The 83,772-nt window shown below is 70.4% G+C and carries 67 protein-coding genes and 2 pseudogenes; 32 read left to right on the plus strand and 37 right to left on the minus strand.

Translation table 11 applies throughout. From position 1 onward, the window contains the following. From ABD932_RS41190 to glgB, 4 genes are all read left to right on the plus strand, one after another. Positions 1-949, plus strand: a 949-nt coding sequence (locus ABD932_RS41190; protein WP_486389375.1) for an alpha-amylase family glycosyl hydrolase, incomplete at its 5' end; no start/stop codon positions are given. Further along, positions 946-2,646, plus strand: coding sequence for a maltose alpha-D-glucosyltransferase (gene treS, locus ABD932_RS41195; protein ID WP_345021297.1), 1,701 nt, complete (start codon positions 946-948; stop codon positions 2,644-2,646). The genes ABD932_RS41190 and treS, both read left to right, overlap by 4 nt. An 84-nt stretch (positions 2,647-2,730) precedes the next feature. After that, positions 2,731-4,176: a maltokinase N-terminal cap-like domain-containing protein gene (locus ABD932_RS41200; RefSeq protein WP_345021299.1), complete on the plus strand. Its 1,446-nt coding sequence runs from the start codon at positions 2,731-2,733 to the stop codon at positions 4,174-4,176. Continuing rightward, positions 4,173-6,827, plus strand: coding sequence for a 1,4-alpha-glucan branching enzyme (glgB, locus tag ABD932_RS41205; RefSeq protein ID WP_345021301.1), 2,655 nt, complete (start codon positions 4,173-4,175; stop codon positions 6,825-6,827). Before ABD932_RS41200 ends, glgB begins: the two co-directional genes overlap by 4 nt. Before the next feature lie 153 nt (positions 6,828-6,980). Here the strand turns inward: glgB and ABD932_RS41210 are convergent, their stop codons facing one another. From ABD932_RS41210 to ABD932_RS41225, 4 genes are all read right to left on the minus strand, one after another. After that, complete coding sequence (locus tag ABD932_RS41210) at positions 6,981-9,197, minus strand: HelD family protein (RefSeq protein WP_345021303.1); 2,217 nt, start codon at positions 9,195-9,197, stop codon at positions 6,981-6,983. Between the two features lie 180 nt (positions 9,198-9,377). Continuing rightward, positions 9,378-9,692, minus strand: a complete 315-nt coding sequence (locus tag ABD932_RS41215; protein ID WP_345021393.1) for a thioredoxin family protein — start codon at positions 9,690-9,692, stop codon at positions 9,378-9,380. A 14-nt stretch (positions 9,693-9,706) separates the two neighbouring features. Next, positions 9,707-10,093 carry a MerR family transcriptional regulator gene (locus ABD932_RS41220; RefSeq protein WP_250092838.1) on the minus strand — a complete coding sequence of 129 codons (387 nt, stop codon included), beginning with the start codon at positions 10,091-10,093 and terminating at the stop codon, positions 9,707-9,709. A gap of 29 nt (positions 10,094-10,122) precedes the next feature. Next, positions 10,123-10,641 (minus strand): Lrp/AsnC family transcriptional regulator, encoded by a 519-nt coding sequence (locus tag ABD932_RS41225; protein ID WP_345021306.1) that lies wholly within the window; start codon positions 10,639-10,641, stop codon positions 10,123-10,125. A gap of 45 nt (positions 10,642-10,686) precedes the next feature. Here ABD932_RS41225 and ABD932_RS41230 point away from each other — a divergent pair, with 45 nt between their 5' ends. Beyond that, on the plus strand, positions 10,687-11,601 hold the full coding sequence (locus tag ABD932_RS41230) for an NAD-dependent epimerase/dehydratase family protein (RefSeq protein WP_345021308.1): 915 nt from the start codon (positions 10,687-10,689) through the stop codon (positions 11,599-11,601). A gap of 1 nt (position 11,602) precedes the next feature. Beyond that, positions 11,603-12,499, plus strand: a complete 897-nt coding sequence (locus tag ABD932_RS41235) for an aldo/keto reductase (protein WP_345021309.1) — start codon at positions 11,603-11,605, stop codon at positions 12,497-12,499. A gap of 10 nt (positions 12,500-12,509) precedes the next feature. On the opposite strand, the gene ABD932_RS41240 is transcribed toward ABD932_RS41235, so the two are convergent. Both ABD932_RS41240 and ABD932_RS41245 read right to left on the minus strand, forming a co-directional pair. Beyond that, the gene (locus ABD932_RS41240; protein ID WP_345021310.1) at positions 12,510-14,069 is read right to left on the minus strand and encodes an AAA family ATPase; all 1,560 of its coding nucleotides are present in this window, start codon (positions 14,067-14,069) and stop codon (positions 12,510-12,512) included. Between the two features lie 260 nt (positions 14,070-14,329). Then, complete coding sequence (locus ABD932_RS41245; protein ID WP_345021395.1) at positions 14,330-15,751, minus strand: cation:dicarboxylate symporter family transporter; 1,422 nt, start codon at positions 15,749-15,751, stop codon at positions 14,330-14,332. 188 nt (positions 15,752-15,939) lie between these two features. Between ABD932_RS41245 and ABD932_RS41250 the strand changes: the two genes are divergently transcribed. Both ABD932_RS41250 and ABD932_RS41255 read left to right on the plus strand, forming a co-directional pair. Continuing rightward, entirely contained in the window at positions 15,940-17,781 is a 1,842-nt protein-coding gene (locus ABD932_RS41250) for a sensor histidine kinase (protein WP_345021311.1), read from the plus strand. Further along, positions 17,778-18,488 carry a response regulator gene (locus tag ABD932_RS41255; RefSeq protein ID WP_345021313.1) on the plus strand — a complete coding sequence of 237 codons (711 nt, stop codon included), beginning with the start codon at positions 17,778-17,780 and terminating at the stop codon, positions 18,486-18,488. Before ABD932_RS41250 ends, ABD932_RS41255 begins: the two co-directional genes overlap by 4 nt. Before the next feature lie 199 nt (positions 18,489-18,687). Here ABD932_RS41255 and ABD932_RS41260 read toward each other — a convergent pair. Together ABD932_RS41260 and ABD932_RS41265 are read right to left on the minus strand one after the other, a co-directional pair. Next, positions 18,688-20,874 (minus strand): annotated as a pseudogene (locus ABD932_RS41260) (tetratricopeptide repeat protein); the annotation flags it as partial. Between the two features lie 65 nt (positions 20,875-20,939). Continuing rightward, on the minus strand, positions 20,940-21,479 hold the full coding sequence (locus tag ABD932_RS41265; RefSeq protein ID WP_345021315.1) for a hypothetical protein: 540 nt from the start codon (positions 21,477-21,479) through the stop codon (positions 20,940-20,942). A gap of 27 nt (positions 21,480-21,506) precedes the next feature. Between ABD932_RS41265 and ABD932_RS41270 the strand changes: the two genes are divergently transcribed. The 6 genes and pseudogenes from ABD932_RS41270 to ABD932_RS41295 all read left to right on the plus strand — a co-directional run bounded on the left by ABD932_RS41270 (position 21,507) and on the right by ABD932_RS41295 (position 28,173). Continuing rightward, positions 21,507-22,370: a 5'-methylthioadenosine/S-adenosylhomocysteine nucleosidase family protein gene (locus tag ABD932_RS41270; RefSeq protein ID WP_345021317.1), complete on the plus strand. Its 864-nt coding sequence runs from the start codon at positions 21,507-21,509 to the stop codon at positions 22,368-22,370. A gap of 100 nt (positions 22,371-22,470) precedes the next feature. Then, positions 22,471-24,456, plus strand: a complete 1,986-nt coding sequence (locus ABD932_RS41275) for a tetratricopeptide repeat protein (protein ID WP_345021397.1) — start codon at positions 22,471-22,473, stop codon at positions 24,454-24,456. 175 nt (positions 24,457-24,631) lie between these two features. After that, positions 24,632-24,811: pseudogene (locus tag ABD932_RS41280) on the plus strand (hypothetical protein); the annotation flags it as partial. A gap of 151 nt (positions 24,812-24,962) precedes the next feature. Continuing rightward, the gene (locus tag ABD932_RS41285) at positions 24,963-26,375 is read left to right on the plus strand and encodes an extracellular solute-binding protein (RefSeq protein WP_345021319.1); all 1,413 of its coding nucleotides are present in this window, start codon (positions 24,963-24,965) and stop codon (positions 26,373-26,375) included. Between the two features lie 10 nt (positions 26,376-26,385). Further along, complete coding sequence (locus ABD932_RS41290; protein WP_345021320.1) at positions 26,386-27,327, plus strand: carbohydrate ABC transporter permease; 942 nt, start codon at positions 26,386-26,388, stop codon at positions 27,325-27,327. A gap of 6 nt (positions 27,328-27,333) precedes the next feature. Next, a complete protein-coding gene (locus ABD932_RS41295) occupies positions 27,334-28,173 on the plus strand; it encodes a carbohydrate ABC transporter permease (protein ID WP_345021322.1) in 840 nt (279 codons plus the stop codon). Here the strand turns inward: ABD932_RS41295 and ABD932_RS41300 are convergent. Continuing rightward, the gene (locus ABD932_RS41300) at positions 28,163-30,352 is read right to left on the minus strand and encodes a tetratricopeptide repeat protein (RefSeq protein ID WP_345021324.1); all 2,190 of its coding nucleotides are present in this window, start codon (positions 30,350-30,352) and stop codon (positions 28,163-28,165) included. The genes ABD932_RS41295 and ABD932_RS41300 overlap by 11 nt on opposite strands. A 486-nt stretch (positions 30,353-30,838) precedes the next feature. Between ABD932_RS41300 and ABD932_RS41305 the strand changes: the two genes are divergently transcribed. Next, positions 30,839-31,591, plus strand: a complete 753-nt coding sequence (locus tag ABD932_RS41305) for a helix-turn-helix domain-containing protein (RefSeq protein WP_425587590.1) — start codon at positions 30,839-30,841, stop codon at positions 31,589-31,591. A gap of 163 nt (positions 31,592-31,754) precedes the next feature. On the opposite strand, the gene ABD932_RS41310 is transcribed toward ABD932_RS41305, so the two are convergent. Then, positions 31,755-32,780, minus strand: coding sequence for an ATP-dependent 6-phosphofructokinase (locus tag ABD932_RS41310; protein WP_345021326.1), 1,026 nt, complete (start codon positions 32,778-32,780; stop codon positions 31,755-31,757). 202 nt (positions 32,781-32,982) lie between these two features. Here ABD932_RS41310 and pta point away from each other — a divergent pair, with 202 nt between their 5' ends. The 3 genes from pta (at position 32,983) to pyk (ending at position 37,839) form a co-directional block, all read left to right on the plus strand. Beyond that, positions 32,983-35,085 carry a phosphate acetyltransferase gene (gene pta / locus ABD932_RS41315; protein WP_345021328.1) on the plus strand — a complete coding sequence of 701 codons (2,103 nt, stop codon included), beginning with the start codon at positions 32,983-32,985 and terminating at the stop codon, positions 35,083-35,085. Next, complete coding sequence (locus ABD932_RS41320) at positions 35,082-36,290, plus strand: acetate kinase (RefSeq protein WP_345021330.1); 1,209 nt, start codon at positions 35,082-35,084, stop codon at positions 36,288-36,290. The genes pta and ABD932_RS41320 overlap by 4 nt, the downstream gene beginning before the upstream one ends. Positions 36,291-36,408: 118 nt before the next feature. Continuing rightward, positions 36,409-37,839 carry a pyruvate kinase gene (pyk, locus tag ABD932_RS41325; RefSeq protein ID WP_345021331.1) on the plus strand — a complete coding sequence of 477 codons (1,431 nt, stop codon included), beginning with the start codon at positions 36,409-36,411 and terminating at the stop codon, positions 37,837-37,839. 102 nt (positions 37,840-37,941) lie between these two features. Here the strand turns inward: pyk and ABD932_RS41330 are convergent, their stop codons facing one another. The 7 genes from ABD932_RS41330 to ABD932_RS41360 form a co-directional block, all read right to left on the minus strand. Next, on the minus strand, positions 37,942-38,331 hold the full coding sequence (locus ABD932_RS41330) for a hypothetical protein (protein WP_345021332.1): 390 nt from the start codon (positions 38,329-38,331) through the stop codon (positions 37,942-37,944). 22 nt (positions 38,332-38,353) lie between these two features. After that, entirely contained in the window at positions 38,354-39,661 is a 1,308-nt protein-coding gene (locus ABD932_RS41335; protein WP_345021334.1) for a hypothetical protein, read from the minus strand. Between the two features lie 75 nt (positions 39,662-39,736). Further along, positions 39,737-44,686 (minus strand): RICIN domain-containing protein, encoded by a 4,950-nt coding sequence (locus ABD932_RS41340; RefSeq protein ID WP_425587591.1) that lies wholly within the window; start codon positions 44,684-44,686, stop codon positions 39,737-39,739. Positions 44,687-45,032: 346 nt separating this feature from the next. Further along, on the minus strand, positions 45,033-46,379 hold the full coding sequence (locus ABD932_RS41345) for a hypothetical protein (RefSeq protein ID WP_345021401.1): 1,347 nt from the start codon (positions 46,377-46,379) through the stop codon (positions 45,033-45,035). Next, positions 46,369-46,965: a DUF6114 domain-containing protein gene (locus ABD932_RS41350; RefSeq protein ID WP_345021336.1), complete on the minus strand. Its 597-nt coding sequence runs from the start codon at positions 46,963-46,965 to the stop codon at positions 46,369-46,371. The genes ABD932_RS41345 and ABD932_RS41350 overlap by 11 nt, the downstream gene beginning before the upstream one ends. Positions 46,966-47,153: 188 nt before the next feature. Continuing rightward, entirely contained in the window at positions 47,154-47,795 is a 642-nt protein-coding gene (locus ABD932_RS41355) for a DUF6230 family protein (protein WP_345021338.1), read from the minus strand. A gap of 658 nt (positions 47,796-48,453) precedes the next feature. Continuing rightward, positions 48,454-49,431, minus strand: coding sequence for a tetratricopeptide repeat protein (locus ABD932_RS41360; protein ID WP_345021340.1), 978 nt, complete (start codon positions 49,429-49,431; stop codon positions 48,454-48,456). A 246-nt stretch (positions 49,432-49,677) separates the two neighbouring features. On the opposite strand from ABD932_RS41360, the gene ABD932_RS41365 reads away from it, so the two are divergent. Then, positions 49,678-50,301: a TetR/AcrR family transcriptional regulator gene (locus ABD932_RS41365; RefSeq protein ID WP_345021342.1), complete on the plus strand. Its 624-nt coding sequence runs from the start codon at positions 49,678-49,680 to the stop codon at positions 50,299-50,301. 77 nt (positions 50,302-50,378) lie between these two features. Here ABD932_RS41365 and ABD932_RS41370 read toward each other — a convergent pair whose 3' ends face one another. From ABD932_RS41370 to ABD932_RS41395, 6 genes are all read right to left on the minus strand, one after another. Further along, the gene (locus ABD932_RS41370) at positions 50,379-51,707 is read right to left on the minus strand and encodes a hypothetical protein (RefSeq protein ID WP_345021344.1); all 1,329 of its coding nucleotides are present in this window, start codon (positions 51,705-51,707) and stop codon (positions 50,379-50,381) included. Positions 51,708-51,776: 69 nt separating this feature from the next. Then, entirely contained in the window at positions 51,777-53,477 is a 1,701-nt protein-coding gene (gene icmA / locus ABD932_RS41375; RefSeq protein ID WP_345021345.1) for a coenzyme B12-dependent isobutyryl-CoA mutase large subunit, read from the minus strand. Positions 53,478-53,551: 74 nt separating this feature from the next. After that, a complete protein-coding gene (locus tag ABD932_RS41380; RefSeq protein ID WP_345021347.1) occupies positions 53,552-53,884 on the minus strand; it encodes a DUF3817 domain-containing protein in 333 nt (110 codons plus the stop codon). 64 nt (positions 53,885-53,948) lie between these two features. Beyond that, on the minus strand, positions 53,949-54,458 hold the full coding sequence (locus tag ABD932_RS41385; protein WP_126395132.1) for a MarR family winged helix-turn-helix transcriptional regulator: 510 nt from the start codon (positions 54,456-54,458) through the stop codon (positions 53,949-53,951). A gap of 95 nt (positions 54,459-54,553) precedes the next feature. Beyond that, positions 54,554-54,859, minus strand: a complete 306-nt coding sequence (locus ABD932_RS41390; protein ID WP_345021350.1) for an antibiotic biosynthesis monooxygenase family protein — start codon at positions 54,857-54,859, stop codon at positions 54,554-54,556. A 23-nt stretch (positions 54,860-54,882) separates the two neighbouring features. Further along, a complete protein-coding gene (locus ABD932_RS41395; protein ID WP_345021352.1) occupies positions 54,883-56,151 on the minus strand; it encodes a cytochrome P450 family protein in 1,269 nt (422 codons plus the stop codon). 115 nt (positions 56,152-56,266) lie between these two features. Between ABD932_RS41395 and ABD932_RS41400 the strand changes: the two genes are divergently transcribed. Next, positions 56,267-57,940: an FAD-dependent oxidoreductase gene (locus tag ABD932_RS41400; RefSeq protein ID WP_345021354.1), complete on the plus strand. Its 1,674-nt coding sequence runs from the start codon at positions 56,267-56,269 to the stop codon at positions 57,938-57,940. Between the two features lie 78 nt (positions 57,941-58,018). Next, on the plus strand, positions 58,019-58,981 hold the full coding sequence (locus tag ABD932_RS41405) for an amidohydrolase family protein (RefSeq protein ID WP_345021356.1): 963 nt from the start codon (positions 58,019-58,021) through the stop codon (positions 58,979-58,981). Positions 58,982-59,069: 88 nt separating this feature from the next. On the opposite strand, the gene ABD932_RS41410 is transcribed toward ABD932_RS41405, so the two are convergent. The 9 genes from ABD932_RS41410 to ABD932_RS41450 all read right to left on the minus strand — a co-directional run bounded on the left by ABD932_RS41410 (position 59,070) and on the right by ABD932_RS41450 (position 65,269). Beyond that, the gene (locus ABD932_RS41410; protein ID WP_126395127.1) at positions 59,070-59,390 is read right to left on the minus strand and encodes a TcmI family type II polyketide cyclase; all 321 of its coding nucleotides are present in this window, start codon (positions 59,388-59,390) and stop codon (positions 59,070-59,072) included. Continuing rightward, on the minus strand, positions 59,375-59,833 hold the full coding sequence (locus ABD932_RS41415) for an SRPBCC family protein (RefSeq protein WP_250092794.1): 459 nt from the start codon (positions 59,831-59,833) through the stop codon (positions 59,375-59,377). Before ABD932_RS41415 ends, ABD932_RS41410 begins: the two co-directional genes overlap by 16 nt. A 1-nt stretch (position 59,834) precedes the next feature. Further along, the gene (locus ABD932_RS41420) at positions 59,835-60,101 is read right to left on the minus strand and encodes an acyl carrier protein (protein ID WP_345021360.1); all 267 of its coding nucleotides are present in this window, start codon (positions 60,099-60,101) and stop codon (positions 59,835-59,837) included. 40 nt (positions 60,102-60,141) lie between these two features. Beyond that, entirely contained in the window at positions 60,142-61,407 is a 1,266-nt protein-coding gene (locus ABD932_RS41425) for a ketosynthase chain-length factor (RefSeq protein WP_345021362.1), read from the minus strand. Further along, entirely contained in the window at positions 61,404-62,672 is a 1,269-nt protein-coding gene (locus tag ABD932_RS41430) for a beta-ketoacyl-[acyl-carrier-protein] synthase family protein (protein ID WP_345021363.1), read from the minus strand. Before ABD932_RS41430 ends, ABD932_RS41425 begins: the two co-directional genes overlap by 4 nt. After that, the gene (locus tag ABD932_RS41435) at positions 62,669-63,133 is read right to left on the minus strand and encodes a cupin domain-containing protein (RefSeq protein WP_345021365.1); all 465 of its coding nucleotides are present in this window, start codon (positions 63,131-63,133) and stop codon (positions 62,669-62,671) included. The genes ABD932_RS41430 and ABD932_RS41435 overlap by 4 nt, the downstream gene beginning before the upstream one ends. Positions 63,134-63,203: 70 nt before the next feature. Next, entirely contained in the window at positions 63,204-64,316 is a 1,113-nt protein-coding gene (locus ABD932_RS41440; RefSeq protein WP_345021367.1) for a SchA/CurD-like domain-containing protein, read from the minus strand. 315 nt (positions 64,317-64,631) lie between these two features. Next, a complete protein-coding gene (locus ABD932_RS41445) occupies positions 64,632-64,928 on the minus strand; it encodes an MTH1187 family thiamine-binding protein (protein ID WP_345021368.1) in 297 nt (98 codons plus the stop codon). Next, a complete protein-coding gene (locus tag ABD932_RS41450) occupies positions 64,925-65,269 on the minus strand; it encodes a DUF3817 domain-containing protein (RefSeq protein ID WP_345021370.1) in 345 nt (114 codons plus the stop codon). Before ABD932_RS41450 ends, ABD932_RS41445 begins: the two co-directional genes overlap by 4 nt. Before the next feature lie 191 nt (positions 65,270-65,460). Here ABD932_RS41450 and ABD932_RS41455 point away from each other — a divergent pair, with 191 nt between their 5' ends. The 4 genes from ABD932_RS41455 (at position 65,461) to ABD932_RS41470 (ending at position 68,129) form a co-directional block, all read left to right on the plus strand. After that, entirely contained in the window at positions 65,461-66,093 is a 633-nt protein-coding gene (locus ABD932_RS41455) for an AIM24 family protein (RefSeq protein ID WP_126400315.1), read from the plus strand. 1 nt (position 66,094) lies between these two features. Beyond that, positions 66,095-66,745 (plus strand): AIM24 family protein, encoded by a 651-nt coding sequence (locus ABD932_RS41460; protein ID WP_345021372.1) that lies wholly within the window; start codon positions 66,095-66,097, stop codon positions 66,743-66,745. Then, positions 66,742-67,539, plus strand: coding sequence for an AIM24 family protein (locus tag ABD932_RS41465; RefSeq protein WP_345021374.1), 798 nt, complete (start codon positions 66,742-66,744; stop codon positions 67,537-67,539). The genes ABD932_RS41460 and ABD932_RS41465 overlap by 4 nt, the downstream gene beginning before the upstream one ends. A 113-nt stretch (positions 67,540-67,652) precedes the next feature. Continuing rightward, positions 67,653-68,129 (plus strand): MarR family winged helix-turn-helix transcriptional regulator, encoded by a 477-nt coding sequence (locus ABD932_RS41470; protein ID WP_345021376.1) that lies wholly within the window; start codon positions 67,653-67,655, stop codon positions 68,127-68,129. 33 nt (positions 68,130-68,162) lie between these two features. Here ABD932_RS41470 and ABD932_RS41475 read toward each other — a convergent pair whose 3' ends face one another. Together ABD932_RS41475 and ABD932_RS41480 are read right to left on the minus strand one after the other, a co-directional pair. After that, positions 68,163-69,593 (minus strand): ATP-binding protein, encoded by a 1,431-nt coding sequence (locus tag ABD932_RS41475; RefSeq protein WP_345021378.1) that lies wholly within the window; start codon positions 69,591-69,593, stop codon positions 68,163-68,165. Then, positions 69,590-70,258 carry a response regulator transcription factor gene (locus ABD932_RS41480; protein WP_345021379.1) on the minus strand — a complete coding sequence of 223 codons (669 nt, stop codon included), beginning with the start codon at positions 70,256-70,258 and terminating at the stop codon, positions 69,590-69,592. Before ABD932_RS41480 ends, ABD932_RS41475 begins: the two co-directional genes overlap by 4 nt. Positions 70,259-70,398: 140 nt before the next feature. Here ABD932_RS41480 and ABD932_RS41485 point away from each other — a divergent pair, with 140 nt between their 5' ends. After that, the gene (locus ABD932_RS41485) at positions 70,399-71,076 is read left to right on the plus strand and encodes a PepSY domain-containing protein (RefSeq protein ID WP_345021381.1); all 678 of its coding nucleotides are present in this window, start codon (positions 70,399-70,401) and stop codon (positions 71,074-71,076) included. A gap of 9 nt (positions 71,077-71,085) precedes the next feature. Here the strand turns inward: ABD932_RS41485 and ABD932_RS41490 are convergent, their stop codons facing one another. From ABD932_RS41490 to ABD932_RS41500, 3 genes are all read right to left on the minus strand, one after another. Next, positions 71,086-72,327: an MFS transporter gene (locus ABD932_RS41490; protein ID WP_345021383.1), complete on the minus strand. Its 1,242-nt coding sequence runs from the start codon at positions 72,325-72,327 to the stop codon at positions 71,086-71,088. Positions 72,328-72,616: 289 nt separating this feature from the next. After that, positions 72,617-73,573, minus strand: coding sequence for a methylmalonyl Co-A mutase-associated GTPase MeaB (gene meaB, locus ABD932_RS41495; RefSeq protein WP_345021384.1), 957 nt, complete (start codon positions 73,571-73,573; stop codon positions 72,617-72,619). Positions 73,574-73,612: 39 nt separating this feature from the next. Beyond that, a complete protein-coding gene (locus tag ABD932_RS41500) occupies positions 73,613-74,815 on the minus strand; it encodes an acetyl-CoA C-acetyltransferase (protein WP_126395111.1) in 1,203 nt (400 codons plus the stop codon). 149 nt (positions 74,816-74,964) lie between these two features. Between ABD932_RS41500 and mce the strand changes: the two genes are divergently transcribed. The 6 genes from mce to ABD932_RS41530 all read left to right on the plus strand — a co-directional run. After that, positions 74,965-75,405 carry a methylmalonyl-CoA epimerase gene (gene mce, locus ABD932_RS41505; protein WP_345021385.1) on the plus strand — a complete coding sequence of 147 codons (441 nt, stop codon included), beginning with the start codon at positions 74,965-74,967 and terminating at the stop codon, positions 75,403-75,405. Between the two features lie 233 nt (positions 75,406-75,638). Then, entirely contained in the window at positions 75,639-79,487 is a 3,849-nt protein-coding gene (scy, locus tag ABD932_RS41510) for a polarized growth protein Scy (RefSeq protein ID WP_345021386.1), read from the plus strand. Between the two features lie 183 nt (positions 79,488-79,670). After that, positions 79,671-80,606: a coiled-coil domain-containing protein gene (locus ABD932_RS41515; RefSeq protein WP_126395108.1), complete on the plus strand. Its 936-nt coding sequence runs from the start codon at positions 79,671-79,673 to the stop codon at positions 80,604-80,606. A gap of 86 nt (positions 80,607-80,692) precedes the next feature. Beyond that, the gene (locus tag ABD932_RS41520; RefSeq protein ID WP_345021388.1) at positions 80,693-81,664 is read left to right on the plus strand and encodes an ATP-binding cassette domain-containing protein; all 972 of its coding nucleotides are present in this window, start codon (positions 80,693-80,695) and stop codon (positions 81,662-81,664) included. Position 81,665: 1 nt separating this feature from the next. Beyond that, positions 81,666-82,436, plus strand: a complete 771-nt coding sequence (locus tag ABD932_RS41525; protein WP_345021390.1) for an ABC transporter permease — start codon at positions 81,666-81,668, stop codon at positions 82,434-82,436. A gap of 132 nt (positions 82,437-82,568) precedes the next feature. Next, positions 82,569-83,772: ABC transporter ATP-binding protein (locus ABD932_RS41530; RefSeq protein ID WP_345021392.1), on the plus strand; the 1,204-nt coding region annotated here is incomplete at its 3' end.

Raw genomic sequence — 83,772 nt, forward strand, 5'->3', positions numbered from 1 at the left:
CTACCCCATCGCCTTCGACGCCGACATGGACGGCCTGACCGCCGAGACCCTGCGCGTCCTACGCCACTGGATGGCCCACGGCGTGCGGATCTTCCGCGTCGACAACCCCCACACCAAACCCGTCGTCTTCTGGCAACGGGTCATCGCCGACATCAACCGCACCGACCCCGACGTCATCTTCCTCGCCGAGGCCTTCACCCGCCCGGCGATGATGCACACACTCGCCCAGACCGGCTTCCAGCAGTCCTACACGTACTTCACCTGGCGCAACACCAAACAGGAACTCACCGAGTACCTCACCGAACTCTCCGGCGAGGCGGCGGCCTACATGCGGCCGAACTTCTTCGCCAACACCCCCGACATCCTGCACGCCTACCTCCAGAACGGCGGCCGCCCCGCCTTCGAGGTCCGCGCCGTCCTGGCCGCCACCCTCTCCCCCACCTGGGGCATCTACAGCGGCTACGAACTGTGCGAGAACACCCCCCTGCGCAACGGCAGCGAGGAATACCTCCACTCGGAGAAGTACCAGCTCCGCCCCCGCGACTGGGAAACCGCCGAACGGGAGGGACGTACGATCACGCCGCTCCTCACCACGCTCAACGCCGTCCGGCGCGCGAACCCTGCCCTACGGCAGCTGCGCGATCTGCACTTCCATCACGTGGACAACGACGCCCTCATCGCCTATTCCAAACGGCAGGGATCGAACACGGTTCTGGTGGTCGCCAACCTCGACCCCCACCACACCCAGGAGGCCACGGTCTCGTTGGACATGCCGCAACTCGGCCTGGACTGGCACGAGTCGGTGCCGGTGCGCGACGAGCTCTCCGGCGAGACCTATCACTGGGGCAGGACCAACTATGTGCGCCTTGAGCCGGGCCGCGAGCCCGCGCACATCTTTCGTGTTCTGCGACCGTCCACCCCGCAGATCGGAGGGTCACCCACAAAATGATCGTCAACGAGCCCGTTCAGGACACCTTCGAGGACACTCCTGCCAAGGATCGTGACCCGGATTGGTTCAAACGCGCCGTCTTCTACGAGGTCCTGGTCCGCTCCTTCCAGGACAGCAACGGCGACGGCGTCGGCGACCTCAAAGGCCTGACGGCCAAACTCGACTACCTGCAATGGCTCGGCGTCGACTGCCTGTGGCTGCCACCTTTCTTCAAGTCACCGCTGAGGGACGGCGGCTACGACGTCTCCGACTACACCTCGGTACTCCCCGAATTCGGCGACCTCGCCGACTTCGTGGAATTCGTGGACTCCGCCCACCAGCGCGGTATGCGGGTCATCATCGACTTCGTCATGAACCACACCAGCGACCAGCACCCGTGGTTCCAGGAATCGAGGAAAGACCCCGACGGCCCCTACGGCGACTACTACGTATGGGCCGACGACGACAAGGCATACGGCGACGCGCGCATCATCTTCGTCGACACCGAGGCCTCCAACTGGACCTTCGACCCGGTCCGCAAGCAGTACTTCTTCCACCGCTTCTTCTCCCACCAGCCGGATCTGAACTACGAGAACCCGAACGTGCAGGAGGAGATCATCTCCGCCTTGCGGTTCTGGCTGGATCTGGGAATCGACGGCTTCCGGCTGGACGCGGTGCCGTATCTGTACGCGGAGGAGGGCACCAACTGCGAGAACCTGCCGGCGACCCATGAGTTCCTCAAGCGGGTCCGGAAGGAGATCGACGCCCACTACCCGGACACGGTGCTGCTGGCCGAGGCCAACCAGTGGCCGGAGGACGTCGTCGACTATTTCGGCGACTTCCGCAGCGGCGGCGACGAGTGCCACATGGCCTTCCACTTCCCGGTGATGCCGCGGATCTTCATGGCCGTTCGGCGGGAATCCCGCTACCCGGTCTCGGAAATCCTCGCCAAGACGCCGGCCATCCCCTCCGGCTGCCAGTGGGGCATCTTCCTGCGCAACCACGACGAGCTGACCCTCGAGATGGTCACCGACGAGGAACGCGACTACATGTACGCGGAGTACGCGAAGGACCCGCGTATGCGCGCCAACATCGGTATCCGCAGGCGCCTCGCCCCGCTCCTCGACAACGACCGCAACCAGATCGAGCTGTTCACCGCCCTGCTGCTGTCGCTCCCCGGCTCGCCGATCCTCTACTACGGCGACGAGATCGGCATGGGCGACAACATCTGGCTCGGCGACCGCGACGCCGTCCGCACGCCCATGCAGTGGACCCCGGACCGCAACGCCGGCTTTTCGTCCAGTGATCCGGGGCGGCTGTTCCTGCCGGCGATCATGGACCCGGTCTACGGCTACCAGGTGACGAACGTCGAGGCGTCGATGGCCTCCCCGTCCTCGCTCCTGCACTGGACGCGCCGGATGATCGAGATCCGCAAGCAGAACCCCGCTTTCGGACTCGGTACCTACACGGAACTCCAGTCGTCGAATCCGGCCGTGATCGCCTTCCTGCGGGAATACGAGGACGATCTCGTCCTGTGCGTGAACAACTTCTCCCGGTTCGCCCAGCCGACGGAGTTGGACCTGCGCAGGTTCAACGGACGGCATCCGGTGGAGCTGTTCGGCGGGGTGCGATTCCCGGCCATCGGTGAGCTGCCGTACTTGCTGACGCTCGGCGGTCACGGCTTCTACTGGTTCCGGCTGCGCAAGGACGCCGCCTGAGAGCCCGGGCGGGGCGGTTTCTCCCGCCCCGCCCGGGGCACGCATGAGTAACACCCCGACCTCCCGGGGAAAGGACGCGACGCCATGTCGGAAGCCGTCACCCGTACCTTTACGACCTCGCCCGGTCTCCTTGCGTCGCTGGATCCACTGTTGCGGGAGTGGCTGCCGCGGCAGCGCTGGTTCGCGGGCAAGGGGCGTCCGGTCACCGGGCTCTCGCTGGTGGCGGCCACCGAGCTGCTGCCGCCCGGCGGCAAACTGGGCCTGTACCACCTGCTGGTGCGCGCTCATCAGCCCCTGGCGCCCGTGCCGGGCTCCCCGGAGCAGCCCGCGGACTGCTATCAGCTCCTCATAGGGGAGCGCGAGGCTCTGCCACCCCGGCTGGCGCCCGCGCTGATCGGGCACGTGGCCGAGGGCCCGCTCGCCGGACGCACGGTGTACGACGCCCTGTACGACACCCGCCCCGCCGAGCTGCTCCTGGAGGCGCTGCGCACCGGGGCCCGGATCGGCGGGCTGCGCTTCGAACGGGACGGGGGCCAGGAGATCCGCTCCGGCCTGGTGCCACGCCTGGTCACCTCCGAGCAGTCGAACTCCTCGGTCGTCTACGGCGATACGTTCATCCTGAAGCTGTTGCGCCGGGTCGTGCCCGGCGTCAATCCCGACCTGGAGCTCCCGCTGGCGCTGGCCCGCGAGAGCTGCGACCGGGTGCCCGCGCCGACGGCGTGGATCCGCGCCGAGCTGGCCGGTGAGTCGTACGTCCTCGGCGTGCTCCAGCCCTTCGTGCAGGGCGCGGCCGACGGCTGGGAGCTGGCGCTGCGCGAGCTGGCCAAGGGCGAGGACTTCGCCGCCGCGGCACGGGCGCTCGGGCGCGCCACCGCCGAGGTGCACACGGCGCTGGCCCGTACGCTGCCGACCGTGACCCTGGGGCATACGCAGGTGCAGCAGCTGGTCGACGGCATGGTCGAGCGGCTGGAGGCGGCCGCGCAGGCGGTGCCCGCGCTCCGGCCGTACGCGCCCGGTCTGCGCTCGGCCTTCGAGGCGCTGGCCGGCCTGGCCGCCGAGGGGTACACCTGGACCGCCCAGCGCATCCACGGCGACCTGCACCTCGGGCAGTGCCTGCGCTCGCCCTCCGGGCAGTGGTGGCTCATCGACTTCGAGGGTGAGCCGTCGAAGTCGCTGGCCGAGCGGCGGATGCCGCAGCCGCCGGTGCGGGACGTGGCGGGGATGCTGCGCTCCTTCGACTACGCGGCCCACTCGGCCGACCCGCCGATACCCGGCTGGGCCGACGCCTGCCGGGCCGCGTACTGCTCCGGGTACGCGCAGGTCAGCGGCGTCGACCCGCGGACCGATCCGGTGTTGATGCGCGCGTACGAGACCGACAAGGCGATCTACGAGGTCGTCTACGAGGCCCGCCACCGCCCCGACTGGCTCCCGGTACCGCTGTCGGCCGTACGCCGCCTCGCCACGGACAGCGGCACCCCGTCCCCCTCGACTCCCCCATCCCCACCTTCGCCCAGGAGGCCCCGCCCGTGACCCCCCGCACCACTCCCTCCAGCGCTTCGGACCCGAAGAAGACGGCCGAGAAGCCGCCCGAGCAGGCGACGCGCGCCGCGAAAACGGCGAAGGCCGTAGAAAAGGCCGCGGAGGCCATGCAGAAGGGGGCGGCGAAAAAGGCGACGAAGAAGGCCGCCGCCAAGAAGACCGCCGCGGAGAAGACTCCGGCAAAGAAGGCCCCGGCCAAGAAAGCCACGGCGAAGAAGGCCGCCGCCGAGAAAGCCGTGGCAAAGAAGGCCGTGGCAAAGAAGGCTGTGGCGAAGAAGGGCACGGCAGCGAAGACGACCGCCGCCAAGTCCACTGCGGCGAAGAGCGCGGCGGCGAAGAGCACCCCCGGCAAGAAGGCCGCCGCCAAGAAGATCCCCGCGCAGAAGGCGGCGCAGAAGAAGATCCCCGCGCAGAAGGCGATCCCGAAGTCGGCCGAGCCCGTGGAGGTCGCCGTCTCCCCCGCTCTCGACGCGGCCGACCGCGACCGTCTCCTCACCGGCACCCACCACGACCCGCACTCCGTCCTCGGCGCACACGCCGTGCCCGGCGGTGTCGCCTTCCGGGCCTTCAAGCCGTACGCCCTGTCGGTGACCGTCGTCGTCGGCACCGTCCGGGCCGAGCTGCACGACGACGGGGAGGGCTTCTTCTCGGGCCTTGTGCCGCTGCGGGACGTGCCGGAGGACTACCGGCTCCTCGTGGCGTACGAGGGGACGGTGCAGGAGACCGAGGACGCGTACCGCTTCCTGCCCGCGCTGGGCGAGCTCGACCTGCATCTGATCGGCGAGGGACGGCACGAGGAGCTGTGGCGGGCGCTCGGTGCCGAGCCGATGACGCACCAGGGTGTGACCGGCACCCGCTTCACGGTGTGGGCGCCGAACGCGCGGGGCATGTCCCTGGCCGGCACCTTCAACTTCTGGGACGGCACCGGCTATCCGATGCGCTCGCTCGGCGGTTCCGGGGTCTGGGAGCTGTTCGTGCCCGGCATCGGCGAGGGTGAACTGTACAAGTTCGAGATCACCCGGCCGGACGGCTCGAAGACGCTGCGCGCCGACCCGCTCGCCCGCCGGACCGAGACCCCGCCCAACACGTCGTCCGTCGTGCACGCCTCGCACCACGAGTGGGGCGACGCGGCGTGGCTGGCGCGGCGCGGGGAGGTCCCCACGCACGAGGCGCCGTTCTCGGTGTACGAGGTGCATCTGGCGTCCTGGCGCCCGGGGCTGACGTACCGTCAACTCGCCGAGCAGCTCCCCGCGTACGTCAAGGACCTGGGCTTCACCCACGTCGAGCTGATGCCGGTCGCCGAGCATCCCTTCGGCGGCTCCTGGGGCTACCAGGTCACCGGCTTCTACGCGCCCACGGCCCGCCTCGGCACCCCCGACGACTTCAAGTACCTGGTCGACGCCCTGCACCAGGCCGGCATCGGCGTCCTGATGGACTGGGTGCCGGCGCACTTCCCGCGCGACGACTGGGCGCTGGCCGAGTTCGACGGCCGTCCGCTGTACGAGCACGAGGATCCGCTCAAGTCCGCGCACCCCGACTGGGGCACGCTGGAGTTCGACTTCGGGCGGCGCGAGGTGCGCAACTTCCTTGTCGCCAACGCCCTTTACTGGTGCGAGGAGTTCCACATCGACGGGTTGAGGGTGGACGCGGTGGCGTCCATGCTCTACCTGGACTACTCGCGTGAGCCGGGCCAGTGGGTGCCGAACGAGCACGGCGGGCGGGAGAACCTGGACGCGGTGGCGTTCCTGCAGGAGATGAACGCGACGGTGTACCGGCGGGTGCCCGGCGTGGTGACGATCGCGGAGGAGTCCACGGCCTGGGACGGCGTGACGCGTCCGACGCATGTGGCGGGGCCGGGCGGCTTCGGGGGCCTCGGCTTCGGGCTGAAGTGGAACATGGGCTGGATGCACGACTCGCTGGAGTACATGGCCAAGGAGCCGGTGCACCGCAAGTACCACCACAACGAGATGACGTTCTCGATGGTGTACGCGTACAGCGAGAACTACGTCCTGCCCATCTCGCACGACGAGGTCGTGCACGGCAAGCGGTCGCTCGTGTCGAAGATGCCGGGCGACTGGTGGCAGCAGCGCGCCAACCACCGCGCGTACCTCGGCTTCATGTGGGCCCACCCCGGCAAGCAACTCCTCTTCATGGGACAGGAGTTCGCGCAGGGCGCCGAGTGGTCCGAGGCGCACGGACCGGACTGGTGGCTGCTGGACCCGGCGTACGGGGCGGAGCCCGACCATCGCGGGGTGCGGGACCTGGTCCGTGACCTCAATACGGTCTACCGGCACACGCCGGCCCTGTGGCAGCGGGACGCCGATCCGTCCGGCTTCCAGTGGGTGGTCGGGGACGCCGCCGACGACAACGTGTTCGCGTTCCTGCGGTTCGATGCCGAGGGCGTTCCGCTGCTGGCGGTGTCGAACATGTCGCCGGTCGTCCGGTACGACTACCGTCTCGGTGTTCCGGACGACGTCCCGGCCTGGCACGAGTCGCTGAACACCGACGCGGCGAGGTACGGCGGCGGCGACGTCACCAATCCCGACCCGCTCAAGCCGGAACCCCAGCCCTGGCACGGGCGCGCGGCCAGCATCCAGCTGACGCTGCCGCCACTGGCGACGGTGTGGCTGCGGCCGGCCTAGTTCCTCGCCCCCGCCGCCTCCTCAAACGCCGGAGGGGCTGATTCAGCCCGTCCGGCGTTTGAGGACGAGGCCCTTTCGGGGCCGAAGCGGGGGTCTGGGGGCCGCAGGCACCCAGGGACGGGAAGGGTAGGGGCGGCGGGGGCGAAATCAGTGTTAGGCGGAGGCCAACGCCTTCGGCAACCGCCCCGTGTGCAGCACCCCCAACCGCTGCGTCGCCCGGGTCAGCGCCACATACAGGTCGCTCGTGCCGTACAACCCCGGCTCCACCACCAACACCGAGTCGAACTCGAGGCCCTTCGACTGTCGGGGGTCGAGAAGGACGACGCTGCGCGTCAGGTCGGGCTCCGAACCCGCCGTCACCCCGTCGAGCCCCGCCGCCAGCTTCCGGTGCAGATGGCGCGGTGCGATGACCGCCAGTCGGCCCTCGGCCGGCGTGAGCTCCTCGACGGCCTTCGCCACCGCGCCGGGCAGGTCGTCGGTGGCGCGTACCCAGGGCCGTACACCGGTCGACCGGACCGAACTCGGCGGCTCGAAGCCGGGGTTCTCGGCGCGTACGACCGCCGCCGCCAGGTCCATGATCTCGGCCGGCGTGCGGTAGTTGACGCCGAGCCGGGTGTGCTCCCAGCGGTCCTCGACGTACGGCTCGAGGATCTTCCCCCACGAGCCGACGCCCGCCGCCTCCGCCGTCTGGGCCGGGTCGCCCACCAGCGTCATCGAGCGGGTCGGGCTGCGCCGCATGAGCAGCCGCCAGGCCATCGGCGACAGCTCCTGCGCCTCGTCGACGATGATGTGCCCGAACGCCCAGGTCCGGTCGGCCGCCGCACGCTCGGCCGCGCTGCGGTGGTCGTCCTCCTCCTGGCGTTCGGCGAAGCGCTCGGCGTCGATGATGTCGTGCGCCGACAACACCTCCGAGTCCTCGTCCTCCTTGTCGTCGAACTCGTACGTCCGCGACGCGTACGACACGTCCAGCACGCCCTGCGCGTACGCGACCTGCGTCTCCCGCTCCCGCTCGGCGAGCGCCCGCGCCACCCGGTCGTCCTCGCCGAGCAGTTCGGCCGCCTCGTCCAGCAGCGGTACGTCCGCCACGGTCCAGGCTCGCGTCACCGGACGGCGGATCGCGGCCGCGTCCTCGTCGGGGAGGTAGCCGACGGGGTCGGCGAGGAAGTCGGCGACCAGGCGCTGCGGGGTCAGGCGCGGCCACAACTGGTCGACGGCCGCCCACACTTCGGGGTTCTCGGCGAGCTCGTCGCGGATCTGGGTGATGTCGGCCGGGTCGAGGAGGCTGCTGCCGTCGTAGGGGTCGGTGCCGACCCGCTCGGCGTACAGCTCGGTGAGCGTGTTGAGGATGTGCCCCTCGAAGTACTCCCGCGCCGCGTTGTGCGGGAGCTTCGCGGCCCGGGTGCGCTCGCGGGCGACCCGCACCAGGTCGTCGTCGAGCATCAGGATCTCGCGGTCGTGCTCGATCGCGATCACCGGGTCAGGCAGCGCCTGCCAGTCGCGTACGACCTCGGCGAGCACGTCCGCCATGTCGGCCCGCCCCTTCACCGCAGCCGCCGCGCGCGTGTCGGTCGCCGTCGCCCGCACGCCGGGGAACAGCTCGCCGACCGTGGCCAGCAGTACGCCGGTCTCGCCGAGCGAGGGCAGGACCTCGCCGATGTAGCCGAGGAAGGCGGGATTGGGGCCGACGATCAGGACCGCGCGTTTGGCGAGCAGTTCACGGTGTTCGTAGAGGAGGTACGCGGCGCGGTGCAGGGCGACGGCCGTCTTGCCGGTGCCGGGTCCGCCTTCCACGACCAGCACCCCGCGGTGCGGCGCCCGGATGATCTCGTCCTGCTCGGCCTGGATGGTCTGCACGATGTCGTTCATCCGGCCGGTGCGCGCGGAGTTCAGCGCTGCGAGCAGCACGGCGTCACCGGTCGGGTCCTCGTGGCCGGTGCGCTCCTGGTCGCCGAGGTCGAGGATCTCGTCGTGCAGGGCGGTGACGGTACGGCCGTCGGTGGTGAGGTGCCGCCTGCGCCTGAGGCCCATCGGGGTGTGGCCGGTGGCCAGGTAGAAGGGGCGGGCGACGTCGGCGCGCCAGTCGATCAGGATCGGCGTGTGGTCGGCGTCGTCCCTGCGCAGGCCGATGCGGCCGATGTGGTGCGTGACGCCGGAGGCGAGGTCGATCCGGCCGAAGCACAGCGAGCCGTCCACGGCGTTCAGCGCGGCGAGCAGCCCCGAGCGCTCGGCGACCAGGATGTCCCGCTCCAGCCGGGCCTGCATGGGCGTGTTGCCCTGGGCGAGCGCGTCCGTGACGGAGACCTCGGTGTCACCGCGCAGCGCGTCCACGCGCGCGTACAGGTCGTCGATGAATTCCTGCTCGCGGCGCATTTCACCGTCTTGAAATTCGGTGTTTGACAATTCTGCCCCCGCCCGGATATACTGTGCTCACTGAACTTCTTCGCGACCAATTCCAACTGAAGTCGCGAACCATTGAATATACGCAAAGAAATCCCCCGAGCGCAATTGCTCGGGGGATTTCTTGTGTTCCGGACAGAGTCCCGGATGGAATCACAGCACCTCGGCCAGCTCCTCCAGCAGCCGCCGCTTGGGCCGCGCCCCCACCATCGACCGCACGGGCTCGCCGCCCCGGAAGACCATGAACGTCGGCATGGAGAGCACCTTGTAGGCGTTCGTGGTCAGCGGGTTGGTGTCCACGTCCAGCTGCACCACCTTCAGCCGCTCCCCCTCCTCCGCCGCGAGCGCGCTGAGCACCGGCCCCATCTGCCGGCACGGCGGGCACCAGTCGGCCGTGAACTCCACCAGCACCGGCAGCTCCGCCCCGATCACCTCCGCCTCGAAGTCCGCGTCCGTCACCTCGGCCACGCCCGCCGCCTTGATCACAGTTCCTGCCCTCCCAGTTCGCACAACGGTGGTTCCCCCTCGGCCATCGCCAGCCGCAGGCCGATCTTGGCCCGCACGGCCCGCAACTCGCCGATCAGCGCGTCGAGCTCGTCCAGCTTGCGCCGGTAGACCGCGAGCGAGGCGGGACACGTGTCGCCCTCCGGGTGCCCGGCCCGCAGGCACTCCACGAACGGCCGGGTCTCCTCCAGGTCGAACCCGAAGTCCTGCAACGTCCTGATCTGCCGCAGCAGCTTCAGGTCGCTCTCGTCGTACGTCCGATACCCGTTGTCGCCGCGCCGCGCGGGCAGCAGCCCCCGCGACTCGTAGTAGCGCAAGGTGCGCGTCGTGGTCCCGGCCCGCGTGGCCAGCTCGCCGATTCGCATGGGTACGAACGTAAGCCTTGACGCCGACGTCAGGGCAAGCGTGGCAGCAGCGGCTTCGTGCGCACCGGGGAGGACAGCACGATGGACGTCGTCGTACGGCCCAGCGCCGAGGTCGCCTCGAGGATCTCCTCCAGATGGATCGTGTCCTCGACGGCGACCTTGAGGATCCAGCAGTCCTCGCCGACGACGTGGTGGACCTCGACGATCTCCGGGCGGTCGATCAGTTCCAGGGTGCGGGGGTGGCGGAGGGTGTAGCCGCCGTGCGGGTTGACCCGGATGAAGGCCTGGATGCCGTAGCCGAGCCGGGCGGGGGCGACCTGGGCGCCGTATCCCGTGATCACGCCCGCCGTCTCCAGCCGCCGTACCCGCTCGGTGACGGCCGCCGGGCTGAGCCGCACGCGGCGGCCGAGCTCGCTCAGCTTGATCCGGCCGTCGGTCTGGAGGAGCTCCAGGATCTGCCGGTCCAGGGCGTCGAAGGCCACCGATGTTTCGTTGGCGGCCGGGCGCAGATGCCGTGGTTCTTTCGGCGCGGTGACCGGATCTCCCATGTCTTCCCCTTCAGAGCGTGGTGCGAGGCCGGGAGAATTATGGTCATGCGAAAGGGACGAGAGGTACTGGTCATCGGCGGGAACCGCTACTTCGGCAAGCGGCTGATCGCGCGGCTGCTGGCCGTGGGGGATCGTGTGACGGTCCTCAATCGGGGCTCGGCCGCGCCTCCGCCGGGCGTCGTTCATCTGGTCGCCGACCGCGGCGACGAGAAGTCCCTGACGGCGGCGCTGGGTTCGCGGACGTTCGACGTCGTGGTCGACCAGGTCTGCTACACGCCTCGGCAGGCGGAGATCGCCCGCCGGGTCTTCACCGGCCGCACCCGCCGTTATGTGCTGACGTCGACGGTGGAGGTGTACGAGTACGAGGACTCGATCGCCCCCGTGCGCGAGCCGGACGTGGATCCGCTGGACGTGCCCGTGGACCTCGAACTCCCCTGGGAGGACCCGGAGTTCGTCGACGCGCACTACGGCGAGGGCAAGCGGCAGGCGGAGGCCGTCCTCGCCGCCGACCCGGCCTTCCCGTACGCGGCGGTCCGCGTCGCCCATGTGCTGGGCGGGGACGACGACTTCACGGGCCGTATGGCCCACTACGCGACCCGCATCCGCTCCGGCGAGCCGATCGCCGTGCCGGTGGTGAACCACCCGGCGACGTACATCCACGTCGAGGAGATCGCCGACTTCCTCCTCTGGGCGGTGGGCGAGGACTTCACCGGCCCGGTCAACGCCGCCTCCCACGGCCTGCTGACCACCGAGGAGCTGTGCGACGCGATCGCCGCGCACCTGCCGGACGGCCGGACCGTCTTCCGGCCGGTCGAGGTCGGCGAGGTCTCCCCGTTCGCCTTCACCCGCGCCTACGGCATGGACAACTCCCGCGCCACACGGCTCGGTTTCCGCTTCACGCGCGCCCGGGAGTGGCTCCCGAAGGCCGTCGCCGAGACCCTCGGAAAGGACGTCGTCTGACATGCGGTACCGCACTCTCGGCCCCCACCGCGTCAGCGCCATCGGCCTCGGCGCGATGCCGCTGTCCCTCGAAGGCCACCCCGACGAGCGGCGCGCCCTGGCCACCGTGCACGCCGCCCTGGACGCGGGGGTGACGCTGCTGGACACGGCCGACTCCTACCATCTGCCGGGCGCCGAGCCTGGTCACAACGAACTCCTCGTCGCCCGCGCGCTGGCCGCGTACGGCGGCGACACCGGCGACGTGCTGGTGGCCACCAAGGGCGGCCGGGGCAGGCCGGCCGACGGCAGCTGGACGGTGAACGGCGACCCCCGCCACCTCAAGGCGGCCGCCGAGGCCTCGCTCCGGCGGCTCGGGGTCGAGGCGATCGGGCTCTACCAGCTGCACAAGCCCGACCCGGCCGTCCCCTTCGAGGAGTCGGTCGGCGCGCTGCGCGAACTCCTCGACGAGGGCAAGATCCGCCTGGCCGGCGTCTCCAACACGGACGCGGACCAGATCCGCACGGCCCACCGGATCCTCGGCGACCGCCTGGTCTCGGTGCAGAACCAGTACTCGCCCGCCGTACGGGACAGCGAGGCCGAGCTGCGGCTGTGCGCGGAGCTGGGACTGGCGTTCCTGCCGTGGAGCCCGCTGGGCGGCATCTCACGCAGCTCGCTGGACGGGCCGTCACGGACGGAGGGCGAGGCGCGCCTCGGCGCCTTCCACGAGGTGGCCGCCGCCCGTGGCGTCAGCCCTCAGCGGGTGTGCCTGGCCTGGCTGCTGGCGCGGTCCCCGGCCGTGATCCCGATTCCGGGGGCGAGCCGTCCGGAGTCGGTACGGGACTCGGCGGGCGCGGCGGACCTGGTGCTCGGCGCGGAGGAACTGGCACGGCTGGACGGCGCGGCCGTGCCGGTCGGCTGACGCGCGCGACTCAGTCGGTCGGGGCCAGGCCCGGACGTGGGCCCCGGGGAAGGGGACCGGGGTAGCCGGGTACGTCCGTCGGAGGCGCCCACTCCCCCTCACCGTCCATGTCCATGTCCTCCACGTCCGCGTCCGTTCCCGCCCCCTGGACTCCGAGGAGGCGGCGGGTGAGGTGGTCCTGGTCGGAGAGGAGTTCGTCGAGAGCGGCACGGACGTCGTCCGGCTCGGTCCGGGCGGACTCGCGCTCGGCCGCGATGAGTACGGAGCGCCGCACCAGCTCCTTGGTGAAGGAGGCCGTCGTGCCCTCCGTGCGGGCCACCACCTCGTCCGCGATGTCCTTGCCGAGGCCCAGTCCGGCGCCGTAGAGGCCGAGGAGGCGGGCGCGGCCCTCGGCGTCCGGCAACGGGATCTCCACGGCGAGGTCGACGCGGCCGGGGCGCTGGACCAGGGCCGGCTCCAGCAGGTCGGCGCGGTTGGTGGTGAGGAGGAAGGCGACGTCGGCATCGTCGCCGAGGCCGTCCATCTCGTTCAGGACCTGGAAGAGCAGGGGCTGGTCGCCACCGCCGTAGTCGCGGGCCTCGGCGATCAGGTCGCAGTCCTCCAGGACGACGAGCGCAGGCTGGAGCATCCGGGCCAGGGCGCAGGCGGGGCCGATGGCCGAGATGCTGGTGCCGGCCAGGACCACCACCGTGAACTGCGGGAGGTGGGAGAGCAGATAGCGGATCGTGTGGGTCTTGCCGGTGCCGGGCGGGCCGTACAGCAGCAGTCCACGGCGCAGGTGCTGGCCCGCCGCGCGCAGCTGTTCGCGGCGCCGGGCGACGCCCACGACCTGGCGTTCCAGGCGTTCGAGGAGGCCGGCGGGCAGCACGATGTCGTCGCGGGTGAGGTCGGGGCGGCGGTGGAAGCGGAAGGGTCCGCGGCCTCGCCGGAACTCCGAGCCCTCGAAGGAGAGGACCTGGCCGCGGAAGACGTTGTGTTCGCGTACGAGGGTGTCGAGCCCGGCGAGCAGGCGGTCCGCGAACTCCTTGTCCCGCGCGAGGACTTCGACCTCGACCTTGTTGCGCCCGTACTCGTCCTGCGGTCCGCGCAGCAGCACCGCGAAGCGTTCGTCGCCGTCCCGGCCGAGGTAGAACCCGCAGGAGACGCAGGCCAGTTCGGTGTCCGGTGCGACCGGGAGGTGGGCGTAGTCGACGGCGCCGATGACGAAGCGGTCGTAGCGGTCGGCCGCGTCGAGGATGTCGCCGAGGGTGAGATCGCCGTGGTGCTGGGCGCCGCGCAGGCCGACCAGTTCGTAGGTGCGGGCGGGGTCGGCGGCGAACCAGCGCTCCAGGGCGAGGTGGACGTTGGGCAGGTCGTACGGCGCGTAGGCCGCCTTCACCACGGGACGGTCGGTGGGCGTGGAGCCGAGGTGGTCCATCAGCCGGGCGCTGAGGTTGCGGCCGTCCTCCTGCTCCTTGCGGGGTGCGCGGGCGACCGCCGTCAGGAACTCGTAGAAGAGATCGCTCACTTGGTCCAGTGAGACGGGTGACGCCTCTTCCGCCATGTCCGCCTCCCGGTGGACTGCCTGCATCAGGGCCAGGGTCTTCCAGGGTGCGGCCCGGCGGGCGGCAGGTCAAAGGATTTCGGCGAGCGGCGGTCATGCGCGCCGCCCCGGCGGAACGCGACTCAGGCGTACGGCAGTTGCCGTACGCCTGAGTCGGGACCAGCGATGCTGACCGGGCGGCTGAGCGACGGGGGAGCTACTCAGCCGCCCGGGGTGTATGGCCGGACGCCCGGCCCCGGTTCAGGCGGGGCCGGACGTCCGGAGCAGGGGCCGGACCGGGCCGGAGGTCAGGTCTTCGCGAGTTCCTTCTCGCCGCCCTGTTCCGGCGCCTCGGCGGCCGGGGCGCCGTGGCCGCCGTCGTCCAGGAGGGTCTTCTCGTCGAACGGGATCTGACCGGCGAGCACCTCGTTGACCCTGCCCTTGTCGATCTCCTTGGTCCAGGTGCCGATCAGGACCGTGGCGACGGCGTTGCCCGCGAAGTTCGTCAGGGCGCGGGCCTCGCTCATGAAGCGGTCGATGCCGACGATGAGGCCGATGCCGTCCACCAGGGCGGGCTTGTGCGACTGCAGACCACCGGCCAGCGTGGCCAGACCCGCACCGGTGACACCGGCCGCGCCCTTGGAGGCGACCAGCAGGAAGAGCAGCAGCGGGATCTGCTCACCGATCGACATCGGCGTACCCATGGCGTCGGCGATGAACAGGGACGCCATGGTCATGTAGATCATGGTGCCGTCGAGGTTGAAGGAGTAGCCGGTCGGGACGGTGATGCCGACCACCGGCTTGCTGACGCCGAGGTGCTCCATCTTCGCGATGAGGCGCGGCAGCGCCGACTCGGAGGAGGAGGTCGACAGGATCAGCAGGAACTCACGGCCCAGGTACTTGAAGAGCGTGAGGATGTTCAGGCCGGCGACGATCCGCAGCAGGGCGCCGAGCACGATGAAGACGAAGAGGAAGCAGGTGACGTAGAAGCCGAGCATCAGGATGGCGAGCTTCTTGAGCGCGTCGACACCGGCGGACCCGGTGACGGCGGCGATGGCACCGAAGGCACCGACCGGGGCGGCCCACATCACCATGGCGAGGATGCGGAAGACGAGCTTCTGGATGTGCTCCACACCGCGCAGGATCGGCTCCCCGGTGGAGCCCATGGCCTGCAGCGCGAAGCCGGTGAGCAGCGCGATGATCAGGGTCTGCAGGACCGTTTCCGAGGTGAAGGCGGAGACCATCGTGGTCGGGATGAGGCCGAGCAGGAACTCGGTGGTGTCCTTGGCCTCCGGGTCGACCTGCTCGTGGCCGGCGTCCTTGATGGCGTCGGTGATCTGCAGGCCCGTGCCGGGCTCCAGGATGTTGCCGACGACGAGACCGATACCGAGCGCGACCAGCGACATCGCCAGGAAGTAGCCCAGCGCGATACCGCCGACCTTGCCGACCTTGGCGGCCTTCCGTACCGAGCCGATGCCCAGCACGATCGTGCAGAAGATGATCGGCGAGATCATCATCTTGATCAGGTTCACGAAGCCCGTTCCGATGGGCTTCAGCTCGACCGCGAAGTCGGGCGCGGCCAGACCCACGGTGATACCGAGGGCAACCGCGATGATCACCGCGATGTAGAGGTAGTGCGTGCGGTCCCGCTTGGCGACGGGTGCGGCAGGTGCCTTGTCGGGGGAACTGGCGGCGGCCACGGCTGCCCTCCTTGACGTCTTCGTCGGCATCACCGGCGTGCGGCTCACGTCCGGGGTGGGGGTTTCGCTGCTCAGGTGCCGCGCCCCGGGGAGGGGTCACGCCGCCCGGGGGACGGGGGTGTCGTATTCAGCGATGCGGTGACTATCTCTTGCCGTGTGAGGGCGGTCACCCTTCCGTTCATTTAGTTCACAATCAGCCAGGGAGGCAGACTGACGACATGCGCATCCCCGTCCCGACACCCCGCAGCCTGGCCGGTCAGCTCTTCGCCATGCAGGCCGTGCTGATAGCGGTGCTCGTCGCCGGGTACGCGATCTTCACCTACGTCAGCGACCGCGGCCAGGCCGAGGACGCGGCGGGCCGGCAGGCCATGGCGGTCGCGCAGTCGATCGCCGACGCCCCGTCCGTACGGGAGGCGATCCGCACCGCCGACCCGACGGCCGAGCTCCAGCCGTACGCGCTCCGTGTCCAGCACGACGCCGAGGTCGACTTCGTCACGATCATGAACCGCAAGGGCATTCGCTGGACGCACCCCGACGAGAAGCAGATCGGCCAGCACTTCCGCGGCCACACGGAGCGCGCCCTGCGCGGGGAGCCGTTCACCGAGACGTACACCGGCACGCTCGGCGCGTCCGTCCGCGCGGTGGTGCCGATCTACGACGGAGGGCGCGCGCCGAAGGACATCGTCGGGATGGTCAGCGCGGGCATCCGGGTCGAGGCGATCAGCAAGCGCGTGCAGGACCAGCTGACGGCCCTGATCGGGGTGGCGGCGGGCGCGCTCGCGCTGGGCGCGATCGGTACGTACGTCATCAATGCCCGGCTGCGCCGCCACACCCACGGCATGAACGCGGCCGAGCTGAGCCGCATGCACGACTATCACCAGGCGGCGTTGCACGCGGTGCGGGAGGGGCTGCTGATGCTGGACGGGCAGTACCGGGTGGCGCTGATCAACGACGGCGGGCGGGAACTGCTCGGGGTGGCCGGCGATGTGGTGGGGCGGTCCGTGGCGGACCTCGGCCTGCCCGCGCCGCTGACCGGGGCCCTGCTGGCGTCCGAGCCCAGGGTCGACGAGGTGCTCCTGACGGAGGAACGCGTGCTGGTGGTGAACACCTCACTGGTGTCGGGCGGCGAGCGGCGCGGCACGGTGGTGACGCTCCGGGACGTCACCGAACTCCAGTCTTTGATGGGCGAGCTGGACTCCGAGCGGGGCTTCACGCAAGCGCTGCGCTCACAGGCACACGAGGCGGCGAACCGCCTGCACACGGTGGTCTCGCTGATCGAACTGGGCCGGGCCGAGGAGGCGGTCGAGTTCGCGACGGCCGAGCTGGAACTGGCCCAGGCCCTGACGGACCAGGTCGTCGCGGCGGTCAGCGAGCCGGTGCTGGCGGCGTTGCTGCTCGGGAAGACTGCGCAGGCGAATGAGCGGGGCGTGGAGCTGGTGGTGTCGGAGGACAGCCGGCTGGACGACCGCCTGCTTCCGCCGTCACTGCCCGCCCGGGACCTGGTGACGATCCTCGGCAACCTGATCGACAACGCGGTGGACGCCGCGCAGGGGAGCGTGCGGGGGCGGGTGACGGTGACGGCGTACACGGAGGCTTCGGAGCTGGTCCTGCGGGTGTCGGACACCGGGGCCGGGGTGGATCCCGCGCACGCGGAGGCGGTGTTCGAGCGCGGCTTCTCGACGAAGCCGGCGGGGCCTGGCGGGCGAGGGCTGGGGCTCGCGCTGGTGCGGCAGGCGGTGCATCGGCATGACGGGGCGTTGGCGGTGGCGGAGGCTGCCGGGGGCGGGGCGGAGTTCGAGGTGCGGTTGCCGTTGGGTGAGGGGGCCGTACGTGAGGGCGCGGGGAGTGAGAGCGCAGGGGGCGAGAGCGCAGGGAGTGACGGGCCGCTGGAAGAGGGTGCCGAGCCCTTGCCGGGTGCCGAGCCCTTGCCGGGTGGCGAGCGTTCGCCGGGTGGCGGGCGTTCGCAGCGGGATCGGCATTCACGGCGGACCGAGCATTCCCGGCAGGGTGAGTCCGCGCAGGGTTCCGAGGGCGCGGCGGTTTCGAGAGGTGACGTATGACGGCGGCGGCCGAGCAGGCGATTCGCGTCCTGGTCGTGGAGGACGACCCGGTGGCGGCGGACGCGCACATGATGTACGTCGGCCGGGTGCCGGGGTTCGTCGCGGTCGGCAAGGCGCACACGGGGGCGGAGGCGCGGCGCGCGCTGGAGCGGACGCCGGTGGATCTGCTGTTGCTGGACCTGCACCTGCCGGATGTGCACGGGCTGCAGCTGGCCCGGTCGTTGCGGGCGGCCGGCCATCACGCGGATGTGATCGCGGTGACGTCGGCGCGGGATCTGGCGGTGGTGCGGGAGGGGGTGTCGCTGGGGGTCGTGCAGTACGTACTGAAGCCTTTTACGTTCGCCACGCTGCGGGATCGGCTGGTGCGGTACGCCGAGTTCCACGCGGCGGTGGGGGAGGCGAGCGGGCAGGACGAGGTGGACCGGGCGTTGGCGGCGTTGCGGGCGCCCTCGCCTGCGGCGCTGCCCAAGGGGTTGAGTGCGCCGACGCTGGAGCGGGTGACCGGGGCTGTGCGGGAGGCCGAGGAGGGGCTTACGGCGGCGGGGGTGGCTGAGGCTGTGGGGATTTCCCGGATTACGGCTCGGCGGTATCTGGAGCATTTGGTGGAGGCGGGGAGGGCTGAGCGGAAGCCGGTTTATGGGCAGGTGGGGAGGCCGGAGTTGGTTTATCGGTGGGTTCGGGGGGTGGGGGTGGAGAAGGGACGTTAGGGGGGCGGAGGTCGAGGGCGGCGGCGCGGGTGCGGGCTTCGGCGGCTTCGGTGGGGGCGTTGGCGCGGGCGTAGGCGTCGGCGGCCTGGTGCCAGGCGGCGCGGGCCTCGGCGGGGCGATGGGCGGCCGCGTGGACGAGGGCCAGGTTGCAGAGGGTCTTCCCCTCGCCGTACCAGTCCTCGAACTCCCGATGGAGATCCAGGGACTTGCCGTACGCCTCCATCGCCTCCTCCTCGCGGCCCACCTCCTGCAGGGCCTCACCGAGGTTGTGCCACGAAATGGCCTCGCGGTGGCGGTCTCCGGCGGCCTGGAACAGGTCGCGGGCGCGGGTGAGAGCGTCGATCGCCTCCCCTACCCGGCCCGCCTCCCGGAGAGCCGTGCCGAGGCTGTCCCACGCAATGGCCTCGCGATGGCGCTCTCCGGCGGCCTGGAACAGGTCGCGGGCGCGGGTGAGAGCGTCGATCGCCTCCCCTGCCCGGCCCGCCTCCCGCAGGGCGTTGCCGAGGTTGTTGCATGCGCAGGCCTCGCCGTCGCGGTCGCCGCTGGCCTGGTGCAGGTCGCGGGCGCGGATGTGGGCGTCGATCGCGTCCTCCGCCCGACTCGTCCCCTGCAGGGCGAGTCCGAAGTGGTCCCACGCGTCGGCCGCGCGCAGCCGGTCCCCGGCAAGGTGGGCGGCCTCCCGCGCCGCCTCCGCAACGGCGATCCCGTCGTCGAAATACCGCCGCCAGTCCAGGTACTCCCCCAGAGACTGGGCCAGCTGCACAGCCCTGGACGCGAAGCGCTCCTCCCGCCCCCACCCCACCGCAGCCACCAGACCCGCCCGCTCCCCATCCAGCCACGAGAGAGCCTGCCCCCGGTCTGCGAACAGTTCCGGCTCCGCTGTGCCCGGCAGCCACCACAACAGGTCGTCGGCCGCATCCGCCCACCGCCAGTAGAAGTCCAGCACCCGCTCCCGCGCCTCCTCCCCCTCCTCCCGCAACCCTGCATCCCCCGCCACCACACCCGCCCCGAACACCCGCACCAGGTCATGCAACCGCCACCACCCGCGCCCACTGCCCCGCTCAACGAGGTGTGCACGGGCCAAGGCCTTCAAGTCCCGTACCGGAGGCGCCTCGACACCGACGAGCGCGGCGACGACCTGTTCGCTCACGTCGGGCCCCGGCGCGAGAGCAAGCAAGCGCAGCAGCCGCGCCCTGTCGGGCAGCAGTCGGCAGTAGGAGAGCTCGAAGGCGACGCGGACACTACGCTCGCCGTCATCGAGGTGGTCGAGGCGGTCGCGCGACTCGGCCAGCTCCGCCACGAGTTCAGCCACCGGCATGTTCGGATCCTCCGCCAGCAGAGCGGCAGCAATCTGCAGGGCCAACGGAAGGTGCCCGCACAGGCCGGCGAGTCGCTCCGCCGTTCCGGGGTCGTCGACGATCCGGCTGTCGCGCGGGGCGGCGATTCGCAGGGCCCGGTCCAGGAGTTTGTACGCCTCCTTCGGGCTGAGCTGGTCCAAGGAAACGAGCCGCGCCCCCAATTGGGGCAGCCGGTCGCGGGACGTGACCAGGACGTGGTGCCGGGCGTCGCCCGGCAGGAGGGGCCGTACCTGGTCGGGCGAGGAGGCGTTGTCCGCCAGGACCAGCACCGCGCCACGCTCCTGGGCCCGGGCGGCCAGCGTGGAGCGGTAGAGCCTCACCCGCTCATCCGTCGTACTCGGAATGTGTTCGGGTCGAGTCCCGAGGGCTCGCAGCAACGCCTGCAGCGCCCGGTCCGCGGTGACAGGCTCCTGGTCGTAGCCATGCAGGTCGATGAAGAGAACCCCGCCGGGAAACTTGCCCTGCTCGCGGGCCAGATGCGCCGTCTCGACGGCGAGTGCGGTCTTGCCGATACCCCCGAGGCCGGACACGGCGGCGACGAGAGTCGCAGCCGACTCGGACGACTGTGCCCCGCCCGGGTCCAGCGCGCGCAGCAGGTCCGCCATCTCGCGCTCCCGCCCGGTGAACCCACCCGGCCTCGGCGGCAGACCGGCCATCGCCTCCGGTACGGCCGCCCCGCCCTGCTGGATCACGACCTGCACGCCCACCACCTCACGCAGGAAGACCCCGCCCCGGAAGTCGGCGTGATCCCCGTCGTACCAGGACGTCCCGCTGCCCGGCGCGTCCCGCTCCATGGCCCGGGCGAGGGTGCGGGCGACGCCCTCAGGGTCCGCTGCGAGGAGACCCGCCAGCTCCTCGCCCCACTTCTGTACGGCCATCCGCCGTGCCGGGTCCCGTGCCGCCTCGGCGAGTTCCGCGACCGACGCCCCCGCGCCGAGCCCCACCGCCCGGGCCAGCGACTCCACCGCCCGGAGTCCGTCGTCCCCGCCCGCGCCCTCGGCCAGGGCAGCCAACAACGCCGCTTTCATGTGCCCGTTCCGTCCCCCGGTGTGCCTCGGTCAGGTGCTTCAACGGTACGGCGCAAGAAGGGAGTTCATGCCCCGTTCGCGTACCACACGACCTGCCAGGCCAACCCGGCCACGGCCAACGCCTCCACCACCGACAGCACGACGAGCAGCGCCCCGGAACCACCGTCCGCCCAGAACAGCACCAGCGCCGCGAGCGGCACGGCGCAGAAGGCCAGCAGATCCACCAGGAGTTGCACCGCCTTACGTGACCGGCGCCGCGCGTCCCCCCGGTGCGCGGTTTCCCAGCCGAACGCCTGGAACCCACCGCCGGGTTCGGCGAGCGCGGCAAGCCGGGGCCCGAGATCCTCCCGTACATACGCGCCGATCGCCGAGATCTTCTCGTCGTTCACGAGGTACGTCCACCCGAGTACGACACACACCGGCGGCAGCGCGAGCAGCATCGACGCCTGCTTGGCCTGGGCCGCGGCGGCGATGACGGCGGCCACGACGGCCAGGGTCACGTACAGCAGGTTGTCCCGAAACCCGATCCGGGCCTTCTGCTCGTCCTTGACGCACTGGTACTCGGCGAGCAGCAACTGCCCGACGGTGACGTCCTGTTCCGGCACTCGATTCCCTTCCCCCGGCTGTACGTTATGAGTGTGCCGGAGACTCAGCCCACCGCTCTCGTCCTGACCGCGCTCCCCCTCGAATACGCCGCCCTGCGCGCGCACGTCGAGAACCGGCGGGAACTCGTGCACCCTGACGGAACCCGAGTCGAGAAGGGCCAACTGCCCGGCACTGCCTGGCATGTTGCCATCGCAGAACTCGGCATGGGCGCCGAACGGGCCGCCGCTCTCACCACCCAGCTCATCAACTGGCTGCGTCCCGAGGCCGTCCTCTTCGTCGGAGTCGCCGGCAGCCTGAAGGACGACGTCGGGATCGGGGACGTCGTCGTGGGCACGCAGGTGTACGAGATCCACGGCGGCAAGCAGACGCCCGAGGGTTTCCTGGTCAGGCCAAAGGCCCTGCCGGGCTCGCACGCGCTCGAACAGGCCGCCCGTTCCGCTGCGCGGGAGATGCCCGAGGTACGGGCGCACTTCATGCCGATCGCCACGGGTGACGTGGTCCTGGCGGACGCCAAGTCCGAGATCGCCCGGTTCATCCGGCGGAGCTACAACGACGCGGGCGCGATCGAGATGGAGGGCTCCGGGGCGCTCCAGGCGGCCCACCTGAACGGCCAGTTGAACGCCCTGGTGATCCGGGGCATCAGCGATCGCGCCGACGCGGGCAAGAGCAGGGCTGACGCGTCGGGTTCACAGGAACTCGCCGCCAAGCAGGCGGCTGCGGTGACGGTGGCCGTGCTGCGTAAGCATCAGCCCCGCAACCATTCCTCCGACTCCGAGGAGGGGCCCCATCGGCGCGGGGAGGGCGGAGCGACGTACGGCGGAGACCACATCGACTTCCGGGGCGGCACCTTCCACGGCCCCGTCACCGGCAAGAGCGACGGGCGACGGTAGGAGCAGCAGGGGGACCACCCACGGCCCTGTCCCGCGAGCGACCGCCACACTCCCGCCCCGCCCCCTGGGGTTCACCGGCCGATCGGCAGAGCTGGACCGCCTGCTCCCGCACCTCTCCCCCGACGAGGACGACACGGCCGCGCTCCCGCTCCTCATCTTCGCGGTCACCGGTATGGGCGGCATCGGGAAGACCGCGCTGGCGGTGGAGGCGGCACACCGGGCCCGTGCGCGGGGCTGGTTCCCGGGCGGGACGCTCTTCGTGGACCTGCGCGGGTACGACGACGACCCGGTTACGGCTGATCAGGCGGTCCTGGCGCTGCTGGACGCGCTCGGCGTGCGGGACCGGGATCTGCCGCCGACGACGGAGCGTCAGTACGACGCGTACCGCGAGCTCCTCTCCGAACGGCGGGACCGGATGCTGCTGATCCTGGACAACGCGTGTGACCCGTCCCAGTACCTGCCGCTCCTGCCCGGCACGGACCACCACCGGGTGCTCATCACTTCTCGGGACCGTCCCGACGCTCTGGCGGTACGCCAGATCGACCTGGAAGCACTCGCCCCGGATGAGTCTGTCGACCTGGTGACGCGCGCCCTGCACGACACCGACGAACGCGACGATCGTCCGGCGCTCGAACGCGACGCACTGCGTGAACTGACGGGTCTTTGCGGTCACTTGCCCCTGGCCCTCCAGATCGCCGCGGGGATGCTGCGTCGGCGACGCCATCGGGGCATCGCATCTCTGGTGGCCGAGATCCGGGATGCTGGGGACCCGACCTCCGTCCTTGACCGCGGTAGCCCGGGAACCGACCTATATGGACGCTCACTTGTTCTGCGTCCTGTGCTGGAGACCTCGTACCGGCGGCTGCCGCCCGACGAGGCCCGGCTTCTGCGGCTGCTCTGTCTTGCTCCGGGTGCGGAGACCGGCACGGAGGCGATCACCGCTCTTGCCGGCCTCGACACGGGGGCTGTGCTGTCCCTGCTGGAGGACCTGGCCGCCAGACATTTCGTCATGCCGGTGCGGGGCAGCAACGTAACGGCTTCCTCTGTGCCGTGGCGGGTGCATGACGTGGTGCGGGTGTTCGCGGTGGGCGTGGTGGCGGGAGATGCGAGGTTGCGGGAGGAGGGGGAGGCCGCGCGGGAGCGGGTGCTGGACTTCTACTACCGGTGGGCGGATGCCGCTGATGACCGGTTGCGGTGGCTGCCGGGGATGCAGGAGCCGAGGCGGTTCGAGGATCGGGGACAGGCGTTGGCTTGGCTGGACGGGGAGCGGGCGGGTCTGGTGGCGGCGGTGGCGTGGGGGCGGGAGGTGCGGTTCGCGGGCACGGCGGTGCGGCTGGCCCAGTGTCTAGGGGAGTACCTGTACTCACGGCGGTATTTCGACGACTGGATCGCGGTCGCGGAGGCCGCGCGGGAGGCCACCCTCCTTGCCGGGGACCGGCTGGGTGAGGCCATCGCGTGGGACCACCTCGGAGTCGCCCTGCGGGAGGCGGGCCGGGCGGAGGAAGCGATCGACGCCCACACCCGAGCCCGCGACCTGTACCAGGCCACCGGAGACCACGAGAGCGAGGCCATGGCCTGGGACAACCTCGGCATCGCTCTGCGGGAGGCGGGCCGCACAGAGGAAGCGATCGACGCGCACACCCGCGCCCGCGACCTGTGCCAGGAGGCAGAAGACCGCCACCACGAGGCCGGAGCATGGCACAACCTCGGCAACGCCCAGCAGGATGCGGGCCGCACAGAGGAAGCGATCGACGCCCACACCCAAGCCCGCGACCTGTTCCAGGCCACCGGAGACCGCCACCGTGAGGCCAAGGCGTGGCACAGCCTCGGCAACGGCCTGCAGGACGCGGGTCGCGCGGAGGAGGCGATTGAGGCGTACGGCGAGTCACTGGAGGCATACCGGGAGTTCGAGGACTGGTACGGCGAGGGCCGGGCCCTCCATGCCCTGGCCCTCGCCTATGAGGCCGCCCACCGCCCCACCGAGGCCCGCGCCGCTCACTTCCAGTCCGCCGACGCCTATACCCGCGCCAACGCACCCACCGAAGCCTCCGAAGCCCGCGCCCGCGCCGCCGAACTACCGGAGTAGCTCCCCCTCACACGACCGCACAACCCACCCGGCACCCGCAACGCAACGCCGCAGCCTCCGCGCATCGCACCCCGCCATCAGCCGAGGATGCTCGTGCCACCGATACCTGTCGTAGAGCACCACCCGCAGTGCCTCCTGCCGATACCGCAGCGACAAATACACCTCGTGTCCCGGCGTGAACCGGCAAGCACAGGCGGCGAGTTCCCCCACCACCTGCACCACCGCCGGCACCGACCCCAACGGCAACGCCCACATAGCCATCACCGGCCAAGAGGACCACTACCTCACCGACACCCGCGAAGCCCTCCGCACCCTCATCCGCGACATCAAGTCCGACAAGGCCGAACACCTCCTGCAGCCGAAGCCGCCAACGCCAACGCCAACGCCAACGCCAACCAACGCCGTCACCCAATCCGCCGCACACACATTGACCTGACTAGACCACTCAACCTACGTTCACCAGGCAGCCATCCCCGCGCCACAACGAAGTGCGCCCGCAGGAGGTCATGCCCGTGCGCCCCACCGCCACCCGCCCCGCCCGCCTCGCTCGCCCCGCCCGCCCGGCCCTCCCCACACTCCTCGCCCTCACCCTCGCCGCCGCCGGCACCCTCACCGCCTGCGGCACCGGCTCCGGCAGCGACCCGGACACCCTCAAGGTCTCCTTCAAACAGTCCACGGACAACTCCATCAAGGTGATGGACACCTACCTCGCGGACATCAAGGAGCAGTTCGAGAAGGCGAACCCCGGCAAGAAGGTCGAGTTCGTTCCGATCAAGGCCCCGGACTCGGAGTACTACACCAAGCTCCAGCAGATGCTCCGCTCCCCCAAGACCGCCCCCGACCTGGTCTACGAGGACACCTTCCTCATCAACTCGGACATCACCAGCGGGTACTTGAAGCCACTCGACCCCTACCTCGCCAAGTGGAAGGACTGGGGACAGTTCATCGACACGGCGAAGGCCGCGGCCAAGGGCGAGGACGGCAAGACGTACGGCGTCCCGGACGGTACCGACACCCGCGGCCTGTGGTTCAGCAAGGACATCTTCAAGAAGGCCGGCCTGCCCGCCGACTGGCAGCCGAAGACCTGGGACGACGTCCTCGACGCCGCCCGCACCATCAAACAGAAGGCCCCCGACGCCATCCCCCTGAACGTCTACACCGGCAAGCCCGTCGGCGAGGCCGCCACCATGCAGACCTTCGAGATGCTGCTCTACGGCACGAACGACGGCACGTCGGACCCCCTGTACGACAAGTCGGCCAAGAAGTGGGTCGCCGGCAGCCAGGGCTTCAAGGATGCCCTCACCTTCGTGGAGACCGTCTACAAGGAGAAACTCGGCCCGGACGTCTCCGACGCCCTCGACCCCAACGTCATGACCCGCGTCCGCGGCGAGTGGCTCCCGCAGGGCAAGCTCGGCATCGCCCTCGACGGCTCCTGGCTCCCGCAGGACTGGCTCCCCGGCAGCGGTCACGAATGGCCCGAGTGGTCCGACGAACTGGGCCTCGCCGCCATGCCCACCCAGAACGGCCAGGCCCCCGGCAAGGTGAGCATGTCCGGCGGCTGGACCTGGTCCATCCCGGCCAAGGCGGGCAACCCCGACCTGGCCTTCGAGTTCATCAAGACGATGCAGACGAAGGCGAACGCCCAGAAGTGGTACGTCGCCAACTCCGGCATCGCGGTCCGGCAGGACGTCGCGGACGACCCCTCCTACATCGACGCCCAACCCGGCATCAAGTTCTTCACGGACCTCGTGGCCAGCACGCACTACCGGCCCGCCTACCCGGCGTATCCGAAGGTCTCCACCGCCGTGCAGGAGGCGATGGAGGGTGTGACGACGGGTGACATGTCGGTGGACGAGGCGGCGAAAGGCTACGACGAGGAGCTGAAGTCGGCGACGGACGACCAGGTGATCGAGAAATGAGCCCCTGCTCATGACGGTCGTCACGAAAAGGCCGACACCGGGCCCGGGACGGGAACCAACCACTCCCCGCCCCGCAGCGCATCGTTCCCAGCCACGCCACCGCTCCCTTACTCGCGCCCTCCCCCTCTCCCCCGCCGTCGTCCTCCTGCTCCTCTTCCTCGCCGGCCCCATCGCCTACTGCGCCTACATCGCCTTCACCGACCTCCAGCTCACCGGCCAGGCCGAGGACTCCTTCGTCGGCTTCGACAACTTCCGTACGGCCTTCGGTGACGAGGCGTTCCTCAACGCGGTCTGGCTCACCCTCGTCTTCACCGTCATCTCGGCCCTGATCGGCCAGAACACCCTGGGCCTGGGCCTGGCCATGCTGATGCAGCGGGCCTCGAAGCCCGTCCGCACCCTCGCCGGCGCCATCGTCATCACGGCGTGGGTGCTGCCGGAGGTCGTCGCCGGGTTTCTTCTGTACGCCTTCTTCCGTCGCGAAGGCACCCTGAACGCCATCCTGGACTGGCTCCAACTCCCGTCCCAGAACTGGCTGTTCACGCTCCCGATCCTCGCCGTGTCGTTCGCGAACGTATGGCGGGGTACGGCCTTCTCGATGCTCGTCTACTCGGCCGCCCTCAACGAGATCCCGAAGGAGATCACCGAGGCGGCCGAGGTCGACGGCGCCGGCGGATGGCGCCGTATGTGGCACATCACGCTCCCGATGATCCGCCGCTCCATCGGCACGAACCTCATGCTCATCACCCTCCAGACCCTGTCCGTCTTCGGGCTGATCTGGGTGATGACGAGGGGTGGGCCGGGCGGCAGGAGCCAGACGCTGCCGCTGTTCATGTACGAGGAGGCGTTCCAGAAGAGCATGATCGGCTACGGCACGGCGGTCGCCCTGCTGCTCCTGGTGGTGGGCTCGCTGTTCTCGGTGGTCTACCTGCGTCTGCTGCGAACGGAGGTCTGACGCCGTATGGCCCGTACGCTCTCGTCTCGACGCACCACCCACCGCCTGGCCGCCGACGCCGGTCTCCTGGTGGTGGCCGCGGCGTTCGTGCTCCCTCTGGCCTGGGTGGTCCTCTCCTCACTGGACACGAACGCGAACCTCCAGGTGAAGCTCCCGGACGGCGTGACCCTGGACAACTTCGACGCCGTGCTGACTCCGGACATCACCTTCACCCCGCTGCTCAACAGCCTGCTCCTGTGCGGCGGAGGGACGGCGCTGACGGTGGCGTGCGCGGCGCTCGCCGCCTACCCGCTGTCCCGGTTCAGGTCGCGCTTCAACCGCCCGTTCCTGCTGACGGTCCTCTTCGCGACGTGCCTGCCCATCACGGCGATCATGGTGCCGGTGTACGCCCTGTTCGTGCGGGTGAACCTGATCGACACCATGCAGGGGACGATCTTCTTCTTCGCCGCGTCCCAACTGCCGTTCGCCATCTGGCTGATGAAGAACTTCATGGACGGGGTGCCCAAGGAGCTGGAGGAGGCGGCCTGGACCGACGGGGCGTCGTCGCTGCAGTCGCTGGTGCGGATCGTGCTGCCCCTCATGGGTCCCGGAGTCGCCGTGGTGACGGTGTTCTCGTTCGTGATGATGTGGGGGAACTTCTTCGTCCCGTTCATGCTCCTGCTCACCCCCGACCAGATGCCGGCCTCCGTGAGCATCAACGAGTTCTTCGGCAACCGCGGGATGGTGGCGTACGGCCAGCTCGCGGCGTTCTCGATCGTGTACTCGACTCCGGTGATCCTGCTGTACGTACTGATCGCCCGGCGGCTGGGCGGCGGTTTCGCGCTGGGTGGGGCGGTCAAGGGGTGATGCGCCTGCCACGCCCCCAGCCGGTCGCCGCCGACGGGGTGCCCATGCCCGGCGGACTCGCCAGTCGCCTTCTGACGGCCTCGGCGTTGTCACGGGCCAGGGCCGCGCGTACGCGGGCGTCGGCGCCGTCGAAGAGACCGGCGGCCCGGAGCCAGTGGTCGCGGGCGCGGTCGAGTGCGCCGGCGGCCTGGTGGGCGCGGGCGAGGTTCTCGTAGGTTCCGGCCGCCCGGTACCAGTCCTCGAACTCCTGGTGGATCGCCACCGCGCTCACATACGAGTCGATCGCCTCCGCCGTCCGGCCGTCCTGGTCCAGCGCGCTGCCGAGGTTGTTGAGCGCGATGGCCTCGCGCTGCCGGTCCCCGACCTCACGGAACAGGTCTCGGCTGCGGGTCTGGGCGTCCACGGCCTGCTGGATGTGGCCGGCCTGGGCCAGCGCCAGGCCGAGCGTGGTCCAGGTGATCGCCTCGCGGTGCCGGTCCCCGGCGGTCCCGTACAGCTCGATGGCGCGGCGCAGGGCGTCGATCGCCTCGTCCACCCGGCCCTCGTCGCGCAGGTGTGCGCCGAGGCTGCTCAGGGCGATCGCCTCACCGTGCTCGTCCCCGACCTCCCGGTAGAGCTCATGGGCGCCCACGAGCACCGTGATCGCGTCCCGCACCTGGTTCACGCTCGCCAGGGCGTTGCCCAGGTTCGTGCAGACGGCGGCCTCGCCGCGCTGGTCGAGGGCACGCCGGGCGGCCTGCTGAGCCGCGCTGCTCACCACGATCAGGTCGTCGAAGTAGCGGCGCCAGTCCAGGTACACGGCCAGCAGTTGGGCCAGCCGTACCCCGGCGGCCGCGTGCGGCTCCTCCTGCGCCCACTGCACGGCCGCCACCAGGCCGGTCCGCTCCGCGTCCAGCCACGCCAGGGCCGCGGCCCGGTCGTCGAACAGTTGCGGCTCGGGCATCCCGGGCAGCCATCGCAGCCGGGCGTCCGCGGCCGCGGCGTGGCGGCAGAAGTACGCGAGCACGCGCGTCCGCGCCGCTTCACCCTCCCTCGCGAGGGCCGCGTCCTCGCGTACGGCGAGCATCCCGAAGTCCCGGACGAGGTCGTGCAGCCGCCACCGGCCACGCGCGGTCCCCGGCTCGATGAGGTGCGCGCGGGACAGGGCGTCGAGGGCCCGGACCGGCGGGGTGTCGGAGCCGGTCAGCGCGGTGATCACCTGGGTGCCGACCTCGGGGCCGGGGGCGAGGGCGAGCAGACCGAGCAGGCGGCGTTGTTCGTCCGGCTGTCTGCGGAAGGACAGGTCGAGGGCGGCGCGGACGCTGCGTTCGCCGTCGTCGAGGTGGACGAGGCGGTCGCGTAACTCGCCGAGTTCGGTGGCGAGTTCCACGACGGGCTTGCCCGGGTCGAGGACGAGGCGGGCGGCCGCGATCTGCAGGGCGAGCGGGAGGTGGCCGCATCGGGCGGCGATGTCCGCGGCCGCCCGGGTCTCGTGGCGGATCCGGTTGTCGTGCGGGTCGGCCAGCCGCAGGGCGCGGTCGAGGAGTTCGTACGACGCGCTCGGGGTGAGCTCGTCCAACCGCAGGAGTCTGGCGGCCAGTTGGGGCAGGCGTTCGCGGGAGGTGACCAGGAGACGGTGGTTGGCGCCGCCGCCGGGCCGCAGGAAGCGCACCTGCTCCGGCAGCGAGGCGTTGTCGGCGAGGATCAGCATCGGCCCTCGCTCCCGCGCCCGCTGGACGAGGGTCGAGCGGTAGAGCGCCGCCCGGTCGTCCGCCTGGGTCGGGATGTGCTGGGAAGCGATGCCCAGGGCTCGCAGCAGGGCCTCCAGCGCCTGGTCGGGGCTGACCGGATCGTCTTCGTATCCGTGCAGGTCGACGAAGAGCACACCGCCGGGGAACCAGCCCCGCGCGCATGCCCTGTGCGCCGCCTCCACCGCGAGCGCGGTCTTGCCGATGCCGCCGAGCCCGGACAGGGCCGTGACGAGCACCGCCTCGGGTCCGCCGGACGCGGTCGGCGCCAGGGCGTCGAGCAGGGTGCGCAGTTCCTCGTCCCGGCCGGTGAACCCGACGGTCGGGGCGGGCAGGGAGTCCAGCGCGGTGGGGGCCGGCCCGTATTCGAGGACCTCGACCTTGGCCGTCACGGGGCCGTGGAACTGGCCCCCTCTGAAGTCGAGATGATCGCCGTACGAGCCCTCAGTCACCGCATCCCCCGAAGCGCGTCGAACACTTGCCGTGTCTTACGGTACGCCGGGCCGCAGAACCCAACCCCCCTTTGTCCCGGGCGACTTGGCGGAGGTGTACGGGGGGCCGCCCAGAGGCCCGACCGCTGGAATCGAGCCGCCCCCGGCCCGCCTCCACGCCCTCTGTCACCGCGTCGGCCATGGCGTACGCCTCTTCGATGTCCGCTCATACGATCCACGGCTGCAACATCCCTGCCGAGGGCCGCCAAGAGATCGACACCCGAAAGTGTCCACGAATATGCCTCTTGACCTTGCCGTTCACCGACCGTCACCTTCCGGCGGACGCGTCCCCCGCCGCCCGGGCTGCATCGACCCCGCCGCCCTCCCAGCCCTCCCGGACGATCTCCCCCGGGAACGAACTCGCCAGTAGCCGTAGCTTCCTACAATCCGTAATCCTGGCCGAACAGACCGTAGTCACCCCACCCCGGCCGCCCTACGTTGTGCCCCGTGCGCCGACCCCCAGCCCAACCGAACCAGCCCAGCCAGCCGAACCACCCCAACCGCTCCAGCCGCCGTACCCCGCCCACTCCCCCCTTCAACGCCCCCGCCGCCCGCAGCCTCCGGGCCGCTCTCAACATGGGGCCCGAGCATGTCGCCTACGGCATGCGGGCCTCGTACGGGCTGCCCTACGTCACCGAGGACCTGGTCATCGCATGGGAACGCGAGCTCGCCGCCCCCACCAGCCACGAGCTCACCGCTCTGGCGGGCGTGCTGTGGTGCTCGCCCGGTGAGCTGCTCGGCAAGCCGCGAACGCTGCGCGAGCACCGCATCGCCCGTGGCCTGGCGCCCGAGGACGTGGCCCGTACCGTCGGGCACGAGGTCCTCGCGTATCTCCGCATGGAGGAGAACGACGACTGGCAGGGCACCGACCGCCAGTCCGCCGCCCTCGCCGACGTCCTCGGCCTGTCGCTGCCGGACTTCATCACCGTCACGGGCCGCGACGCGAAGCTCGCCGATCTGCTGCGCAGCGCCGTGACGACGCGCTGGCAGGCGTATGTGCGCCCGCTCCACAAGATGGTGCCCCTGGACCGGCGCGTCCTGGAGGACACCCTCCAGGAGCTGCACAAGGACTACCAGGGGCAGATGACCGCCACCCTCAGCTGGGGCGGCGGCAACGGTGACTCCAGTGCGGCCGGCCGGGAGTTCCTGGACCGGATCGTGGAGCGCTTCTGGGCGACGGTCCAGAGGAGCGGCCGCTGAGCCCTCAGGATGATCGTGTGGATGTCCTGCTGCGTCGGCGTCCCGCCAGGGCCGCCCATACCGCCGTCTGCGGCGCCTCGGGCGTACGTGACCTGAAGCGCTCCTGGGCGAAGCCTGTGTCCGTCCGGAAGCCCTTGACCGGCCGCCGGACCCGTGACCGGTGTTAGAAGACCGACTCCGCCTCGTCCATCCGGTCCTTCGGCACCGTCTTCAGCTCGGTGACCGCCTCCGCCAGCGGCACCATCACCACGTCGGTCCCGCGCAGCGCGGTCATCCTGCCGAACTCGCCCCGGTGCGCGGCCTCCACCGCGTGCCAGCCGAAGCGGGTGGCGAGGACGCGGTCGTACGCCGTGGGTACGCCGCCGCGCTGGACGTGGCCGAGGATGACCGGCTTGGCCTCCTTGCCGAGGCGGCGCTCCAGCTCGAACGCCAGGGCCGTGCCGATGCCCTGGAAGCGCTCGTGGCCGAACTTGTCGATGTCGCCCTTGCCGTAGTCCATGGTGCCGTCGGCGGGGTGGGCGCCCTCGGCGACGCAGATCACCGCGAACTTCTTGCCGCGCGCGAAGCGCTCCTCGACCATCTTCACCAGGTCGGCGGGGTCGAACGCGCGCTCCGGGAGGCAGATGCCGTGCGCACCGGCCGCCATGCCGGACTCCAGGGCGATCCAGCCCGCGTGACGGCCCATGACCTCGACGACCATCACCCGCTGGTGGGACTCGGCGGTCGTCTTCAGGCGGTCCATGGCCTCCGTGGCGACCCCGACCGCGGTGTCGAAGCCGAAGGTGCGGTCCGTCGAGGAGATGTCGTTGTCGATCGTCTTCGGGACGCCCACCACGGGCAGGCCGGCGTCGGACAGCATCCGCGCCGCCGTCAGGGTGCCCTCGCCGCCGATCGGGATCAGCGCGTCGATGCCGAAGTCACGGGCGATGTCGACGGCGCTCTCGCACGCCTCGCGCAACCGGTCGCGCTCCAGCCTCGACGAGCCGAGGATCGTGCCGCCGCGGGCCAGGATGCCACCGACGTCGTCCAGGTCGAGGCTGCGGTAGTGGCCGTCGAGGAGCCCGGCGTATCCGTCCTCGAAGCCGATCACCTCGTCGCCGTAATGCGCGACCGCTCGGTGCACGACCGATCGGATCACTGCGTTCAGGCCGGGGCAGTCGCCGCCTGCGGTGAGAACTCCGATGCGCATCGTGCTGTGTCTCCTGCTCGCTGTTGATACCGGTGAGCCAATCCGATTGTTTCATGTCCCCGAGGCCCCTGTCCGACCCTGGAACCTGACGGGCGCCTTATCCACAGCCAAGGGTATTGTCAAGAGGGTTTCGCTCACCTCACTGGGCGATTTTTCGACCGAGGCTCCGCCAAGCCGCTGACAGACGAAACGGAGAGCACGCGTGACGCGCAGCGTGTACGTGACCGGCATCGACCGCGGCGACGGCCGCCAGGTTGTGGAACTGGGGGTGATGGAGCTCCTCACCCGGCAGGTCGACCGGGTGGGGGTGTTCCGGCCGCTGGTCCATCACAGCCCCGACCGGCTGTTCGAGCTGTTGCGCGCCCGCTACCGCCTGTCCCAGGACCCGGCGACGGTCTACGGCATGGACTACCACGAGGCGTCCGCCCTGCAGGCCGAGCGCGGCACGGACGAGCTGGTGTCCACGCTCGTCGACCGGTTCCATGTCGTCGCCCGCGACTACGACGTCGTCCTCGTCCTCGGCACCGACTACGCCGACACCCAGCTCCCGGACGAGCTGTCCCTCAACGCCCGGCTCGCCAACGAGTTCGGCGCGTCCGTGATACCGGTCGTGGGCGGGCGCAAGCAGACCACCGAGTCCGTGCTCGCCGAGACGCGCAACGCCTACCGGGCGTACGAGAGCCTGGGCTGCGACGTGCTCGCCATGGTCACGAACCGGGTCGCCCGGGAGGACCGGGACGAGATCGCCCAGCGGCTCGACTCGCGGCTGCCGGTGCCCTGTTACGTCGTCCCGGACGAGCCGGCGCTGTCCGCGCCGACGGTCGCCCAGATCGCCCAGTCCCTGGACGCGAAGGTCCTGCTCGGCGACGACTCGGGGCTCGCGCGCGACGCCCTCGGCTTCGTCTTCGGCGGCGCCATGCTGCCGAACTTCCTCACCGCCCTGACCCCGGGCTGTCTGGTCGTCACCCCGGGCGACCGCGCCGACCTGGTCGTCGGCTCGCTGGCCGCGCACAGCGCCGGTACCCCGCCGATCGCCGGTGTGCTGCTCACCCTGGACGAGCGCCCCGGCGACGAGGTCCTCACCCTGGCCGCCCGCCTCGCCCCGGGCACTCCGGTGCTCTCGGTGCCCGGCTACAGCTTCCCCACCGCCGAGCAACTCTTCTCCCTGGAGGGGAAGTTGAACGCGGCCACCCCGCGCAAGGCGGAGACCGCGCTCGGCCTGTTCGAGCGGTACGTCGACACCGGCGAGCTGCTGAAGCGGGTCTCGGCGCCGAAGAGCGACCGGGTCACGCCGATGATGTTCGAGCACAAGCTGCTGGAGCAGGCCCGCTCGAACATGCGGCGCATCGTGCTGCCCGAGGGCACCGAGCCGCGCGTCCTGCACGCCGCCGAGGTGCTGCTGCGGCGCAACGTCTGCGACCTCACGCTTCTGGGGCCGGTCGACCGGATCCGCAAGACGGCCGCCGACCAGGGCATCGACCTGGCCGGCTGTGAGCTGATCGACCCGGCGACCAGCGAACTGCGCGACTCCTTCGCCGAGAAGTACGCCCAGCTGCGCGCCCACAAGGGGGTCACGGTCGAGCTGGCGTACGACGTCGTCAGCGATGTGAACTACTTCGGGACCCTGATGGTGCAGGAGGGTCTGGCCGACGGCATGGTGTCGGGGTCCGTCCACTCGACGGCCGCGACCATCCGGCCCGCCTTCGAGATCATCAAGACCAAGCCGGACGCCGACATCGTCTCGTCCGTCTTCTTCATGTGCCTGGCCGACAAGGTCCTCGTCTACGGCGACTGCGCCGTGAACCCCGACCCGAACGCCGAGCAGCTGGCCGACATCGCCATCCAGTCGGCGGCCACCGCCGAGCAGTTCGGCGTGGAGGCGCGGATCGCGATGCTGTCGTACTCGACGGGTACGTCGGGGTCGGGCGCCGACGTCGACAAGGTGCGCGAGGCGACCGAGCTGGTGCGGGAGCGGCGGCCGGATCTGAAGACCGAGGGGCCGATCCAGTACGACGCCGCCGTGGAGCCGTCGGTCGCGGAGACCAAGTTGCCGGGATCGGAAGTCGCGGGGCAGGCAACGGTTCTGATCTTCCCTGACCTCAATACAGGTAACAACACCTACAAGGCCGTGCAGCGTTCGGCCGGCGCGATCGCCGTCGGGCCGGTGCTGCAGGGTCTGCGCAAGCCCGTCAACGACCTGTCCCGGGGCGCCCTCGTCCAGGACATCGTCAACACCGTCGCCATCACCGCGATCCAGGCCCAGTCCCCCGCCCAGTCCCCCAGCGAGAAGGCAACCGCCCAGTGAGCTCGTCCCGCGTCCTCGTCCTCAACTCCGGCTCCTCGTCGGTGAAGTACCAGCTGCTCGACATGCGTGACAGCAGCCGGCTGGCCATGGGGCTCGTCGAGCGCATCGGCGAGGAGTCCTCCCGGCTCAAGCACACGCCGCTCGCGAGCGGCGGGGCGAGCCGTGAGTGGACCGGGCCGATGGCGGACCACGAGGCCGCCCTGAAGGCCGTGTCGGCCGAGCTCGCCAAGGACGGGCTCGGGCTCGACTCGCCCGAGCTGGCCGCGATCGGCCACCGGGTGGTGCACGGCGGCCGGCACTTCACCGAGCCGACCGTCATCGACGACGCCGTGCTGGCCGAGATCGAGCGGCTGATCCCGGTCGCCCCGCTGCACAACCCGGCCAACCTCACCGGCATCCGCACCGCCCGGCACCTGCGGCCCGATCTCCCGCAGGTCGCCGTCTTCGACACCGCGTTCCACACGACGATGCCGGAGTCGGCCGCCCGCTACGCGATCGACGTCGAGACCGCCGACCGGCACCGGATACGCCGGTACGGCTTCCACGGCACCTCGCACGCGTATGTCTCCCGGGCCACCGCGAAGCTGCTGGGCAAGGCGCCCGAGGACGTGAACGTCATCGTGCTGCACCTCGGCAACGGCGCGTCCGCGTCAGCCGTTCGGGGCGGGAAGTGCGTGGACACCTCCATGGGGCTGACGCCTTTGGAGGGGCTCGTGATGGGTACGCGCTCCGGGGACATGGACCCGGCCGTCATCTTCCATTTGATGCGTGTTGGCGGAATGTCCACGGACGAGATCGACACTCTTCTCAACAAGAAGAGCGGGCTGATCGGTCTGTGCGGAGACAACGACATGCGGGAGATCCGCCGCCGGATCGACGAGGGTGATCAGCGGGCCGCTCTCGCGTTCGACATCTACATTCACCGTCTGAAGAAGTACATCGGTGCTTATTACGCGGTGCTCGGCAAGGTGGACGCGATCGCCTTCACCGCCGGGGTCGGCGAGAACGCGGCGCCGGTGCGCGAGGCCGCGGTCGCGGGCCTGGAGGAGCTGGGCATGGTGGTGGACGGCGCGCTGAACGCCGTACGGAGCGACGAGCCGCGGCTGATCTCGCCGGGGCACGCGCGCGTGGCCGTGGCCGTGGTGCCGACGGATGAAGAACTGGAAATAGCGACACAGACCTACGCACTGGTCGGGCGTATTTGATATGCGGCTCCGCCGCGTGGACAACGCCTGAGTAACACGGCTGAGCAAAGCCCAGCTCATTTGTATCTTCCACCAGACGGAATATTCCGCGGCGAAACAAACCGATAGGATCGTCACCATGCGCCGTTCGAAAATCGTTTGTACTCTCGGCCCCGCGGTCGACTCCCATGAACAGCTCGTCTCGCTGATCGAGGCCGGCATGAATGTGGCCCGCTTCAACTTCAGCCACGGCACCCACGCAGACCACCAGGGGCGGTACGAGCGCCTGAGGGCCGCCGCCGCGGAGACCGGGCGGCCCATCGGTGTGCTCGCCGACCTCCAGGGCCCGAAGATCCGTCTGGAGACCTTCGCCGAGGGCCCGGTCGAGCTGGAGCGCGGTGACGAGTTCGTCATCACGACCGAGGACGTCCCGGGCGACAAGTCCATCTGCGGGACCACGTACAAGGGCCTGCCCGGTGACGTGGCCAAGGGCGACCAGGTCCTCATCAACGACGGCAACGTCGAGCTGAAGGTCACCGAGGTCGACGGCCCCCGGGTGAGGACGATCGTCATCGAGGGCGGTGTCGTCTCCGACCACAAGGGCATCAACCTGCCGGGCGCGGCCGTGAACGTGCCGGCGCTGTCCGAGAAGGACATCGAGGACCTGCGGTTCGCGCTGCGCATGGGCTGCGACCTGGTCGCCCTGTCCTTCGTGCGGGACGCCGACGACGTGCAGGACGTGCACAAGGTCATGGACGAGGTCGGCCGCCGCGTCCCGGTCATCGCCAAGGTGGAGAAGCCGCAGGCGGTCGCCAACATGGAGGACGTCGTGCTGGCGTTCGACGGCGTGATGGTCGCGCGCGGCGACCTGGCCGTCGAGTACCCGCTCGAGAAGGTCCCGATGGTGCAGAAGCGCCTCATCGAGCTGTGCCGGCGCAACGCCAAGCCGGTGATCGTGGCGACCCAGATGATGGAGTCGATGATCACCAACTCCCGCCCGACCCGCGCCGAGGCCTCCGACGTGGCCAACGCGATCCTGGACGGCGCCGACGCGGTCATGCTGTCGGCGGAGTCCTCGGTCGGCGCCTACCCGATCGAGACCGTCAAGACGATGTCGAAGATCGTCACCGCCGCCGAGCAGGAGCTGCTCGCCAAGGGCCTGCAGCCGCTCGTGCCGGGCAAGAAGCCGCGTACACAGGGTGGTTCGGTGGCCCGTGCCGCCTGCGAGATCGCCGACTTCCTCGGCGGCAAGGGCCTGGTCGCCTTCACCCAGTCCGGCGACACCGCCCGCCGCCTGTGCCGCTACCGCGCCGCCCAGCAGATCATCGCCTTCACCACGGACGAGGGCACCCGCAACCAGATGACGCTCAGCTGGGGCGTGGAGCCGCACGTGGTGCCGTTCGTCAACAGCACCGACGAGATGGTCGACCTGGTGGACCAGGAGATCGTCAAGCTCGGGCTGTTCAACGAGGGCGACATCGTGGTGATCACGGCGGGGTCGCCGCCTGGGGTTCCCGGGACCACGAACATGGTGCGGGTGCACCACCTGGGGGGCGGGTCGCGGGACTGACCGCCCGAGCGAGCCGCTGCAAGGCTCCTGTACGACGCTGAGGGCGCCCCCTGCGGCAGGGGGCGCCCTCAGTCTTGTGTGCTCAGTGGCTTGCGCCGGGTGTCACGCCTCGGCCACCGCCCGGAGGACGGCAGACGCCAGGGCGTAGAAGTTCTCCCGGTAGAAGCCCAGGCGGATATTGAACGGCTCTTCCGCGAAGAGGCCACCGCGCTCGAGGAACATGGTGGGCGCGGCGGTCAGCGCGCTGTGCACCATGTGGAGTTCCTCCATGGTGAGGCGGAAGTCGCGTGACTCCGTGTGCCGTCCGGCCAGGCGTTCCACGAGGGCCTCGACCGGCTCCCGGCCCGCGCCGACCAACAGGGTCAGCTCCGTGTCACCGTAGTCCTGCTCGCTCAGGTGACTCAGCGCCTCGTACATCGCCGCCACCTGACGGGGGGCGAGCCGGGCGATGAACGCGTCGCCGTCGCGGGTCAGTTTCAGCTGGGTTCTCAACGGTCCCTCCTTCCGCCTCGGTTCAGTCGTGTCCGACGAGTTCTTCCACCGCGTCGGTGACCTGGCTCCTGGCGTAGCCAAGCCGTTCGCCCAGCGTCTGGTACCGGGTGTACTGGGCAGCCGTGACAGGGATGTCGTACGCCTCGGCGATGCGCAGGAGGAGCCGGAAACCGAGGTCGGGGTCGACCGAGGTGACGATCCGCTCCAGCGTCGCGGCCGTCACGTCGATCCCCGTCGCGCGGTTCAGCTGCTGGGTGATGTCCTGGACCTCCTGTACGACCGGATTCATCAGGTCGGTGCGGGGCGGCGACACGAAGGGCGCATAGGCGGGGGCAGTGGCTGTCAGCCGCTCCGTGCACACCGCGGCGATCTCCCGGAGCCAGGTCCGTCCATCGGCGTCGAACGCGTCGACGGCGTGCAGACGCCGCGCGGCGGTGCGCCACAGGACCGTGACGGTGTCATCGGTCAGGGCGGAGTCCAGCAGGCGCGTCACGTCCTCCAGCAGTACGGCCGCCTGCGCACCCGGGGGCATACCGCTGTCGGCGTGGGCCAGTCGCTCGACGTGCTCCCTCGGGGTGCCCGTGCCCTCGTACCGCCAGGTGTTCCACTCGCCGTCGAACATCCCGGACAGTCCCGGGAGCCCGAAACCGAACGCGAAGTCCCGTCGGCCGGGGTCGAGCGGCGGCCACCGTACATTCAAGCCCGCGAAGACGGCGGTGAGGGGGTAGGCGAGCCGGTCGCCGAGGGCCAGCAGGCGGTCGTACTGGTCCATGTCCACCGTCACGGCGTACGCCTTGAGCGCGCGCAGGAACAGGCGGAAGCCCAGATCGGCGTCGGCCTCGGCGACGACCTGTCGCAGAGCGGGCACGAGATCCCACTCCGGGAGGGCGGCCGTCAGCGCGGAGGCAGCCCACCCGATCTCGGCCAGTACGGACGCACGCAGTTCGTCCTCCGGAACGACCGGTGCCCGCTCGGCGAGGGTGGCGGTCTCCCCCTCGTCCCGCTGCGGGCTGCGCAGCGGGCACACCTCAGCGATCCGGTGCAGCCAGGTGCGCATGTCCATGGCGTAGTCGGCCGGGTCGAAGCGCTCATGCACGGCGGCCAGCCACACCGTGCGGATCACCTCGCCGGGCAGCGGTGACTCCAGCAGGAGCCGTACGTCTTTGCCGAGTTGTACGTCATCGTCCTCGGACGCCGTCCGTGCGGCCAGGGCCAGCACCGCCGGAGCGTCGAGGGGCGCCCCGGTCCGGGAGCACAGGCTCCCGACCAGGCCGGTGAGCCCGAAGTCGCCCTCGTAGTCGACGTAGTACATCTCTCGGTGCCTGGTCACTTCAGCCTCCTGCGGCATGGGCGAGGGCACGGGCGCCCGGGTGAGGGGTGCCCGTGCCCTCCTTGTGGACGGGTGTTACGGCTTCGGCAGCGGGAACGACGTGTAGACCACGAACTTGGTCGGCTTGTGGCCCTTCACGTACCGCAGCATGATCCGGACCTCGTTGCCGGCCGCTTCACCTGCTCGCACACCGCCCCTCGTGTACACGGTTCCGAGCGACCCCTCGCTCCGCACCTGCCACACGATCGGCAGACAGTCCTTGTCGCAGTTGAAGATGTACCCCGGCTTCGCCTGCTTCTGTCCCTCCTTGGCCTTCCACTTCGTCAGCTTGTCGGCATTGCCGGGCACCCTCTGCCACTCGTCGAGCGCCTTGGCGACGGCACGCTCCGCGGTGGCCTGGTCCTTCCAGATTCCCACGACACCGCCCGAGACGCTCTGCGCCCTGTCCCACGCCCCTGCGCGTGCGGCGGCTGAGACGTGCTTCTCGATCGTGTGCGCCCCGGCTATGCCCTCATCCGCCCCCAGCCTCGTGCAGTTGTGGACCAGGACGTCCGCGGTACGGATGCCCTGCGGGCGGACGAAGAAGGTGTGCAGTCCGTCGACGGTGAGGTCGTACACCTCCCGGGAGGCTAGACCAGGCCGGTCCAGGAGGGCGGTCACCGTGCGGACCGACCCGTCCGGGGTGACCAGCCGGTCACCCGTGCTCAGGTCGGAGACGGTGGTCCAGCCGCGTCCGTCGACGTACATCCGGTGGCCGGTCGTGCTGGTCAGGACACCCCCGCTCACCGTGATGTCCACCAGGTGCCGGGTGTCGTGGCGGAACGTGTCGGTGACCGCCTGCGGGCGTACGTCGTCCGTGCCCGGGTCGGCAGCCAGGACCTGGTCACCAATGCGCACGTCGCGGATCGGCCGACGCGTCCCGTCGGCCATCAGCACCTGGGTGTTGCCCGGGAAACTGTTGGTCCGGCAGGCCGTCGCGATCGCCTGATAGGTGGTGACGGTCTCCTCGATATGCGCCATGGCGCGAGCGTCAAGGTTCAGGGCCCGCAGCGCCTTGAAGGCGTCGGTGACCCCGACACCGGTGTGCAGCGCGGCATTGAGCGCGTGGATCCCGTCGGCGATGGCCTGGAGGGTCTTGCCGCCGACGAACCAGGTCGCCGCCCAGCCGCAGGCGCCCCAGCTGCCGCTCTCACCGCCGGGTGCGATCTTCTTGGCGCACTCGATAAAGTCACCGAGGAGGATCTTCACCGGGTCGATGCCCTCGTTGAACTCGGTCATCGAGATGGTGTGCGTGACCTCCTTCTTCTGCCCCTTGAGGACCTGGGGGCCGAGGAAGACCGTGGCCGAAGCCGGGCACCCGAACTGGGTGGCGGGCATGTCCTCGGCCGTGCAGAGGAAGAGGTCGACGTACGCGTCGAAGGTGATGACCGCGGTGATCACGCAGTCGCCGAAGTGGACGACGACGTTGCAGTTCTCCTTCTTGATCACCTCAGGTTCACCGACGGGCTCGATGCGGTCGACGACGTAGAACACATTGCCGACGCCGGTGCCGACGCCGCTCGCGATCTGGTCGTTGTTGCCCTTGGCCTCCGCGCGTTCCGCGGCCTCCTGGGCTTCCTTGGCGTACTTGTCGGCGTCCTTCGCCGCCTGTTCGGCCTCGGTCGCGGCCACGTCGGCACGGTCGGCCGCGGCGCGGGCGTCCTTGGCGGCCTGCTCGGCCTCCGCGGCTGCGGCTCGGGCGGCTGCGGCGTCCAGGGCGGCCTGGTCGGCGGAGGCTCGCGCATCCGCCGCGTAGCCCTCGGCTCGCCCGGCCGCCGCGTCGGCGGCTGCCGCGTCCTCGGTGGCCTGACGCTGGTAATCGACTGTGCGGGCCAGGGACGCCGACGCGAGCGAGGCGGCCTTGGCGGCGGCGGCCGAGTAACCGAGGGCCTCCTTGGCAAAGCCTCGGGCGTCCGAGGCGTGCCCGGCGGCGTTCGCCGCGTGAACGTAGGCCTGCTTGGCGTCGCCCGTGGCCTTGTCCGCCAGTGACTTGGCGGCGGCGGCCTCTGCCTGCGCGTTCTTGGCGTGCGCGTCGGCGACGGCCTTCTGCTGCTCGGCGATCGTCTTCGACGCCTGGCCGCTCAGCACCACAAGGCCGGCGGCCGAATCGGTGGTGACATACGGCGAGCCGAGCTGGACCGCGTCGTTGGCCGGCTTGGCGACCTGGGCGGCCGCGTTTCCGGCGTCGGCGGCGGCCTGCGCGGTGACATACGCGAAGCCGGCGGCCTTCGCCGAGGCGGCGATCGCCTTGGTGGCTTCCGCTATGGCCGCATTCGCCTGGTTCTTGGCGTCTTTGGCGTGCGCCTCCGCCGCTTCGGCCAGGGCGACGGCCGTCTTCGCCTCGGTGGCGGCGTGCTGTGCGGCCTGGATGGCGTCCGCTGCGGCGCTGGTCGCCGTCTTCACCGCGGCGTCGGCCTTCCGCTTCGCCGCCTGGGCGTCGTCCGCGTGGGCGCGGGCCCGCTTGGCGGCTGCCTCGGCGCGCGTGGCTGCGGCGTCCGCGGCGGCCGCGGCCTGCGTGGCTGCGTCGGCCGCGGAACGGGCCCTGGAAGCCGCCGCTTCGGCATCGCCTGCGTGTTGGTCCGCCTCGTCGGCGGCGGCCCGGGCCTCGGTCGCCGCGTCGCCCGCGTCCAGCGATTCGGCGTAGGCGGCCTTGGCGTCGGCCTTGGCGCGCAGGGCGTCGCTCTTCTGCTCGGCCTCCCAGGCGTCGTCTCGTTTGGCCTTGGCGTTGTCGCGGGCCTTGACTGCGTCGTTCTTACGCGCAACCGCAGTCCGCTCGGCGGCTTCGGCCTTTTCCTTGGCGTTCTGCGCGTTCGCCGCTTCGGTCTGAGCGGTCTGCTTGTGCTGGGCCGCCTCGGCCTGCTTGGCGGCAGCGGTGGCCTTCTCCGCCTTGGCCGTCTTCTCCTCGGCCTCCGCCGCGAGCCGCTTGGCGTGCGCGTCGGCGGCGGCCGCCTTGGCGTCGCCCTCGGCCTTCAGCGCGACCTGGAGCTTGGCCTCGGCTGTCTCCTTGTCCTTCTTGGCGTTGTCCCGGTGGACCTTCGCCGCGTCCGCCGCCGCCTTCGCCTGGAGTTCGGCGGCGTACGCGGCCTCCTTGCGGAACTCCGCCTTCGCCTGCGCGGCCTGGGCCAGGGCCCGCTGGGCGACGGTCGCGCTGTTGCCGGCGGCGGCGCGGGTCGCGGCCTCGGCGGTCTCACCGGCCTTCACCAGCGCTTCGAGCGCGGCAACCGCGCCCCTGGTGACCTGCGCCTTCTGCTGGCCGGCCAGCAGACCACGACCGCGCGGGGCGCCGTTGCCGTCGGCGATCCCGTAGGCGGACTTGACGGCGGCGTCGGACGCGCTGGCGGCCTTCTTGGCGATCTCCAGCTGGGCCTTGATGGCGGCGAGCTGCTTCTTGGCCTGCGCCTGGGCGTCCGCGATGCCCTTCTTCGCTTGGGTGAAGTGAGCCGGGGGCTGAACCTCGCCGTTGTGCCCCTTCGGGACGACCTTGTATTTCTGCGGGTTGGTACCGTTGCACGTCCACAGCCACGAGTCGCGGCCCTTGTCAAAGGTGTTCAGGTCCAGGCACTTGTCCGTGGCCACGTTCCGCAGCTCGCCGGCGGCGCGGACGTCGAAGTTCCACTGCTGTGCCTTGCTGCCGTTGCACGTCCACAGCTGGATCTTCGTGCCGTTGTCCGTCTTGCCTCCGCTGACGTCGAGGCACTTCATCGCGTTGACGTTCCACAGCGCGTAGCCGTCGCTGTAGCCGATGATCTGCCACTGCTGACCGGCGGAGTCGTTGCAGGTGTAGACCTGTACCGGCGTGCCGTTGTCCTTCTTGCCGCCCTGCGCGTCCAGGCACATGCCCTTGGCGGCCGGCACCTCGACGACCGTACTGGCGTCGCCGATCCAGCCGACACCTCCGGGGCTGTAGTAGTCCTGCCAGCGGGTGAGGTGGTCGGCGATCCAGGACTGACCGAGCATGTCGGCCATCGCCTCCGAGCCCTTGGCGAGGGCTGTCGTGGCGTCACGATTGGCGTTCAGGATCTGGTTGCGGGGGCCTGCCTGAGAGGCGATCTCCTGCTGCCACTCCGCCGCGGCGGTGTCCTCGACCTGACGCAGCGTCTTGTTCGGGTCCATGGGATCGCGCCAGGCGCACGAGGCGAACCGGGTCTTGAGGTCCTCGACGGCTATCCGGTGCTCAGGGGTTCCGGCCTGAGGAGCGGTACGGGGCCAGCCACCGGAGGCGAGGAAGAGACGGGCGTCGTCCGCACCCTTGCCATGGAGGCCCTCGGTCAGGTACTCGAACGCTCGGCTCTCGTAGTACTGCCGATTCCGCTCCTCACCAGGCAGGGATGGGTCATAGGGCTTTTCACCGTAGAGCGGAGCGCCCAGGTCAGTGACGGCCTTGAGCGTCTTCTCGTCAGCCTCGGGCGTCGGCTCGTAGAAGTTGAACTCCTTGTTCCAGTCGGGAAGACCGCCGGCCCATTTGCCGAGGCCCGTCTGGTCGTAGAAGTCCTCGCCCTCGCGGACGCCGGGCACCCAGTGGAACGAGGCATCGGTGAACCCGTGCGGATTTGTCAGGCCATCCAGGGGTTTCTCCCACGCGTCCCGGCGTGCGTGCAGCCTCTCCCAGATGGCCTTCCAGTCGGTCTTGTCCTTTTCGTGGGCCTGGCGCAGGGGGCCGTCGAACGCGCCGTCCAGCGTGGCCAGTTCGCGCAGCTTTTCCGGCGTCTGATTCAGGGCGTTCTGAGCGAAGGTGTACATGCCGGAGGCGCCCAAGCGCAGCGCGTCGTGCATCAGACACTGGTCGAACCGCAGTTGTTCGTCGGGCGTGGTCTCGTACCAGTCGTCCGGCTTGTCACTGGAGCGGGCGGTGGCCACTGCGGTGGGGCTCATCGCGAGGCCGGGCGGCCCGGCGAGCGGGGCCAGGATCGCGACCGCACCGAGGAGCAGAACAAGCCGAGTGGCTCTGGGGGTCGGTCTTGAGAACCCCCGGGGTCTGGAACGCAAGGGAGCATCCCTTCCTGCATGCAGAGGAAGACCAGGGGCGACGGTCGCCGTGAGGCTCGAAAGTAAACAAAGAAGGGCCCACTTGGGCATGGCGAACGCGCCCCTCCCCGTTTGGCGACGCAGTTCCCCCGGTCGCAAATGGTCATGCGCAAACGCAGATGGGTCAGATCCGTACATGCGCAGCGCAACCATAGTCAAGATTGGTCGCTTCAGGGAAGAAATTGCGGAGGATCTGTGAACGCGCAAGCTATGGATGAGCCGCGCAACCGGCTGTGGCCCGGCCCTCCTGTGCGGAGGGCCGGGCCACAGCCGGTTGCGCGGCTCCCGAACGGGCTCTGTGGGGTACTCAGTCGGTGACGTACTGCTGCAGCCCCGGAACGGTCAGCGTCCCGCCGAACTGACCGGCCTGCGTGACCTTCACCTTGGTGAAGTAGATGTACGGGATGTTCAGCGGCGGCGGGTGCTCCGGGTCGAACGTGACCGGGATCAGGCCCAGCAGGTTCCCGGAGATGCTCTCGGTGTACATCACCGTCTTGCCGTCGGTGATCGTGGACTTGGAGCCCTTGGCCGCCTGCACGTGGTGCGTCTTGCCGGACAGCTTGTCCTTGACGAGCTGGTGCAGGTCGCCGATGTCGGTGCCGTCGGAGATGACGTACTTCAGCACCTTCTTGGTCTTGCCGCTGGCGGTCTTCACCTCGACGATGCCCTGGTAGTCCGCGCCCTTCAGCGTCAGCGAACTGGCCTCCAGGTACCACGGGTCGTCGGGCACCAGGATCTTGTTGTCGACCCCGCCCTCGTCCTCCGTGGCGGCCTCGCAGTCCTCGGGGAGTTCCGTGGAGCTCGCGGACGGGCTCGGGGAGGCGGTGGCCTCGCCGGCCGCTTCCTCGGCCGCCTCGGTGGCGTCCTCGGCCGCCTTGGACGCCGTGTCGGTCGTGTCCTTCACGGTGTCCTCCACCGTGTCGGTGACCTTCTCGGTGGTCTCCTTGACGGGGTCGGACGTGTCCTTGTCGCTGTCCTCGGACGCCGACTCGTCGGTCGCACCCTCACCCGCGCTCGCCGAAGCGGACGGCGTCGGACTCGGGCTCGCCGACTCCTGGTTGCCGCCGGTGAAGATGCCGGAGATCGCGTCGCCGATGTCCTCCAGCAGGTTGCCGCCGCTCTCGGACGGCGACGGGGACGCCGTGGCCGTGTCGCCGGACTGAGCCTCGCTCGACTTGCTCGGGGAGGGTGTCGGCGTGGGCTCGGCCGCGTCGTCGGAACCTGAATCCGACGAGGAGGAGTCGCCCGAAGAGCCGGAAGAGTCCGAGGAGTTCTCGGAGGGCGACGCCGAAGGAGTCGGCTTCGCCTCGTTCTCGTCGGCGGAGTCCGCGGAGTCGGTCGACTCGTCGGCGTCCGGCGTCGGCGAGGCGGACGCACCGTCCGCGTCCTCCGCCAGGGCCGCCACGCACTCCTTGTACTCGTCGGCCGTCAAGCTGTTCGAAGTCGTCGGCGCCCCGTCGTCGGCCAGCGCCAGCGTAGGCGTGAAGCCCATGCCCATCAGAACCGCCGTCGGCATCGCGGCCATGGCTATCGCCTTGCCGGCCGGCATCTGCAGCCGGGTGAACAGCGGCTTCTTGGGCGCCGCGTGGCGCGGTCCCGTTCTCTCCCGTGCCGGGGCCGCAAAGGTCTTGTCGCGGGCCTCGTCAGCCGACACGGTCACCCCCGACACGGTCCTCTGCCCGCAAGCCCTGCGGTCCGCCGTCGTGGGCGGGGCCGCCGTCCGAAGTCCCGTACGACGGGAACGGCTGCCCGGGCTCGAAGGTGCCCTCGGCGCCGGGCTGCGCGGTGTCCTCGTCGGCGGGCCCGCCCCCGACGTCCTGGGGCTTGCTCTCCTCGGGCCGGTCCTTGCCCGGCATCCACGAGACGGCGAGCGCGCCGCCGATCATCGCGAACAGGAAGCCGATGATGAAGCCACCGATGTTGGAGACCACCAGGGACACCAGGGCGAGGATGATCGCCGCGACGCCGGCGAACACCCGCGTCGCCTGCTGGAACCACATGGTCAGCCCCAGCGTGACCAGGAGGACGCCGATGATGAGGGAGCCGGCACCCGCGGTGGTCGCCATGGTGAGCGACATGGTGCCCAGCTTGAGGGTGGCGTACGGGAAATAGGCGATCGGCACCCCGCCGAGCAGGGTGAACACGCCCGCCCAGAACGGCCGGCTGCCCCGCCAGTCACGGAATCGCAGACGCAACCGGGTGAACGTCCCGGCGCTCTGGACCGGAGTCTCGGCACTCATGGAAAACAGCTCCCTGGGTCCGGTGGAAGTACGTACCGGCTCGGCCGAAGGCGTTAAGAAGCCGGAAGTCTGAGTCTGTTGGAATGCCCGACGCCCCGAAGGGCCGGGCCGACGGGGCGGAGAAGCGACTGCCCCTCCGCCCCCTGGGGCAGCTCAGCTACCCCAGAACGCCCCGGTGACGGAAGCCGTCAGTAGCACTCCATCTTGGGGTCCGCGCCGAGCTTCATCGACAGGCCACTGAGCTTGAACGTACCGGCCGTGGTCGCCCACGCCGTCTGCTTCACGCCGTAGAGGTCGGCCGACTCAGCCTGCTGGGCGAAGCCGCCCGGCAGCACGTTCTCGCGGTCCCTGATGGCGGGGCCACGCGTCTTGTCCTTGACCGCAACACCGATGTCGATGTTCGTGAACTTCGCATCGGCGTCGAGCTGGGCTACGTCGATGTAAAGCTTCTCGGCCGAGACGGGCGTGCCCTTGCCGCCCGCCTCAAGACGGAGGTAGAAGGTCTTCCCTATGAGGGGAATCTCCGTCTTGACCGACTGGCACATCTTGGTGATGGTCGCGTCGTCGAACGACGAGATCGCGACCGGAACCTGAGTCTTTTCCTTGCCATCGGTCTTGGTGTAGACGGTGTCGATGCCACCGTACTGGGCGAAGCCCGTACCGTGCAGGTGTTCGGCACTCACCTTGAACTGCTGACCGGAGACACTGAACGACGCGGCCAGCGCACCCTGCGCAAGCCCGACACCCACCGCCGCGGCCGCGGCGACGCTGGGCACCATGACCACAGCGAACCGCTTCCATCTCGTCCCGCCACGCACCTGGGACTCCATATTTCCTCCTTCTCGGACGTACATCGCCTGACCCGACCCACCCCCAAAAGGGGCTCAACCGGGCAGGGATGGGAGAAGTGCTACGTCCTCGGGAAGGAGAGCGCCCGTACTCGGAAGGCGCGAAACGCGCCCGAATCACCGGCGATCACCCCCGAGCGACAACCACTGGTCGCGCCTGACACGCATCACGCACAACCTTGCTGGACAGGCTTCGCCGGGTGAGCGAAGACCCCCCTGCCCAAGAGCCGGCGCCACTGCCGCCGACTCTGCTCGGTGGGGACCCAGGAACTCCCGTGACCCGACCGGCTGTCGGGGTGCGGAAATGGACCGAGCGTGGCCGATCGTGGTGCATTCTCGCCGCCCGCACAAGGGGCTTCGTTACTCAGGAGTAACGGCCGGATAACCGAACAACGACCCGTTGGTCTCGGACAGCGACTCAGGGTGGCGTCAAGCGACCGGACAAATCCAGGAATCAACGGACAGAAACTGACAGAAAGCAGCCCTGGACTTACCTGCAGTAACCACGGCCGCGATTACCAAGATTTGGTAAAGCGCGGCCGCAGTGATGCTCTGTCAGCAAATCTTTCACTCGGGCAACACGGGCCCGTGCGTTTAGTGACTGGTCAGAACGGGGCCGACGCCCCGCTCGTGACCCCGGTCAGAACAGGGCGCGCGCCAGCGCCCTGCGCGCCGCCGCCACCCGCGGATCCTCGCCGCCCACGACCTCGAACAGCTCCAGCAGCCGAAGTCGTACGGTGTCCCGGTCGTCACCCACCGTGCGCTGCACGGTCTCGATGAGCCGCCCGAAGGCGTCCTCGACATGACCGCCCACCAGATCCAGGTCGGCGGCGGCGATCTGCGCCGTGACGTCGGCGGGCTTGTCGGCGGCCTCCTTGCGCACCTGCTGCGGGTCCGCACCCTGCACCCGCCGGAGCAACTCGGCCTGGGCGAGCCCGAGTTTGGCCTCCGAGTTCGTCGGATCCTCGCTCAGTACGTTCTTGTACGCCTGCACGGCGCCGCCCAAATCGCCCGCGTCCAGGGCCTGTACGGCGGCCTCGAGCAGCGCGTCGTACGGACCCGCCGGCGCGGTGGGAGCGGCTGCCTGCGCGCCGCCCGGCTCGGCGTCCGGGTCGACCGTCAGGCCGGTCAGGCCGAACCGCTGCTCGGCTACGGCGACGAGCTGGTCGAGCGTCTCGCGGATCTGCGCCTCGCCGGCCGCCCCCTGGAAGAGCGGCAGCGCCTGCCCGGCGACGACGGCGAACACGGCGGGAATCCCCTGTACGCCGAACTGCTGCATCAGCATCTGGTTGGCGTCGACGTCGATCTTGGCGAGAAGGAAGCGGCCGTGGTACTCGACGGCGAGCCGCTCCAGCACCGGGCTCAGCTGTTTGCAGGGCTGACACCACTCGGCCCAGAAGTCGATGACGACGGGCACCTCGGCGGACCGCTGAAGGACGTCCCGCTCGAACCCGGCCTCATCCACATCGATGACGAGGTCCGCGGGCGACACGGCCCCTCCCCCGCCCTGCCGGGCGGCGTCGGCACGCGCCTGCTCCGCCTTCGCCTTGGCCTCCTGGGCCGCCTTCACCGCGGCGAGGTCGACGACTCCGCTCATGGACATGTTCCGTGGCTGCATGCGTCTATCCTCCCCCGTTCCCCGCGCACACGTGAAAAGCACTGTGAAAGCCGGTCGGGCTCCACCGTTCGACGCCGGGTCCCCACCCCACGCCGTGCGTGATGTCTCGCGCCCGCGTACGTCCGTCGCGAGCTTTCGCTACGAGTCGTAGCGTAATGGCACCGAGTGCCTACGGAACACCATGCCCCGGTGATCTCCCTCACGACATCACAGAATCCGCCGATATCGCGGGGCTATGGTCGTGGGATGCAGAGCCGCACCTCCGGCACCCGCGCCGGCCGCCCGCGCAGCGCCGCCGCTGCCACGGCGATCCTGGCCGCGACGCGGGAGGCGCTGGTCGAGGTGGGCTGGTCCGGGCTCACCCTGGGAGACGTGGCAACGCGCGCCGGGGTTGCGAAGACGACCCTCTATCGCCGCTGGTCCGGCAAGAACGAGCTGGTGGTCGACGCGGTCGCCGAGCTCTTCGACGAACTGGAACTCCCCGACCGCGGCTCCCTGGCCGCCGACATCGAGGGCGTGGTCCTTCAGTTCGCGGCGATTCTGGCCCGCCCGGAGGCGAGGAGCGGGCTGATGGCGGTGGTGGCTGAGTCGACGCGCGACGACGCTTTGCGGGAGCGCATCCGCGAGTCGATCGTGAACCGCCAGAAGCACCTGGTCCTGGAGGGCCGGAGCAGGGCACAGGCCCGCGGCGAGCTGCCGGAGGAGCCGGACCCGTCGGAGTCGGCCCGCACGGTGGACCTGATCTTCGACATGATCGCGGGCGCGGTGGTCCACCGGGCGTTGGTGAGCGCCGAGCCCGTCGACACGGAGTGGGCGCGGAGTTTCGCCGGGCTCCTGTTGCATGGCCTGACGGCGTCCACGACGGCCTGACGCCCGCCGGCAAAGGGGCGTTCCGATGTGCACCTGTAAGGCCCGCACCCGGGTGAGTGCGGGCCCCATGGCCGCGGCTAGGGCTCCTCGGCCGTCGCCCACTGAACAAGGTGCTCGATCTCGTCGACGTGGTACTCCCCGTACCCGAACCGTTCACCGATGGCCCGGTGTCGCTCGTACCGCTGCCGCGTCACCGGCACGGACAGCACCCGCAGGAGCCGGAGGAACAGCCGGAATCCGAGATCGGGATCGACCTGGCGGACCACCTGTTCCAGCGCGGCCATGGCCTGCGGGGCCGGGACCGGCTGCCAGTGAGGGCTGACGGCCTTGTCCGCCACGGCGGGCGCGGTCTCCCGGAGCTCCCGCGACACCGGGTCCGCCAACTCCGCGCGAGCGGGCGGAACTTCGGGGGTGTAGGTCGGGGCGGTCTTCCTCAGCCGCTCCTCGCACACGTCTGCGACCAGGCGTAGCCACGCGCGGCCGTCGGTGCGCAGGGCCGCGTCCGAGACGGCGACCCACAGGGTGGTGAGAGTGTCGTCGGACAACGGGGAGCGCAGGAGACGAAGCGCGTCCTGCAGGAGGAGGGCCGCCGCCGTGCCGGGGGACTGGCCGGGCTCGTCGGCGTACGCCACCAGCTCGATCTCCCGGCGGGCGGTGCTCGGCTGCCAGTCCTGGTGGGCGTTCCCGGCGAGCTTCGAGAGTCCGAAGTCCCAGTCGGTGGCACGGTGTTCCGTGTCGATGGGCGGCCAGTCGACGTCGAGGCCGTCGCGGACGAGCGCGACCGGGTACCCGAGCCGCTCGCCGAGCTGGAGAAACCTGTCGTACCGCTCCTTCGGGACCTGGACGGCGTACGCCTTCAGGGCGCGGAGGAAGAGCCGGAGGCCGAGGTCGGCGTCGGTGTGTCCGGCCACCCGCTCCAGGGCCGGGGCGAGGTCCGGGAGCCCGGCCGCGGCGGTGAGCGCCGGGGCCAGGGCCCGGATCTCCGCCACGACCGTCCCACACAGCTCCTCGTCCCGCACCGGTCGGACCGGCGGCGGGACGTAGGAGCGCTTGTTCTGCCGGAGGCGAGCCGTGGCAAGGTCCGAGACCGCCCGCAGCCAGCCGCGCGTGTCCGTGCCGTGGTCGGCCGGATCGAACATCCGGCCGACCGCGGCCAGCCACACCGTGTGGAGGACCTCCTCCGACAACGGACCGTCCAGCAGCCGACGGGCGTCCTCCCCCAGTTCCACGGCCTCCTCGCCGTCGGACCCGTCCGCCGGCCCGGCCGCGGCCGCGAGCGCGGCCGGGAGGTCGACGGCGGGACCGGCGCCGATCCGGTCCGGGGAGCACAGCCGCTCCGCCAGACCGGTCAGGCCGAAGTCCTCGGAGTAGCCCAGTGCGACATACGTCGTACGGTTCTGTGGCATGGATCATGTCCTACGTTCAACGAACTCTCCCCCCGCGAAGGCTCCCCGCCCCGCCTCACCTCGAGCTCCTCAGAACCCCGCCGGCTCCGTGTACACCCCCCACTCGTCCCGCAGCACCCCGCAGATCTCCCCCAGCGTCGCCTCCGCCCGCACCGCGTCCAGCATCGGCTCGATCATGTTGGAGCCCTCCCGCGCGGCCACGAGCATCGCGTCGAGCGCCGCCCGCACGGCACCGTCGTCCCGCGCACCCCTCCGGGCACCCAGCACCCGCACCTGCTCGCGCTCCACCTCGTGACTCACCCGCAGGATCTCCAGGTCACCGGTGACGGAGCCGGTGTGGGCGTTGACGCCCACGACCCTCTTGTCGCCCTTCTCCAGCGACCGCTGGTACCGGAACGCCGACTCCGCGATCTCCCCGGTGAACCAGCCGTCCTCGATCCCGCGCAGGATGCCGGAGGTGATCGGCCCGATGGGGTGCTGCCCGTCGGGGTGCGCCCTGAGGCCCCGCTCCTTTATCTGCTCGAAGATCTTCTCGGCGTCGGCCTCGATCCGGTCGGTCAGCTGCTCGACGTACCACGAACCGCCCAGCGGATCGGCCACGTTGGCGACGCCGGTCTCCTCCATGAGGACCTGCTGCGTGCGCAGGGCGATCTCGGCGGCCTGCTCGGAGGGCAGCGCGAGGGTCTCGTCCAGGGCGTTGGTGTGCAGCGAGTTCGTGCCGCCGAGCACGGCCGCGAGTGCCTCCACCGCCGTACGGACGACGTTGTTGTACGGCTGCTGCGCGGTCAGCGAGACACCGGCGGTCTGCGTGTGGAAGCGCAGCCACTGGGCCTTGTCGGTCTGCGCGCCGTACACGTCCCGCATCCAGCGCGCCCAGATGCGGCGGGCGGCGCGGAACTTGGCGATCTCCTCGAAGAAATCGACGTGCGCGTCGAAGAAGAAGGACAGGCCGGGGGCGAAGACGTCGACGTCCAGGCCGCGCGAGAGGCCCAGCTCGACGTACCCGAACCCGTCCGCCAGCGTGTACGCCAGCTCCTGCGCGGCCGTCGAGCCGGCCTCGCGGATGTGGTAGCCGGAGACGGACAGCGGCTTGTAGGCGGGGATGCCGGCCGCGCAGTACTCCATGAGGTCGCCGATGAGGCGAAGGTGCGGCTCGGGCTGGAAGAGCCACTCCTTCTGGGCGATGTACTCCTTGAAGATGTCGGTCTGCAGCGTGCCGTTGAGCACGGACGGATCGACGCCCTGGCGCTCCGCCGCGACCAGGTACATACAGAAGACCGGCACGGCCGGACCGCTGATCGTCATGGACGTCGTCACGTCGCCCAGCGGGATGTCCTTGAACAGGACCTCCATGTCGGCGGCCGAGTCGATGGCGACACCGCAGTGCCCGACCTCGCCGAGCGAGCGCGGGTCGTCGGAGTCGCGCCCCATGAGCGTCGGCATGTCGAAGGCGACCGAGAGACCGCCTCCGCCGTTGCCGAGGATCATCTTGTAGCGCTCGTTGGTCTGCTCGGCGTTCCCGAACCCGGCGAACTGCCGGATGGTCCACGTCCGCCCTCGGTAGCCGGTCGGATACAGCCCGCGCGTGTAGGGGTACTCCCCCGGCCAGCCGATCCGCTCGAAGCCCTCGTACCTGTCCCCGGGTCGGGGTCCGTACACCGGCTCCACGGGATCGCCGGAGAGCGTGGTGAAGTCCGCGGTGCGCTTGCGTGCGGTGTCGTACCGGGCCTGCCAGCGACGGCGGCCCTCCTCGATGGCGTCAGCGTCCATACCTTCGAATTTACTAGGACGTCCTAGTAAATGTCGATGGGAGAACCGCCGCACACATCGGTACGGCGGTTGCGTCAGGCCTTGGCGACAGCCGGTTCCGGCCCGCTGACCAGGGGTTCGACCGTGCGGGTGACCTTGCGCTCGACGAAGAAGGCGGCGAAGGGGATCGTCCCGGAGAGCAGCACCCACAGCAGCTTGCCGAACGACCACTTGGCCTTGGAGCCGAGGTCGAAGGCGAAGACCAGGTAGATGATGTAGAGGAAGCCGTGGACCTGGGAGACGGCGAAGGTGACGTCCTCGCCCTTGTCGAAGCCGTACTTGAACACCATGCAGGTGCACAGCACGAGCAGCATGACGGCGGTGACGTAGGCCATCACCCGGTAGCGGGTCAGGACGCTCTTCTTCATGCGTAAGAGCGTAACCACCGGTTCCGGGAGATCTTGCCCCGGGTCGGCTGTCCCCGGGCCGGGGTCAGCTCTCCTCGAAGTCGTGTGCCGCCACCCGCAGGGGCCGCAGCATCGCGAAGATCTCCGCGCACTCCTCGGCGTCGTAGACCCCGAGCCCGAAGTCCATCGCCATCAGGTCGCGCGTGGCCGCGTCGACGACCTCGCGGCCCTTGTCGGTGATGGAGGCGAGCGTGCCGCGCCCGTCGTTGGGATTGGGACGCTTGTCCACCAGGCCGGACTTCACCAGCCGGTCGACGGTGTTGGTCACCGACGTCGGGTGGACCATGAGCCGCTCGCCGATCTTGGACATCGGCAGCTCGCCGGCCTTGGAGAAGTTGAGCAGCACCAGGGCCTCGTACCGCGCGAACGTCAGCCCGTACGGCTTGACCACCGAGTCGACCTCGGCGAGCAGGATCTGCTGTGCGCGCATGATCGAGGTGATGGCGGCCATGGACGGCACGTTGCCCCAGCGCTGCTTCCAGAGTTCGTCGGCGCGGGCGATGGGGTCGAAGGGAAGACTGAGCGGCTTCGGCACGGGACCGACCTTACCGGCCGGTCACATGCCGGTCAGCCCTGTCTCGCCTTTCGGTCTCTCCCCTGCCTCGCCCGCGCCTCTCGCCTGCCTCTCCCCTACTTGTCCGCTGTTTCCCTGACCTGGAAGACCGCCGTCCACCGGTCGTCGTGCAGGCAGGCGTTCATCGGCTCGACCAGGACCTCGTGATCGGGGTCGGACCGCCACCGCTTGACCGACTCCAGGCTCTCCCACTCGCTGGTGAGCAGCCATTGGCCGGGATTGTCGATCGAGCGGCACAGCTGTTCGCCGAGGTGCCCGGGGAACCTCAGGGCGCGATCGCGCACGCCCTGGTAGGACTCCACGAAGTCCGCCTCCCGCCCCTCTCGGACGTTCAGCAGTCGAATGACGCGCACGCGTTCCATGGCCGCTCCCGTTCCCGTTCCCGTCAGGAGGGGTCGAGGACTACCGGCAGTTCCGCCAGCCCGCGGAAGGCGGGGAACGGTACTGTCATCCAGCGCGCGTCCTCCGGGGCCCCGGCCAGGGCCATGTCAGGGTGCCGCCCGAACAGCGTGCCGAGCGCGATCTGCATCTCCAGCCGGGCCAGCGGCGCGCCGACGCAGTAGTGCGGTCCGTAGCCGAAGGCGAGATGCGCGGCCTGGACGTTCGGGCGCTGGACGTCCAGCTCGTCCGGGTCGGTGAACATCTCCGGGTCTCGGTTGGCCCCGGTGATCGAGATCTGGACGAGCGCACCCTTGGGGATGAGCTGGTCGCGGATGACGATGTCCTCCTTCGCCCAGCGGAAGGTGGAGTTCTCGACGGAGGTCTCGAACCGGAAGATCTCCTCGATGGCCGCGGCCATGGCGGCCTCGTCCCGGAGTGCCAGCCGCTTCTGCTCCGGGCGGCTGAGGAGGTGGTAAACGGCGTTGCCGATCTGGTACGCCGTCGACTTGTGGCCCGCGAAGAGGAGCACCCACGCCGTCGACACGAGTTCGTGGTCGGTGAGCGAGCCCTCCTGGTCCTTGGCCGTGACCAGGGCGCTGAGCAGACCCGAGTCCGGCTCCCTCCGCTTCCGTGCGCACAGGTCCACGAGATAGTCGCGCAGATTGCCCTCGGCGATTTCCAGCGCCTTTCTCGCCTCCGGCCCGAAACCGGTCTGTGCGACGGTGGCGGACCATTCCTGAGCCTGTTTGCGTTCGTTTTCCGGGACGCCCAGGAGCTCACAGATCACATGGAGCGGAAGCGGGAAACAGAACTCCGGGAGGAGATTGACCGGACCCGACGTCGGGCATTGGTCCAGCAGCTCGTCGGTGATCTCCTGGACCCTCGTGCGCAGCGATTCCACCCTTTTCGGAGTGAACGTGCTGCCGACGATCCTGCGCAGCCGCGTGTGCTTCGGCGGGTCCGAGAACAGCATGTTGTCGTCCAGCGCGATCGACGAGTCACCGAAAATGCGGTGGTAGGCGTCGATGGCGCCGTACATGTCCTTGCTCAGCCGGGGGTCGGCCAGCGCGGCGCGCCCGTCGTCGTACCGCGTGATCAGGTAGGTCTCGACGCCGTGCGGCGGCGACAGCGGGCACACCGGCGCGTTCTCCCGGAGCGCGGCGTACACGGGATGCGGGTTGGCGCGGAACTCCCGGCTGCACGACGAGGCCGCGGCCGCGGCTTCTTCGGGCGACAGTGCCTCGGATTCCTCGGATGCGAACGCTTGCGTCATGGCTGTCCCCGGGTAGGCGTGGATTCCGGCGGTCGGATTCCGTCGGTCAGTGCCACAGTTTCCCGGGCCATGCCGCGCCGCAAACGGCACTGCGCCATATGGGTCGGGTCGCCGTATGACGTGTGGACGGGAGCCCGAACTGGTAAGCATCGTCGACGTGAGTGGATACGAAGCGGAATCTGTTCCAGTTCTCATCGTCGGGGGATCCCTGGTGGGTCTTTCCACTTCGGTTTTCCTGGGGCGCCTCGGAATTGAACACATGCTGGTGGAGCGGCATGCCGGGACATCGACGCACCCGCGCGGCCGCGGCAACAATCTACGCACCATGGAGATTTTCCGGACCGCCGGCCTGGAATCCCGTATTCGGGAGGCGGCCCGCGTTCTCGCCGGAAACGACGGCATTCTCCAGGTGGACACCCTCACCGGGAAGGAGCGCCGCTGGATCATCGGGGACATCTCCGGCGGCATGGACGTCTCCCGGGTCAGCTCCTCCGACTGGTGTCTGTGCAGCCAGAACGACCTCGAACCCGTCCTGCTGCGCTACGCCCGCGAGCAAGGCGCCGACATCCGCTTCGGCTCGGAGCTGCTCTCCTTCACGCAGACCGGGGAGGGCGTTCAGGCCCAGGTCATGCGCCGGGACACCGGTGAGACCTACACCGTGAACGCCGACTTCCTGGTGGCCGCCGACGGCCCCCGCAGCCCCATCCGCACCCAGCTGGGGATCGGACAGTCGGGGCCGGGCGAGCTGTTCCACAACGTCAGCGTCACGTTCCGGAGCAGGGCGCTCCAGAACCACGTGGGAGAGAAACGATTCGTCGTCTGTTACGCCACCAACCCCCGGGGCGAGGGTGCCCTGCTGCCGGTGGACAACAAGGAACGCTGGGTGATCCACGTTCCCTGGTATCCCGACCGGGGTGAGGCCCTGGAGGACTTCACCGACGAGCGGCTCGCGGCCCACATCCGCGCCGCCGTCGGTGTCGCGGACATCGACGTCGAGATCACCGGCAAGGCGCCCTGGCACGCCTCGAAGCGGGTCGCGGACAGCTACGGCGAGGGCCGGGTCTTCCTGGCCGGCGACTCGGCCCACGAGATGCCGCCCACCGGGGCGTTCGGCTCCAACACCGGCATCCAGGACGCCCACAACCTCGCCTGGAAGCTGGCCTCGGTGCTCCGCGGCTGGGCCGGCCTGTCGCTGCTCGACTCCTACGAGCGCGAGCGCCGGCCCGTCGCCCTCGCGACCGGCACGCGCGCGTGCGTCCAGGCCGCCGACGAGCAGCACCCGGGATTCAGTCCCGCCGCGGGGCGCAACAACGACCCGGCGGACCTGATGACCGTCGCCCTCTGCTATCGGTACGCGTCGAACGCCGTGGTGGGTGCCGCGCCGGAGCAGCCGATCGTCCCGGACGCCTTCCAACTGGGCGGCGAGCCGGGGAGCCGTGCGCCCCACATGTGGGTCATGCGAGGAGCCGACCGGATCTCCACGCTCGATCTGTACGAGCGTTCCTTCGTGCTGCTCGCCGGGTCCGGCGGGCAGAAGTGGCGGAGCGCCGTGGAGAAGGCCTCCCGGAACCTGGGCTTCCCGGTCGAGGCGTATCTCGTGGGCACGGGTGCCGATCACGACCTCGTCCCCGACCTGGACGCCGACTGGGCGGAGCTGCACGGCACGGCCGAGGACGGTGCCGTCCTCGTACGCCCGGACGGTTTCGTCGCCTGGCGCGCGGACGCCGCGATGCCGGACGCCGACCGCGTCCTGACGAACGTGCTGCAGACGCTGCTGAGTCGCGACTGAACCCGGCGGGGCTCGCACCGAGCCCCGCCGAGCACCCTCGCCGAACCCCGCCGACCGACCCACCCCTAGGACGTTGTTATGAGCCTTGCCGGACGCGTGGACGTCCACCACCACTTCACCGCGCCCTCCTGGCTGGACTGGGCCGAGAAGGAAGGCGTGGTCAACCGCGAGAAGCTGCCTTGGTGGACCCGCTGGGACCTGGACTCGGCACTGGAAGTCATGGACAAGACGGGCATCGGCACCTCCGTCATGACCGTCGCGATGCTCGGCCGGTTCCGTGAGCGTGCCCAGCGCCAGGAGAGCGCCGGTATCGCGCTGCGGGCGGCGGCCGACGTCGTCAAGAGCCACCCCCGGCGCTTCGCCTTCTTCACGCCCGTGTTCCTGGACGACCTGGAACTCTCCTCCTGGAGCGTCGAGTACGGCCTCGACGAGCTCGGTGCCGTCGGGGTGAGCACCAGAACGAGCGTGGACGGCGCGGTCCTCGGCGACGAGTCGCACGACCGCCTCCTGCGGGAGCTGGACGAGCGGTCCGCGGTCATCAGCACGCACCCCATGGAGGTGCCGGCCGCGAAGGACGGCGCGGGGCTGCCGGGCATGCCGCCCTTCGTGTGCGACTTCCTGATGGACACCACCCGGGCGGCCATCAACCTCATCAGGAACGGCACCCTGGACCGCTACCCGAACCTCAGCTTCATCCTCCCGCACGGCGGCGGCTTCCTCCCCTACATGGCCACCCGGCTCGAACTCTTCGGCGGACGTATCACCCCCGGGATCGAGCCCGGCCGGGTCCGTGACTACCTGCACCGGTTCTACTTCGACACGGCGGGCCCCATGTCCCCCTCGGCCACGCCCACGCTGCTGGCGACGGTGGACCCGGCCCGCATCCTGTTCGGCACGGACTGGCCGCCCACCCCCGCCCATGTCATCGCCGACAGCGTGACGCCCGCGCTGGACAGCGATCCCTTCCTCTCGGAGCAGCAACTCCAGGGCATCAACCGGGAGAACGCGCTGCGGCTGCTGCCGGCGCTCGCGCGTTCGTAACCGGCCGCATGGGACAGGCCGCCGTTGCAGGAGAAAGGCCGCCGCCCGCGCTCGGTCAGCGCGGGCGGCGGCCTTCCTCGTTCCTGCGTCAGCGCTCCCACTGGTAGAAGCAGCGCGCCATCGCGTCCTTCGGACTCCGCCAGGTCTGCGGGTCGTACGGGCTCACGAACGCTTCGAGCCGCCTGCTGATGTCGACGAACTCGGGGTGTCCGGCCACCTTCGCGATGGCGGGGCCGGGGTCCTGCTCGGCCTCGATGAAGTGCATGTACACATCGCCGAACTGGAACAGGGAGCGCTTGGTCACCCCGACGAGGTGCGGGAGTTCGCCGCGGTCGGAGTCCGCGAAGACGTCGGCGATGTCCTTGGCCGACTGGGGGGCCATCCTGGCGACGATCAGGGCGTGGTGCACGAGACCTCCTCGATGCGGTCACGGATGAGGGCGAGCTGGATGGGCGAGTTGCGGTTGATGTTGTCCGTCATCCAGGCGTCGTCGACCGGGGCGTCGGGCTTCATGGCGAAGTCCTGGGTCCAGTGCATCCGGGTGCCGGCGGGAGTCTCCTCGTACTCCCAGACGATGTTCATGTACTCGAAGGGTCCGGTCTCGACCCTGCGGGCACGGACGATGAGGTTCTCGCGGTCGGCGACCCGTTCCGAGACCCAGCTCCACACCTTGCCGTTCTCGTCGGGGTGCATGGTCAGTCGGAAGGTCACCGTGTCGCCCTCGCGGGACAGCACCTCGCAGGAGGCGTACTCGCTGAACAGCTTGGGCCATCTGTCCAGGTCGTTCGTCATGTCCCAGACGAGGTCGAGGGGTGCGGCGATGGTGATCTCGTTCTCGGTGTGTCCTGCCACCTCAGGCTCCTGTCGTGAGTGCGCCGTTGACGAGGTCGAGGAAGGCGCGGGGGCTCTTGCAGCGCTCCGCGTCGGTGGGCAGCGCCCGGCCGTGCCGGTTCTCCAGCTCGCCCACGATGCCGAGGAGGCCGAGCGAGTCCAGCCCGAACTCGGCGAAGGGGGCGTCGGCCCGGCTCTCGAGGTCGCGCGGGTCGACGGTGACACCGGCGCCCTTCTTCATCAGCGTGGCCAGTTCCTCGACGGTCACTTGGGTCACTTGGGTGGTCATACGGGTTCTCCTTGTTCTCTAGACGGCGGTTCCGGGGGCTCTAGACGGCGTTTCCGGGGCCACGACGCAGCACGAGCGCCGAGTTGGAGCCCATCAGCCCCCGGCTGAGGACCAGGGCCGTGCGGAGTTCGGCCGTGCGGGCCGTTGACGTCACCAGGTCGATGTCGTGGCAGATGTCGAAGACACCCGGCGTCGGGGGGATCTGCCCGTGTTCCATGGCGAGCACGGCGGCCGCGATGTCCAGCAGGGGTGCCCCGCAGTAGGACCGTCCGATGCCGGTCTTGGGGGCCGTGACGGGGACCTTGGTGCCGTGCGGGCCCAGGGCGTCGGCGAGGGCGAGCGCCTCGGCGCGGTCCGCCTCCGGTACCCCCATCGCGTCGGCGAAGACGACGTCTATCTCCTCCGGCGCACAGCCGGCCTCGTCGAGCGCGCCCCTGATGGCGTGCGCGAGCCCGTCCCGTGAGCGGTCCCAGCGCGAGGCGCCGGTGAAGGTGGCGGCGTGTCCCGCCACGGTGGCCCGGACGGCCGCTCCACGGCGCTGGGCCCGGTCCAGGTCCTCCACGACGAGGACGGCACCGCCCTCCGCGGGCACGAAGCCGCAGGCGGCCGAGGTGAACGGGCGGTAGGCGCGGGCCGGGTCCTCGACGGTGCTGAGTTCGCGGTACCCGAGCTGGCAGACGCCCGAGTAGGGGGCGAGCGGCGCCTCGGCCGCCCCGACGACGACCACCTCCGTGCCCCGCCGCACGGCCCCGGCAGCGTGCGCGACGGCGTCCAGGCCGCCGGCCTCGTCGCTGGCCACCACCCCACAGGGGCCCTTGAAACCCTTGCGGATGGATATCTGGCCGGTGCTGGCCGCGTAGAACCAGGCGATGGACTGGTAGGGCCCGACGAACCGGGAACCCTGCCCCCACAGCTTCTGCAGTTCCCGCTGCCCGAACTCGCCGCCGCCGGACCCGGCCGCCGTGACCACGCCGACGGAGTACGGCGAGTCTGCGGCACTGCTGCTCAGCCCCGCGTCCTGGAGGGCGGCGTCGGCGGCGGCCAGCGCGAAGTGGGTGAACTTGTCGGTCTGGACGAGGAAGGTCTCCTCGATGAGCGCCGACGGGTCGAATCCGCGGACCTCGCCGGCGACGCGGAGCGGGAGGTGCTCGCAGCCCTCCCTGGTCACTCGGTCCAGGACGCTCGCGCCTTCCTTGACGGACTTCCAGTAGGTGTCCGTATGAAGGCCGTTGGGCGCGACCACACCGATCCCCGTGACGGCGGTGCGCCGGGTTCCTATGTCACTGCCTATGCCACTACCACTCATCGTTTCCTCCCAGCCGGCCCCGTCAGAAGCACCGCGGACTGGAACCCGCCGAAGCCGCTGCCCACGGAGAGCACGTTGTCGAGCCGGCGGGAGCGTGCGGTGCGCGGTACGTAGTCCAGGTCGCACTCGGGGTCCGGGGTCTCGTAGTTCGCCGTCGGCGGGACCACCTGCCGGGCCAGGGCGAGGACGCAGGCGACGACCTCGATCGCGCCGATCGCCCCGAGCGAGTGGCCCACCATGGACTTGATCGAGCTCATGGGGGTGTCGTAGGCGTGGGCGCCCAGGGACTTCTTGACCGCGGCGGTCTCGTGCCGGTCGTTCTGCCGGGTGCCCGAGCCGTGCGCGTTGACGTAGTCGATGTCCGTGGGGTTCACGCGCGCGTGGTCGAGGGTGACGTCGATGGCCCGGGCCATCTCCAGGCCCTCGCAGGTCAGACCGGTCATGTGGTAGGCGTTGCCGAAGGTGGCGTAGCCGCCGATCTCGCAGTAGACGTGCGCGCCGCGCGCCCGCGCGTGTTCCAGTTCTTCGAGTACGAGGACGGCGGCGCCCTCGCCCATGACGAACCCGTCGCGGTTGGCGTCGAAGGGGCGGGAGGCGTGCGCAGGGTCGTCGTTGTTGGGCGACGTGGCCTTGATGGCGTCGAAGCAGGCCATGGTGATCGGGGAGATCGGCGAGTCCGACGCCCCGGCTATGCAGATGTCGGCGCGGCCCTCCTCGACGGTGTGGAAGGCGTAGCCCACCGCGTCGAGCCCGGAGGTGCAGCCGGTGGAGACGGTCTGCACCGGCCCCTGCGCGCCGAACCGCTCGGCGACGTCCGCCGCGAGGGTGCTGGGCGAGAACGCCCGGTGCAACTGCGGCTCCGCGGCACGGTGGTCGACGTCCCAGCGCTGCCCCCGTTCGCTGACCAGGACGTAGTCGTGCTCCAGCCGGGTCGTGCCGCCCACCGCGCTGCCCAGGGACACGGCCACGCGCCAGGGGTCCTCCGCGGCGAAGTCGACACCGCTGTCGGTCACCGCCTCCTGCGCGGCGACCAGGGCGAACTGTATGTACCGGTCGGCGCGTTCGACCTGCTCGGGGTCGAGTCCGTGGGCGAGCGGATCGAAGTCGCACTCGGCGGCTATGCGGGAGCGCAGTCCCTCGGGGTCGAACAGGGTGATGCCGCGAGTCGCGGTACGGCCGTTCGACAGCAGGTCCCAGAACGCCGGCGCCCCGATCCCGCCGGGGGCGACGACACCTATACCGGTGACCGCCACCCGCCGGGTCACGAGAGGACCCCCGGCCGCTCGGGCTGCCCGCCCTCCTCCTGGACGAGGGGGTACGCCATGCGGTCGTCGCTGATCTCCGGGGCCTCGGTGTCGACGTGGCCGAGCTTCGGGTTCGGTGCGAGGGGGCTCAGGTGGAAGACCATCCGGGCCTCCTCGTCACCGACGTTGCGGAAGCGGTGCCGCATGTCGATGGGGATCATCAGGCCCTGGTCGGACCGGAGGGAAAACGTTTCATCATCCAGGTCGACCTCCAGCCTGCCCTCGACGACGTACACGAACTCCTCGGAGTACGGGTGGTAGTGCTCGCTGATGCGTTCGCCGGGCCGAATGATGGCCAGGCCCATGAACCCGCTCGTGGCGCCCACCGTGACAGGGGTGAGCAGCGTGCGCAGGTCGCCGCCGCGCTTGCGGTTGGGCTCGATGTCTTTGATGTCCACGACGCGCGGGCGCATCTTCTCCATGGTCTGTCTCCAGGTCGGTCGATGGGGTGTGGGTCCCTCAGGGCCTGATCCACCGGACAGGCCCCGGCGGTCAGGACTGCGCAGCCCTGCGGTCGGTGATCAGGCTCATGTCGGCGTGCGCCAGGAGGCGGGTCGCCTCCCGCTCGCCGGTGAGCGGTCCGGCCATGCCGAGCGCGGCGCCGTCCAGCAGACGGGCCAGCACGGCGGGCTTTCTCGGGCCATGGATGCCGAGCGCCAGGACCGGATCGGTCTCGGGATCACCCCGTACGTCGATGAGACGGACGACGATGTCCTCGCGCTGGAAGACGGTGCTGCGGTGCACGGGGCCGGCCGGGTCGGCCGCCGCGGTCTCGTCCTGCCGGGAGAGCAGCCGGGCCAGGGCCATGCCGCAGCCCGGACGGGCCGGGTAGTACAGGGCGTGCCGGGTGATGTCGTCCGGTTCCGGTCCGCCGCGTGCCACGTGATGGACGGAGGGCATCGCGGCGCGGGCGAAGAACGCCTTCGCGGACTCGGGGTCGGACAGATCCCGGCGCTGCTCCAGATGCGGGTTGAGGGCCTCCTCGACGGCCCGCACCTCGGGCTGGCGCGAGACGTGGCGCAAGGCCGCCATCAGGTCGCCCTCCACCTCGACGGTGCGTACGACCCGGTTGCCGTGCATGAACAGGGTGGTGCGGCGCAGCCGCGTGGCGTCGTCGACGCGGGCCTGGGGCGGCGCGTAGCCGGCGAGGATCTCCGCGACCTTGGACTCGGAGCCGGGCTTGACGGTGAACGTCAGGGCGTGGCGCGTGACCCCGTCGCCGACCCGGGCGGCCGCCTGGAGTCCGCCGATGCCCGGGCGGGCGCCGCCGCCGGTCTCGCGGACGATGCCGTAGCGCATCGAGCGCAGTTCACGGACGCAGTTCGTCAGGGGCCTGACCGTCTCGAAGTGCTCGTCACTGTTCACCCAGGCGAGGTACGGCGGGGCGGTCGCCCATTCACTCGTGATGAGCCACTGGGACGGGTTCTCCAGGGACTGGCACAGCTGGTCACCGAGGTGACCGGGGACCGACGCGACTCGGTCACGCATCTGCTCGTAGGCGTCGAGGAACTCTTGCTGGGCGCCTTCGTGGAGATCGACGAGCAGGGTGACGCGCATCCTGGAGCCGTCGAACGCCGACTGGGATGTGTAGGGCGAAGTGGTCATCCGGCAGACCCTTCCTTCGCGGGAGCAAGCGGCGGCCGTTTCACCAGCGCGAACGCGGGTTTCGGCCCTGAGCCTTCATCGTGGGTCAGGGCCAGGGGGTCCGCGAGCCACGCGGGCCAATTGAGGGAACCGCCGATCGGGCGCGCCGGAATGCGCATACACGAGCGGCGACTTGACGCGCCCTCGAAGCGTGGCCGGGCGCCGGGGCCCGGCCGCGGTGCCGGCCCAAGTGCCCGTTCGCCGACCGGAGTTGGAAACGACAACGCGCCGGGGCGGACGTACGAATCCCGTACGTCCGCCCCGGCGCGCCGCTGCCTATTCGGCCAGATGCCGCTCCACGGTTTCCACCTTGGAGGTGAGACCGTCACTCACGCCGGGCCTGATGTCCGCCTTGAGCACCAGCGACACCCGCGGCGCCCGCTCCTCGACGGCGGCGACGGCGCGCTTGACGACGTCCATGACCTCGTCCCAGCTGTCGCCCTCGATGGACGTGAACATCGCGTCGGTGCGGTTGGGCAGGCCCGACTCGCGCACCACCCGGACGGCGTCGGCGACGTACTCCCCCACGTCGTCGCCGACGCCGAGCGGCGTCACGGAGAACGCGACGATCATGCGTTGACCTTGCCTTCCCTGCGGGCGCGAGCGGCGATCACCGCGTTCTCGGCCTCGCGCTTGAGCTTGCGGTCGGCGAAGAAGCCGCCGGTCGGCAGGACGGAGAGGACGAAGTAGATCGCCGCCGTCTTCTTGGACCACTTGGTGCGGTTCCACGCGTCCGCCCAGAAGATCACGTACAGGATGAAGAGAACGCCGTGGATCAGGCCCATCGTGGGCACCGCGTTGAAGTCCGTGGTCCGCTTCAGCACCGAGCAGACGAGCAGGAGCAGGAACGACACCGCCTCGGGGGCCGAGACGAGACGGAGGCGGCGGAGGGCGGTGGCGGTCTTGATGTCCACGGGTCACCTTCGGTGGGGTTCGGGGGGAGTGACGTCGGTCGGTTCGGATCAGCTTGTGAACGCAAGCACAAAGGCTCGCCCATTGTGGCAAACGCCGGGCCGGGGGTGGGGCTCGGGGTCCCGTCAGGGGTGAAGTCCACCTTTGGGATCTGTTGGCGGCAGGCGTCGGCGGCTACCTTCGCTGCGTGGCGATGTTCCGACTTCAGGGCAGCAAGGTGCTCGCCGTCGACATGACCGGGGACGCCGTGAAGGCGAAGAACGGCTCGATGGTCGCGTACGACGGGCAGATGGCCTTCAAGAAGATGAGTGGCGGCGGTGAGGGACTGCGGGGCATGGTGACCCGGCGCCTCACCGGCGAGCAGATGACGTTGATGGAGGTGAAGGGGCATGGGACGTGCTGGTTCGCGGACCGCGCCTCCGAGATCAACCTCGTCAGCCTCCAGGGCGACAAGCTGTACGTCGAGTCGAGCAACCTGCTCGCGACCGACGGGGGCCTGCGCACCGGCACGTCCTTCACGGGCATGCGCGGCGCCTCACAGGGCAACGGCCTGTTCACGACCACCGTCGAGGGGCACGGACAGGCGGCGATCATGTCGGACGGGCCGGCCGTGGTGCTGCGGGTCAGTGCGCAGTACCCGCTGACCGTGGACCCGGGGGCGTATGTGGCCCATCAGGGGAACCTGCGGCAGTCCTTCCAGTCCGGTGTGACGTTCCGCACGCTCATGGGCGAGGGCGGCGGCGAGGCCTTCCAGATCCGCTTCGAGGGGGACGGTCTGGTGTACGTACAGCCGAGCGAGCGGAACACGATCGCGGGGGACGTGTGACATGGGCTTCCGCGAGATCAACTCCAAGATGGTCGAGGCGACGGTCATGCCCGGCCAGAGGCTGTTCAGCCAGCGCGGCGCGATGCTCGCCTACAAGGGCGAGGTGTCCTTCACCCCCAACACGGCAGGCGGCCAGGGCGGGATCGTGTCGATGATCGGGCGCCGGGTGGCGAACGAGGACACCCCGCTGATGACCGTCGAGGGCAGCGGCACGGTGCTCTTCGGGCACGGCGGCCACCACATCCAGGTGATCAACCTCTCCGGCGACACCCTGTGCGTCGAGGCGGACCGCCTGCTCGCCTTCGAGGGCACCCTCCAGCAGGGCACGATGTTCCTCGGCTCGCAGGGCGGGGTCATGGGCATGGTCCGGGGACAGATCAGCGGGCAGGGGCTGTTCACGACCACCCTCAAGGGCCACGGGGCCGTGGCGGTCATGGCACACGGCGGCGTCTTCGAGATCCCGATCACCCCGCAGCGCCCCGTCCACGTCGACCCCCAGGCCTACGTCGCCCACCACGGCGACGTGCGCAACAAGCTGTCCACCGCGCTCGGCTGGCGCGACATGGTGGGCCGCGGCTCCGGCGAGGCCTTCCAGCTGGAGCTCAGCGGCAGCGGTGCGGTGTACGTCCAGGCGTCGGAGGAGAAGCTGTGAGCCACTACCCGGGCGCGGGCCCCACCGTGTACGACCCCATGACCCTGCCCTCCGACGACAACGTCAACGCCTACACCTTCTGTGTGGAACTCAAGGGAAGCCAGTGGTTCCTGCAGAAGGGGAAGATGATCGCCTACTACGGCTCGATGGAGTTCAACGGCGTCGGGCACGGCCGGCTCGACCGTCTTGTCCGTACGTCCTTTCATTCGCCTCTGCACGCGAGCGACTGGGTCGTCGCGGAGGGCTCCGGCAAGATGCTGCTGGCCGACCGGGCATTCGACGTGAACTCGTACGACCTCGAAGACGGCAATCTGACCATTCGCTCGGGCAACCTGCTCGCTTTTCAGCCAAGTCTCGCGCTCAAGCAATCGATCGTGCCGGGTTTTCTGACGCTCATCGGAACCGGAAAGTTCGTGGCCGCATCTAACGGGCCGGTGGTGTTCATGGAACCCCCGATCCGGGTGGACCCGCAGGCGCTCGTCGGCTGGGCCGACTGCCCGTCGCCGTGCCACCACTACGACCATGGCTACATGACCGGCGTAATGGGCGGTCTACGTGCACTGACAGGCCTCGGCGGGGCCTCCGGGGAGGAGCATCAGTTCGAGTTCGTCGGAGCCGGCACGGTGCTGCTCCAGTCGACCGAGACCCTCATGGCCGAGCAGGCCACGGGGGCGGTTCCGCCGGACGCCGGAGTACCCGGTTCCGGTGCGCCGCACACAGGCCCTTCACAAGTGGCTGGAGCACCGCGCCTTCCCGGACAGCTGGGAGACCTCCAGCGTCGCTTCGGGCTGTGAGCGGTAGTCTGCGGAGTGTGACATCGAACGTGTGAGCACACAGGGTTCACGCAGGTGTGTCACAAGAAAACCCTCACTAGTTCGCCTTTCAACTTCTTAGGTAGACTTCATTCATGGAGACCGAGACGGCCACCCCCTGGCTCACCGATGCGGAGCAGTGCGCCTGGCGTACCCACCTGGAGGTCAACAGGCTGTTGACGTACCAGCTCGAAAAGGACCTGCAGCCGTTCGGCCTGACAATGAACGACTACGAGATCCTGGTGAATCTCTCCGAGTCGGAGGACGTACGGATGCGGATGAGCGACCTCGCGTCCGCCACCCTCCAGTCCAAAAGCCGCCTCTCCCACCAGATCACCCGGATGGAGAACGCGAACCTGGTCCGCCGTGAGAACTGCGAGTCAGACCGCCGCGGGCTCTACGCCGTCCTCACCGAACACGGTATGGAGACGATGAAGAAGGTCGCGCCGCATCACGTGGCGTCGGTGCGGCGGCACTTCATCGACCTGCTGTCCCCCGAGGCCCTGACAGAACTCGACAAGGGCCTCAAGCCGATCGCGGAGCACCTGCGCGGCCAGCGCGGACGCCCGTAACCCGGGAGTCCGCGGCAGACCCGGCGCCGGCGCCTAGGGCCGATCCTGCGGCAGGCGGAGTTCGAACAGGGCTCCGCCCGCCGGCGCCCGGCCCACGGTGAGCGTCCCCCCGTGCCGTACGGCGACGTCGCGGGCGATGGCCAGGCCCAGCCCGGCGCCGCCGTCGTCGCGGCTGCGGGCCTCGTCGAGCCGGACGAACCGCTCGAAGATCCGCTCCCGGTCGGCCTCGGCAACCCCGTCCCCGTCGTCGGCGACGGCCGCGACGGCCCACGCCCCGTCCGTGCGGACGGTCACGGTGACCGCCGAACGGGCGTGCCGCTGCGCGTTGTCGAGCAGATTGCCGATCACCCGCTCCAACTGGCTCCGGGACCCGGCCACTTCCACGACGTCCGCCCGGACCGTCACGTTCTCCCGCCCCCGGGCCTCGCGCCGCGCGACCTCGCCGAGGTCGAACCGTTTGGCGCCCGGCGCCTCCCCCGCGTCCAGGCGGGCGAGCAGCAGCAGGTCCGCGGCGAGGCGCTGCAGTCGTACGGTGTCCTCCACGGCGCCCGGCACGTCCAGCAGCTCCGGGTGGGCCGCGCCCACCTCCAGCTGGGTGCGCAGGCTGGCGATGGGGCTGCGCAGTTCGTGCGAGGCGTCGGCGACGAACCGGCGCTGCTGTTCCACGGAGGTCTCCAGCGCGGCCAGCGTCTCGTTGGTGGTGCGGGCGAGCCTGGCCACCTCGTCATGGGTGTCCGGCTCCGGCACGCGCCGGGCGAGGTCCTGCGACGCGGTGATCGCGGCCATCTCGCGCCGGATGCCCTCGACGGGGCGCAGGGCACGCCGGGTGACCAGCCAGGTCACGGCCGCGACGACGCCGAGCAGCAGCGGGAAGCCGATCAGCATGACGGTCAGCGCGGTGTTCACGGCGCTGCGTTCGGCGTCCAGCGAGCCTCCGGCGTAGACGGTGAGCGGCCCCCTGCCCTTGGCCTCCATCGTGACGGCGGCGAAGCGGTAGTCGGCGCTCTCGCCGTCGATCGTCGCGGAGCCGTCGGTGAACCTGGTCCCCTCGCCGATCTCGCCCACGCCGTGGGTCGGGTCGTCATCCGCGTCGTCAGCGTCCTCGCCGCCCGTGCCCGTGTCGCCCGTACCCGTACCGCCCGTCTGCGGCTGGGGCTTCACCGCGTCGGTGGCCGTGCCGCTGATCCGCTCCAGGTCGTCGTTGGCCGCGACCAGGGTGTTGTTCGCGGCGACGACCTGGACCGGACTGTCGTCGTCCAGGTCCAGCTGGTCGTACGCCTTCCCGAGGTTGAGCTGGGCGACGACGTTCTGCGCCGTGCGTTCGGCGTCGTTGCCCGCCTGGTCGATCAGGGTGGACCGCAGCGACAGCAGCACCGCCGCCCCCGCCGCGACCAGCGCCACGGCGACGACGAGGGCGGCGCCGAGCGTGGCCCGCGACCGGACCGAGCCGAAGAGTCTTCTCATCTTTCCTTCTCCAGCCGGTACCCGGCACCCCGCACCGTCCGGATGAGCCCGGCGCGCAGCTTGCGCCGCAGAGTGCTGACGTACACCTCGACGATGTTCGGATCGCCCTCGTACGCGAAGTCCCAGACGTGCTCGAGGATCTGGGACTTGGACACCACCTCGCCGGCCCGCACCACGAGTTGCTCCAGGACTGCGAACTCCTTGGCGGTGAGGGTTACTTCGTCCTCGCCGAGGAAGACCCGACGGGCGGCGGTGTCGACCTTCAGGTCGCCGTGGACGTGCACGGGAGAGGCCCCGGCGCCCTGGCCGCCGCGCCGCAGCAGCGCCTTGACGCGGGCGACGAGGACGACGTACGAGAACGGCTTGGTCAGGTAGTCGTCGGCGCCGGTGTCCAGCCCCTCGGCCTCGTCGTACTCGCCGTCCTTCGCGGTGAGCATCAGGATCGGCACCTCGTGGCCGGCGGCGCGCAGGGCGGCACAGACGCGGTAGCCGTTCATGCCGGGCAGCATGATGTCGAGGATCACGAGGTCGTACGACCCCTCCGAGGCCCGGTACAGCCCCTCCCGGCCGTCGTGGACGACGTCCACGGCGTATCCCTCGGCGGTCAGGCCCTTGGCGAGCGACAGGGCCAGCCGCTTCTCGTCCTCCACGATCAACAGGCGCATGCGTACAGCCTGGCAAAACGAAGCTGAAGATCTCTTCAGGGGGCTTCAGGTTCCCCTCAGCGTCGGTTCGGCAGATTGATTCCCGTCGAAGCGAAACACCGCGAAACGACGCGAAACCGAATGACTCGGGAGGAACCGGAATGAAGCGCAACATCGTCATCGCCACCGTCGCCGCCGCGGCCCTGATCGGAGGCGGCACCGTCGCGGCCTACGCGGTCGGTGGCGACGAGAGCGCGCCCACCCAGCGGCAGTCGAGCGTACGGCTCACCGACGACCGGGACGACAGCGCGGAGGACGCGGCCGAGGACGCGGCGGAGATCACCGCGGACGACACCGCCGACGACCGGGACGACGCCGCCGAGGCCCGCACGCAGGTCCGCTCCGCCGCGCAGGTCACCGCCGCCGACGCGATCGCGGCCGCGCTGAGGCACACGCCGGGCACGGCCGTCGCCGCCGACCTGGACGACGACCGCGCGAACGTGTGGGAGGTGAACGTCGTGAAGGGCGACGGCACCGACTACGACGTCCGGGTCTCCGCGGACAACGCCAAGGTCCTCGGCGCCCAGCGCGACAACGACGACGACAGCGACGGCCGCGAGGACCTCGCCGCCCTGAAGGGCGCGAGCGTGGACGCCCGCGAGGCCGCGCAGGCGGCCGCGGCGAAGGGCACGGTCACCGACGTCGACCTGGACGACGACGGCCCCGCCACCTGGAGCGTGGACACCGCGAAGGGCGAGTTCAAGGTCGACCTCAAGACGGGCAAGGTCACCCAGGTCCAGGACGACGACCAGGACGACACGGCCGGCGACGACGACTGACGAACACCGTTACGCGAGGGGCACGGAAACCTCCGTGCCCCTCGCGCGACGCGCGCCCCGCGCCACAGCCACCGCCGTCAGCAGCGTCACCCCACCCGTCACCGCGAAGCACACCCCCGTCGGCAGCCACCCGACCAGCACCCCGGCGGCCGCCGTACCCGCCGTGCTCCCCGCGTTGACGGCCGTGTTGACCCAGGCCCCGGCCTGCACCCGGGCCTCGGGCGCGGCGGTCTCGTCGGCGATGAGATACGCGGTGGTGAGCGCCGGCGCCACGAAGAACCCGGCGCCCGCGGCAGCCGCGGCGAGAGTGCCCAGGCCCGGGGCGAGCCCCGCACCGACGAGCGCCAGCCCCAGGCCGGCGACCATCAGCGGCAGCCGCGCCCCGGCCGGACTCCGCCACGCGACGGCCCCGTTGAGCAGCCCGCCGACGGCGCTCCCGGCCGACATGGCGGCCAGCACCCAGGCCACGCCCGCACCGCCGTGGCTCTGCCCCTGGCCCTCGGCGAACGCCACGACCAGCAGATCGACCACTCCCAGCGCGAGCCCCACCCCCAGGGCGGCCCCCACCGGCCGTCCGAGCTCGCGCACCAACAGCCGCCCGGCGGGCCCACTCCCCCGTTTCCGCCCGCCGGGCGGCACCTCCCGCACCACCGGCGACGACACGAACCCGGCCGCCCCGGCCACCATCAGCACCGCCCCGACGACGATGCCGGCCGCCGGCGGAGCCAGCCCCACCAGCACGCCGACCAGCAACGGCCCCGAGACGAACAGCAGTTCCTCGGCCACACCGTCGAGGCTGTAGGCCCGCTGCAACAGCGGCCGCTCCGGGGCGATCCGCCCCCACACGGCCCGCATGGTCGGCCCCAGCGGCGGAGTGCAGGCCCCCGCCACGGCGGTGACGGCGCCCAGGACCAGCGGCGAGGCGCCACCCGGCCGCCACACGGCCACCGTCAGCACCCCGAGCGCGGTGACGTAGGCCGCGACCATCGGAACGAGCGCCCGGCACGGCCCGTACCGGTCGATGAGGGCCGCCCGCGCGGGCGACAGAAAGACGCTGGTCCCGGAGAACAGCGCCATCACGACGCCCGCCACCGCGTACGACCCGGACGCGCGGGTCACGGCAAGCATCACGGACAACGGGACGACGCCGTACGACAGCCTGCCGAGCAGGGCGGCGGCAAAGGTGCGGCGGGCATACGGGATCCGAAGAACGGCGGCATACGACGGCCGCGCCACAGATGTGGAAGACACGGGAATTCCTCGACTCGAGGCGAAAAAGGGGACGCGTGAGCGCCGCGACGATCACGGCCGACCGACCGTGCACCGTGCGCGGGCAGCGCGTGCCCTATGCCAAGAGGAGGTACATGCGGATCAACTTACCAGCGCGGACGGGGAGTTGCCCATGCGGCGGAGGGGGCCCGCAACCGCGTGAGGTCCTGAACGCCGGGACCACAGAAAGCCCACACCTGCGATCCGACGCTGCCCCTACCGACCGCCCAGTCGGCCGCGCGAGGAGCGGCCCCGAGTCCGGCAGGTCGGGTCAGCTCTTCGTCAGACCGGCCACCAACTCGTCCGCCGCCCGATAGGGATCCAGCTCCCCGGCGACGATCTTCTCCGCCAGCGCACCGAGCCGGCGGTCGCCGTGGAGGTCGGCGATGCGTTCGCGCAGGGCGGTGACGGCGATGGTCTCCACCTCGCGGGCGGCGCGGGCGCGGCGGCGGTCGGCCAGGACTCCGCGCTCCTCCATCCAGGCGCGGTGCTTCTCCAGGGCTTCCAGCACTTCGTCGACGCCCTCGGCGCGCGCGGCCACCGTCTTGACGATGGGCGGGCGCCAGTCGCCGGGGCCCCGGGACTCGCCGAGGCCGAGCATGTGGTTGAGCTCGCGGGCGGTGGCGTCGGCGCCGTCGCGGTCCGCCTTGTTGACGACGTACACGTCGCCGATCTCCAGGATTCCGGCCTTCGCCGCCTGGATGCCGTCACCCATGCCGGGGGCGAGCAGGACGACGGAGGTGTCGGCCTGGGAGGCGATCTCGACCTCCGACTGGCCGACGCCGACCGTCTCGACGAGGATCACGTCGCAGCCCGCCGCGTCCAGGACGCGGATGGCCTGCGGGGCGGCCCACGCGAGGCCGCCGAGGTGGCCCCGCGTCGCCATCGAGCGGATGTAGACGCCGGGGTCGGAGGCGTGGTCCGACATCCGGACTCGGTCTCCGAGCAGGGCGCCGCCCGAGAAGGGCGAGGACGGGTCGACGGCCAGGACGCCGACCCGCTTGCCCTGCTTTCGGTAGGCCGTCACGAGGGCGGACGTGGACGTCGACTTGCCCACGCCCGGCGATCCCGTCAGGCCCACGACGTACGCGTTGCCCGTCAGTGGGGCGAGCGCCGCCATGACCTCCCGCAGCTGCGGGGACGCCCCCTCCACCAGCGAGATCAGCCGGGCCACCGCCCTGGGCCGACCTTCCCTGGCCTGGGTCACCAGTGTGGAGACGTCCTGCATCACAGCTCCGTTCACAAAAGAGGTCCTACAAAGGAGAACTCAGGCCTTGGGTACCCGCACGATCAGCGCGTCACCCTGCCCGCCGCCACCGCACAGCGCGGCCGCGCCGACGCCGCCGCCCCGGCGCTTCAGCTCCAGGGCCAGGTGCAGGACGAGGCGCGCACCCGACATACCGATCGGGTGCCCCAGGGCGATGGCTCCACCGTTGACGTTCACCTTTTCGGAGGACACTCCGAGGTCCTTCATTGACTGCACCGCGACGGCGGCGAAGGCCTCGTTGATCTCGATCAGGTCGAGGTCGGAGACCTCCAGGCCCTCCTTCTTCAGGGCGTGCAGGATGGCGTTGGAGGGCTGGGACTGGAGGCTGTTGTCCGGACCCGCCACGTTGCCGTGGGCGCCGATCTCGGCGATCCAGTCCAGGCCGAGCTCCTGGGCCTTGGCCTTGCTCATCACGACGACCGCGGCGGCGCCGTCCGAGATCTGGGAGGACGAGCCCGCCGTGATGGTGCCCTCCTTCGAGAACGCGGGGCGCAGCTTGCCCAGCGACTCGGCGGTGGTGTCGCCACGGATGCCCTCGTCCTTGCTGAAGAGGATCGGGTCGCCCTTGCGCTGCGGGATCTCCACCGGGGTGATCTCGGCCTCGAAGATGGCGTTCTTCTGCGCGGCGGCGGCCCGCTGGTGGGACAGGGCTGCGATCTCGTCCTGCTCGGGGCGCAGGATGCCGAGGCGGGTGTTGTGCTTCTCCGTGGACTCGCCCATGGCGATGTTCTCGAAGGCGTCGGTCAGACCGTCGTACGCCATCGCGTCGACCATCTGCACCGCGCCGTACTTGTAGCCCTCACGGGACTTCGGCAGCAGGTGCGGGGCGTTGGTCATGGACTCCTGGCCGCCCGCGACGATCACGTCGAACTCGCCGGCGCGGATCAGCTGGTCCGCGAGGGCGATCGCGTCGAGGCCGGACAGACAGACCTTGTTGATGGTGAGCGCCGGGACGTTCATCGGGATGCCGGCCTTGACCGCGGCCTGGCGCGCCGGGATCTGCCCCGCCCCGGCCTGCAGCACCTGGCCCATGATCACGTACTGCACCTGGTCGCCACCGATCCCCGCACGGTCGAGGGCGGCCTTGATCGCGAAGCCGCCGAGGTCGGCTCCGGAGAAGGACTTCAGCGAGCCGAGCAACCGTCCCATCGGGGTGCGAGCACCCGCGACGATCACGGACGTCGTGCCGTTTCCAGAAGACATGAGGTGCGATCCCCTTCCAGCTTGGACAGCCGAGGAGTGAACGAGGGTTTACTTCGAATGTACTGAGTGGCACTCCGTGCCGTCACCGGGCCGTCGGTGTGATCGCGCGCACGTTGCGTAACCACCGCGGGAGCGCTGCACTGAACACCATGCTGACGCGAATCGACCACATCGGAATCGCCTGCTTCGATCTCGACAAGACCGTCGAGTTCTACCGGGCCACGTACGGCTTCGAGGTGTTCCACTCCGAGGTCAACGAGGAGCAGGGCGTCCGCGAGGCCATGCTCAAGATCAATGACACCTCCGACGGCGGTGCCTCCTACCTGCAGCTTCTCGAGCCCACCCGCCCGGACTCCACCGTCGCGAAGTGGCTGGACAAGAACGGCGAGGGTGTCCACCACATCGCTTTCGGTACGGCGGATGTCGACGGGGACGCCGCCGACATCAAGGAAAGGGGCGTACGCGTTCTGTACGAAGAGCCCCGGCGCGGCTCCATGGGGTCACGAATCACCTTCCTGCACCCAAAGGATTGCCACGGCGTTCTGACAGAACTGGTCACTTCGGCGCCTGTTGAGTCACCTGAGCACTGACCCTCGTACATATGGGCCGGTAGGGTTGGGGGCGGTCGCCGCTCACTCCAGGGTGACCCGGCCCCTCCGTCCTGACGGGGGGACCGTCCGGGGTCCGGGTTTCGGGGGACGAGGGTGGGGCAACAGCCCGTGCTCCGCCGTTGATCTGACACCATTCCCCGGGGGCCCCGTTCGGCGGATGGACGGTGCCCGTATGGAGAGACTTGCGACCAGGGGACGGATGGGACCGCGCAGTGCGGGGCTACGAACGCCAGGAGCGAGAGCCGGCGGCTGACGTCGACCACCTCTCTCGGTTCGAGGCCGAGATGGATCGGCTGAAGACCGAGCGGGAAAAGGCGATCCAGCACGCCGAGGACCTCGGCTACCAGGTCGAGGTGCTGCGCGCCAAGTTGCACGAGGCGCGGCGCACCATCATGTCCCGGCCGGCCTTCGACGGCGGTGACATCGGCTATCAGGCCGAGCAGTTGCTGCGGAACGCCCAGATCCAGGCGGACCAGCTCCGCCAGGACGCGGAGCGGGAGCTGAGCCAGGCCCGCGCGCAGACCCAGCGCATCCTGCAGGAGCACGCGGAGAACGCGGCCCGGCTGCAGGCCGAGCTGCACCAGGAGGCGGTGACCCGCCGCCAGCAGCTGGACCAGGAGCTGGCCGAGCGGCGGCAGACCGTCGAGTCGCACGTCAACGAGAACGTGGCGTGGGCGGAGCAGCTGCGCGCCCGCACCGAGCAGCAGGCCCGCCGGCTCCTCGACGAGTCGCGCGCCGAGGCCGACCAGGCCCTGGCGACCGCGCGCGCCGAGGCCGAGCGGCTCACCGGCGAGGCCCGGCAGCGCCTCACGGGCGCGGCCGAGGAGGCCCGTGCGGAGGCCGAGCAGATCCTGCTCCGGGCCCGTACGGACGCCGAGCGGCTGCTGAACGCCGCCTCCACGCAGGCCCAGGAGGCCACCGACCACGCCGAGCAGCTGCGCAGCTCCACGGCGACCGAGTCGGACACCGCCCGCCGACAGGCCACCGAGCTCAGCCGGGCCGCCGAGCAGCGCATGGCGGAGGCCGAGGAGGCGCTGCGCAAGGCGCAGTCCGAGGCCGAGAAGCTGGTCGCCGAGGCCACGGCGGCCGCCGAGAAGACGCTCTCCAGTGCCGAGTCGGCCAACGAGCAGCGCATGCGTACGGCGAAGGAGCAGGTCGCCCGGCTGGTCAGCGAGGCCACCAAGGAGGCCGAGACCACCAAGGCGGACGCCGAGCAGGTCGTCGCCGACGCCCGCGCCGAGGCCGAGAAGATCGTCGCCGAGGCCGCCGAGAAGGCCCGCACGATCACCGCCGAGGAGAGCGCGACCCAGCTGTCCAAGGCGGCCAAGACGGCCGAGGACGTCCTCAACAAGGCGCAGGAGGACGCCCAGAAGACCACCAAGGCCGCGGCCGAGGAGGCCGAGCGGATCCGCAAGGAGGCCGAGGCCGAGGCGGACCGGCTGCGTGCCGAGGCGCACGACATCGCCGAGCAGCTCAAGGGCTCGGCGAAGGACGACACCAAGGAGTACCGCGCCAAGACGGTCGAGCTGCAGGAGGAGGCCCGCCGGCTGCGCGGCGAGGCCGAGCAGCTGCGCTCCGACGCGGTCGCCGAGGGCGAGAAGATCCGCGCGGAGGCCCGAAAGGAAGCCGTCCAGCAGATCGAGGAGGCGGCCAAGACCGCCGAGGAGCTGCTGGCGAAGACCCGGCAGGACGCGGACGAGCTGCGCCAGAAGGCCACGACGGACAGCGAGAAGGTCCGCACCGAGGCCATCGAGCGGGCGACGACGCTGCGCCGCCAGGCCGAGGAGACCCTCCAGCGCACCCGTCAGGAGGCCGAGCGGCACCGCGACGAGGTCGTCGAGCAGGCCGAGGGCATCAAGGCCGACGCCGAGCGGGCCGCCCAGGAACTGCGCGAGGAGACCGAGCGCGGCATCGAGGCCCGCCGTACGGAGGCCGCCGAGGAGCTGACCCGGCTGCAGACCGAGGCCGAGCAGCGGCTCGCGGCGGCCGAGCAGGCGCTGTCCGACGCCCGCGAGGAGGCCGCCCGTATCCGGCGCGAGGCCGCCGAGGAGACCGACCGGCTGCGCGCGGAGGCCGCCGAGCGGATCCGCACGCTCCAGCAGCAGGCCGAGGAGGAAGCCGACCGGCTGCGCAACGAGGCCGCGTCGGACGCGTCCGCGTCCCGTGCCGAGGGCGAGGCCGTCGCCGTACGCCTGCGGTCCGAGGCCGCCGCCGAGGCCGAGCGGCTGAAGTCGGAGGCGCAGGACACCGCCGACCGCGTCCGGTCGGAGGCGCAGGCCGCCGCCGAGCGGCTCGCCACCGAGGCGTCCGAGACGCTGTCCGCCGCCCAGGAGGAGGCCACCCGGCGCCGCCGCGAGGCCGAGGAGACCCTCGGCTCCGCCCGCCAGGAGGCCGACCAGGAGCGGGAGCGGGCCCGCGAGCAGAGCGAGGAGCTGCTGGCCTCCGCCCGTACCCGCGTGGAGGAGGCGCAGGCCGAGGCGGTGCGGCTGGTCGAGGAGGCGGACCGGCGCGCCACCGAGATGGTGTCGGCGGCCGAGCAGCACGCCCAGCAGGTCCGCGACTCCGTCGCCGGGCTGCACGAGCAGGCCCAGGAGGAGATCTCCGGGCTGCGCAACGCCGCCGAGCACGCGGCGGACCGTACCCGCCGGGAGGCCCAGGAGGAGGCGGACCGGGTCCGCTCCGACGCCTACGCCGAGCGGGAGCGGGCCAGCGAGGACGCGGGCCGCATCCGGCGCGAGGCCAACGAGGAGTCCCAGGCCGCCAAGTCGCTCGCCGAGCGCACCGTCGGGGAGGCGATCGCCGAGGCGGAGCGGCTGCGGTCGGACGCGTCCGAGCACGCCCAGCGGGTGCGTACGGAGGCGTCGAACGCCATCGCCGAGGCCGAGCAGGCCGCGTCCCGCACCCGGGCGGACGCCCGCGAGGACGCCAACCGGATCCGTTCGGACGCGGCGACGCAGGCCGACACCCTCATCACCGAGGCGCGTTCCGAGGCGGAGCGGCTGCAGTCGGAGACGATCGCGGAGGCCGACCGGGTCCGCGCCGAGGCGCGGGCCAAGGCCGACAAGCTGGTCGGGGACGCCACGTCGGACGCGGAGCGGCTGCGCGCCGAGGCCGCGGAGACGGTGGGGTCGGCGCAGCAGCACGCGGAGCGGACCCGCAGCGAGTCCGAGCGCGTCAAGGCCGAGGCGGCCGCGGAGGCCGAGCGGCTCGTGACGGCGGCGCGCGAGGAGGCCGAGCGCACCCTCGACGAGGCCCGCAAGGACGCGGCCAAGCGCCGCCAGGACGTGGCCGAGCAGGTCGACAAGCTCATCACCGAGACCACGGCCGAGGCCGACAAGCTGCTCACCGAGGCACAGCAGCAGGCGCACAAGACGACCGCGGACGCCGAGGCGCAGGCCGACACCATGGTGGGCGCCGCCCGCACGGAGGCCGACCGCCTCGTCTCGGAGGCGACGGTCGAGGGCAACTCGCTGGTGGAGAAGGCCCGCACGGACGCGGACGAGCTGCTCGTCGGCGCCCGCCGGGACTCCACCTCGATCAGGGAGCGCGCGGAGGAGTACCGCGACCGTGTCACCGGCGAGGTCGAGGCGCTGCACGACCGGGCCCGCCGGGAGATCGCCGAGACGATGAAGTCGACCGGCGACCGCTGCGACGCGCTCATCAAGGCCGCCGAGGAGCAGATGGCCAAGGCGCAGGCGAAGGCCAAGGAGCTGGTGTCGGAGGCCAACTCCGAGGCCGGCAAGGTCCGTATCGCCGCCGTCAAGAAGGCCGAGGGCCTGCTGAAGGAGGCCGAGCAGAAGCGGTCCTCGCTGATCAGGGAGGCCGAGGAGCTCAAGGCCGAGGCGATCCGCGAGGCCAAGCGCACGGTCGAGGAGGGCAAGCGCGAGCTGGAGGTCCTGGTCCGGCGGCGCGAGGACATCAACGCCGAGATCTCCCGGGTCCAGGACGTCCTGGAGGCGCTGGAGTCCTTCGAGGCACCCTCCGGGGGCAAGGATGGCGGGGTCAAGGCCGGTGCGACAGTGGGCGCCCCCCGATCGGGTGGCAAGTCGCCGGAGAGCTAGCCAAGAGACCGGACTCCGGTGTTTTCTGGGGCCTTTGACCAGATCTTTGGCAAGCAGTCCTGCGGTTAGCCACCCAAAAGGGGTGTCATTCTCCAGATCAAACACGCATCCGCTCGATGACACACCGCTTCGGCCCCTAGGATTCCACCTATCACCTCACCGGTCTCTTTCGACAGGAACCCCATGAGCGACACTTCCCCCTACGGCTTCGAGCTTGTGCGGCGTGGGTACGACCGCGCTCAGGTGGACGAACGGATCTCCAAGCTCGTCTCCGACCGTGACAGCGCTCTCGCCCGCATCACCGCTCTGGAAAAGCGCATCGAGGAGCTCCACCTCGAGACGCAGAACGCCCAGGCCCAGGTAACCGACGCAGAGCCGTCGTACGCCGGCCTCGGCGCGCGTGTCGAGAAGATCCTCCGCCTCGCCGAGGAAGAGGCCAAGGATCTGCGCGAGGAGGCCCGCCGCGCCGCCGAGCAGCACCGCGAGCTCGCCGAGTCGGCGGCCCAGCAGGTCCGCAACGACGCAGAATCGTTCGCTGCGGAGCGCAAGGCCAAGGCCGAGGACGAAGGCGTCCGGATCGTCGAGAAGGCCAAGAGTGACGCCTCCCAGCTGCGCGCCGAGGCGCAGAAGGACGCGCAGTCCAAGCGCGAGGAGGCCGACGCCCTCTTCGAGGAGACCCGCGCCAAGGCCGCGCAGGCCGCCGCCGACTTCGAGACGAACCTCGCCAAGCGCCGCGAGCAGTCCGAGCGCGACCTGGCGTCCCGTCAGGCCAAGGCCGAGAAGCGCCTCGCCGAGATCGAGCACCGCGCCGAGCAGCTGCGCCTGGAGGCCGAGAAGCTGCGCACCGACGCCGAGCGCCGTGCCCGCCAGACGGTGGAGACGGCCCAGCGCCAGGCCGAGGACATCGTGGCCGACGCCAACGCCAAGGCCGACCGGATCCGTTCGGAATCCGAGCGCGAGCTCGCGGCTCTCACCAACCGCCGCGACAGCATCAACGCTCAGCTGACGAACGTCCGCGAGATGCTGGCGACCCTCACGGGCGCCGCGGTGGCCGCCGCCGGCACCCCGGCCGAGGACGAGCCCATCTCCCGCGGGGTTCCCGCCCAGCAGACCCGGTAACGATCCGGCGCACGTCTGCTGAATTTTGGCAAAGCCCTCTGCCACTGGGGTGGCAGAGGGCTTTGTCCCGTTTTAGCGTGGGCGGCATGATCGAGCTAGAGGGGCTGACCAAGCGGTACGGCGAGAAGGTGGCGGTCAACAACCTGACCTTCACCGTCAGACCGGGCATGGTCACGGGCTTCCTCGGCCCGAACGGCGCCGGGAAGTCCACGACGATGCGGATGATCCTCGGCCTCGACCACCCCACCGCCGGCGACGTCCGCATCGACGGCAAGCACTACGACCGGCTCAAGGACCCGCTGACGTACATCGGCGCCCTGCTGGAGGCCAAGGCCTGGCACGGCGGGCGCAGCGCCTACAACCATCTGCTGTGCCTCGCGCAGAGCAACGGCATCGCGAAGCGGCGGGTGCGCGAGGTGCTGGAGACGGTGGGGCTCACGGCGGTCGCGCGGAAGAAGACCAAGGGCTTCTCGATGGGCATGGGCCAGCGGCTCGGCATCGCGGGCGCGCTGCTCGGCGATCCGCGGATCCTGATGTTCGACGAGCCGGTCAACGGGCTCGACCCCGAGGGCATCCACTGGATCCGCAACCTGATGAAATCCCTTGCCGCGCAGGGCCGTACGGTCTTCGTCTCCTCGCATCTGATGAGCGAGATGGCGCTGACCGCCGAGCACCTCGTCGTCATCGGGCAGGGCCGGCTGCTCGCCGACACGACCATGGCCGACTTCATCGAGCGCAACTCGAAGTCGTACGTCCGGATCCGCACCCCGCAGCGGGAGCGGCTGCTAGACGTGCTGCACGCCGCCGGGATCACGGCCGTGGAGACGGGCAACGGCACGCTCGAGGTCGATGGCGGCAAGGCCGAGCAGATCGGGGAGCTGGCGGCGCGGCACGGGGTGGTGCTGCACGAGCTGAGCCCGCAACAGGCCTCACTGGAGGAGGCGTTCATGCAGCTGACCGCGGAGTCGGTGGAGTACCACGCGCACGCCGAGGCGTCACCGCCCGCGCAGCCGCCCCCTATGCAGGCGCAGTGGGGCGAAGGCTGGAGGAGGAGCTGACATGGCAGCCACCCAGGTCATCCGCTCCGAGTGGACCAAGATCCGGTCCGTGGCCTCCACCGTGTGGACGCTCTCGCTCGCCGTGGTGATCACCATCGCCCTCGGCATGCTGATCGCCGCCCTGTCGAAGAGCGAGTTCGACGACATGAGCCGACGGGACCAGCTGTCCTTCGACCCGACCTTCATCAGCTTCGCCGGGATGAGCCTCGGTCAGCTCGCGATGATCGTGTTCGGCGTGCTCGTCGTCTCGAACGAGTACAGCACCGGCATGATCCGCAGCTCGCTGGCCGCCGTGCCGCAGCGCGGCACCTTCTTGTTCAGCAAGATCGCGGTGGCGACCGGCCTCTCCCTCGTCGTCGGCCTGGCCACCAGCTTCGTCGCCTTCTTCCTCGGGCAGGCGATGCTCGGCGAGCACAGGGCGGAGATCGGCGACCCGGGCGTGCTGCGGGCGGTGATCGGCGGCGGGCTCTACATGACCCTGATCGCGATGTTCTCGATGGGTGTCGCCGCGATGCTGCGCTCGCCGATGCTGTCGCTGGGCATCCTGATGCCGTTCTTCTTCCTGGTCTCCAACATTCTCGGCAACGTCTCGGCCACCGAGAAGATCGGCCGGTATCTGCCGGACCAGGCCGGCAGCCGGATCATGCAGGTGGTCACCCCGATCGACGACGACAAGCCGTACGGCCCCTGGGGCGGGCTCGGGATCATGGTGCTCTGGGTGATCGCGGCGATCGCCGGCGGGTACGTGACGCTCAAGAAACGGGATGCGTAGGGAGCGCCTCGGGTGACTGTCGGTACAAGGTTTTACTCGCTCTTGAGTGGAACCGTCAGCGCCTCGGTATCCTCCTAACCCTTACGGGGGGCGTGTGCCCCGCTGTCCTGATCCTTTCGATGGGTGCGGAGCATGATCGAAGCAGTCGGCCTGACCAAGCGCTACGGCGACAAGACCGCTGTGTACAACTTGTCCTTCCAGGTGCGGCCCGGTGCCGTCACCGGCTTCCTGGGCCCCAACGGCTCGGGCAAGTCGACGACGATGCGGATGATCCTCGGCCTGGACAACCCGACCGCGGGCCATGTCTCCATCGGCGGCTACCCCTACCGCAAGCTGCCCAACGCCCCCCGCCAGGTAGGCGCCCTGCTCGACGCCAAGGCGGTGCACGGCGGCCGGGCGGCCCGCAACCACCTGCTGTCCCTGGCCCAGCTGTCCGGCATCCCGGCCCGCCGCGTGGACGAGGTGCTGGGCGTGGTCGGCCTCCAGGACGTGGCCAGGCGGCGCTCCAAGGGCTTCTCGCTCGGCATGGGCCAGCGGCTCGGCATCGCCGCCGCGCTGCTGGGCGATCCGCAGGTGCTGCTGTTCGACGAGCCGGTCAACGGCCTCGACCCCGAGGGCATCCTCTGGGTGCGGAACCTGATGAAGTCGCTGGCGGCCGAGGGCCGTACCGTCTTCGTCTCCTCGCACCTCATGAGCGAGATGGCGCTGACCGCCGACCACCTGATCGTGATCGGGCGCGGGCAACTGCTCGCGGACATGAGCGTCAAGGACTTCATCGCGGCGAACTCCGCCGGCTTCGCCCGGGTCCGGACGCCCGACACCGAGCCACAACTGCGCGAGAAGCTGGCCGGCGCGCTCACCGAGGCGGGCGGCCATGTGCTGCCCGAGCAGGACGGCGCGCTGCGGGTGACCGGGCTGCCGCTCCCCCGCATCAGCGACATCGCGCACGACACCGACGTACGCCTGTGGGAGCTGTCGCCGCACCAGGCCTCGCTGGAAGAGGCGTACATGCGGATGACGCAGGGCGCGGTCGACTACCGCTCGACGATCGACCAGAAGGAAGGGCTCCAGCAGCCCCTGCCGCCGGGCGCCCAGCCGCCGATGCCGGTCCCGGGCCAGGGCCAGCCCGGCTGGTACGCCCCGCCGCCGCCCCAGCAGGGCGGGCAGCCGTTCGCCCCGCCGCAGGGCGCGCCGGGACAGCCGCCCGCCGGTGCCTACGGCGCTCCCGCGGCGCCCGGTTCCGCTCCGGACGCCGGCCCGGCCAACCCGTACGCCCAGCAGGCGCCCCAGACGCCGCCCAGCCAGGCTCCGGGACAGCCCGCCGCGCCGCAGGCCG

Origin of the sequence: Streptomyces shaanxiensis, from assembly GCF_039537145.1 — a bacterium.
Classification (GTDB): Bacteria; Actinomycetota; Actinomycetes; order Streptomycetales; family Streptomycetaceae; genus Streptomyces; species Streptomyces shaanxiensis.

Bases quoted from the DNA above. Each gene is read 5' to 3' on its own strand.
- treS (WP_345021297.1), top strand. From the start codon at position 946: ATGATCGTCAACGAGCCCGTTCAGGACACCTTCGAGGACACTCCTGCC.
- ABD932_RS41200 (WP_345021299.1), top strand. From the start codon at position 2,731: ATGTCGGAAGCCGTCACCCGTACCTTTACGACCTCGCCCGGTCTCCTT.
- ABD932_RS41210 (WP_345021303.1), bottom strand. From the start codon at position 9,197: ATGCGCCGCGAGCAGGAATTCATCGACGACCTGTACGCGCGCGTGGAC.
- ABD932_RS41220 (WP_250092838.1), bottom strand. From the start codon at position 10,093: ATGCGAATCGGCGAGCTGGCCACGCGGGCCGGGACCACGACGCGCACC.
- ABD932_RS41225 (WP_345021306.1), bottom strand. From the start codon at position 10,641: ATGGGAGATCCGGTCACCGCGCCGAAAGAACCACGGCATCTGCGCCCG.
- ABD932_RS41230 (WP_345021308.1), top strand. From the start codon at position 10,687: ATGCGAAAGGGACGAGAGGTACTGGTCATCGGCGGGAACCGCTACTTC.
- ABD932_RS41235 (WP_345021309.1), top strand. From the start codon at position 11,603: ATGCGGTACCGCACTCTCGGCCCCCACCGCGTCAGCGCCATCGGCCTC.
- ABD932_RS41240 (WP_345021310.1), bottom strand. From the start codon at position 14,069: ATGCAGGCAGTCCACCGGGAGGCGGACATGGCGGAAGAGGCGTCACCC.
- ABD932_RS41245 (WP_345021395.1), bottom strand. From the start codon at position 15,751: ATGCCGACGAAGACGTCAAGGAGGGCAGCCGTGGCCGCCGCCAGTTCC.
- ABD932_RS41250 (WP_345021311.1), top strand. From the start codon at position 15,940: ATGCGCATCCCCGTCCCGACACCCCGCAGCCTGGCCGGTCAGCTCTTC.
- ABD932_RS41255 (WP_345021313.1), top strand. From the start codon at position 17,778: ATGACGGCGGCGGCCGAGCAGGCGATTCGCGTCCTGGTCGTGGAGGAC.
- ABD932_RS41270 (WP_345021317.1), top strand. From the start codon at position 21,507: ATGAGTGTGCCGGAGACTCAGCCCACCGCTCTCGTCCTGACCGCGCTC.
- ABD932_RS41285 (WP_345021319.1), top strand. From the start codon at position 24,963: ATGCCCGTGCGCCCCACCGCCACCCGCCCCGCCCGCCTCGCTCGCCCC.
- ABD932_RS41290 (WP_345021320.1), top strand. From the start codon at position 26,386: ATGACGGTCGTCACGAAAAGGCCGACACCGGGCCCGGGACGGGAACCA.
- ABD932_RS41295 (WP_345021322.1), top strand. From the start codon at position 27,334: ATGGCCCGTACGCTCTCGTCTCGACGCACCACCCACCGCCTGGCCGCC.
- ABD932_RS41310 (WP_345021326.1), bottom strand. From the start codon at position 32,780: ATGCGCATCGGAGTTCTCACCGCAGGCGGCGACTGCCCCGGCCTGAAC.
- pyk (WP_345021331.1), top strand. From the start codon at position 36,409: ATGCGCCGTTCGAAAATCGTTTGTACTCTCGGCCCCGCGGTCGACTCC.
- ABD932_RS41350 (WP_345021336.1), bottom strand. From the start codon at position 46,965: ATGAGTGCCGAGACTCCGGTCCAGAGCGCCGGGACGTTCACCCGGTTG.
- ABD932_RS41355 (WP_345021338.1), bottom strand. From the start codon at position 47,795: ATGGAGTCCCAGGTGCGTGGCGGGACGAGATGGAAGCGGTTCGCTGTG.
- ABD932_RS41360 (WP_345021340.1), bottom strand. From the start codon at position 49,431: ATGCAGCCACGGAACATGTCCATGAGCGGAGTCGTCGACCTCGCCGCG.
- ABD932_RS41365 (WP_345021342.1), top strand. From the start codon at position 49,678: ATGCAGAGCCGCACCTCCGGCACCCGCGCCGGCCGCCCGCGCAGCGCC.
- ABD932_RS41370 (WP_345021344.1), bottom strand. From the start codon at position 51,707: ATGCCACAGAACCGTACGACGTATGTCGCACTGGGCTACTCCGAGGAC.
- icmA (WP_345021345.1), bottom strand. From the start codon at position 53,477: ATGGACGCTGACGCCATCGAGGAGGGCCGCCGTCGCTGGCAGGCCCGG.
- ABD932_RS41380 (WP_345021347.1), bottom strand. From the start codon at position 53,884: ATGAAGAAGAGCGTCCTGACCCGCTACCGGGTGATGGCCTACGTCACC.
- ABD932_RS41390 (WP_345021350.1), bottom strand. From the start codon at position 54,859: ATGGAACGCGTGCGCGTCATTCGACTGCTGAACGTCCGAGAGGGGCGG.
- ABD932_RS41395 (WP_345021352.1), bottom strand. From the start codon at position 56,151: ATGACGCAAGCGTTCGCATCCGAGGAATCCGAGGCACTGTCGCCCGAA.
- ABD932_RS41400 (WP_345021354.1), top strand. From the start codon at position 56,267: ATGACGTGTGGACGGGAGCCCGAACTGGTAAGCATCGTCGACGTGAGT.
- ABD932_RS41405 (WP_345021356.1), top strand. From the start codon at position 58,019: ATGAGCCTTGCCGGACGCGTGGACGTCCACCACCACTTCACCGCGCCC.
- ABD932_RS41420 (WP_345021360.1), bottom strand. From the start codon at position 60,101: ATGACCACCCAAGTGACCCAAGTGACCGTCGAGGAACTGGCCACGCTG.
- ABD932_RS41425 (WP_345021362.1), bottom strand. From the start codon at position 61,407: ATGAGTGGTAGTGGCATAGGCAGTGACATAGGAACCCGGCGCACCGCC.
- ABD932_RS41435 (WP_345021365.1), bottom strand. From the start codon at position 63,133: ATGGAGAAGATGCGCCCGCGCGTCGTGGACATCAAAGACATCGAGCCC.
- ABD932_RS41440 (WP_345021367.1), bottom strand. From the start codon at position 64,316: ATGACCACTTCGCCCTACACATCCCAGTCGGCGTTCGACGGCTCCAGG.
- ABD932_RS41445 (WP_345021368.1), bottom strand. From the start codon at position 64,928: ATGATCGTCGCGTTCTCCGTGACGCCGCTCGGCGTCGGCGACGACGTG.
- ABD932_RS41455 (WP_126400315.1), top strand. From the start codon at position 65,461: ATGTTCCGACTTCAGGGCAGCAAGGTGCTCGCCGTCGACATGACCGGG.
- ABD932_RS41460 (WP_345021372.1), top strand. From the start codon at position 66,095: ATGGGCTTCCGCGAGATCAACTCCAAGATGGTCGAGGCGACGGTCATG.
- ABD932_RS41470 (WP_345021376.1), top strand. From the start codon at position 67,653: ATGGAGACCGAGACGGCCACCCCCTGGCTCACCGATGCGGAGCAGTGC.
- ABD932_RS41475 (WP_345021378.1), bottom strand. From the start codon at position 69,593: ATGAGAAGACTCTTCGGCTCGGTCCGGTCGCGGGCCACGCTCGGCGCC.
- ABD932_RS41480 (WP_345021379.1), bottom strand. From the start codon at position 70,258: ATGCGCCTGTTGATCGTGGAGGACGAGAAGCGGCTGGCCCTGTCGCTC.
- ABD932_RS41485 (WP_345021381.1), top strand. From the start codon at position 70,399: ATGAAGCGCAACATCGTCATCGCCACCGTCGCCGCCGCGGCCCTGATC.
- meaB (WP_345021384.1), bottom strand. From the start codon at position 73,573: ATGCAGGACGTCTCCACACTGGTGACCCAGGCCAGGGAAGGTCGGCCC.
- ABD932_RS41500 (WP_126395111.1), bottom strand. From the start codon at position 74,815: ATGTCTTCTGGAAACGGCACGACGTCCGTGATCGTCGCGGGTGCTCGC.
- mce (WP_345021385.1), top strand. From the start codon at position 74,965: ATGCTGACGCGAATCGACCACATCGGAATCGCCTGCTTCGATCTCGAC.
- ABD932_RS41515 (WP_126395108.1), top strand. From the start codon at position 79,671: ATGAGCGACACTTCCCCCTACGGCTTCGAGCTTGTGCGGCGTGGGTAC.
- ABD932_RS41520 (WP_345021388.1), top strand. From the start codon at position 80,693: ATGATCGAGCTAGAGGGGCTGACCAAGCGGTACGGCGAGAAGGTGGCG.
- ABD932_RS41525 (WP_345021390.1), top strand. From the start codon at position 81,666: ATGGCAGCCACCCAGGTCATCCGCTCCGAGTGGACCAAGATCCGGTCC.